94 protein-coding genes (1 of these 94 running past the window's edge) are annotated in these 115,343 nt (G+C 34.9%); 42 read left to right on the top strand and 52 right to left on the bottom strand.

Annotated elements, in window-relative coordinates:
• Positions 1-431, bottom strand: partial view of a MotA/TolQ/ExbB proton channel family protein gene (locus G3A47_RS17600; RefSeq protein WP_166924748.1) — the 5' portion only. 394 nt of this gene lie to the left of the window's left edge; 431 of the gene's 825 nt are visible here — the first part of the coding sequence; it begins with the start codon at positions 429-431; its stop codon lies off the left edge, out of view.
• Positions 432-810: 379 nt separating this feature from the next.
• On the opposite strand from G3A47_RS17600, the gene G3A47_RS17595 reads away from it, so the two are divergent.
• Positions 811-2,331: a helicase HerA-like domain-containing protein gene (locus G3A47_RS17595; protein WP_166924746.1), complete on the top strand. Its 1,521-nt coding sequence runs from the start codon at positions 811-813 to the stop codon at positions 2,329-2,331.
• Between the two features lie 49 nt (positions 2,332-2,380).
• Here G3A47_RS17595 and G3A47_RS17590 read toward each other — a convergent pair whose 3' ends face one another.
• Positions 2,381-3,721: an FAD-dependent oxidoreductase gene (locus tag G3A47_RS17590; protein ID WP_166924744.1), complete on the bottom strand. Its 1,341-nt coding sequence runs from the start codon at positions 3,719-3,721 to the stop codon at positions 2,381-2,383.
• A gap of 303 nt (positions 3,722-4,024) precedes the next feature.
• On the opposite strand from G3A47_RS17590, the gene G3A47_RS17585 reads away from it, so the two are divergent.
• The 8 genes from G3A47_RS17585 to G3A47_RS17550 all read left to right on the top strand — a co-directional run bounded on the left by G3A47_RS17585 (position 4,025) and on the right by G3A47_RS17550 (position 12,011).
• On the top strand, positions 4,025-4,711 hold the full coding sequence (locus G3A47_RS17585; RefSeq protein ID WP_166924742.1) for a DUF6058 family natural product biosynthesis protein: 687 nt from the start codon (positions 4,025-4,027) through the stop codon (positions 4,709-4,711).
• A gap of 55 nt (positions 4,712-4,766) precedes the next feature.
• Positions 4,767-5,597 carry an alpha/beta fold hydrolase gene (locus G3A47_RS17580; RefSeq protein ID WP_166924740.1) on the top strand — a complete coding sequence of 277 codons (831 nt, stop codon included), beginning with the start codon at positions 4,767-4,769 and terminating at the stop codon, positions 5,595-5,597.
• A gap of 391 nt (positions 5,598-5,988) precedes the next feature.
• Positions 5,989-6,795 carry a helix-turn-helix domain-containing protein gene (locus tag G3A47_RS17575; protein WP_166924738.1) on the top strand — a complete coding sequence of 269 codons (807 nt, stop codon included), beginning with the start codon at positions 5,989-5,991 and terminating at the stop codon, positions 6,793-6,795.
• A 73-nt stretch (positions 6,796-6,868) separates the two neighbouring features.
• The gene (locus tag G3A47_RS17570) at positions 6,869-8,413 is read left to right on the top strand and encodes a serine hydrolase (RefSeq protein ID WP_166924736.1); all 1,545 of its coding nucleotides are present in this window, start codon (positions 6,869-6,871) and stop codon (positions 8,411-8,413) included.
• Between the two features lie 2 nt (positions 8,414-8,415).
• On the top strand, positions 8,416-8,913 hold the full coding sequence (locus G3A47_RS17565; RefSeq protein ID WP_166924734.1) for a nuclear transport factor 2 family protein: 498 nt from the start codon (positions 8,416-8,418) through the stop codon (positions 8,911-8,913).
• 104 nt (positions 8,914-9,017) lie between these two features.
• Entirely contained in the window at positions 9,018-10,484 is a 1,467-nt protein-coding gene (locus tag G3A47_RS17560) for a serine hydrolase (protein WP_166924732.1), read from the top strand.
• Between the two features lie 125 nt (positions 10,485-10,609).
• Entirely contained in the window at positions 10,610-11,026 is a 417-nt protein-coding gene (locus tag G3A47_RS17555; protein ID WP_166924730.1) for a DUF6157 family protein, read from the top strand.
• 532 nt (positions 11,027-11,558) lie between these two features.
• Entirely contained in the window at positions 11,559-12,011 is a 453-nt protein-coding gene (locus G3A47_RS17550; RefSeq protein ID WP_166924728.1) for a hypothetical protein, read from the top strand.
• A 159-nt stretch (positions 12,012-12,170) separates the two neighbouring features.
• Here the strand turns inward: G3A47_RS17550 and G3A47_RS17545 are convergent, their stop codons facing one another.
• Positions 12,171-14,558 carry a penicillin acylase family protein gene (locus G3A47_RS17545; protein WP_166924726.1) on the bottom strand — a complete coding sequence of 796 codons (2,388 nt, stop codon included), beginning with the start codon at positions 14,556-14,558 and terminating at the stop codon, positions 12,171-12,173.
• A gap of 119 nt (positions 14,559-14,677) precedes the next feature.
• Here G3A47_RS17545 and G3A47_RS17540 point away from each other — a divergent pair, with 119 nt between their 5' ends.
• Complete coding sequence (locus G3A47_RS17540; RefSeq protein WP_166924724.1) at positions 14,678-16,234, top strand: hypothetical protein; 1,557 nt, start codon at positions 14,678-14,680, stop codon at positions 16,232-16,234.
• A 94-nt stretch (positions 16,235-16,328) separates the two neighbouring features.
• The gene (locus tag G3A47_RS17535; RefSeq protein ID WP_166924722.1) at positions 16,329-18,134 is read left to right on the top strand and encodes a hypothetical protein; all 1,806 of its coding nucleotides are present in this window, start codon (positions 16,329-16,331) and stop codon (positions 18,132-18,134) included.
• 279 nt (positions 18,135-18,413) lie between these two features.
• Here the strand turns inward: G3A47_RS17535 and G3A47_RS17530 are convergent, their stop codons facing one another.
• The 19 genes from G3A47_RS17530 to G3A47_RS17440 form a co-directional block, all read right to left on the bottom strand.
• A complete protein-coding gene (locus G3A47_RS17530; protein ID WP_166924720.1) occupies positions 18,414-18,857 on the bottom strand; it encodes a glycine zipper family protein in 444 nt (147 codons plus the stop codon).
• 98 nt (positions 18,858-18,955) lie between these two features.
• Positions 18,956-20,236, bottom strand: a complete 1,281-nt coding sequence (gene kynU / locus G3A47_RS17525) for a kynureninase (protein ID WP_166924718.1) — start codon at positions 20,234-20,236, stop codon at positions 18,956-18,958.
• Between the two features lie 223 nt (positions 20,237-20,459).
• Entirely contained in the window at positions 20,460-21,509 is a 1,050-nt protein-coding gene (queA, locus tag G3A47_RS17520) for a tRNA preQ1(34) S-adenosylmethionine ribosyltransferase-isomerase QueA (RefSeq protein ID WP_166924716.1), read from the bottom strand.
• Between the two features lie 508 nt (positions 21,510-22,017).
• Positions 22,018-23,241 carry a 3-phosphoshikimate 1-carboxyvinyltransferase gene (gene aroA / locus G3A47_RS17515; RefSeq protein ID WP_166924714.1) on the bottom strand — a complete coding sequence of 408 codons (1,224 nt, stop codon included), beginning with the start codon at positions 23,239-23,241 and terminating at the stop codon, positions 22,018-22,020.
• Between the two features lie 80 nt (positions 23,242-23,321).
• Positions 23,322-23,648, bottom strand: a complete 327-nt coding sequence (locus tag G3A47_RS17510; RefSeq protein WP_099709668.1) for a nucleotide pyrophosphohydrolase — start codon at positions 23,646-23,648, stop codon at positions 23,322-23,324.
• A gap of 2 nt (positions 23,649-23,650) precedes the next feature.
• Positions 23,651-25,642, bottom strand: a complete 1,992-nt coding sequence (locus G3A47_RS17505) for a DUF3857 domain-containing protein (RefSeq protein ID WP_166924712.1) — start codon at positions 25,640-25,642, stop codon at positions 23,651-23,653.
• 2 nt (positions 25,643-25,644) lie between these two features.
• Positions 25,645-27,615, bottom strand: a complete 1,971-nt coding sequence (locus G3A47_RS17500) for a DUF3857 and transglutaminase domain-containing protein (RefSeq protein ID WP_166924710.1) — start codon at positions 27,613-27,615, stop codon at positions 25,645-25,647.
• A 2-nt stretch (positions 27,616-27,617) separates the two neighbouring features.
• Complete coding sequence (locus G3A47_RS17495; RefSeq protein ID WP_166924708.1) at positions 27,618-29,621, bottom strand: DUF3857 domain-containing protein; 2,004 nt, start codon at positions 29,619-29,621, stop codon at positions 27,618-27,620.
• Between the two features lie 5 nt (positions 29,622-29,626).
• Entirely contained in the window at positions 29,627-31,534 is a 1,908-nt protein-coding gene (locus tag G3A47_RS17490) for a DUF3857 domain-containing protein (RefSeq protein ID WP_166924706.1), read from the bottom strand.
• 64 nt (positions 31,535-31,598) lie between these two features.
• Complete coding sequence (gene dtd / locus G3A47_RS17485; protein WP_166924705.1) at positions 31,599-32,051, bottom strand: D-aminoacyl-tRNA deacylase; 453 nt, start codon at positions 32,049-32,051, stop codon at positions 31,599-31,601.
• A 157-nt stretch (positions 32,052-32,208) separates the two neighbouring features.
• The gene (gene rsgA, locus G3A47_RS17480) at positions 32,209-33,186 is read right to left on the bottom strand and encodes a ribosome small subunit-dependent GTPase A (RefSeq protein ID WP_166924703.1); all 978 of its coding nucleotides are present in this window, start codon (positions 33,184-33,186) and stop codon (positions 32,209-32,211) included.
• A gap of 130 nt (positions 33,187-33,316) precedes the next feature.
• Positions 33,317-36,589 (bottom strand): VIT domain-containing protein, encoded by a 3,273-nt coding sequence (locus tag G3A47_RS17475; RefSeq protein WP_166924691.1) that lies wholly within the window; start codon positions 36,587-36,589, stop codon positions 33,317-33,319.
• 262 nt (positions 36,590-36,851) lie between these two features.
• On the bottom strand, positions 36,852-37,934 hold the full coding sequence (locus tag G3A47_RS17470) for a bifunctional 3-deoxy-7-phosphoheptulonate synthase/chorismate mutase type II (RefSeq protein ID WP_166924689.1): 1,083 nt from the start codon (positions 37,932-37,934) through the stop codon (positions 36,852-36,854).
• A gap of 16 nt (positions 37,935-37,950) precedes the next feature.
• Complete coding sequence (locus G3A47_RS17465; RefSeq protein WP_166924687.1) at positions 37,951-38,808, bottom strand: prephenate dehydrogenase; 858 nt, start codon at positions 38,806-38,808, stop codon at positions 37,951-37,953.
• Positions 38,809-38,988: 180 nt separating this feature from the next.
• The gene (locus G3A47_RS17460) at positions 38,989-40,134 is read right to left on the bottom strand and encodes a pyridoxal phosphate-dependent aminotransferase (protein WP_166924685.1); all 1,146 of its coding nucleotides are present in this window, start codon (positions 40,132-40,134) and stop codon (positions 38,989-38,991) included.
• Between the two features lie 99 nt (positions 40,135-40,233).
• The gene (locus tag G3A47_RS17455) at positions 40,234-41,061 is read right to left on the bottom strand and encodes a prephenate dehydratase (RefSeq protein WP_166924675.1); all 828 of its coding nucleotides are present in this window, start codon (positions 41,059-41,061) and stop codon (positions 40,234-40,236) included.
• Positions 41,062-42,282: 1,221 nt separating this feature from the next.
• Positions 42,283-44,691, bottom strand: a complete 2,409-nt coding sequence (locus G3A47_RS17450) for a ribonucleoside-diphosphate reductase subunit alpha (protein WP_166924673.1) — start codon at positions 44,689-44,691, stop codon at positions 42,283-42,285.
• A 265-nt stretch (positions 44,692-44,956) separates the two neighbouring features.
• On the bottom strand, positions 44,957-45,946 hold the full coding sequence (locus G3A47_RS17445; protein WP_166924671.1) for a ribonucleotide-diphosphate reductase subunit beta: 990 nt from the start codon (positions 45,944-45,946) through the stop codon (positions 44,957-44,959).
• A 335-nt stretch (positions 45,947-46,281) separates the two neighbouring features.
• A complete protein-coding gene (locus tag G3A47_RS17440; protein WP_166924669.1) occupies positions 46,282-46,851 on the bottom strand; it encodes a DUF3109 family protein in 570 nt (189 codons plus the stop codon).
• 257 nt (positions 46,852-47,108) lie between these two features.
• Between G3A47_RS17440 and G3A47_RS17435 the strand changes: the two genes are divergently transcribed.
• The 3 genes from G3A47_RS17435 to G3A47_RS17425 all read left to right on the top strand — a co-directional run bounded on the left by G3A47_RS17435 (position 47,109) and on the right by G3A47_RS17425 (position 48,602).
• Positions 47,109-47,687, top strand: a complete 579-nt coding sequence (locus G3A47_RS17435) for a MarC family protein (protein WP_166924667.1) — start codon at positions 47,109-47,111, stop codon at positions 47,685-47,687.
• A 104-nt stretch (positions 47,688-47,791) separates the two neighbouring features.
• Entirely contained in the window at positions 47,792-47,992 is a 201-nt protein-coding gene (locus G3A47_RS17430) for a hypothetical protein (protein ID WP_166924665.1), read from the top strand.
• 4 nt (positions 47,993-47,996) lie between these two features.
• Positions 47,997-48,602 carry an FAD-dependent oxidoreductase gene (locus G3A47_RS17425; protein ID WP_166924772.1) on the top strand — a complete coding sequence of 202 codons (606 nt, stop codon included), beginning with the start codon at positions 47,997-47,999 and terminating at the stop codon, positions 48,600-48,602.
• Between the two features lie 326 nt (positions 48,603-48,928).
• Here the strand turns inward: G3A47_RS17425 and G3A47_RS17420 are convergent, their stop codons facing one another.
• From G3A47_RS17420 to G3A47_RS17405, 4 genes are read right to left on the bottom strand one after another with little or no spacing between them, the layout of a single operon-like run.
• Positions 48,929-49,294, bottom strand: a complete 366-nt coding sequence (locus tag G3A47_RS17420) for a nuclear transport factor 2 family protein (protein ID WP_166924663.1) — start codon at positions 49,292-49,294, stop codon at positions 48,929-48,931.
• Positions 49,295-49,311: 17 nt separating this feature from the next.
• A complete protein-coding gene (locus G3A47_RS17415; RefSeq protein ID WP_166924662.1) occupies positions 49,312-50,889 on the bottom strand; it encodes a S41 family peptidase in 1,578 nt (525 codons plus the stop codon).
• Complete coding sequence (locus tag G3A47_RS17410) at positions 50,890-51,321, bottom strand: deoxycytidylate deaminase (RefSeq protein WP_166924661.1); 432 nt, start codon at positions 51,319-51,321, stop codon at positions 50,890-50,892. It lies immediately after the preceding gene.
• Positions 51,322-51,326: 5 nt separating this feature from the next.
• On the bottom strand, positions 51,327-51,920 hold the full coding sequence (locus G3A47_RS17405; RefSeq protein ID WP_166924660.1) for a HupE/UreJ family protein: 594 nt from the start codon (positions 51,918-51,920) through the stop codon (positions 51,327-51,329).
• Positions 51,921-52,092: 172 nt separating this feature from the next.
• On the opposite strand from G3A47_RS17405, the gene G3A47_RS17400 reads away from it, so the two are divergent.
• Positions 52,093-52,524, top strand: a complete 432-nt coding sequence (locus G3A47_RS17400; protein ID WP_166924659.1) for a TerB family tellurite resistance protein — start codon at positions 52,093-52,095, stop codon at positions 52,522-52,524.
• 111 nt (positions 52,525-52,635) lie between these two features.
• On the opposite strand, the gene fbp is transcribed toward G3A47_RS17400, so the two are convergent.
• A complete protein-coding gene (gene fbp, locus G3A47_RS17395; protein WP_166924658.1) occupies positions 52,636-53,643 on the bottom strand; it encodes a class 1 fructose-bisphosphatase in 1,008 nt (335 codons plus the stop codon).
• Positions 53,644-53,814: 171 nt separating this feature from the next.
• Between fbp and G3A47_RS17390 the strand changes: the two genes are divergently transcribed.
• Both G3A47_RS17390 and G3A47_RS17385 read left to right on the top strand, forming a co-directional pair.
• Positions 53,815-54,288 carry a GNAT family N-acetyltransferase gene (locus tag G3A47_RS17390; RefSeq protein WP_166924657.1) on the top strand — a complete coding sequence of 158 codons (474 nt, stop codon included), beginning with the start codon at positions 53,815-53,817 and terminating at the stop codon, positions 54,286-54,288.
• Between the two features lie 115 nt (positions 54,289-54,403).
• A complete protein-coding gene (locus G3A47_RS17385) occupies positions 54,404-55,663 on the top strand; it encodes an aspartate kinase (protein WP_166924656.1) in 1,260 nt (419 codons plus the stop codon).
• Between the two features lie 88 nt (positions 55,664-55,751).
• Here the strand turns inward: G3A47_RS17385 and G3A47_RS17380 are convergent, their stop codons facing one another.
• A complete protein-coding gene (locus G3A47_RS17380) occupies positions 55,752-56,015 on the bottom strand; it encodes a hypothetical protein (RefSeq protein WP_166924655.1) in 264 nt (87 codons plus the stop codon).
• 288 nt (positions 56,016-56,303) lie between these two features.
• Between G3A47_RS17380 and G3A47_RS17375 the strand changes: the two genes are divergently transcribed.
• Together G3A47_RS17375 and G3A47_RS24760 are read left to right on the top strand one after the other, a co-directional pair.
• Positions 56,304-57,245, top strand: coding sequence for a UDP-3-O-(3-hydroxymyristoyl)glucosamine N-acyltransferase (locus G3A47_RS17375; protein ID WP_166924653.1), 942 nt, complete (start codon positions 56,304-56,306; stop codon positions 57,243-57,245).
• A gap of 25 nt (positions 57,246-57,270) precedes the next feature.
• Complete coding sequence (locus G3A47_RS24760; RefSeq protein ID WP_458294227.1) at positions 57,271-57,513, top strand: hypothetical protein; 243 nt, start codon at positions 57,271-57,273, stop codon at positions 57,511-57,513.
• Between the two features lie 339 nt (positions 57,514-57,852).
• Here G3A47_RS24760 and G3A47_RS17365 read toward each other — a convergent pair whose 3' ends face one another.
• Complete coding sequence (locus tag G3A47_RS17365) at positions 57,853-58,203, bottom strand: helix-turn-helix domain-containing protein (protein ID WP_166924651.1); 351 nt, start codon at positions 58,201-58,203, stop codon at positions 57,853-57,855.
• Between the two features lie 478 nt (positions 58,204-58,681).
• On the opposite strand from G3A47_RS17365, the gene G3A47_RS17360 reads away from it, so the two are divergent.
• Positions 58,682-62,113: a hypothetical protein gene (locus G3A47_RS17360; protein WP_166924649.1), complete on the top strand. Its 3,432-nt coding sequence runs from the start codon at positions 58,682-58,684 to the stop codon at positions 62,111-62,113.
• 62 nt (positions 62,114-62,175) lie between these two features.
• Complete coding sequence (locus tag G3A47_RS17355; RefSeq protein WP_166924647.1) at positions 62,176-62,727, top strand: hypothetical protein; 552 nt, start codon at positions 62,176-62,178, stop codon at positions 62,725-62,727.
• Between the two features lie 248 nt (positions 62,728-62,975).
• Here G3A47_RS17355 and G3A47_RS17350 read toward each other — a convergent pair whose 3' ends face one another.
• From G3A47_RS17350 to G3A47_RS17330, 5 genes are all read right to left on the bottom strand, one after another.
• Entirely contained in the window at positions 62,976-63,542 is a 567-nt protein-coding gene (locus tag G3A47_RS17350; RefSeq protein WP_166924645.1) for a DUF6705 family protein, read from the bottom strand.
• A 175-nt stretch (positions 63,543-63,717) separates the two neighbouring features.
• Entirely contained in the window at positions 63,718-64,284 is a 567-nt protein-coding gene (locus G3A47_RS17345) for a DUF6705 family protein (RefSeq protein ID WP_166924643.1), read from the bottom strand.
• A 185-nt stretch (positions 64,285-64,469) separates the two neighbouring features.
• Positions 64,470-65,021 (bottom strand): DUF6705 family protein, encoded by a 552-nt coding sequence (locus tag G3A47_RS17340; protein WP_166924641.1) that lies wholly within the window; start codon positions 65,019-65,021, stop codon positions 64,470-64,472.
• 181 nt (positions 65,022-65,202) lie between these two features.
• Complete coding sequence (locus G3A47_RS17335; RefSeq protein WP_166924639.1) at positions 65,203-65,769, bottom strand: DUF6705 family protein; 567 nt, start codon at positions 65,767-65,769, stop codon at positions 65,203-65,205.
• 11 nt (positions 65,770-65,780) lie between these two features.
• A complete protein-coding gene (locus G3A47_RS17330) occupies positions 65,781-67,187 on the bottom strand; it encodes a hypothetical protein (protein WP_166924638.1) in 1,407 nt (468 codons plus the stop codon).
• Positions 67,188-67,784: 597 nt separating this feature from the next.
• Between G3A47_RS17330 and G3A47_RS17325 the strand changes: the two genes are divergently transcribed.
• Complete coding sequence (locus tag G3A47_RS17325) at positions 67,785-68,855, top strand: glycosyltransferase (RefSeq protein WP_166924635.1); 1,071 nt, start codon at positions 67,785-67,787, stop codon at positions 68,853-68,855.
• Between the two features lie 2 nt (positions 68,856-68,857).
• On the opposite strand, the gene G3A47_RS17320 is transcribed toward G3A47_RS17325, so the two are convergent.
• The 3 genes from G3A47_RS17320 to G3A47_RS17310 all read right to left on the bottom strand — a co-directional run bounded on the left by G3A47_RS17320 (position 68,858) and on the right by G3A47_RS17310 (position 72,207).
• Positions 68,858-70,153: a porin gene (locus G3A47_RS17320; RefSeq protein ID WP_166924633.1), complete on the bottom strand. Its 1,296-nt coding sequence runs from the start codon at positions 70,151-70,153 to the stop codon at positions 68,858-68,860.
• 168 nt (positions 70,154-70,321) lie between these two features.
• Positions 70,322-71,401, bottom strand: coding sequence for a sensor histidine kinase (locus tag G3A47_RS17315; RefSeq protein ID WP_166924631.1), 1,080 nt, complete (start codon positions 71,399-71,401; stop codon positions 70,322-70,324).
• A 122-nt stretch (positions 71,402-71,523) separates the two neighbouring features.
• The gene (locus G3A47_RS17310; RefSeq protein ID WP_166924630.1) at positions 71,524-72,207 is read right to left on the bottom strand and encodes a response regulator transcription factor; all 684 of its coding nucleotides are present in this window, start codon (positions 72,205-72,207) and stop codon (positions 71,524-71,526) included.
• A gap of 231 nt (positions 72,208-72,438) precedes the next feature.
• On the opposite strand from G3A47_RS17310, the gene G3A47_RS17305 reads away from it, so the two are divergent.
• The 4 genes from G3A47_RS17305 (at position 72,439) to G3A47_RS17290 (ending at position 78,454) form a co-directional block, all read left to right on the top strand.
• Positions 72,439-75,216: a TonB-dependent receptor gene (locus G3A47_RS17305; protein WP_166924628.1), complete on the top strand. Its 2,778-nt coding sequence runs from the start codon at positions 72,439-72,441 to the stop codon at positions 75,214-75,216.
• A gap of 206 nt (positions 75,217-75,422) precedes the next feature.
• Positions 75,423-76,562 (top strand): hypothetical protein, encoded by a 1,140-nt coding sequence (locus G3A47_RS17300; protein ID WP_166924627.1) that lies wholly within the window; start codon positions 75,423-75,425, stop codon positions 76,560-76,562.
• 315 nt (positions 76,563-76,877) lie between these two features.
• Positions 76,878-77,219, top strand: a complete 342-nt coding sequence (locus G3A47_RS17295) for a T9SS type A sorting domain-containing protein (protein WP_166924625.1) — start codon at positions 76,878-76,880, stop codon at positions 77,217-77,219.
• A 254-nt stretch (positions 77,220-77,473) separates the two neighbouring features.
• The gene (locus G3A47_RS17290) at positions 77,474-78,454 is read left to right on the top strand and encodes a LuxE/PaaK family acyltransferase (RefSeq protein ID WP_166924623.1); all 981 of its coding nucleotides are present in this window, start codon (positions 77,474-77,476) and stop codon (positions 78,452-78,454) included.
• A gap of 219 nt (positions 78,455-78,673) precedes the next feature.
• On the opposite strand, the gene G3A47_RS17285 is transcribed toward G3A47_RS17290, so the two are convergent.
• Positions 78,674-79,246 carry a uracil-DNA glycosylase family protein gene (locus G3A47_RS17285; RefSeq protein WP_166924622.1) on the bottom strand — a complete coding sequence of 191 codons (573 nt, stop codon included), beginning with the start codon at positions 79,244-79,246 and terminating at the stop codon, positions 78,674-78,676.
• Between the two features lie 114 nt (positions 79,247-79,360).
• Entirely contained in the window at positions 79,361-80,656 is a 1,296-nt protein-coding gene (gene tyrS, locus G3A47_RS17280) for a tyrosine--tRNA ligase (protein ID WP_166924620.1), read from the bottom strand.
• 248 nt (positions 80,657-80,904) lie between these two features.
• On the opposite strand from tyrS, the gene G3A47_RS17275 reads away from it, so the two are divergent.
• Both G3A47_RS17275 and G3A47_RS17270 read left to right on the top strand, forming a co-directional pair.
• Complete coding sequence (locus G3A47_RS17275; protein ID WP_166924618.1) at positions 80,905-82,149, top strand: PorT family protein; 1,245 nt, start codon at positions 80,905-80,907, stop codon at positions 82,147-82,149.
• A 149-nt stretch (positions 82,150-82,298) separates the two neighbouring features.
• Positions 82,299-83,300, top strand: a complete 1,002-nt coding sequence (locus G3A47_RS17270) for an NAD-dependent epimerase/dehydratase family protein (protein ID WP_166924617.1) — start codon at positions 82,299-82,301, stop codon at positions 83,298-83,300.
• A gap of 2 nt (positions 83,301-83,302) precedes the next feature.
• Here the strand turns inward: G3A47_RS17270 and G3A47_RS17265 are convergent, their stop codons facing one another.
• Genes G3A47_RS17265 through G3A47_RS17255 form a run of 3 tightly spaced genes read right to left on the bottom strand, consistent with a single transcriptional unit; the run spans position 83,303 to position 85,881 of the window.
• The gene (locus tag G3A47_RS17265) at positions 83,303-83,791 is read right to left on the bottom strand and encodes a DUF4296 domain-containing protein (protein WP_166924616.1); all 489 of its coding nucleotides are present in this window, start codon (positions 83,789-83,791) and stop codon (positions 83,303-83,305) included.
• Between the two features lie 12 nt (positions 83,792-83,803).
• The gene (locus G3A47_RS17260; RefSeq protein WP_166924614.1) at positions 83,804-85,144 is read right to left on the bottom strand and encodes a dihydroorotase; all 1,341 of its coding nucleotides are present in this window, start codon (positions 85,142-85,144) and stop codon (positions 83,804-83,806) included.
• 11 nt (positions 85,145-85,155) lie between these two features.
• On the bottom strand, positions 85,156-85,881 hold the full coding sequence (locus tag G3A47_RS17255; protein WP_166924613.1) for a polyprenol monophosphomannose synthase: 726 nt from the start codon (positions 85,879-85,881) through the stop codon (positions 85,156-85,158).
• A 105-nt stretch (positions 85,882-85,986) separates the two neighbouring features.
• Between G3A47_RS17255 and G3A47_RS17250 the strand changes: the two genes are divergently transcribed.
• The 3 genes from G3A47_RS17250 (at position 85,987) to G3A47_RS17240 (ending at position 88,031) form a co-directional block, all read left to right on the top strand.
• Positions 85,987-86,658: a DUF4271 domain-containing protein gene (locus G3A47_RS17250; protein WP_166924612.1), complete on the top strand. Its 672-nt coding sequence runs from the start codon at positions 85,987-85,989 to the stop codon at positions 86,656-86,658.
• 11 nt (positions 86,659-86,669) lie between these two features.
• A complete protein-coding gene (locus tag G3A47_RS17245; protein WP_166924611.1) occupies positions 86,670-87,419 on the top strand; it encodes a uroporphyrinogen-III synthase in 750 nt (249 codons plus the stop codon).
• Positions 87,420-87,560: 141 nt separating this feature from the next.
• A complete protein-coding gene (locus tag G3A47_RS17240; protein ID WP_047778902.1) occupies positions 87,561-88,031 on the top strand; it encodes an Lrp/AsnC family transcriptional regulator in 471 nt (156 codons plus the stop codon).
• A 119-nt stretch (positions 88,032-88,150) separates the two neighbouring features.
• Here G3A47_RS17240 and G3A47_RS17235 read toward each other — a convergent pair whose 3' ends face one another.
• From G3A47_RS17235 to leuS, 5 genes are all read right to left on the bottom strand, one after another.
• Entirely contained in the window at positions 88,151-88,837 is a 687-nt protein-coding gene (locus G3A47_RS17235) for a zinc metallopeptidase (RefSeq protein ID WP_166924610.1), read from the bottom strand.
• A gap of 102 nt (positions 88,838-88,939) precedes the next feature.
• Entirely contained in the window at positions 88,940-89,536 is a 597-nt protein-coding gene (locus G3A47_RS17230) for a hypothetical protein (RefSeq protein WP_166924609.1), read from the bottom strand.
• Positions 89,526-89,996 carry an RNA polymerase sigma factor gene (locus tag G3A47_RS17225; protein WP_166924608.1) on the bottom strand — a complete coding sequence of 157 codons (471 nt, stop codon included), beginning with the start codon at positions 89,994-89,996 and terminating at the stop codon, positions 89,526-89,528. The genes G3A47_RS17230 and G3A47_RS17225 overlap by 11 nt, the downstream gene beginning before the upstream one ends.
• The gene (locus G3A47_RS17220) at positions 89,996-90,847 is read right to left on the bottom strand and encodes an alpha/beta fold hydrolase (RefSeq protein WP_166924607.1); all 852 of its coding nucleotides are present in this window, start codon (positions 90,845-90,847) and stop codon (positions 89,996-89,998) included. Before G3A47_RS17220 ends, G3A47_RS17225 begins: the two co-directional genes overlap by 1 nt.
• Positions 90,848-91,175: 328 nt before the next feature.
• Entirely contained in the window at positions 91,176-94,064 is a 2,889-nt protein-coding gene (gene leuS, locus G3A47_RS17215) for a leucine--tRNA ligase (RefSeq protein ID WP_166924606.1), read from the bottom strand.
• A 615-nt stretch (positions 94,065-94,679) separates the two neighbouring features.
• On the opposite strand from leuS, the gene G3A47_RS17210 reads away from it, so the two are divergent.
• The 5 genes from G3A47_RS17210 to G3A47_RS17190 all read left to right on the top strand — a co-directional run bounded on the left by G3A47_RS17210 (position 94,680) and on the right by G3A47_RS17190 (position 98,841).
• On the top strand, positions 94,680-95,555 hold the full coding sequence (locus tag G3A47_RS17210) for a cell division protein FtsX (protein ID WP_166924605.1): 876 nt from the start codon (positions 94,680-94,682) through the stop codon (positions 95,553-95,555).
• A gap of 57 nt (positions 95,556-95,612) precedes the next feature.
• Positions 95,613-95,855 carry a DUF3098 domain-containing protein gene (locus tag G3A47_RS17205; RefSeq protein ID WP_166924604.1) on the top strand — a complete coding sequence of 81 codons (243 nt, stop codon included), beginning with the start codon at positions 95,613-95,615 and terminating at the stop codon, positions 95,853-95,855.
• A gap of 86 nt (positions 95,856-95,941) precedes the next feature.
• Entirely contained in the window at positions 95,942-96,739 is a 798-nt protein-coding gene (locus tag G3A47_RS17200; RefSeq protein WP_166924603.1) for an undecaprenyl-diphosphate phosphatase, read from the top strand.
• Entirely contained in the window at positions 96,739-97,431 is a 693-nt protein-coding gene (gene truB / locus G3A47_RS17195) for a tRNA pseudouridine(55) synthase TruB (RefSeq protein ID WP_166924602.1), read from the top strand. Before G3A47_RS17200 ends, truB begins: the two co-directional genes overlap by 1 nt.
• A gap of 111 nt (positions 97,432-97,542) precedes the next feature.
• Complete coding sequence (locus G3A47_RS17190) at positions 97,543-98,841, top strand: gliding motility protein GldB-related protein (RefSeq protein ID WP_166924601.1); 1,299 nt, start codon at positions 97,543-97,545, stop codon at positions 98,839-98,841.
• Between the two features lie 676 nt (positions 98,842-99,517).
• Here G3A47_RS17190 and G3A47_RS17185 read toward each other — a convergent pair.
• Entirely contained in the window at positions 99,518-100,135 is a 618-nt protein-coding gene (locus G3A47_RS17185) for a thioredoxin family protein (protein WP_166924600.1), read from the bottom strand.
• Positions 100,136-100,326: 191 nt separating this feature from the next.
• Here G3A47_RS17185 and pyrH point away from each other — a divergent pair, with 191 nt between their 5' ends.
• The 3 genes from pyrH to G3A47_RS17170 all read left to right on the top strand — a co-directional run bounded on the left by pyrH (position 100,327) and on the right by G3A47_RS17170 (position 104,285).
• The gene (gene pyrH / locus G3A47_RS17180) at positions 100,327-101,034 is read left to right on the top strand and encodes a UMP kinase (protein ID WP_166924599.1); all 708 of its coding nucleotides are present in this window, start codon (positions 100,327-100,329) and stop codon (positions 101,032-101,034) included.
• A 75-nt stretch (positions 101,035-101,109) separates the two neighbouring features.
• Complete coding sequence (frr, locus tag G3A47_RS17175) at positions 101,110-101,673, top strand: ribosome recycling factor (protein WP_166924598.1); 564 nt, start codon at positions 101,110-101,112, stop codon at positions 101,671-101,673.
• Between the two features lie 116 nt (positions 101,674-101,789).
• A complete protein-coding gene (locus tag G3A47_RS17170) occupies positions 101,790-104,285 on the top strand; it encodes a DUF5686 family protein (protein ID WP_166924597.1) in 2,496 nt (831 codons plus the stop codon).
• Positions 104,286-104,734: 449 nt separating this feature from the next.
• On the opposite strand, the gene G3A47_RS17165 is transcribed toward G3A47_RS17170, so the two are convergent.
• From G3A47_RS17165 to G3A47_RS17150, 4 genes are all read right to left on the bottom strand, one after another.
• A complete protein-coding gene (locus tag G3A47_RS17165) occupies positions 104,735-107,005 on the bottom strand; it encodes a cation:proton antiporter (protein WP_166924596.1) in 2,271 nt (756 codons plus the stop codon).
• A 319-nt stretch (positions 107,006-107,324) separates the two neighbouring features.
• Positions 107,325-108,044: a LytR/AlgR family response regulator transcription factor gene (locus G3A47_RS17160; protein WP_166924595.1), complete on the bottom strand. Its 720-nt coding sequence runs from the start codon at positions 108,042-108,044 to the stop codon at positions 107,325-107,327.
• A complete protein-coding gene (locus G3A47_RS17155; protein ID WP_166924593.1) occupies positions 108,007-108,768 on the bottom strand; it encodes a sensor histidine kinase in 762 nt (253 codons plus the stop codon). Before G3A47_RS17155 ends, G3A47_RS17160 begins: the two co-directional genes overlap by 38 nt.
• Positions 108,769-108,852: 84 nt before the next feature.
• Complete coding sequence (locus tag G3A47_RS17150) at positions 108,853-109,182, bottom strand: DMT family transporter (RefSeq protein WP_166924591.1); 330 nt, start codon at positions 109,180-109,182, stop codon at positions 108,853-108,855.
• Between the two features lie 178 nt (positions 109,183-109,360).
• On the opposite strand from G3A47_RS17150, the gene G3A47_RS17145 reads away from it, so the two are divergent.
• The 3 genes from G3A47_RS17145 (at position 109,361) to rpoN (ending at position 115,206) form a co-directional block, all read left to right on the top strand.
• Positions 109,361-111,724: an efflux RND transporter permease subunit gene (locus G3A47_RS17145; RefSeq protein WP_166924589.1), complete on the top strand. Its 2,364-nt coding sequence runs from the start codon at positions 109,361-109,363 to the stop codon at positions 111,722-111,724.
• 431 nt (positions 111,725-112,155) lie between these two features.
• Positions 112,156-113,589, top strand: a complete 1,434-nt coding sequence (asnS, locus tag G3A47_RS17140) for an asparagine--tRNA ligase (protein ID WP_166924587.1) — start codon at positions 112,156-112,158, stop codon at positions 113,587-113,589.
• Positions 113,590-113,745: 156 nt separating this feature from the next.
• Positions 113,746-115,206 carry an RNA polymerase factor sigma-54 gene (rpoN, locus tag G3A47_RS17135; RefSeq protein ID WP_166924585.1) on the top strand — a complete coding sequence of 487 codons (1,461 nt, stop codon included), beginning with the start codon at positions 113,746-113,748 and terminating at the stop codon, positions 115,204-115,206.
• The last annotated feature ends 137 nt before the right edge of the window (positions 115,207-115,343 follow it).

The following is a 115,343-nucleotide window of genomic DNA, read 5'->3' as shown; positions in this document are numbered from 1 at the left end:
TTTTTAACGTCTTGGTATTTAATTAAAGCAGATTTAATTGCATTTGCAACAGAACCTTGTTGTTTGTCACAAGAAGCGATTGCAGCTTCGATGTTTCCTTCTTTAATACTTCCTTGAACGCTTTTCATGAATTTATCTAAATTCGTTTTTCCAGCTGCTTTACCGATAACGATGAATCTTTCAATAGAGAAAACAACAACCATTAAAAACATACCTAATAATACTGGTACGATAAAACCACCTTTGTATACTTGTCCTAATGTATTGATCGGATGTCCAGTTTCTGGATTTCCTCCCTCGAAGTTAGAAGCATCTCCCATGATTACTTTCCAAATAAACACCCCAACTAAAATACACGCAACAATAATGATTCCGGTAATCATTCCTCCTCCATTTGAAGTGCTTTCTTTTTTAACTTTAACGTTTGCCATTTTTTTTAATTTTAATAGTTTTAAATAATTTTATTTTTTAGTTATATTTAACTTGTAGAGGAGCAAATTTATACGTTTAGTTTAAATAAAAAAACTTTTTTTAATTTAATTGAAGGAAATTTAACGTCAAATTAAAAAATATCTCATTAATTTGCTAGTGTTGTTTTTTAAATAAAACAAAAAACAGGGTGATTTTTGGGAAAATTACAACGTTTTAGTAAATATTCAAACATTACGATGATATCTTCTTAAAAAGTTGCGAAATTATTTTTTGTTTTATTTTTATCCTGAAAAAGCTTTTTCCTACTAAAAAAAACAAGGTCTAACTGTTAAAATGCCTATCAAAACTCTTATAATCATCTAAATTACGAATAAAAACATGAATAAAGAAGACAATTTCATACAAGATATAAACAATGGCTATTCTGCAAAAGGAGCCACTATTATACTCGGAGGCGCAATACTGGATGGGAAAGCAATTGCAGAAACTCAAGTTAAGATTCCGTTAAAAACCTTAAACCGCCATGGACTAATTGCCGGCGCAACAGGTACAGGAAAAACAAAAACAATTCAGGTATTTTCAGAACAATTGTCGAATGCCGGAATTCCTGTTTTGATGATGGACATTAAAGGAGACTTTAGCGGAATTGCAAAAGAAGGGAAAGAAGAAGGTTTTATTACAGAGCGACATGCCAAAATAAACATACCTTATAATGTAGCTGCATTTCCTGTAGAACTTATGTCATTATCAAAACAAAACGGAGTTCGCTTACGTGCTACTGTTTCTGAGTTTGGCCCGGTCCTTTTTTCCAGAATTTTAGACTTAAACGATACACAGGCCGGAGTTATAGCTGTAATCTTCAAATATTGTGATGACAATCAGATGCCATTACTGGATTTGAAAGACATAAAAAAAGTAATCAATTATATTACCGAAGAAGGAAAGGATGAGATTGCCGCTTCTTATGGTAAAATTTCAACAGCAACAACCGGAACTATTCTAAGAAAAATTATAGAACTGGAACAACAGGGAGGTGATTTGTTTTTTGGCGAATTATCATTTGAAATTGATGATTTGATGCGTATCGATGAAAACGGGAAAGGATACGTAAACATTATCCGTCTGACGGACATACAGGACAAACCTAAATTATTTTCAACTTTTATGTTGAGTTTATTGGCTGAAATTTATCAGCAGATGCCTGAAAAAGGAGATTCTGACCAACCTGAATTGGTAATCTTTATTGACGAAGCTCATTTAATTTTTAATGAAGCCAGTAAAGTTTTATTGGAACAAATCGAAACTATTGTAAAACTAATCCGTTCTAAAGGTATCGGAGTTTATTTTGTTACGCAAAACCCAATGGATGTACCAAGTGGGGTTTTAGCACAGTTAGGATTAAAAATCCAACATGCTCTGAGAGCTTTTACAGCCAATGACAGACAGGCAATCAAAAAGACAGCAGACAACTACCCTACCTCAGCCTACTACAAAACAGATGAATTGTTGACAAGTCTGGGAATTGGAGAGGCATTGGTTACCGCTTTGAATGAAAAAGGAATTCCAACACCGCTTGTAGCGACCATGATGCGTGCGCCAATGAGCCGAATGGATATTTTAACGGCTGATGAAATTGAAGTCATTAATAGTAAGTCGAAACTGGTAAAGAAGTACAGCGAAGAAATTGATCGTGAAAGTGCCTACGAAATCTTAACCAAAAAAATAACCGATGCACAACAAGCAAGTTCTGAACAGGAAGAGACACAAGCTTCTCAAAGGCAATCCAAATCAGAACCCAGTACAGCCAGCGTTGTAGGCAAATCTGTTTTGAAAGTGGTGACGAGCGCTACTTTTATCAGAGGTGTATTTGGCGTTTTGTCTAAGATATTTAAGAAGTAAAATAAAAAAATTAAACCCGACAAGTTTTGAAAATCTGTCGGGTTTGTTTTTATTTGGTTAACAACTCCAAGATCTTGTTTTCGATTTCGGGAGTGTTCCAATTATTTTCAATATTATCCAATTTTAGAATCTCTTCCATAATGGCGTTCTGAAAATCGCCAATCGCCAGAGCTTCTGTATAGGGACGATCGCTAAAAGTTACACGACTATAGAGCGGAATCCATTTATCCGGGTGTTTATCTGAGAACGCCTTTTCGATTTTCTTTTGCAATAAGAATTTCTCGTCAGCTGTTTTGGTGCTCATTTCCATAAAATTGCGATAGGAAAGTTCTGCAATTGCATCTGCATTAGGCTTGCGTGAAATCTGATATTCAGAGAAAACTTTCTTCCAGTCGTCTCCGTACTGTTCTATCATTTCGTTCAACACCGTGATATCTTCAAAACCGGCATTCATACCTTGTCCATAAAACGGCACAATAGCATGACAGGCATCTCCGACCAAGGCAATTTTATCTTCGTATGTCCACGGAAAACATTTCATCGTTACCAAAGTACTTGTTGGATTTTTAAAGAAATCTTCAGCCAGCTTCGGAATTACTTCTATTGCGTCAGGGAAATTTTTCTCAAAAAATTCTTCGACTCTCTTTCGGTCTGTTAATGATGCAAAAGAATTTTCGCCTTCAAAAGGCATAAACAAAGTACAAGTAAAACTGCCGTCTAAATTAGGAAGTGCAATTAACATGTATTCGCCACGTGGCCAGATATGAAAAGAATTTTTATCTAATTTATGTGAAGCATCTGAATTTGCCGGAATATTCAATTCTTTATAGCCCATATTCAAAAACTCCTGCGAATAGTTGAACATACTCTGACGTTGCATACGGTGCCTGATTCTTGAGAAAGCACCATCGGCACCAAAAACCATATCGAATTTCTTCTCTTCCCACTCGCCTCTTTCGGTTTCGCCAATGTGCAACGTTGCATCATTGAGCGTAACATCCCAGATTTTTTGTTCAAAGAAAAACTCAGCTCCGGCCTGTTCTGCGAGATCAATCATTTTGCGATTCAAAGTCCCTCTCGAAATCGAATAAATCGCTTCGCCATCCTGACCGTAATTCTGAAAATTAAGTTTATCTACCAAATGAATCGCGCGTTTATCCATGGGAATCGCGATTTCGCGAACCGCATCTCCAACTCCAACACGATCGAGTGCTTTCCAGCCTCTGTTGGACATTGCCAGATTGATAGAACGTCCCGAAAAATTGATTTGGCGAATATCAGGACTACGATCATAAACATGAACGGTATGACCTGCTTTTTTAAGATAAATTGCTAATAACGATCCTACCAATCCAGAACCGACAACAGCAATTTTAAGTGGAGTTTGCATCAAGAATAATCTAAATAATAAGAGCGTAAAAATAAGTAATAAAAGCTCAAAACTTTAAAATAAAGCAAATATTTAGCATTTAAACACCCCAAATGCAAGTTAGATACCCACAAAAAAGACTGCTAACACAATTTCCCTCCACATTTATGGCTTCTTATCAGTATCGGAACATTCCAAAAGTGCAACAGATTTTACTCTTCTCAACACCTATTTTTGCAAGAATCTTATTCTCCAGAAAAAAATACAGAAGAAAAAATCTACTTTTACTTTTCAGATACTGCAACTAAGCAATACACTATTACAATGGACATCAATCTAAAATACATCGAAGATAATTACATAGAACTGGAAAAGCTGGCGGAACTTACCCATTTTAAAACAAGTGAAATCGAAAAATTTATCCTCGAAAAACAAATTCCATCCCATTCTTACGCCATACATTCTGAGATAAAGATCGTTTCTTCTTTAAATGATTCTCACTTTGTTTCAATAGAAAAAAAATACTTTAGCAAAAACGTTTTGTCTCTTTTAAAAGATTTAAAAGCAGCCGAAAACAACAGTGAAGAAATAAAAAAGAGATTCCGAGAAAACTTTGTTCAGCGTTTACTAAATCACAACACCAAAGAATTTGCTTATCAAAATCTATTCGATGAGAACAATCATCCGGATGAAGAAAGATTAAACGTTGCATTTGACGAAGAATGGAATCATTACAACAACGGCATATATGGCATATGCACTTTAAATGCTTCGGAAAATGATATTATCGATAAAGAGATTATTGTAAAAAAATTAATAAAATTTAATCAGGAAAAAGGAAATCGAAAATTGACTGAGTCTGAAAAAGAAGAATTAAAAAACCTCAACGCTGAATTTAACCAATCGACAGCTCTTTTTGCTCCTTACCAAAGAGAAACGAGCAGCAGAGGAAAATACCTTGATAAAATTCTAAATGAAAATGGCTTGTCTGAATTAGTCAAAAAGTATTAAAAGTATATTTATCAGCGCTATATTGTCTGTCTTCCAACCAATCAAAACCAAAATCATGAAAAAATCAATTTTATTCATTGCCTGTTTCCTGACCATAGGAACATTAATTGGGCAAACTACCCTTACCACTCCGTATGGCGACAATAAAGAAGCCGGGAATTATAAAGACATTAACGGCATTAAAATGTATTATGAAGTTTACGGAAACGGAAAACCTTTAGTATTGCTTCACGGGAACGGCGGGTCGATTAAAGGACATAGTCGCAGAATAGAATATTTTAAACAATACTTTCAGGTAATTGCTATTGACAGCAGGGGTCACGGAAAATCAGTTGATCCATCCAACCAGCAGTTAAAGTACACCCAAATGGCCGATGATGTAAGCACTTTATTAGATTCACTAAAAATTGACAGCGCTTATGTTTGGGGACAAAGCGATGGTGGCATACTAGGGCTTTTACTCGCTATAAATCATCCACAAAAAGTTAGCAAACTGGCCACATTTGGAGCCAATTTATTTCCGGGTAAAAAAGCGGTTTATGATGAAATTGATCAGGCAGTAAAGGAAACTTTAAAAACTACCAAAGATGCACATATCAGAAATCTTTACAATTTACTGGATTATCAACCCAATATCACAGAAAAAGATCTACATAAAATAAAATGCCCTGTACTGATTATGTCAGGTGACCGAGACGCCATTAGGTTGGAGCATTCGATTAAAATTTTCGACAATATCAAAAACTCTAACTTTTTTGTGATGCCCGGAGCAACTCATTTTGGTTCTTATGAGAAACCGGATCTTTTTAACATGGTGTTATTGAGTTTCTTTAATGATCCGTTTAAGAAAACATCAACTGTTGAATTGTTTACTGCCAAAAAATAGAACAAACAATAAGGAGCGGGGATTTGGCTAAAGCCCTTTTTATCTCTTTCTTGTATCTCCAGCTAAAGCTGGAGGCTATTGAAAAAACATCTTTGTAACTAAACAAAACTAAAATCTCGCTAAGTCGCCAAGTTTTTTGCACGCAGATCTGGCAGATTTAGCGAATTCATTTGAATTGTTTTGTCTAAAAAACTAAATTAAGAATAGAGTCTTTCTTTTTAAAAATCAATAGATCAGCTTAATCTGCCAGATCTGCGTGCGCAAAAAAACTCTGCACCTCTGTACCTATGCCCCTTTGTACCTCTCTTGTTTCAAATCTAAAAAAACACTATTTTCGTTTGTAGTAAAAAGCGAGTCGATTCTAATGGTTTTCAACAACATAATATCTTAAATGAAACTATACTCAGAATATTATGTGAGTGAAAAAAGCGAACGCTTTGTCAATAAAATTTGGTGTCTTGACAATAGCATTGGCGAAACTTTAATCGAAAATAAACTCATCCTACCTAACGGCTGTTTTAATTTAGCTTTTGTTAGCGGGAGGTCTATTGAGGTGCATACAAGTAAAAAAAAGTATATCATGCCAGAAGGGATTTACTTTTGCTCTCAAATGACTAATAAAGTATTGGTTAATATTCAGCCAGAGACAAAAGTTACCATAATACAATTGCATGCCTGGACGCTTTCTCTGTATCCTAAATATGATTTAAGTACCTTTTCTGACTCCATACTTAAAATAAAGCAGACCGAACTTCCCTTCAATGCTCCTATTGAATACACTATAAATAGTTTAATTTCAGAACTATTAGGTCCTGTAAATACTTATTTTGAGGAATTAACCTTTTTGCACCCCAACAAAAATACAATTGAGAGCATCTGTGAAATCATTAAACTTCATGACGAGGAGATCACGGTTTCAGAAATCGGAACTGTTTTGAATTTATCACAGCGTTTGTTACAGATTAAATTTAAGACCGCCACCGGATTAACAATTAAAAAATACATTCAGATTCTTAAATTCAGAAAATCGGTTGATCAGATGCTTAACATGAGTAAGGAAAAACTAAGTCTGACCGATGTGGCTCTTTACAATAAATATTTTGACCAATCACACTTTATAAAAAAATTTAAAGATGTGACGAAAACAACTCCAAAAATGTTCAATTCGGATTTGTACTTTCTTTCAAAAAAAAGGTGACATTTCGCATTTGTACTATTTCGGGATTATAGATTGAATTACTATTGCAAAACCAAATAACATCAATCAAAAAATGAATCTAAAGAAACAAATCAACTGTCAGGTTAAAGCAATTTTAATTGGCCTCCTCTTCTTCCAGGTCCAATTCGGATTTTCACAGGTAGAAAAAAATTCCGAATTATACAAAATAATCATGTCCAGAGACAGTCTTCTCTTTAACGTTGGTTTTAATACTTGTGATGCCTCTCAATTTGAAAATTTATACAGTGACCAATTTGAGTTCTATCACGACCGGGACGGTGAATCTAATAAAGCACAATTCATTTACAATTTCAAAAACGGGTTATGCGTTTCACCCACCACTTATCGGGCCCGAAGAGAATTAGTTCCCGGAAGCACTGAAATTTATCCCTTGTATAAAAAAGGTGTTCTATACGGAGCGATTCAAACAAGTATGCATCGCTTTTATGAAACTTCAGCCGCAAAAAATGAACCTTTACTAAAGAAAAACGAAACATTAGGAGACACAGCAAGATTTACACATCTCTGGATTTTAGAAAATAATGTCTGGAAACTAAAAAGATCTCTGAGTTATGATCATGGTCCTTCAGATCCGGTTGCTAACCAATCCGGCATTTTTGGCTCTAATGAAGAAATCGAAAAATGGTTAAAAGAAAATAAGGTCCCAGCACTGGGCATTGGAGTGATCACTAACGGAAAACTACAACAGATAGAAGTTTTCGGAGAGCTTAAAAAAGGTGTAACAGCTCCTTACAATACTCTATTTAATGTTGCTTCGCTGACCAAACCGGTAACGGCAATAGTGGCATTAAAACTGGTAAGCTCAGGAAAATGGGACTTAGACGAACCACTTTATAAATATTGGACAGATCCGGATATTGCAAAAGACCCCAACCATAAACTGCTTACCACGAGAATTATTCTAAGTCATCAGACCGGATTTTCGAACTGGAGGTTTATGAATAAATCCGGAAAACTCGAATTTCAGTTTAAACCCGGTACAAAGTACCAATATTCAGGAGAAGGTTTGGAATATTTGAGAAAAGCACTCGAAAGCAAATTTCATAAAACATTAGATCAATTGGCTACCGAATTCATTTTTGAGCCTCTGAAAATGAATGATACCAAATATTTCTGGGATAACAAAACCGATGAATCAAGGTTCGCAATCGGATACGACAAAAAAGGAAATGCTTATGAAATTCCTAAAAACAAAACAGCAAATGGCGCAGACGATTTGTTGACTACAGTTGGAGACTACGGAACGTTTTTATGTAGTGTACTAAATGGTGATGGTTTAAGCAAAAAGGTTTTTGATGAAATGGCTACCAATCAGGTTGAAACTGTCAATGGCAAACATTTTGGCTTGGGTTTTGAAAAATACGATTTCGAAAATGGCGAATATGCTTTATCGCACGGAGGCTCTGACAATGGAGTTCAAACCTTATTTTTTATACTCCCGAAAACCAAACAAGGGTTGCTTATTTTTACTAATGTTGATGATGGTTACAAGGTTTACGAAAAATTAATTTTGCATTATCTAGGCGAAAATGGAAAAAAACTGATTGCGATTGAAACCAATCAAAATAAAAAATAACTATGAGACATATGATTAATATAATGACGCTTCTCTTTCTACTTTTAAGCAAATGGGCCACAGCACAAACCAATACTCAAGTCTTAAAAAAAGATCTTTTAGAGCGCGAAATCATCAAAATGGACAGTCTTCTTTTTGATGTTGCATTCAATCAATGCAACGTGGAACTATTCAAAAAAATAATCGCTGACGATATTGAATTTTATGACGACAGATCCGGTTTAAATGCCCTAAAAGAAAACGAAATAAAATCGTTCTTGTCAAAATGCGAAAGCCCTCATAAACTAACCCGAAAACTAAACTCCTTTACCGTAGACAAGTTGGGCGATTATGGTGCTGTTCAATTGGGTGAACACACCTTTTATAGTGATGGCAAAGCGGTTGGAACAGCAAAATTTGTTCACATCTGGGAGCGAAAGGATAAAGATTGGATAGTAAAAAGAATTGTCAGTTACGAGCATAGGCCCATAAAAAAAATAGCGTCTGGTCGGAAAAATTAAAAAAAATGATTACTGCTGAAACTAAATACTAAAACTGTCGTCTAACGAATTGGTACACAGGAATACATTTATTTACTATTTTTAAGCACTAACCATCAATCACTATGAAAAATCAATTCAACCGATCTTTACAAAAAACGCTTGTCATTTGCTTTATTGCACTTTCCACGTCAACCCTTTCTTTTGCACAAGATAAGGCAAAAAAAATAGACCAACTGATGAGTCTATACAATCAATACGGTCAATTTAACGGATCTGTATTGATTGCGGAACACGGGAAAGTCCTCTTCAAAAAAGGATATGGCCAAGCCAATATGGAATGGAATATTCCGAATGAGCCCGATACTAAATTCAGATTGGGTTCAATCAGCAAACAATTTACTGCTTTCTTAATTGTAAAACTGGCACAAGACGGCAAGATAAAACTCGATGCCCCAATCACCACTTATTTACCGGATTACCCAAAAGCAACCGGAGACAAAGTGACGATACATCATTTGCTTACGCATACATCGGGAATTCCGAATTATACTTCGGTTCCCCGATTCCTGCAGGAAAAAAGCAGAGAACCCTATACGCCGCAAGAATTTATAAAAACATTTGAAAATCTACCACTTGAGTTTACTCCGGGTGAAAGATTCAGATACAGCAATTCCGGTTATTTCTTATTGGGCTATATTATTGAAAAAATTACCGGAAAAACCTATGAGCAGTATTTACAGGAAACAATTCTGACTCCTTTAAAAATGGCAAATACAGGTTATGACCACAACGAAACAATCTTGAAAAAGAGAGCAGCAGGTTACGAAAAAAGAGGTACAAAACTTATTAATTCTCCTTATCTGGACATGAGCATCCCTTATGCAGCGGGTTCTTTATACTCAACTGTCGAGGATTTATATCTTTGGGATCAATCGCTTTACACCAATAAATTACTATCAGCCGCTTCTATGGAGCTACTTTACAAGCCTTATATCAATGCAGGAGGTGAGTCTTACGGTTACGGATGGTTTATTGATGAAGCTTCTAACGGTGACAAAGCCAAGCTAAAAGTAATCGAGCACGGTGGAGGAATCAATGGATTTAATACCGTAATATCCCGTGTTCCTGCAGACAAAAATCTGGTTGTTTTATTGAATAACACAGGGGGAACAGTATTAGGTGAAATGAATACTGCTATCAGAGCTATTTTATACAATCTGCCTTATGAGCAACCGAAAAAATCGATGGCTACTGAACTATTGGAAGTTTTTAATACGAAAGGACTAACGGCCGGAGTTGATACCTACAAAAAACTAAAAACAGATCCGACGTATCGTATTAAAGAAGGAGATATGAATGATTTAGCATATCAATTATTACAATCCGGAAAAACAAAAGAAGCAATAGAAATGTTTAAAATCAATGTGGAAGCTTTTCCTAAAGTTGGAAATGTCTATGACAGTTTAGGCGAGGCTTATTTGAAAGACGGAAATACCAAGTTAGCAATCGAAAATTACACCAAATCTGTTGAACTAGATCCTACAAATGAAAATGGGAAAAAGGTTTTAGAAGAAATTTTAAAGAAATAACAAAACCATAATTGTTAGTTAGCGAACTCCGATAGTATAGATTAGCGTCTCTATTGTCGGAGTTTTTAGTTGAAAATCATTATTTTAGCGTAATTCTTTTCTTACTCCTTATATAACTCGACCAGATGAAAGTTCACACAACAAATTACGAGAATACTTTTATTGAAGTGGCGGAAGACTGTCCTGCTGTTAGTGGTGAAATCCCAAAACAAAAAGGCGAAGCAAAAACTATTGCTACTATTACGTTTGACATGATTCGCAATGATCCTTATAAATATTCTTCAGATGATGTTTTGTTTCAGGTTTTTGCAGACAAAAATGATTTAACCCGATCTGAATATGATGAAGCTCGTAAAAAATTCTTTTCGAAAGGACAAGCCTGTCTTCGTGCTTCCCCTTTGACCAAACGTTATGGCTGGGGCATTCATAATAATGAAAAAGGAAAAGTTGCGCTTTACGGCATGGAGACAGAAGAGTACCAAAAATTCTCCAAAGATCAAAATCTAAAAATCGTAAAAGCCATGCGGACCTCCCGAAAATAACACAAAAAGACCAAAACAAAATCTTCGCGAGTATTGCGTTTGTTTAACCGCAAGGGGCACAAAGGTTTTGCGGGCCCCTATGTTTGCAGTGAAATTTTTTCACGCAGATCTGGCAGATTTATTCAGATTATTTTTATATGAGCACAAAACAAATATCAGCTTAATCTGCCAGATCTGCGTGCAAAAAACTTTGCTTTGTGTTAATACTTTGCGGACTTTGCGATAAAAACTAACAAAAATCCTTGCGCTCCTTGCGGTTAAACAAACTGTACAATCTTGACAGAAGAACAAGTCTTTATAAAAAACCTCCCGTTTTAACTGAAGGCAATTCATAATATTAATCATCACTGCATAAAGAAAGATTCTTTTTCTTTTTACAATCACTTAAAAATTAAATTCAGGTTTTAAAGTGCTTTTTCTATCAAATATTTAAATCAAAAAACACTATTTTAGCGTGCCCAAAAAAATCTTATAACCCCAAATCAACCTCATTTACAACTGTAAAAGTAGTATCTGATTTTAAAAACAACCTATGAAAAATTTAAAAAAACACGCTCTTTCGGTTTTAGTATTTTTATTGTTTACACCCGTGATTTGCCAGTCTCAAACCTCTTCTAACACTGTGCCAATGCCATCACAACAGAACACGATCATCATCAACCGAATTATTGAAGCTACCCACTACAAGACTTATTTTGTTGATTATTGTTTGAACAAAATAAATGAAACCGCTTCTAAAGAAAAATGGAACGAGCAAAAAACCGTCGAAATATCAGAAACCATCAATTTTAAAAACTTTAGAGACGCTGTTTATAATATGTTTGCGTTTTATAATGAAGTAGAGCTTGAAACCTTACTAAAAACATACGAAAAAGACAACGTCTACCAAAACACAAACGTAATGACAACAAACAAAGTACTGCTTAATAATCTTGATATTTATACCCGGGATATTGTTAAGGGAAAATATTTAATGGTTAAGTAAAAAAACCGAGGGTAAAAGTTTTGGAGCTTTTACCCTCGGTTTTTTTAGGTGCAGAGCGACAAAGGTGCAAAGGGACAGAGGTTATAGCTTGAGAATATAGCCAGTCCTTTTTACTTTTTACTTTTTACTTTTTACTTTTCACATCTCCCAACTCACTTTCTACTTCCCCGGCTTTAAAACCAACTTGGTTGACGTTTTTTCAATTTCCTCTTTGTTCAGTTTCATTTTTCTAAACTTTCCGGCATTGTACATTTCTGCCTGATCGCTGTAATGTTTACTGAACGGGTTTCCTGATTGTCCGGTTGGTAGGATGCTCCAACTGTTTTCTATATCAGAGAAATCAACAACTCTTCTTGTAGACGGGCCTCCTTTTACATGGTATTGCCCCTCCATATTATATCCAAAGAACAGATTATTAATTACCTCATTGGTTCCCGGTGAGGCAAAAGGACCAACATTAAATAGTTTTCGTAATGCCGCTACTTTTCCTAACGGGTGTTCGTGTTCAACGGTATGTACCTTAGACCAGTTCCAATCGGAGACCTTATTTCCTAATTGCTTTTGAAGTGAGGCTATGGCATCATGAAACGATTTTGAGACAATCACACTTCTGGTTTCTTTTACCTTTTGCGTTTTGATATTATCCCACCAAACCGAATTTTCATTTACAATTTGTCTGGCAATAATCTGTTTTCCGATATGTGTCCCTAAAAACAAATCAAAATTATCCTTGCCCATTTCGTCTTCAAAAGTGTTTTTAAGGTAGAGATAAACCCATTTATTGTAAATCGTTGGCGCAACGTCTTCAAGATTACTCGTTCCTTTCCATGATTTTAGAATCGCAATTGCTTCTTTCTCCACTGCTGAGATCTTACTGTTATCCAAACTCGCAATTAAATTCTGAATGGTACCGGGTGCAATTGGAGAAGTATTATCGTAAATCATTTTGCTAATCGCTTCTTTATCCCAATCCGATTTTGAGTCCATTAACTGTGAGATTCTTTTAGCACGATCTTCCGGCAGATAATAGCCCGGATACAGATAACCGTCAATTGCTTCAGGCTGATTGTTTGCGGAATACACATACCCCCATTTTGGATTTTCGGAAGACGGGTTTTTCTCAAAATCCAAATATTCTGTAATATCGTCATTTCCGCTGGCACCGTCCAGAATAAAAAACGAACTAACACCTTTATTGTGTTTATATAATTTTCCTGTTGCCCACCAGGCCACATTTCCTTTAGCATCGCCATACATTACATTCAATCCCGGTGCTGCAATTAACTTTACCGATTTTCTAAAATCATCTTTGTTTTTAGCATGCGAAATTCCGTAAACCGCATCCAAAATCTGAATCGGCTCTCGCGTATACGTCCAGGACATTGCGATCGGATTTTTTTTATCCAGATGATCCAATACATCATTCATAATTGGTCCGTGTCGACTGGATTTAACCGTGATCACAACATCGGAGGTATCTTTGACTTTGATGGTCTTCTTTCTGGTTTCGTACGCACTAAAACCTGTTGGAGTTTGATACTGATTTGCATCACCAGCTTTATTTTTCTCCTTATAAAAATCGATATCATCATTTTCAAACATGGTTAACCCGTATGCGTAATTGCGATTGTGTCCCAATAACGGGTATGGAGTTCCAGCCAAATAACAGCCATACAACTCAAAATCGGGCGCAACCAAATGAGCCTCGTACCAGGTTGAGGGCTGAGAAAATCCGATATGCGGATCATTGGCAAAAATCACTTTACCACTTTTTGTTTTATGCGGACCGGCAACCCAACTGTTACTCCCGATAAACGGTGGAATTGGCGATTTATCCAGCAAAGCCGCAACCGATTTTGCAACAGCCGTATATTCTTCAAGATTTTCTTTTGAATTTTTAAGCTGTGTGGTATTAAACTCTCCTTCGATTCCTAGCTCTTTTACATATTCAACACCATATTTATTGCGAATATTGGTCAGTAACGGATCCGTTTTCTGCGCCATTGCAAAACTAAAAGACATATATCCGAAAATATTATAAACATCTTTTATCGTAAACTTTTCTTTTTTTACACCTACCAGCGTAAACTCAATTGGTGTTACTCCTTCTTCGAGGTACTGATTAATTCCATCTAAATACGCCAACGTCAATTGATAACTCTGACTGTTTTTGTCTAATTGGGAAATCGCTTTAGCCGATGCTTCTTCGATTCCGATTCCGGAGAAAAACTTATCATTTTTAAGAGCGACGGAACCAAAAATTTCAGACAACCTTCCCGGTGCAATACGACGCAACAATTCCATTTGCCACAATCTTTCCTGGGCGTGTACATAACCCAAAGCGGTCATTGCATCTTTTTCAGAATTGGCATAAATATGAGGAACACCAAAATCATCAAAATAAACTGTGGTTTCTTTTTGCAGATTTTTTAATTCCAATTCCCCCTCGTACTTGGGTTTCAGATGAAATATATAACCACACAACCCAATTCCCAGAGCAACAATTATCACCAATAAGACCAGCAGAATTTTTTTAATTTTTCTCATATTCAAAAAAAGTATAAACAGATAGACGATTTAATAATCATGTAATTTAATAACGGAATCTTATAAAAACCATTCTTTATAAAAGTTTAAATTTATGTATTAAAGTTAACACAATAATAATGTCTATCTATAAAAAAATAACGGTCAGTATCATTTTAGTGTTTGTTTTGGCTCTTTTAGTCAATAGTGGTCTTAATTATTGGATAAAAAAACAATTGCCTATCCTTATTCATGAGAAAAACAAAACCGCCTATCATATCAATTATGAAAAAATTGACGTGGACTTACTATCCAGAACTATTCATGCATCAACTTTATTAGTTCATCCAAAAAAACAGCCTAAGGACAGCAAAAATGGGCTATACACTAAAATTGAATCGATTAGCATTAAACATTTTAACATCTGGGATCTGGTCTTTCGTGATGTTATTCAGGCCGAAAGCATTATCATAAACAAACCTCGTATTCTCTTATATAAAAAAGGTACCAAGCTTTTAAACAATAACAAGAGCATTGAGACAGAAATCATTGCTCCCTTCCGAAAAATAATAGCCGTTTCTAATGTTTATCTTAATGACGGAGCTGTTGATGTTGTTTCCTTAAATACCAACAAACCTATCCTTACCATCAAAAAAATCCTTTTAAAACTGGAAGGCATTTTGATTACGGATGCGACGCTCAAAGAAAAAATTCCGTTACACTATAAAAAATACACTTTGGTTTGCGACAGTCTTTATTACAAACCCAGCTCCTTTTATCGCATTACGGCCCGTAAAATCAGTACAGAAAATAACTTTGTAAAAATCAATACACTCTCTGTCTTGCCGGAGTATTCGAGAAAAGTCTTTGTACAAAAACTGGAAAAAGAAAAAGACATTTATACATTAAAGGTAGACTCCGCCCATATTAACAAACTGAAATGGGGTTTTAAGAACGATCGTTTTTTCTTTACTGCTTCCTCTTTGGTTGTAAACCATCTGGATGCGAACATTTATCGCAGTAAAATACCAAAAGACGATTTAAGCAAAAAACCTTTGTATAATGCTTTATTGCGAAAAATTAGATTTCCGATGAAAATCGATTCCTTACAAATCCGAAACTCAAAATTGGTTTATGAAGAAGAAATCGACTTCTCTAAAGGTCCGGGTATTTTAACTTTTGATCGTTTCAATCTTCAAACTACCGCTATCCAAAGTGGTTTTGGACTACAAAAAGCCGATGATATCAAAATTAAAATCGATTGTCAATTCATGAAAAATTCGGCTTTGCATGTTAATTGGAGTTTTAATGTCTTAGATCCTAAAGACAGTTTTCACATTCAGGGCAGCATTTCAAATTTTGATGTGGTAGCGTTGGCCAGATTTACTAAACCTTATATCAACACTTCCTTTACCGGAACTTTTAAAACTTATACTTTTAATTTTTACGGAAACGACACCAATACAACCGGAAATGCCACTTTGGTTTATGATGATTTAAAAGTAAAGCTCTTTCAAAAGAAAAATCCTGAAAAAGAAGCCAAACTCAAAACCGCTATTGTTAATCTGGTTCTGAAAAATGATTCTGATAAGGAAGCGAAAAAAGCTTCCGTTGCATTGGACCGCATTCCCGAGAAATCATTTTACAATTTTTTATGGCGTGCCATTGCTGAATCATTAAAAAAAATTCTGGTTTAGAAGTACTTCCATTTGATTTTTCTTGTAAAGATGATATTTATCAGCTTTTTAGCTAATCTTTTTTCCAACATTTGCTTTTTTAACCTAAAAGTAAATGACACCAAAAAACCTACACACTTTTCATATTCCGGTAATGGGGCTTGCTTATACTATTGACAGCCCGATTCGGGTTGCACACTATGGTATTTCATCTGTGATCTCAATTGTCGATGATGAATTAATCGAAAAAATGAGGCTTTTTTACAGCACAAAATTCAACCAGCCTTATCAGGAAATAAGCCAAAAAATTCAGGATCACCGCGCGGAACGCATCACCTCTTATCTCAATTTAGTAGATAAAATTGTAAAACAGAAATTTCAAAATTTCAAAACAGAACTGGCGGAAAGCAAAGCAGCTCTTGAAAATTTCATGGCTATGTTGCCCAATACTTCTGCCATAAAAAAAGGTTTTCAAAATTTACTTGATGATGGAATCTCTTTCAAAGACAACATTCAGAATTATATTGAATCTCATCTTTCGGCAGGTGCTATTGATGTTAACATCATGACTAAAGTAGATAAGGACAATTTTAACAAAAACACACAACTGCCGATTGAGTTTAATGATGCTCATGCCGCTTTGAGGGGTTTTGCAAACAGCAATCTTGATTCTTCTATAGTGCTGTCGGCCGGAATGAATCCGAGACTTTTTACATATTTTGAAAATTTCCCCGATTTTTATCCCGATCAGAATAATGAACTTAAAAAGAAGATTATTCTAAAAGTAAGTGATTTTCGTTCTGCGATGATTCAGGGTAATTTTTTAGCTAAAAAAGGACTTTGGGTTTCTGAATATCGCATCGAATCGGGTCTGAACTGCGGTGGGCACGCCTTTGCTACCGACGGATTGTTATTGGGACCCATTTTAGACGAATTCAGACTAAAAAAAGAACAATTAATACAATCATCCCATGAACTAATGATTAAAGCATTACAGCAAAAAAACATTCCGTATCCGGAACAGGCTTTAGCCACAAAAATTACGGTTCAGGGCGGAGTGGGAACCGCAGAAGAACATAACTTCTTATTAGATACCTATCAAATCGATTCGGTTGGTTGGGGAACTCCTTTTTTACTGGTTCCCGAAGCCACTTCTGTCGATCAGGAAACGAGGAACTTATTAATCAATGCCAAAGAGGAAGACTTGTATTTAAGTCATATTTCGCCTTTAGGAATTCCCTTCAATTCACTGAGAAGTTCAACAAACGAAATTTTAAAACAAAAACGAATTCAGGAGAACAAAGCGGGAAGTTCCTGTCCCAAACGCTTTTTGGCTTTGAGTAAAGAATATGATCCGACAGGAATTTGTACGGCCTCAAAAAAATATCAGGATATCAAACTGGCAGAACTGGAAAATTCAAAAAGCTCCATTTCTGCTTCCGTTTACGAAAAAACAAAAGCCACAATCATGGAGAAATCCTGCCTATGTGTTGGTTTGGCGAATGCCTCTTATTTAGAAAATGATATTAAAATAAAAGGACAGGCACAGGGCGTTGTAATATGTCCCGGACCCAATATGGCTTATTTTGACCAGGAAGTTACTCTGAAAGAAATGCTGCAACACATTTATGGAAATAAATCTGTTTTAAGAATTTCAAACCGTCCCAATGTATTGGTAAAAGAATTAAAAATGTATTTGGATTACCTTAGAAATGAAATTGAAAACACTACAGAAGAAGTTACCGCAAATCAATTAAAAAAATGGAATACTTTTAAATCAAATTTGTTTAAAGGCATTGAATACTATCAGGATTTACTGGAATCGACGATACATTTCAAAGCTGATTTTAAACAAATTAAAGAGCAATTTAATTTTTATAAATCAGAGCTCACAACTATTAAAGTCCCGGAACATTGCTAAAAACGGAAAGCCCCGAATTCAAATGAACTCGGGGCTTTTATATTTACGTTTAACATGATGGATGCTGCGTTCGTAAAATTATACTTAACACATAGAAACATAGATTTTGTATCTAAAAAAGGGGGCAAAGAGAAATACATTTCTATCACATAGTCAAACTATGAGGTCTTGGACTTCTCTCAAACTGACAATTGAAATTTAAAATAAGTAAAAAGCCTTTTTTCGTTTTCAAAACTATGTCCCTATGTTAAAAAAACAAGCACTCCAAGCAAATCAACTTTACTCTTTTTTCTTCTTTTGAGAATCTATAATCGCTCCCGTTCCGGCTCCAATTCCGGCTCCGGCCAATCCTCCGATTATGGCTCCCTGACCTTTTTTCTTACTCACAGCAGCTCCGGTAATAGCCCCTACTCCGGCACCAATTACAGCACCTTTTGCAGCAGAACTCCAGCCTTTTTTCTTAGCAGTCGCTGGTGCCGGTGCAGCCGTTGCTTTTGCATCGCTTTGCTGATTCACTACAACTACTTTCTGAGCTTCCGCTTTTTCCTTTTCTTTTTCCAATCTGGCCATTTCTACCTTCATGGAATCGATAACCTTTTGTTTGCTAATCTCTACTTTCATCGAATCAATACTGGCTTGTTTTGCCTTATTGAGATCCGTCTTACTCTGATTTTGGCAGGAAACAATCATCAAGGTTACAATTAGTACATATACTGTTTTCATGTTGTTGGATTTTACAATTATACCATACAAAATAAAACAGAATATGCAACCGATATGTTATAGGATTTGAGTGAAAAATTACAGAATTACATGGTTGCTTACTGTTTCGCTAAAATCCCTTTTTTAAGAATTTGTCCAAAATCATACATATCTTCATACGAACAATATAACGGTACTGGGGCTAAGCGAATTACATTGGGTTCACGCCAATCTGTTATAACGCCATTTTTCATTAAATAATCAAACAAACTTCTTCCTTCTCCATGTAAAAAAACAGACAATTGAGAAGCTCTTTCTTGAGGATTTGAAGGAGTAATAATTTCAAAAGTACTCTCAACTTCTTTATCGATCTCTTGTAAAACGAATTCCAGATAGGCAGTTATGTGATCTCGTTTGGCAATCAAAGCCTCCATTCCAACTTCGGCAAACATTTCTACGGAAGCTAAATACGGGGCTAATGAAAGTATCGGTAAATTACTAATTTGCCATCCTCCTGCACCATTAACAGGATCAAAAGTTGGCTCCATTTTAAAGCGGCGTTCTTTATTATGTCCCCACCAACCTGCAAAACGAGGCAAGTCAGGATTACTATGGTGTTTTTCATGTACAAAACAACCCGAGGCATTTCCCGGTCCCGAGTTCATGTATTTGTAACTGCACCAAGCTGCAAAATCTACATTCCAGTCGTGCAATTCTAATTTGATATTTCCGGCAGCATGCGCCAGGTCCCATCCCACTTTTGCTCCTGCTTTATGTCCGGCAGCTGTAATGGTTTTGATATCAAAAACCTGTCCGGTGTAATAATTTACTCCCCCTATTAAAACCAGAGCCAGTTCATCACCTACTTCTTCTATTTTAGCCAGAACATCTTCCAGTCGAATATTGTGTTCTCCTTCACGTCTTTTGATCTCAACGATTGCATCTTCCGGTTTGTATCCGTGAAAATGAACCTGACTTTGAAACATATACTGATCGGAAGGAAAAGCTTTTTCTTCACAAATAATTTTATAACGGGTTGCCGTTGGCTTATAAAAAGAAACCATCAACAAATGCAGATTTACAGTTAAAGTATTCATCACCGTCACTTCTGAAGGCAAAGCACCCACAATTTTACTCAATGGCTCAGCAAATCTTTCCTGATAATCCCACCATGGTTTCTCCGCATAAAAATGACCTTCAACAGCAAGCTCCGCCCAGTCGTTCATTACTTCGTCGATATAAGCTTTGGTACGTTTTGGTTGTAATCCCAACGAGTTTCCGGTAAAGTAAATTACACGTTTGTCGTTTACTTTTGGAAAAATAAATTGATCCTGATATTTATTTAAAGCATCTTGTGCGTCAAGTTGTTTCGCGAATTCGCGCGTATTTAGAAAAGTCATTGTTTTTTGTTTTGCTTGTAAAAATAGGAAAATGTTCTCTTATTTTGTTTGTTTTGTTTCAGGTTCATAAAGTGTAAGATGTGAAATGTAAGATGTGAAAAGTCAAATGTCAAAGCTGAAGCTCTTTACTTTTTACATTTCACATCTTACTTTTTACTTTTTACCACAAAACAAAAAACCCATCATTTCTGACAGGTTCTTTATAGTAATTCCGCTTTGCGGATTATAGGATTAGCATTGCATCTCCGTAAGAATAGAATTTGTATTCTTCTTTGATTGCTTCTTCGTATGCTCTTTTCATTAAATCATGACCACAGAAAGCTGAAATCATCATTAACAATGTAGATTTTGGTGTGTGAAAATTTGTAATCATACAGTTCGCAATACTAAAATCGTGAGGAGGAAAAATAAATTTATTTGTCCATCCTTCGTATGGATTTAAAGTATTTTGAGAAGAAACTGAACTTTCAATCGCACGCATTGAAGTTGTTCCAACAGCACAGATACGTTTTCTGTTTCCTTTAGCAGCGTTTACAATATCGCAAGCTTCCTGATTGATAATCAATTCTTCGGAATCCATTTTATGTTTCGATAAATCTTCCACCTCAACCGGGTTGAAAGTTCCTAAACCAACGTGTAAAGTTACTTCCGCAAAGTTTACTCCTTTGATTTCCAATTTTTTCAAAAGGTGTTTTGAGAAGTGTAAACCTGCAGTTGGTGCTGCTACAGCTCCTTCTTCTTTTGCATAAATAGTTTGGTATCTCTCAGCATCTTCAGCAGTTACTTCTCTGTTGATGTATTTTGGGATTGGAGTTTCTCCTAGTTCTGTTAGTTTATTTCTGAATTCTTCATAAGAACCATCGTATAAGAAACGTAATGTTCTACCACGAGAAGTTGTATTGTCAATTACCTCAGCTACTAACGAATCATCGTCACCAAAATAAAGTTTGTTACCAATTCTGATTTTACGGGCCGGATCAACCAAAACGTCCCAAAGACGTTGTTCCGAATTTAATTCTCTCAATAAGAAAACTTCGATTCTAGCTCCTGTTTTTTCTTTGTTTCCGTACAAACGTGCCGGGAAAACTTTAGTATTATTAAGAATCAAAACGTCCCCATCATCAAAATAATTGATAACATCTTTGAACATTTTGTGCTCTATAGTTTGTTTTTGACGGTCAATTACCATTAAACGAGACTCATCTCTGTTTTCTGCTGGAAATTCTGCTAAAAGTTCTTTCGGTAAATTAAACTGAAAATGTGATAATTTCATATTTGAATTGTTGATTTTTGAATGTAGTATTTAGATTTTTTATCTAAAATTATAAATCGAGTGCAAATATACGATTGTGAGATAGGCGTTGTCAAGTGTTTTGCTGTTTATTTTCAAAAGCCCTTGATTTACTGCCACTTTAACCCTTTTAAAAAATACTTTTTTGAACCATATAAGTCCATAGAAGTTCATTTAACAGGATTACTTTGAAAGGAATACCCCTTTTATTTGGCTACAGCTTTGGAAATCAACTCCAAAAAAAACCTCCGGTTTTCAATCGGAGGTAAATTATATGTGTTTAGCTGTTGTGTGAAATTCTATCGTGGTTTGGACGCGGATAAAAACGGATTTTTTTTATTCTTTTTTGTGAAATGCTTTAACTGTTTCTCACTAAATCGAATCCATTTTTAGCTTTTAGAACTCTCCCTTTTTATCGGTTAAACCAGAAATCGTTGTCCTTTAAAAAAACTAAAATGAACTTCTATGTACTTATATGGTTTAAAACCTTTTATAGCTCTGAAACCTCGAATTTTAATTCTTTTAAATCATTCCAAAAATCCGGGTAGGACTTTGAAACTACTTCTGCATCATCAATAATAATTGGGACTTTAAGTGCTAAAGGTGCAAATGCCATGGCCATACGATGGTCGTTGTAAGTAGCAATTTTTATATTGTGATTTATACTTTCTGAGGCGATTAAAGTCAGACTGTCGTTGGTAACTGAAATAGTTGCTCCAAGTTTTGTAAGCTCAATTCGCAACGCTTCCAATCTGTCGGTTTCTTTAATTTTTAAAGTATGAAGACCTGTTAAATGACATCCGATTCCTAAACCTAAACAAGTCACTACAATGGTTTGTGCAATGTCGGGTGTATTGTTTAATTCCAGGTTTAAAGTTTCAAGTTTAAAGTCGGGTTGTTTTTTCAAAGTCATTTTATTTCCTTCGAAAGTCGTTTGAACTCCCATTTTCTCGTAGATCGAAACCAAAGCTGAATCCCCTTGTAAACTGTCTTTTTTATAACTGCTTAAAGTAATCGATGCGGTATCTGCCAAAGCTACTAAACTAAAAAAGTAAGAAGCAGAACTCCAATCAGACTCTACTACCATTTCTTTTGAAGCAACAGCCTCTTTTGGATATACTTTGATCACATTCCCTTCAAAACTGGTTTGGATTTCTAAATCCTTTAACAACGCCAAAGTCATGTTGATGTAGGGAATAGAAGTAATTTCTCCTTCTAAAGTAAGCTCTAAACCATTTTCTAATTTTGAAGCGACTAACAAAAGTGCCGAAATATACTGGCTGCTTACATTGGCGGCCAAAGTAACTTTTGAAGCACTGACTTTTTTCCCTTTGATTCGTATTGGCGGGTATCCGACTTCTTTTTCGTATGAAATTTCAACTCCTAATTGTGCCAAAGCTTCAACTAAAATTTTTATCGGACGCTCCTGCATTCTGGCAGAACCTGTCATTACCACTTCGCGTTCTTCGTTTACAGCAAAATAGGCTGTTAAAAAACGCATCGCCGTTCCGGCATGGTGAATGTCTACAATTTCATCATTTCCAACCAAGGCTTTTTGCATTACTTCGCTGTCATCAGAGTTTGAGGTATTGGCTAAAGTAATATTCGGAAACAGGGCTTTTAACAACAACAAACGATTGGTTTCGCTCTTTGATCCTGTAACTGCTATTTGACCTTCTAAGTTTTTATGATTGGTATGTAGTAATAAATTCATTTTAGGCGTGTTGTTTTATGCATTTCCGCAAATTTATTTTAAAAAAAGGACACTCCAAAGCTTTGCCATGACTTATCACATTATTTTAATTTATCGTTGTTTTTGTGACGGTCTTTATCTCTAACCGATTTCAAATCCATTTTTTTGTCAAAAGCGGCTTGCAAATCGATACCGGTTTGATTGGCCAGACACAAAACCACAAAGACAACATCGGCCAGTTCTTCTCCTAAATCTTTATTTTTATCACTTTCCTTTTCTGATTGTTCCCCATAACGACGGGCAATAATACGGGCTACTTCACCTACTTCTTCTGTAAGTTGTGCCATATTGGTCAATTCATTAAAATAACGAACTCCGTGTTCTTTGATCCAGATATCTACGTCTAGTTGTGCGTTTTTTAAATCCATTTTTATATTTTTTTAAGAACAATTTTTTCATTCTGACTTGCGATCGCTTTCTGGAAAATATCTTTTAATCCGCTATACTGATCTGCTGCAAAAATACTATTGTTAATCTCTTTTAGACAACTAATTTGAATTTTGTTTTCTATAGCAGCGATGCTTAAAACATAAACTATTTCTTTGTTCTCTAACGAAATCCTAACCGGAGCAGGCAGTGTCTCTACTGCATAACCTGATGGGATTTCGAGGGTTATATTAATTTTTTCTTGTGTAGGGTGACCGAAATAAATCGGCATTTGTCTGTTTTCCTGATTAAAAGGATTTTTAGCTGTTGTAAAAAACAAGAGCGGATCAATAAACATCTTTCCCCCTATACCCTCGGTTTGATTTACCGACGTAAAAGAGTAGGTTTCTATAACAGGGTCATTTAAAGCTGTTTTTTTATTCTCAATTTTATAATCAGAAATTTTCAAATCTCCCAATTGCTCTTCCAGTTTCTCAAGATAACTGTCTTCACTTTTACCTGCATTTCTAATTCTAAAACTATAAGCTTCATAATCTGTCCTCTGAATCCTTACTTTTCCGGTAATTGCTCCAAGGGCATCTATTTTTGCCAAAACATTCGAACTTTCTTTAGATAATAGTTGCGGCATTAAATCGATTTCTTTTGAAGAGCCATCTTTCTTAATAAGTCTTCCTTTCCAGTTTAACACACTTAATGGCAAAATATTCGGAGAAGTGAATTTATGAGAAGCATCAAGCAAAATTTGTTTCCCTTCAATTTCCGCAGCAGCGATAACATAATTAAAGCCTGTTCTTGTCGGATAAACCGGAACTCCATTTTCTATTGTACTCACCAAAACAGGATTTACTTCTATACCGGCCAGTTTCAGCATATTAATCAAAATGAAATTAATTTCCGCTACATTTCCGGACTGGTCGACATATGCTTTCGCTATTCCTTTGTTGGTGTAACAATCATTAACCTCATTCCAATTCATTTTGTTCTGAACGAAATTAAAAATGATATTTAATCTCTCGTTTTGAGATTCGACATTGGTCAACAATCGTTTTACATCTTCTAATAAAAAATTCTTTTCATTAAGTTCTTTTCCAAAATTTTCACTTTTAAAAATATTCGTTGCCACACCTTCCCAGGTAACAGTGTAATCTTTATCGGGTGCATCAGGATAACGAATCCTTTCGAGCTCCTGCTGGATAGCACCTCTGTAATTATCGGCATTATCAACATAAGGCTCCTTGACCAAAGCCGGTATGTCTTTTCCTTTATACACGGCATCGATTTGTTGATACGAAAGCGAACTTGTTTTATTGTATTCGTCCTCAAAAGCCTGATACCCCTTAACCAGTTTCGCTGTTGTTTCTATCTGAAAACCTCCTATCAATATTGGTTTATAAACGTATACTTCGGGAATCTCTATTTTGTACTCGAAATAATTTACCGGAATACTATACTGGATCTCAAAATCAGGAAACCGCACTAAATTTTCAGATTTCAAAATGTATTTATACTCAATAATCGACCCTACTTTTACATTGGGTAATGTTATCGTTTTCTCGTTCCAATACTTGTTTACCTTTTTCTTAAAGGCTCCTTCACTATCGAGTTTTGTTTTTACAATGGCTCCTTTTTCAAGATTATACGTAACTGCATTAGAAAACTCTAGTCGGTCTTCATTCAGATTTTCGTAACCAATGTAATATCGTGCGTTTTGATCGGCCCAACTAAGACCTTCTTTTTTATAAATTTTAATTTTAAACTCATAAACATGATTGGCTACAAATCCGTTTTTTTGGTTATAAGTAAAAAATGTTCTTCCTTTTTTAAATAAAATTGCGGCGGCGGCAGTAGTATCTTTCGGGTTTACTTTTTCCTGCAATTCTGAAATGGTTACTTTACCTAACTCCTGGTTTTGGGCATTACTTTTAGAAATAGCACAAACCGTAAAAAAGACAACAACAACTAAACGTAAAATCATAACTATGCTTTTTTAAGAACAATTTTTTCATTTTGAAACTCAATTACATTCTGAAAAAATTCCTTTAACATATCATACTCTTCAGTTACAAAATGAGTTCTATTTATTTCCATCTCCGATTTAATCAGCATTCTATTTTCATCCCTGACAATGTTTAAGGTATAAACTATACCTTTATCTTCTAACATTATCCGTTTCGATTTAGGCATGGATTCAACATCATAACCTTCGGGAATTTGACAAGACAGGCTATAATTTAACTGGTCTTTAAAGTTAAAATGAATCGGCATCTGTCTGTTTTCCTGATTAAATGGATTTTTGCCATATCCAAAACCAAGCAATGGTTTCATAAATATCTTTCCTCCAATTATATCAAAAGGGCTATTTAGCACAAAATTAATTTTTTCTACAACAGCACTTGACAAATCCTCTTCTTTATTCTCAACGTTATACTCTTTGATCTCAATACCTGCAAACTCGTTTTCCAGCTTTTCCAAATAGCTATCATTTGTTTTAGCTGCATTGGTTGTTCTAAAATTAAGAGCATTATAGTCTGTTTTTTTTATTTTTAAAGTCCCTTCCAGTTTTTGTAAATCCGGAGTTATGATGACATTTAAAGTGTAACTGTTTTTTGAACTAACGGAAGGAAGCAACGAAACTTCTTTTGTAGAACCATCGCCTTTTATTAATCTGCCATTCCAGTTCAAAACATTCAATGGCAAAATATCCGGGCTGGTAAACTTATTTGTCGCATCCAACAAAATTTGTTGTCCGCCTATTTCAGCTGCAACGATAACATAATTAAAAACTGTTCGGTTAGGAAATACGGGAATTCCATTCTCTATTGTACTAACCAAAACCGGGTTTGCTTCTATATTAGCCGATCTTAGCATACTGATTAACATAAAATTTATTTCAGCTACATTTCCTGTTTTTTCTTCGTATGCTTTTTTTACGCCTTTATCTACATAATACCCTTTCATTTTGTTCCAGTTCATTCTGGTTTGGACAAACTTGAAAATAGCATTCAGACGCTCTTTGGGATCAGTTGCACCTTGCAAAACATTTTTTAAATCTGCTGAGAAAAAATCTTTTTCCGACAGTTCTTTACCAAAATCGTCTTCTTTATAAATAGTGGCCGCTACTCCTTCCCAGGTTTTTGTATAATTAACAACCGGCATATCCGGAAATCTCTTTAACTCTAATTCGTTTTGTATAGAGCCTTTGTAATTATCGATATTATCTACAAATTCTTCTTCCTTAAGTGCCGGGATATCTTTAGCCGTATACGAGCTGTTAATTTGCCTGTAATTATTGGCGTATACTTGTCTAATTTGAGCAAATTCTGAACTCATTTCTGGTTTTATAAAACCTTTGAGCAGTGTTTTATAGAGAAAGAATTCCGGAATTTCCGTTTTATACTCAAAATAATTTACCGGGATTTCATATTGAAAATCAAAATCAGGAAGACGACTTACATTCTCTGATTTTAAAGTATACTTGAATTCTATAACCGAACCAACTTTCACATTGGGTAAAGTAATAGTTGCAACATTCCAAAATTTATTTATCTTATTTTTAAAACTACCCTCACTATCTAGCTTTGTTTTTACAATTGCTCCATTTTCAAGATTGTAGGTTACAGCCTTAGAAAATGCAACTTTATCATCTTTCAGATTTTCGTAACCCACATAATAAGATACTCTTTGATTCGCCCAGCTTAAACCTTCTTTTTTGTAAATTTTTATTCTAAATTCATACACATGATTTGTAGTAAAACCACTTTCGCTATTGTACGTAAAAAAGGTTCTCCCTTTTTTGCTTAAGATTGCAGCAATCGCACTCGTATCCTTCGGGTATGCTTTTTCCTGTAATTCCTCAATTGTTACTTTACCTAACTCATAATTCTGTGCACATACTTCAATTGAACTACAAATCACAAAAAACAAAACACCAATAACCCTCAATAACATTTTTATATTCTTTTTAAAACTACTTTTTCAGTTTCTTTAGCAATCATTGCTTTATAATATTCTTTGATCATCTCATACTTTTCAGGCGTAACAATTGCTTCATTTATCTGGTGTAACACAGACAATTGAAGCACACCACTATTTTCAGCGATGTTAAACTTAAAGGTTCCTAAATTATCTTCCATTGCGATCACTGCCGGAGCCGGTAATGTTTCTACCGCAAATCCTTCAGGAAGCTTAATCGTAATATTGAATTTATCAGCAAAAGGAAATCCAAAATCAACAGGGTACTCACGTGTTTCCTGCTTAAAAGAATTTTCAGTATTGGTGTAAAACAACATCGGATTAATATAGATTTTACCCCCAATTACTTCCGCCAGATTGTCTCCTTTGAAAGAATAAGTTTCTATAGCAGGCAATAAAATTTCTTTTTCATTTGTTCTGCTGTAGTCATTAATTTCTATTTTGTTATTTTCATTTTCAAGTTTTTCCAGATAAGCCTCTTCTTTTACTCCGGCTACTTCATTTCTATAAGCCATCGCATTATAATCTGTACATTGCCTTCTTACTTTTCCTGTAATTTTACCTTCGCCATCAATCTCATAGTTCATAAAAACGTTATCTCCTGATGGTTTTTTAGGCATTAAATCAATTGCCTCCGAAGTTCCGTCTTTACGTATTAACCTTCCCTGCCAGTTTAGCACCCTGAAAGGTAAAATATTAGGAGAGGAATTTTTACTCGTGGCATCTAATAAAATAGTTCCGTTTGGCGTTTCTACGGCAGCAATTACATAATTAAAAGCCGTTCTGTTAGGAAATAAAGCAATTCCGTTTGAACGTGTGCTTACCAAAACCGGATTTGCATTTAAACCCGAATGACGCAACATGGCAGTAAGCATTAAATTGATATCTGCAATATTTCCTGTTTTTTCTTTATAGGCTTTCTTAACTCCATTGTCACAGCTATATCCCAGATAGTCATTCCATTTTACTGAAGTTTTAACATAATCTAAAATCGCCATTATTCGCTCTTCGCTGGTAACCTTACCGTCTAAAACAACTTTTAAATCATCCTCAAAATAACCTGTCTTGTTTAACTCAGGGCCAAAATCATCATAATTATAAATCGTTTTTGCCACAGAGTTCCAATCTGTAGAAAAGGACTTCATCGGTTCGTTAGGAAATTGAACCATTGACAACTCATGCTCAACACTTGAAGTATAATTATTAATATTGTTTACATAGGACTCCTCTTTCATTGCCGGAAAATTCTCTGCTATATAGGTAGTTTGATTTTCAAAATAATCAAGCTTATCATTAGAAAAGGTAGTAGCGGCATTCGATGATCTTTCTTTATTTAAAAAAGTGATACTTTTAGTAGCTTTTTCTTTTGTTACTTTAGGAGATAAGTACCCTTTATGCCTTGCATTAAAAACATAGTACTCGGGAATAAAGGTTGAAAACTCCGAATAATTTACAGGAACAGAAGTCTGAAAATTCCAGTCTCTAATTTCCCTGAAAAGACTTCTGATTGTATATTTAAATTCTATTACAGATCCTTCTTTAACATTGGGCATTGTTATTTTTTTTCTGCTTCTGTTTTTATTTACAACCTCATCAAAAGTCCCATCGCTTTTAAGCTTTGTTTTTTCTATTTTACCCGCTACCAAATTAAATGTAACAGCATCCGAAAAGAAAACCTTTTCTCTGTTACTATTCCCGGAGTAGTACCAAACTTCCTGATTTGCAAAATCGTAAGCCTCTTTTTTATAAATCTTAATTCTCGTTTCGACTTCAGTCAAAGTAATAAACCCGTCTGTTTGATCATACTCTATTCTACTTTTTCCTTTTTTATATAAAATTGCTGCAGTAGCTGCAGAATCCGTCGGATGCACTTTTTGTTCTAATTCGGCAACGGAAACTTTTCCCATTCTAAAATCCTGAGCTGCCAGGTTAAGACAAGAAAAAAGAAAGAATACAATAATTGGTAGTTGATTAATTTTCATTTGGATTAGTTCTTTGTTAATACAATTTTGGCGTTATCATTTTTTGCTATTTGTTCCATAAAAAGGCGGTATTCATCGTATTCTTTATTGGAATACTTCCCTTTATTCAAAAACATAGAGCGTTTGTATGTCAGTTTGTTGTTTTCTTTTTTTATAATTTCTGTTTTGTATTCTCCGAATTTTCCTTTTAACTCGTAAGGAGTTGGTAAAAATTCAATACTAAACCCTGCAGGCAGACTAATTTCGATTTCATCTGAATCCAGATAGCCACGTTGAATTTGAAATGGATTTTTTCTGTTTCTGATTCGTTTTACATTCCCGCCACTCTGATTGAAAGCATCCACAACAAAAATCATCTTGTTAGCTGAAATAGTAGCATAACTTACTGCACTTACCTGAATATTCTCTGTAAAACGAATATTCTCTTTGTCGTTTGTAAAAGTTATTTTCTCTAACTTTAAGTTATTGATATTATCCCAGTATTCTTTGTAGTGCGCTTCTTTTTCATTTGGTTGTAAATGTTCTACTCTTGACTTCGAATTATACTGAGACCCACTCGACACAATTGAAACAGAGCCTGTAAAATTTCCGTTTTCATCTATGGTGTAGTTTCCTTTATCGGTTTGTGCATTTCCTTTGTCATCGTATATTTTAGTTCGCACAATTACACCTCCCTCAGGCTTCACCACCAAAACATCTCTGTCGTCTGTAAATGTTCCCTGATACCCAAAAGGATCGTCCTGACTGGTACATTCTAACCATGTATAATTGTCGCCTGTTGGGATTGCCAAAATCATGTGATTTCCCTGCATAGAAACAAAATCAGATTGAATATTTCTCTTATAAGTGTCTCCATATAAAATGGTATTATAAGACGGAACATCAACCGTTTGCAAAAGTGCTTTCGTATAATTTGTTAATGCCTTACAATCTCCATATCCCAAACGATCTACATCTGATGCAAGCATTGGCTTCCAGCCACCAATACCGATCGCAATGTTTACATATCTTGATTTTTTCTGCACATAATCGTAAATAATTCTGGCTTTTTTGACAGGGTCTTTTTCAGTACCAACCAGTGCTTTTATTTTGGCTATCGTTTCTTCCGGCAGGACTGTAGTTCCGGTTAAAATCTTATCTCCATACCACTTACCAAATGCTTCCCAGGTAGTAGCCATTCCGTCAACGCCTTCTAAATGAAATTTTTCCAGACTCATCATTACACGAGGAAAAAGATCATTGTAAGCCGGACTATAATCCTCAGATTTTTGAGCTATAATCGTGCTTGCTTCATAGGATAATTTGGTAGCTGTATCGGTCGTTTTTTTGATATCAAAACCCGAAAACTGAAATTCCTTCTTTTTGAAACCTAGATCATTCGGGTAAGTAACATTTAAAATACTTTTCTCGATGCTTACATAATAATTATCCAAAGGAAACCACTGCGGTATAAAAGCCGTATTTGAAGTTTCAACTTCGCTGTTGTAAATAATCGTAAAAGGATAGGAAACCGGCGTATAGTCTAAAAAAACGACGCGGTTATCGGAAAAAAGAGTGCTTCCGCCTACTGTACTTTGATCTTTAAAATCTTTTCGTTTAATTTTCTTGATTTCATTACCAAAAGCATCGTACACGATTGCTTCAATACTATTTACGGTACTTGATTTATCGTAATGTTCAAATGCTTCAACTAACTTTAGTCCTTTTTCATTAAAAACGGTTACGATCTTTTTGTTCTTTACCGTCATACTCCTTTGCGAAGCAATATCAATATCAATTTGGTTTAAGCGAACAACAGCATTTGCATTTTCTTTAAGACTGTCTGCAATCGAAGCCGAAGTATAAGAGTTTTTCTGAGCAAAAGAAACAAAAGTAAACAGGAAAAAAAGTAACGAGTAAAAAGAGAATTTCATTAGTGAATAATTTCGCCAAATATATAGTATTTTCTGACGCTCTTAACAAATTCTTAAGACTTTTTTACTCTCTGTTTTTACTATCCATTAGAATGGTAACTGGGCCGTCATTTAGAAGACTGACTTTCATATCTGCGCCAAAAATACCTGCCTGTACTTTTTTATTGAATTCTTTCTCTAAAGAAGCCACAAAAGTCTCATACATCGGAATAGCGAACTCCGGTTTCGCTGCTTTTATGTAAGAAGGACGGTTTCCTTTTTTAGTGGAAGCATGAAGTGTAAACTGACTTACCACCAGTATATCACCATCAATATCCTGAACAGAACAATTCATAACCTCATTTTCGTCACCAAAAATTCTCATTTTAAGAATTTTGCCAGTCAGCCAATCAATATCTTCCTGTGTATCGGCATCTTCAATTCCGACTAAAATCAACAATCCTTTCTGAATATCCGCAACTTTTTTCTGATCAACCGTTACTGACGCTTCTGAAACTCTTTGAATAACTACTTTCATTCTAAAATCAATTTTGTGGATATTATGGGTATTTATGAATATTTATGGGCATTATGAATATGTAGGGAGATGCACAGCAGTGCATCTCTACAGTTATGTATTAAATTTACAACCCATTTGGAATTTGAGTTGTAAAAAATTTGGAATTTAACACCCGTTATTTCCTCAATTCATCACTTGCTTTTCGGTCTTCGTCGTACGAATCAGTTCGATAATTTTCATCATCCCCTTCTAAAATCTTTAAATAGCTGTTGTAGCGCGACCAGGCAATCTCATCTCTTTCTAAAGCCGCTTTTATCGCACAATGTGGTTCTTCTTTGTGCAAACAATTGTTAAACTTACATTGGTCTTTTAGTTTAAAGAATTCCGGGAAATAACCGCTGATTTCTTCTTTTTCCATATCTACAATTCCAAAGCCTTTAATTCCGGGAGTATCAATAATTTTTGCATCAAAAGACAAATCGTACATTTCTGCAAAAGTAGTTGTGTGTTGCCCTTGTTTGCTGGCCTCAGAAATGGTTTTGGTTTTAAGATGTAAAGAAGGCTCTAAGGCATTTACCAAAGTTGATTTTCCAACACCGGAATGCCCTGAGAACATACTTACGTTGCCAATCATCATTTCTTTTAATTCCTCGACACCTTTCATTTCTGTAGACGAAACACGAAGACATTTATAACCAATTTGCTGATACACATATTGCATATACAATTGATCATCTAAAGTAGGCTCGTCAAAAGTATCTATTTTATTAAAAACCAAAATCGTCTCAATATTATAGGCTTCGGCCGTTACTAAGAAACGATCTATAAAATTGAATGTTGTTGGTGGATTATTAATGGTGATCAACAAAAACACCCGATCAATATTAGACGCAATAATATGCATTTGATGCGATAAATTCACCGATTTACGAACAATATAATTTTTTCTTTCGTGAATAGTGTGAATCGTTCCTGTTAAAGCATCAGAGGTTTCTTCCAGTTCATAATCCACAATATCTCCTACCGCTATAGGATTGGTACTTTTAATACCTTTCATCCTAAACTTCCCTTTCATACGGCATTCTATAAAATCTCCCTTTTCAGATTTTACGGTATACCAGCTTCCTGTAGATTTATAAACGATTCCAGTCATTCTTTAATTTTAGATTGTTGCTTTTAGTTTACCCTTTAAACTAAAAACATAAAAGGCAAAATTACGTTTTTAGAATTGAACAACGCAACTTCGCCTTTTAAAATTAAAGACTTACCCTAAATTTAAGGTCTTACCAGACAATTTCAGCCAAAAGTTCATTTTCTTTTACTTTCCCTAATTGAATGGTTTTTAACGTTTTTGCAGTTTTTCCGGCTTTGGTCGTATAAATCTCAATCATCACTGTTGCAGGGCCGCTTTCTGTTAATTCGCGTTCACCAAAATAATTCGTTTTGATTTGATACTTTCCTTTCACAGCATTTCTGATTAAATATTGTTCCGGTCCATAACCCTCTGTAAAATCTTTTGAAAATCTCGCTCCGGCCTGTGATGTCGTATGCCCGTAATAACACTCTTCACCCGTTGGCTCAATGATATGCAGGTCTAAATCAACATCCATCAAATTCCAGTTCATAATAATTCTAATCTCTACAGGCATTTTTTGGAGATATTTTTTATCTAATTTACCTGATTTGATACCGGCATACGATGCCATTAGACGATTAATATCCATTAAAATAATATCTTCAACGCCTTCATATTGCCCACTCATTTCACCGTAATAATTTACTTCAAGTGCTTTTACCAATTGATCAAAAGCTTCCTGATATTCTCCTGCATCTTCAAGGGCCAAGGCATAATCACGTAAACTTTGCGGTTCATGTGCTCTCCATTTTGCTACTTGTTTTGCTGTATACAAAGCATCATCATATGCTTTCCATTGACGCAACGTATAAGTAAGCGTTTTATAAAGCTGATGATTCTCTAATCCCAAATCAGCGATGTTACTGATTACCTGCAATGCTTTTTTTACATCACCCTGACTGTAGAAAAAGTGAGCCACATCAAAATAGAAACTCGGATTTCTTTCCTGTACTTTTCTTAATTCAAAGTACAGCTCATATTGTTTTTCTTTTGGTGCCGCTGCCAATGCTTTTAAATACAAACGATCCGGATTCCAGGTTCTGGGTTGGTTTTCGATTTCATTATTACTTACATTTTCATCTACAAAACTGGAAACATCAGGTACAATATCCGAACTGCTGGTTCCGATTTTCTTATCCTTCAACTCTTCTGTTTGCACACCTTCAACTTTGCCATTTAAAGCTTCTTCTATATCCTCACCTTTTGAATATTCAGCAGCTGAAATAGATTGTGTGGAATAAGAAAGTGATCTTTGCTCTTTTCTCATACCTAATGCTGTTACGACAACTTCATTTAGTGTTTGTGAACTTTCTCGTAATCTTACCGTAACCTGATTGTTTCTGCCAATATTAAATGAATCGGAGTTCAATCCAACAAAAGAGACCGTGATGTTACTGTTTTGAGAAGCTTTTACCTTAAACTTTCCTTCAAAATCAGTAGAGACACTTTCAACATCTGATCTAACAGAAGCTCCAGGTAAAGGCAGACTTTGTTCGTCTAAAACAACACCTGTAACATACCCCCTTTCAATACCTGAATTTCTTCTAAAAGTTGTTTGCGAAATCGTATTGGGTCTATGGTTTGGCTTTACTTTGGGTTTTGGCAATGGTTTTGGCTCAGTATATTTTGTATTTTCTTTCCACCAGGAATTTAATGATGCAAAATAACGATCGATATTCTCCCAATTATTCTTTTGTTTCGCTAAGCTGCTATCGTGTTCCTGTTTCTTAATCCGATCAAATTCTGCACGTAATTCTGCCGGCGGCACAATATCATAAGCAATATAATCGCGGATATCTTCCAACACAATCAACGAAGTATTTTTGGTTATGATTCCATATTTCTTGCCCAAAAGTTCAATTTCTTCGGCATTCTTGTCGTACTGCAAGTCAAGATTGGCTATTTTTTTCTGAGCCCATAACTTTTCAATGCTAACGTCTGTGGTATTTTGAGTAAGGGCGTCTAAAGTAATTTTTCGTTCTACAATTGCCTCATTAGTATAACCAAACAACAGTGTAATTTCATTCTTCGGGCTTAGTGAAATTCCGGCAAAACTAAAATTCCCCGAAACAGAAGCTCCTTTCCTCGGATACAAATCTGTAACCATACCATTTTCTTTTATACCTAAAAACTTCAAAGTCGTATGGGTAAGTTTCTCTAAAGCAGTTACCGAATTTAACTGATTCAGATTAATAAAACTCCCTCCGCTTTGCATCGATGCATAATTTAGGAAAGTAAAATCTGCAGAAACAGAAGACGTAATCGCATAAATTGGCTTATTTGTTTTTGGCAAGACATTTTCACTCAAAGAAGACAATCCGTCAGAAAAGAACAAAAATTCATCCTGATTTGCAAAATTCACTTTAGAGAAACGAGTCCCACCATCATATTTTGTGTTTTGCAGTACATTTTTTAAGGCAGACCAATTTCCTCCCGAAATCACGTATTCTTTATCCTTTTCAAAAGTATAATTCAAAAAGTACAAGGTTACGGTCGTGTTTTTTATTTTCTGAAAATAAGCGTCTAGCAAATCCAATTCCTTTTTCAAATCACGATTCTGACAACTCAAAGAATTGTCCCAAATCAAACCAATTGAAGCCGGCATTTTTTTAGCTGTTTTATTTCCTTCAACAAAAGTACTTCCATAAAAATAATGCTGATCCTGCACCGTCTGCATAACTACACTTGGTATATTTTGCTGTATCGGAATTTTAAAAAGCAACTTTTCCGAAGGCTGATAATTTTCTTTTTTTAATGAGGTTTGAAAAGATTGATTCCATTTTGAAAAAGCTAGCTCTTCACCTGAATTCTCAGCGATTGTTGGCGATGCAGCAGCCCCTAAAACCGAAACATTCAACTCAAATTTATCCAGTTTAACAGGATAACGGCTAACCAATTGATAAGCCAGATTATTTTTGTCAAAAGCCGAAAGTTCTTCTTCGTAACCTATAATCACAATACGTTCGCCATTTGGCATTAACGGATAAATTCTGGTTCTAAAGTTATTTCCATCCACTTTTTCCAACAATCCGGGATCAACACGACGGTGTTCAATAGCTTCAAAAACCTGTTTCCCTTTGTTTTTATTTACAGGAACGGCCTCGCGCATTTTCCCGTTGATATCAATTGCATATCTGGAAACCGAAACATTTTCCGGCAATGGAAAAATAAGCTCCGCTTCCATCTGACGACTACCCGAATTGAAAAAATGCATCTCAGCAGTGGTGTAAGCTATATTTCCTACCACTTTTACATTGACAAGAAGCTGACTCATTCTGACTTTTTGCCCCTCCTCTCCTTTGACTGTTAATTCAGGACTTTGCGCAAAAGCCTGCGCTCCTAAAAACAATAAAACATAAAATAATAAATTCAATTTTACTTGAAAATTTTCCGGCTTGAACGAGTACATTTTTGATTTCATGACACGAAAGTTAAGATTGTATAAGAGTATAGAGAACAAAAAATCTAAAAAGGTTGGGAAGGAAAACAATTTATTTCAAAAAAAAACTCCGCTGTTTAGAAACAATGGAGTTATTTGGCTAACCATTTAAGTAATATAGGTACATATAAACAAATAATCTCCAAAGCTTTAGCGATGGAGATTAATGTTGCGTATAAAACTACGCACTCATTTAAGAAAAGCTTACATTTTCTTAAATTATTGTATGGTTTAAAATTTTCAATTAAGCATTGAATACTTTTTCCTGATGCCCGATACTTTCCTGGTGAATTGCTTTAAACATTCTTAAAACGAACTCTTCTGTAAGACCTTTTTTCTCTCCTTCCAGAATCATTTTCCCTAAAATCTCATTCCAACGGTTGTTTTGAAGAATTGCAACGTTTGCGTCTTTTTTCACCTGACCAATTTCATCTGCCACTTTCATACGTTTCCCTAATAACTCTAACAGGGTAGCATCTAAAACGTCAATATTTGCTCTTAATTTTTTCATTTTCTGATTGTACTCATCTGTAGTATCATCCGTTTTTCTGATCGTCAAATCTTTAATAATTTGTTTCAACGCCTCCGGAGTAACTTGTTGAGCAGCATCAGACCAGGCATTGTCCGGATCGTAATGCGTTTCGATAATCATACCATCGTAATTCAAATCCAGAGCCTCTTGTGTTACTTCAAAAATCATTTTACGATCTCCGGTAATGTGGGACGGGTCGATGATTAAAGGTAAATCAGGGAATTTATTTTGCAATTCGATTGCAATCTGCCATTCTGGAATATTTCTGTATTTTGTTTTTTCGTAAGTAGAAAAACCTCTGTGAATAACTCCCAATTTCTCAATTCCGGCCATGTGTAAACGTTCTACACCACCTAACCATAAAGCTAAATCTGGGTTTACAGGGTTTTTAACCAAAACGATTTTATCTGTTCCTTTTAAGGTATCTGCAATTTCCTGCACCGCAAATGGATTAGCGGTTGTACGGGCTCCAACCCATAAAACATCAATATCATGCTCTAAAGCCAGTTTACAGTGTGCAGCAGTTGCCACCTCTGTTCCCATTAATAAACCAGTTTCAGCTTTAGCTTTTTGTAACCATTTCAATCCAATTTCACCAACCCCTTCAAATCCTCCCGGACGAGTTCTTGGTTTCCAGATCCCGGCTCTGAATACACTTACTTTAGAATCTTTCAATTCACGGGCAATTTTCAGTACCTGATCTTCTGTTTCTGCACTACAAGGTCCAGCTATCACAAGTGGGTGATTTAAATTGAAATCTTCTAACCACTTTCTCATTTCTTTTTTATTTTCCATCTTTTTTAGTTTATTTTTATTTTTTAATTGTTAATCCGTTTAATATCTCTTTAATCTTATTGGTACTTTCCATTTCTTCAAAAATGGCATTGTAATCTTCCTCTTTTAACAAATCCCTAAACCGACTGAGATTTGAAATATATTCGTCTAAAGTTTCCAAAACATGTTCTTTATTCTGCTTAAAGATCGGTGTCCACATGGCCGGCGAACTTTTAGCTAAACGAACGGTACTTTCGAATCCGCTTCCCGCCATATCAAAAATATCCTGTTCGTCCTTTTCTTTATTCATAACTGTTTTCCCAAGCATAAACGAACTAATATGTGACAAATGCGAGACGTAAGCAATATGTTTGTCGTGCGAAATCGGATCCATATATCGAATTCTCATTCCGATCGCAGTAAAAAGATTTAGTGCTTTTTCCTGCAGTTTGAAAGTGGTTTTTTCCACCTCACAAATAATATTCGTTTTCCCTTGAAACAATCCTCTTACTGCGGCCGATGGTCCCGAAAACTCTGTTCCCGCAATCGGATGTGTAGCAATAAAATTTCTTCGTTTCGTATGACTTGCCACTGCTTCGCAAATTGGTTTCTTAGTCGAACCTACTTCAAAAACAATAGTTTTGTCACCAATTAAATCCAGTACTTTTGGCAGAACGATCAAGGCAACATCAACCGGCACCGAGACAATTACAAAATCGGCTTCCGCCAGATCTTCCATTTTTCCGGCTTGGTCAATAACCCCTAAATCAATCGCCTGCTGCAAATGTTTGTCGTTATTATCAATTCCCAAAATAGTTGCTTCAGGATAACGTCCCTTGATGTCTAACACCATTGAACCACCTATTAAGCCTATTCCTATTACGTATACTTTCATTTTACTTCTTTAAATTCCAATACTCTTTAAATTCCAATATTTTTTAAATTCCAAATTCCAATTCCAATTCCAAAATCTGTTTTTCAAATGTCATCGTGAGGCTTCAGCTTCGACTTCGCTCAGCCTGACAACTACATTTTACAATCTACATTTTACATTTTACAATTTTCAATCTACATTCTAAAATCTATCAATTGCTTCCTGAACTTTCTCCTCTTTCACACACAATGAGAATCGGATATATCCTTCTCCGTTACTTCCGAAAATAGTTCCGGGTGTGATAAAAATATGTTTCTCGTATAAGATATTGTCCATGAACTTTTCTGCAGATTCGATTCCTTCCGGTAGTTTTGCCCAGACAAAGAGTCCAACTCCTTCTTTATAAACTTCACAGCCTAATTTTTCTGCCAGTTTTTCGGTTAATTCTCTTCGGCGTCTGTAAATTTTATTTTGTTCTTCAAACCATGATTTATCACAATTTAGAGCCGCAACTGCCCCTTTCTGGATTCCGTAAAACATACCGCTGTCCATATTGCTTTTTACTTTCAGAACGGCGTCAATACATTCGGCATTTCCTAAAACCATTCCAACTCTCCAACCTGCCATATTAAAGGTTTTACTAAGCGAATTCAATTCCAAAGCCACTTCTTTTGCCCCATCCACCTGCAATAAACTCATCGGATTATCATTCAGAACAAAACTATACGGGTTATCGTTAACCAATAAAATGTTGTGTTTTTTAGCAAAGGCAACCAATTTTTCAAATAACGCTAAACTTCCTCTCGCTCCTGTTGGCATATGCGGATAGCCTAACCACATAATTTTTACTTTCGAAAGATCTAATTTTTCTAAAGCTTCCAAATCCGGTTCCCAGGCATTTGCTTCTTTCAAATCATAATACACCGGAACAGCTCCAACCAAATTAGTAACCGAAGTGTAGGTTGGATACCCTGGATTCGGAATTAAAACGTGATCGCCTTCATTCAAAAAGGCCAACGAAATATGCATAATTCCTTCTTTTGAACCCATTAAAGGTAAAATCTCCGTATTCGGATTCACATCAACACCAAACTGATTCTGATAAAAATCTGCCATTCCTTTCCGCAACTCCGGCAATCCCTGATAACTCTGATAGCCATGCGCTTGCTCTTCCTGAATGGCCAATTGCACCGCCTCAATAACTGCTTTTGACGGACTCAAATCCGGGCTTCCAATTCCCATATTGATGATAGACTTTCCTTCAGATTGCAGTTGTCTCACTTCTCTTAATTTTGAAGAGAAGTAGTATTCTTCAACTGTATCTAATCGTTTTGCTGTTGTAATCATGATCCTATAATTTCTCTTTTAGAGTTTCTTTTATTTTCCTGCTTATAAACCCATTCAAAGTTTGGAATTTGGAATTTCAAACTTTTGGAATTTCCTTCCCTACGGCTTCGTATTTCTATATTCCCCGAGTACTTTAAAATATTCTGCCATTATATTTACTAGCGCTTTGGCTTTGGCATAATCTTCATATTTCTCAAAGGTTACATCTACGAAAAATGAATATTTCCAAGGTGTTTCAATTTTTGGAAGGGACTGAATTTTTGTTAAATTCAATTGGCAGTCACTCATTACATTTAAAACCGCTGCCAGACTTCCTCTTTTATGATCCAGCTCAAATTTGATTGAAGCTCTGTTGATTTCGTTTTCAGGCAAAAATGAATTTTGCTTTTTTATAATCACGAAACGGGTCATATTATTTTTAATCGTTTGAATTTCCGGTGCCAAAATATCTAAATCATACATTTCAGAAGCCGTTTTACTTGCAATTGCAGCAATTCCGGTTAATTGTTTTTCCTGAATTCTTCTGGCTGTTTCGGCTGTATCTTTATCTTCAACCAATTTGATATTGGGATATTTTTTCAAAAAATCCATGCATTGTAAAATGGCCATCGGATGCGAATGAACTTCATTTATATCCTCCATTTTCTGTCCTTTTAGCGCCATTAAATTTTGGTGAATATTTAAATAATGTTCCCCAATAATGTGCAAATTGTTCTTGTCAATCAAAGCATAATTCGGAATAATTGGCCCTGCAATCGAGTTTTCAATTGCCATTACCGCCTGATCTGATTTTCCGGAAAGCAAACTGTCAATTAATTCCTCAAAAGATAAACATTCATCAATTTCCACGTTTTCAGAGAAATACTCGTTCACTACCTGATGATGAAAGGAACCTTTTATACCTTGTATTGCAATTTTCGTTGTCATATATTCAAAAAAAAATCCTGATTTGCATCAGGATTGTATATTAGTTTTATTTGTCTTTTACTTTTCTCAAATAACCATAGCACAATCCTCACTTCTACTAAAGAAGAAATAAAAAGAGTTGCTAAAATAAAAACGGTTATTAGTCATTTTGTGTTGTGTTTTTCAATAAATACTTTGCGAATGTATAAATTATTTTTACTGCACCAAAAAAAATATTACTTTTTGTGAAACAAAAAAGGATTTCTTAACAATTTTATCAACTTTTGTATGATAATGTAAAAAAAACACTTTAAAATGAGATATCATGAATTGTTGTTTTCATAAGTTGCTGAGTTTCTGAGTCACTGAGCGACTAATATTTTTCGATTTTCTAAGATTTGAGAGCCTTAAGCACTACTGTTTTCTTTTTTTCTATTCCTGTTGAACGAGGAATTACAAAAGCAATTCGATAAAGAGTAGCAATATTCAGCACGGAAATTCTTGCGAGATTTCTCATTCTACGGAATTGACAATATGGTGAAATTAGCTGTCCGTATTTAAAATTATTTTCTACTTCATTAAATCTGACAGGTTTTAAAAACCTCTCAGATTTGTTGTTTTGGATTATATAATCCTTACTGTTTGTCTTTTCAACGAAGATAATTCTTCAAAGATTGGCAATTTTTCTTTACGGATTCTGGTTTGTGATTTACTTCCTCAATTTGTTACCCTTTAGGTCTCCTAAAATCGAAATGACAAAGTAAACGTTTACTTTGTCATTCCGAAGAATGAGGAATCACAATAGAAACTCCACACAGTATGTCGTCAATCTTTGTCGAATTACTGCTGTGATTTCTCCTAAAGTCGAAATGACAAAGTAAACATTCCGAAGAATGAGGAATCGCACAAGTAGCTCCGTGCGGAATGCTACTAATCTTTACCGAGATACTGCTGTGATTTCTCCTAAAGTCGAAAGGACAAAGGGAGTAGTAATTATTTGTTAGAAAGAACATACAATGTGGTTAAAGATGCAAAAAAAACTATCCAACTATACAAAATAAAAGTCCCAACCAAAACCTAAAACTTGAAACCTGAAACTTGAAACCTGAAACTTGAAACTTGAAACTTGAAACTTGAAACCTGAAACAAAAGAACAAAAAAAAAGCAGCTACCTTACGATAACTGCTTCTAAAATATATTTAAAACTTAAAATCTAAGATCTACACTCTTAAATCTAAAATATTAACTTCCACACATTTCGCAATCTTCAGGATCTGCAGCTTGTGCTTTAAGCAACATTGCTTTGTATTCTTCAACGCTAATAGATTCTGTTTCTGAAACTACAGCTGCTGTTGCTGCTGTTGGCTTTGCTTCTTCTTTTTTATCGTTGTTTAACGTGAATTTAATCGCATCTACAGCAGATTTTGTTCTTAGGTAATACATTCCTGTTTTTAAACCTGATTGCCATGCGTAAAAGTGCATAGAAGTCAGTTTTGAGAAATTAGCATCCTGCATAAACAAGTTCAATGATTGAGACTGATCAATAAAGTATCCTCTCTGACGTGACATGTCTAAGATATCCTTCATAGACATTTCCCAAACTGTTTTATACAATTCTTTGATATCAGCCGGGATTCCGTCAATGTTTTGAACAGATCCGTTATGACGCATAATTTCCTGTTTCAAGGTTTCGTTCCAAATTCCTAATTTCACTAAATCTTCTAATAAGTGTTTGTTTACAACGATGAACTCCCCAGAAAGTGTCCTTCTTGTGTAAATATTAGAAGTATAAGGTTCAAAAGCTTCATTGTTTCCTAAGATCTGAGAAGTCGATGCTGTTGGCATTGGCGCTACTAATAAAGAGTTACGAACTCCATGTTCCATAACTTCTTTACGTAATGAAGCCCAGTCCCAACGTCCTGATAATTCTTCGTCTTTCATTCCCCATAAATTGTATTGGAATTCTCCTTTAGAAATTGGAGATCCTTCAAAAGTAGAGTATGGTCCTTCAACTTTTGCCAGCTCCATAGATGCGGTAACAGCGGCAAAGTACAACGTTTCGAAAATTTCGTGATTCAGCTGTTTTGCTTCGTCACTTGTAAAAGGCATTCTTAACATGATAAAAGCATCTGCTAATCCCTGAACTCCCAAACCAATTGGTCTGTGACGCGTATTAGAATTTTCCGCTTCTACTACCGGATAGTAATTTCTGTCAATTACTTTATTCAAATTGAAGGTTACACGTTTTGTAACATCAAATAATTTTTTGTGATCAAATTTGCCGTTTTCAACAAACATTGGCAACGAAATAGAAGCCAGGTTACAAACTGCAACTTCATCAGGAGAAGTGTACTCGATAATTTCAGTACATAAATTTGAAGAACGGATAGTTCCTAAATTCTTCTGATTTGATTTACGGTTTGCCGCATCTTTATACAACATATACGGAAGTCCTGTTTCTACTTGAGACTCGAGGATTTTCTCCCAAATTTCTCTCGCTTTAACCGTTTTTCTTCCTTTACCTTCTGCTTCGTAACCAATATATAAAGTTTCAAACTCTTCGCTATGCACTTCTGATAATCCCGGACATTCGTTAGGACACATTAAAGTCCATGTTGAATCTTCCTGAACTCTCTTCATGAATAAATCCGGAATCCACATTCCAAGAAATAAATCACGGGTTCTCATTTCTTCCTTACCGTGGTTTTTTCTCAAATCAAGGAAATCAAAGATATCAGCATGCCAAGGCTCAATGTACATCGCAAAGCTTCCTTTACGTTTTCCTCCACCCTGATCTACATAACGAGCGGTCATATCGTATACACGCAACATCGGAACAATTCCATTAGAGGTTCCGTTAGTTCCGCTGATATAAGAACCTGTTGCTCTGATATTATGAATTGCTAAACCGATTCCCCCCGCAGATTGTGAAATCTTAGCGGTTTGTTTTAAAGTATCGTAAATACCATCAATACTGTCATCTTTCATTGTTAATAAGAAACAAGAAGACATTTGAGGTTTTGGCGTTCCTGAATTAAACAAAGTTGGCGTAGCGTGAGTAAAGAATTTTTTAGACATCAACTCATACGTCTCAATCGCAGAAGCGATATCATCTTTATGAATTCCTATAGAAACACGCATCAACATATGCTGTGGACGCTCTACGATTTTACCGTTTATTTTTAACAAATAAGAACGCTCCAGAGTTTTAAATCCAAAATAATCATAGTTAAAATCACGATTATAAATAATAGTTGAATCCAGTACCTGAGAGTTATTCTTAATCACCTCGTAAACATCATCAGCCAATAAAGGAGCTTCTTTTCCTGTTCTTGGATTAATGTAATGATACATATCCGACATGGTCTCTGAGAATGACTTAGTCGTATTAGAATGTAAATTAGAAACTGCGATTCGAGCTGCTAATTGCGCATAATCGGGATGTGAAATCGTCATAGAAGCGGCTGTTTCAGCAGCAAGATTATCCAATTCCGAAGTAGAAACACCATCATACAATCCCTCAATAACACGCATGGCTACTTTTACAGGATCTACAAGTTCATTCAAACCGTAACACAATTTTTTGATTCTGTCTGTAATCTTATCAAACATTACCGGCTCTTTACGTCCATCTCTTTTTATTACATACATAAGCTTACTTTTTTATTGTTATTGAAAAAATGAAAGACACTGAAATAACGTATTCCAGCACTTAAACATTGTGTGTTTTATTATTTTATTTTGAGAATTACAGAATCCTCAATAGTTATCTGATTCCAATTTGAAAAACAAACTGAAACGGAGCTAAAACAATTGAATTCTCGATTTGGGAAAGAAATTCAATCTTTAAAAAAACGCTATAAAAATTTCATTCTTTTTTAGTGTATTGGGGTGCCACTAAAAATATTCTTGTTGTCTAAAAATCCGCATCAAAGCTAATTTTCTGCGAATCACTATCACCACCTGAACCACTATTCATAACTCCGGCTTTTTGATATTCTGACACTCTTTTTTCGAAGAAATTGGTCTTACCTTGTAAAGATATCATGTCCATAAAGTCAAACGGATTCGCAGATCCATAAACACGGTCACAACCTAACTCTACAAGTAGTCTGTCTGCAACAAACTCCAGATATTGTGTCATTAAAGCAGCATTCATACCTATTAAACTTACCGGAAGAGATTCTGTAACAAACTCTCTTTCGATATTTAAGGCATCCACTATAATTTCTTTAATTCTATCTTTTGGAACTTTGTTGATTAAATGGTGATTGTGCAAATGCACTGCAAAATCACAGTGTACACCTTCATCACGAGAGATTAATTCGTTAGAAAATGTTAAACCTGGCATTAAACCACGTTTTTTCAACCAGAAAATAGAGCAAAAAGCACCTGAGAAAAATATTCCTTCAACAGCTGCAAAAGCAATAAGTCTTTCTGCAAACGAATCCGATTCAATCCACTTCAAAGCCCATTCTGCTTTTTTACCAATGGCAGGAAAAACTTCTAATGCATTAAACAACTCTGCTTTTTCTGCTTCGTCTTTTACATAGGTATCAATTAGAAGAGAATACGTTTCGCTGTGAATATTCTCCATCATGATTTGAAAACCATAAAAGAATTTAGCTTCAGCATATTGTACTTCGTTTACAAAATTTTCTGCAAGGTTTTCATTTACAATTCCGTCAGAAGCAGCAAAAAAGGCTAAAATGTGTTTTACAAAATAACGTTCATCATCTGACAATTTATTATTCCAGTCATTTAAATCCTGATGTAAATCGATTTCTTCTGCCGTCCAAAAACTAGCTTCCATCTTCTTATACCAATCCCAAATATCGTGGTGTTTGATAGGAAAGATTACGAAACGATTTTTGTTTTCTTGCAATATTGGCTCGACTTGTGACATGGCTTTTATGTTAATTTTTTGTGTTGAATTTTTGCTCATTCAGTAGAGTACAAAGATTGTCATTTGTAGCCAAAAATAAAAGCCAAACTTATTCACAATCGGGCGTAGTTTTTAACAACATCAAAAAAGTGGAATATTTTTCATACAATTTTTAAATTACTGTAAATGAGTGATTTAAAATCTCAATCACAAGCTAAAGCCCCATAAAACATAGACTTTTTATTTAAAAAACCAAGAAATTTTTAATTGTTTTTAAAACTTTATTTGATCGTTACTTTTACTTTTTCCAATCTATTTCGGAGTGCTTCTCAGCAATAGTAATGGCTACCGAATCTTTAGGATTTTTTAAGTTCTTCTGCCACTTTTTCGAGTTCCAAATACCAGTCTTCTCCAAAACGGCGAATCAATGCTTCTTTGACAAATTTATAAACCGGAACTTCTAATTCTTTACCCAAAGAACAGGCATCATCACAAATTTCCCATTTATCATAATTAACTGCAGCAAACTCTGTAAAATCTTTTACCCGAATTGGATATAAATGACACGAAACCGGTTTTTTCCAGTCTACGATTCCCTGATTGTAAGCTTGCTCAATTCCGCAAAGCGCGGTTTTCCCGTCAAAAATAACGTAAGCACAATCTTTATTATCAATTAATGGCGTTTCAAGATCACCATCATTTCCTTTTACCCAGGTTCCCTGCGCTTCAATGGCAGCAATCCCTTCTTTTCGCAAAAAAGGTTTTACCTTATCATAAATACGCTCCATTATTTCAGTTTCGGCCTCACTTAAAGGAGCACCGGCATCTCCATCAACACAACACGCCCCTTTACAAGCTGACAAGTTGCACACAAATTCTTTTTCAAGAATATCTTCTGAAATAATGGTTTTTCCTAATTGAAACATGATACTAAAAATACTGAATTTATAAAGTGCAAAGATAGTCAAACTATCCTGATGTCTCTACCATAAATTCAAAGCAAAAATAATCTCCACATTTTACCTATAAATCAACAAAACAAATCGTCAAATGTTACAAATATCACTTTTTTAAACCAAAAAACATGTTTTTATAACAAAAATGCGAGATTAGATTTTAAACAATAAAAGCCCTAACTTTATTATTTACATTTGCACCTCTTTAACCTCTAAACAAATAAAGTATGTTAGAAATTGATTTTAAGGAAATTATCACCGTTGGAATGGTGCTTTTTGCAGTAATTGATATCGTAGGATCTATTCCGATCATTGTAAATTTAAGAGCAAAAGTAGGCCACATCGAATCTGAAAAAGCTTCCCTTGTTGCCGGAATCATCATGATCGTCTTTCTTTTCGTCGGAGAAGGCTTCCTTAATATTATAGGTATAGATGTACATTCTTTTGCCGTTGCCGGTTCGTTTGTATTGTTCTTTCTTGCCTTAGAGATGATTTTAGGAATCCGCATCTATCGTGATGAAGAACCTGGATCAGCTTCTATCGTTCCTTTGGCTTTTCCATTAATAGCAGGAGCCGGAACAATGACTACTTTACTTTCCTTGCGATCTCAATTCCATACCATCAACATTATCATTGCCATTCTACTGAATATCATCCTAGTATATATCGTCTTGAAATCTTCTAAAAAAATTGAAACTTTATTAGGAGAAAATGGACTTGGCGTGGTTCGCAAGACATTTGGAGTGATCCTTTTAGCTATTGCTGTTAAATTATTCGCTGCTAATGTTAAAGGTTTGTTCGTCTAACAGATATTTTTATAAATTTACCCCATAAAATTTAAAACAAATGGTTTTACGGTATTCATTGCGGTAAAATTTCATTTTCTTATTTTAGACAAACAAACAGCCTTATGAAAATTTTCACTTCAATCTTAGTGCTTTTAGCATTAGCTTTAATCGTTTTTAATGTTACGTTATTGGACTTTAAGAATCCTTTTCAAGGAGACAGTGCAGTAGCTTTTATTGGAATCGCAGCTTCATTTTGTGCCGTTTTGATTCTTTTGATTTTTAGAATTTCCAAAAAAATCGAAGAAAAAACAAATGGCAGATAACAATATGTTCGACACTTTAATTATCGGCGGAGGCGTTTCAGGCATGTCTTGCGCCCTCGTTCTGGGATCAGCTAAAAACAAAGCTTTTGCTACCGATAAAAAAATAGGGATTTTTACACATCAAAAGAATTCTTCTCTACAGGAAGCTATTTTCTACAATGCTTATGGCATAACTCCGGGTAAATTAGGTTCTGACTTACTTACTGAAAGCACGCAGGATTTAGCACAAAGCTACCCACACATCACACAAATTCCGAACGAGAAAGTAATCAAAGTTGAGGGAACTTTCCCTGAATTTACGGTTACTACTAATAAAAGTTCGTATAAAACAAAAAGCATTGTCATCGGAATTGGCTCTGCTAACACTTTTGACATTGAAGGTTTACTACATTATATTGAACCACATAAAAAAGCGCTTCCCGAAAAACAACGTATTCAGCTTAAAAACGACGATCATAAAGTAGCCGATGGTATTTATGTAATCGGAACTTTAGCGGGATGGAGAAGTCAATTGGCAATAGCTGCCGGAAGTGGTGCCGCAGTTGCAACAGATATTCTTACTTTATGGAATAATGGTGTGCAGACTCATGCACATGATAGTATTCGATAGATAGGTTTTAACCGCAAAGTTCGCAAGGATTTACGCAAGGTTCGCAATGTGTTTTTTGCACGCAGATTTTGCTGATTTAGCTGATTTGCTTGTTTTAAAAACAAACTACATCTAATCTTTTTACTTCAGATTTCAATCACCTTACGTTATTGCGTAATACTTTAACAGCAATGAATTCGCAAGAGTTTTTTAGCTCGCAAAGACGCAAAATCGCAAAGTTTTTTTTGCACGCAGATTTTGCTGATTTTTTCTCAATATTGGAATCCGCAAAATCTGCGTGAGAAAAAAACCGCTAAATCATTTATGCATAAAGGCTTCTAAAAATTTTAACTTAGCGTTACACAGCTACCGGCAATTACTTTTAAACCTTCTTCGAATTGTTTCCAGACACGTATGTATCGAAAAACACCATCAAATGGCTGACTATCGTAGGTTCCTTTAAGCAAAACAGAAACACTGACAACGGCCGAATCTCCAATAACATTAATCAGTTGATCTGAAGCTTCAAGAACCTGAATTTTTATTCTACCGGAACGATGTGTGTTCAAATCAAGCTCTTTTGTGATCGTTTGTCCGTCAGGTAAATTAAAAAGCAAATCATCGTGCAGCAATTTTTCTAAAGCAGCTACATCAGCATTTTTAAGTGCTGTCAAAAGTTCAATTTCCGCATTTACAACACTGCTGTCTCCCATAAGAAAAAAAGTTTAGGTTATTTTTTTGAATTCAGTACTGCTTTGATCATGGCATCGTCTTTTAAAATCACATTGTAATAATACAGTTCACCGTACAATTGACGGGCAAATTCTGCAGTAATATAACGATTTACCAATGCCTTTGTTTTATCTAGTTTTAAGTCCAAACCTGTGGCCAGAACGTAATTTTTAAATTTCTTAAAATATACATCTGAGTCTTTCATTTTTGTCAAAAACTCATTAAAATGAAGTCCTGCTAAAGCATTTCTGTTTTTATCCAACTCTTCAAAAACGAAATGACCTACGATTCCGGTTTGAAGCAAATACGCCACATTTTCATTTCCGTGCTCTGCTTCCATCGGTACAAAAACATCCGGAACAATTCCGCCGCCGCCGTAAACGATTTTTCCTTTTGGCGTTTTAAACTTTAAGCTATCGGCTACTTTTATACTGTCTTTAGCATATAACTCGCCTGATTTGATACGATCTTCCGACTCTTTGTAATATTCTTCATTTCCTTTTTTATAAGGCTTCTGAATGGATCTTCCAGTTGGCGTATAATATCTGGCTACAGTTAATCTTACGGCTGATCCGTCATTAAAATCCATTTCGCGTTGTACCAATCCTTTTCCAAAAGAACGGCGACCTACAATCGTTCCACGATCGTTATCCTGAAGTGCTCCTGCCAGAATTTCACTTGCCGATGCACTGTTTTCATTAATCAGCACATAAACTTTTCCATTTTCAAAACTTCCTCCTTTATTGGCGTATGTTTTTTCGGTAGTCCCATTTTTGCTTTTGGTAAAAACAATCAGTTCTTTGTCTTTCAGGAACTCATCACCAATCGCTACTGCTTCCTCCATATAACCGCCTCCATTATCGCGAAGATCGATTATTAAGGACTGAATTCCTTTTTGCTGTAAACGGGTTAAACCTGTTTTGAATTCTTTATAAGTGGTTTCCGCAAAACGGTTTATCTTTATGTAACCGGTCTTATTATCAAGTAACAAAGAGGCATCCACACTTTTTATTGGAATGATATCTCGCTTAATTTTAAACTTCAGCTTCTTTTGCTCTGATTTTCTAAAAACAGTTAGTTCAATTTCAGAACCTTTAATTCCTTTCAGCTTAGAAAACAAACTGTCAGAGGGTAGTCTTCTGCCAAATAATTTCGTTTTACCGGCAAACAAAATACGGTCGCCCGATTTTAATCCGGCTTTGGCTGAAGGTCCGTTTTCAACAGGTCTGATGATAGCAACGGAATCTTTGTACATATAAAAATTGATTCCGATCCCTACAAAATCACCTTTCATGCTTTCAGCCACTTCTGCTTGTTCCGTTGGAGGAATATAAACCGAATGCGGATCTAATTTGGACAGGATATTATCGACCGTCAGGTTTACGATCGAATCAGTATTGACACTATCAACATACTCATTATTGATAAAATCAATCAGTTTGTTGAGTTTGGTTTTAGAGTAATTTCTAGCCAAAAGCTGATCCTCTACGGGAGCATTCATCAGGCTTCCTAGAACTATGCCAAGAGCAAAAACGGCTCCTATAACAATGGGTAAGTATTTTGGATTAAATTTCATCTATTCTTCTAAAACGGGAATATGTAATACTTCTACACCTGCTTTTATTAAAAACTGAATTCCTGAGTCGTCGCGATAACCATCATGATAAACGACTCTTTTTATTCCTGATTGATGAATTAATTTGCTGCATTCTTTACAAGGAGACAAAGTGATATACAAAGTCGCTCCTTCGCAAGATTGCGTTGATCGGGCTACTTTTAGAATGGCATTGGCCTCGGCATGCAAAACATCCCAACGCGTCAAACCTTCTTCGTCTTCGCAACAGTTTTCAAATCCTGTCGGTGTTCCGTTGTAACCGTCAGAAATAATCATTCGGTCTTTTACGATAATAGCTCCTACCTGCTTGCGCTTACAATAGGAAAGTAAACTCCATTCTTTGGCAATTCGCAAATAGGCTTTATCGTATTTATTTATTTTTTTTACTTCCATTTATTTTATCTGTTCCAAATAGGGCTTTCAATAATCATAGGAATGACAACTCCCACAACAAAAGCCGACATTACAAGTGCCCAGTCGCGTTTTGAAAAACGAAAAACAGTCTGCACGATATAGGATACTACCAAAACCACAAAAACCACAACTAATTGTGCTGCTTCAATTCCCAAAGCAAACTCTCCCAAAGGTAATAATTTTGACGTTGCCGAACCACCTAATATTGTCTTGAAATAATTTGAAAATCCAAGTCCGTGTATAATTCCAAAAAACAAGGTTACAAAAAACAGCAGATTCACACCATCATTCTTAGCATTCTTACCTGCCGTAAACAAATGATACAAAGCAGTTATTAAAATCGTAATCGGAATCAGGAACTCAACAAGATCAACTTTAACACTAATAATACCAAAAACAGAAAGTACTAAAGCCAAAGTATGACCAATTGTAAAAACGGAAACCAAAAGCAAAATGCGTTTCCAATCCTTGAAGGTATACGGAACTGTTAATGCGATTAAAAAAAGAACGTGATCGTAGGCGTGTATATCTAAAACATGCTTTAATCCTATTTGAAAATAAATCCAAAACTGCGACATAAAAATTGTACTATTAATTGATTAAGGGTTTGTAAACTTACGATTAATTTTGAAAATTAAAAGTCTACCCCCAGTAAAACAACTTAGAAAAATTATGCGTAATTTTATGAGAAATTTAAAATCATTAAATTAAAACAAGTTTTATATTTGTTTTACAAAAAACCGATTAATTATGCCATTTTCAGAATTATTTGATAACGAATTCAAACAAAGAAACAGAGGCCATTTCTCTGCAATTGTTCGTGTAGCTTTTGCTGACGGAAAAATTAATGACGAAGAGCAAACCTTTTTGGACAAACTAGCTTCAAGATTAGAAATCTCGGAAGAAGAATACAAGGAAATCCTTAGTGAACCTTGGAAACATCCTATAAACCCACCTTATTTGTATGCACATCGTATAGAACGTTTATATGACTTAGCAAGAATGGTACATATCGACCATCATTTGGGAGACCAACAAGAAGTAATGTTAAGACGTATGGGATTAGCTCTGGGTTTTACACCGGGGAATGTAGACTATATTGTTTCTAAAGCCTTAAGTTTAGTCGATAGAAAAGTAGATTTAGATACTTTTTCATTCGAAATGGAGAATATGAATAAATAAGTTTGCAGCGTTCAGTGGCAATTTACAGTTTTAAACTGAACCTAAAAACATATAAAACTAAAAAAACCGATAGTAAAACTATCGGTTTTTTTGATTTATTAAAACAGAAACCTACAGCTCTTCAGCCATAAACTCCTCAGCTTTCTCCACCATATTAAAACTTCCACAGAAAAATGGCACTCTCTGATGCAATTCTGTTGGTTGGATTTCCATGATTCTTCCGAAACCATCTGTTGCTTTTCCACCTGCTTGTTCTGCAATGAAGGCCATCGGATTACATTCGTACAGCAAACGCAATTTTCCTTTTGGTGCTTTTGAGCTTGTTGGATACAAATAAATCCCTCCTTTAATCATATTTCTATGGAAATCAGAAACTAAACTTCCGATATACCTTGATGTATAAGGTCTGTCCTCTTCTTCTCTCTGACAATATTTTATATAATTCTTTACTCCTTGCGGGAAATGCACATAATTACCTTCGTTTACCGAATAAATATGCCCGTCAACCGGAAATTTCATATTAGGATGTGAAAGATAAAACGTTCCGATAGCAGGATTTAAAGTAAAACCATTTACCCCATGACCTGTGGTATACACCAACATCGTCGATGTTCCATAAATAACATAACCGGCCGCAACCTGATTAACTCCCGGCTGCAAAAAGTCCTCACTGGTAACCGGAGTTCCGATTGGCGTCACTCTTCTGAAAACCGAAAAGATAGATCCTACTGAAACATTCACATCAATATTTGAAGATCCGTCTAAAGGATCCATTAAAACCACATACTTATTGTTATGGGCATTATCACTACCCTGAACAGTAATAAAATCGTCGTTTTCTTCAGAAGCAATACCACAGACAATCTCACGGTTAATTAACGTCTGAATAAATACTTCGTTAGCATAAACATCCAGTTTCTGCTGATCTTCTCCCTGGATATTTTGCTCGCCGGCAGCGCCAACGATATCCACTAATCCTGCTTTGTTTACTTTATAGTTTACGACTTTCGCCGCCAAACGTATAGAGTTGATAATTCGGGATAACTCCCCTGACGAGTATTGAAATGCTTTCTGATTCTCAATAATAAACTCTCCCAGTGTTTTATTGCGTTCTTCCATTACTAAATCGTTGTAGTTTTATTTTTAAGTCACAAATATCGTTTTTTTTGTGAGAATGGTTTAAAAATTATTTTGTTAGTTTGCTACTATTGTATATTTGCTAAACAAAAGCAAAAAGCAACGCATAAAAACACAATATTTTAGCTAATAAACGCTTAATAATAAGAATATATGAATATTAGAAAAGGGAATCCTGAAGACATGAAATCGGTTTTGGGACTAATACAGGAGTTGGCTGTATTCGAAAAAGAACCTGAAGCAGTCACCATCACAGCAGATGATTTGGTACGTGACGGTTTTGGTGCAAACCCTTTGTTTCATGTTTTTGTAGCAGAGGTAGAAAATGAAATTGTTGGAATTGCATTTTATTATTATCGCTATTCTACCTGGAAAGGAAAAACAATTCACCTTGAAGACCTAATTGTAAAGGATAAAATGCGCGGATCCGGTTTAGGATTTGCCCTTTATTCTGAAATTATAAAACAGGGAAAAAGAGATCAGGTTAAGAGAATCGAATGGAATGTTCTTGATTGGAATACGCCTGCAGTTAAATTCTACGAAAATTCCGGAGCAAAAATTTTGGATGGCTGGCAGGTGGTTCAAATGAACGAGGAAGGAATTAATTCGTTTTTAGAAAAATTATAACAAAGTCGAAAGTCAAAAGTCGAAAGTTTTAAAGTCAGAATTCTAAAATATAAATTTCAGATTATTGAACAGAAATCAAAATCTACAATCTGAAATCTAAAATCTAAAATTAAAAATGAGAGTATTTAAATTTGGTGGTGCATCAGTAAAAGATGCGGAAGGAATAAAAAACGTATACGACGTTTTACAAAAAGTAGGTTATGAAGATGTGATTCTAATAGTTTCGGCTATGGGAAAAACTACAAATGCCCTTGAGGTTGTGATCAAGAATTATTTTGATAAATCGCAAGAGCTAAATTCATCTGTACAAGAAATAAAGAAATACCACAATCAGATCTTATTGGACTTGTTTGAAGATGAAAAACAGCCTGTTTTTACTGCTGTAAACGATCATTTTTCTGAATTAGAATTTTTCTTAGCACATAACAAATCCCCAAACTATGACTTTGTTTACGATCAGGTAGTGAGTTTTGGTGAATTAATTTCGACTACAATTCTAAGTCATTTCATGAATTTCATGGGAATCAAAACACAGTGGCTTGATGTTCGTAATTTCATCAAAACCAATGCAAACTACAGAGATGCAGAAGTAGATTGGGAAGTTACACAACAAAACATCAGCAAAAATGTTCCAAGAAAAACGTTAAACATCACTCAGGGATTTTTAGGTGCCGATGAAAACAACTTTACCACCACTTTGGGTCGTGAAGGTTCAGATTATACAGCCGGAATTTTCGCCTATTGTCTAAATGCGGAAAGTGTAACCATATGGAAAGACGTTCCGGGAGTTATGAATGCCGATCCGCGTTATTTTGAAAATGCAAGTTTGTTAAACCAAATCTCCTATCGTGAAGCCATCGAATTGGCCTTTTACGGAGCAACGGTTATTCACCCAAAAACACTGCAACCGTTACAGAAAAAAGAAATTCCATTGTATGTAAAATCGTTTGTCAACCCGCTATTAAAAGGAACCTGTGTTTCTAAAGGAGTTGATTTAGAACCACAATATCCGTGTTTTATTGTAAAGAGAAACCAACTGTTGATTTCACTTTCTTCGATCGATTTTTCTTTTATTATGGAGGAGAATATCAGTGAGATTTTTGCTTTGTTTCACGAATTCAAAATCAAAGTAAATCTGATTCAGAACTCTGCTATCAGTTTCTCTGTTTGTGTTGAGGATAAATATGAGAATTTCAATGAACTAAATGCCATTTTATTAAAAAAATTCAAAGTAGATTACAGCGAAAATGTAACCCTGTATACGATTCGTCACTTTACAGAACAAGCGGCAAAAACGGTTGAAGAAAACAAAGAAGTCTTATTAAAACAAGTAAGCCGTGAAACGATGCAAATCGTTACCAAGGAAACAAATTAATTATTTTTCAGGTTAAAAAATAATTTTCGAAAGAGGTCTCACTATAAATGAGGCCTTTTTTTATTGCTCTTTTTCCCTTTGTAAACCCTTAATTTTTTTGCTGCAATTCAGAAATTTGTACTTCGTATTTCTTTATTATTTTTCGATATACATTGAGTAAAGCATTTTGAGTTACTTCATAGTGTAGACCCGGTATCCTTTTTTCTTCTTCCTTTTCAAATAATACTTCGGGTGTTATCACAAAAATTTTACCGATTTTAACAATACGAAATCCCCATAAGAGACTTTGTCTATCCTTGCAGATACAGATTGAGAAATAGTCAATAAACCGGAGAAATCTTGCTTTATCCATTTTCTTTATTTACGAAAATTCTTTACTTTTTAACAAACATTAATTTATGATTTCATAATTAATTTGCGTAATAAAACCGTAAAAAAATTATTCAAAAAAAGCAGTTCTAGTTAAAAAAGTAAGACTTTTCTTTTCTTAACAAAAAAGTAAATTAATTCTTATATATTGCAACTGTTTACATATCAAAAATATTTTACGCCTTATAGTTCCACTTACAAAAAAATGATCCTTTCATTAATTGAATTTCTCAAAATACAAATACGTTAATAATTAAAAAATACAGCAAAAATGAAATTCCAAAATATCTACTCATTAAAAGAAATAGCTGGAATTATCAATTCCACCTACATAGGTCACGACAATTTCCCGGTATACGGCATGAACGAAATTCATGTAGCAGAATCAGGCGATATCGTATTTGTTGATCATCCTAAATACTATAAAAAAGCTTTACAATCGATGGCGACTATAATACTCATTAACAAAAATGTCGAATGCCCTAAAGGAAAAGCTTTGCTTATATCTGATGATCCATTCAGAGATTTCAATATACTTACAAAATATTTTAAGCCATTCCAACCATTTGGCAGTACAAGTATAAATACTATTTCAGCCACTGCCCAAATTGGAGAAGGTACCATAATACAACCTAATTCTTTTATAGGACATCATACAAAAATTGGCCAAAACTGTTTAATACATGCTAACGTCACTATTTATGACAATGTTGAAATAGGGAATAATGTTGTTATTCATTCCGGAACAATCCTTGCTGCTGATGCTTTTTATTTTAAAAAACGACCTGAAGGTTTCGATCAACTTTTATCATCTGGCAGGCTAATTATAAAAAATAATGTTAGCATTGGTGCTTTATGTACAATAGACAAAGGAGTTACTGGTGATACAGTTATTGGTGAAGGTACAAAAATAGACAATCAGGTACATATTGCTCACGACACTACTATAGGAAAGAATTGCTTAATTGCCGCACAAACGGGTATTTCTGGCTGTGTCACGATAGAAGATGAGGTAACTATCTGGGGACAAGTAGGTATTTCCAGCGGGATTAAAATTGGTAGCAAAGCAATACTAATGGCCAGATCAGCGGCAAATAAATCTCTTGAAGGAGGAAAATCGTACTTTGGATCACCCGCAGAAGACTCAAGAACAAAAATGAAAGAACTCATTTATATCAAACGTATCCCCGAAATATTAAAAAAACTCAAATAATTATAGCAAACATCACATTTAAGCATTGCTTATAATTTTTAACTTTCTTTACGATAAATCCTTCTTAAAAAAATCACCAAACTACGATTTTATTTACGATCAGGTCGTGAGTTTTGAGGAATTAATTTCGCCCCCAATTCTAAGTCATTTTATGAATTTCATGGGAATCAAAACACAGTCGCTTGATGCTCATAATTTTATCAAAACCAATACAAATTACAGAGATACCGAAGTAAATTGGAAAATTACACAACCCAAACATCAGTAAGCTTTTTGCTTTAATCCACAAGTTCAAAATCAAAGTAAATCTGATTCAGAACTCTGCTATCAGTTTCTCTGTTTGTGTTGAGGATAAATTTGAAAATTTCAACAAGCTAAATGCCATCCTATCCAAAAAATTCAAAGTAGATTACAGCGAAAATGTAACCCTGTATACGCTTCGCCACTTTACGGAACAAGCGGCAAAAACGGTTGAAGAAAACAAAGAAGTCTTATTAAAACAAGTAAGCCGTGAAACGATACAAATCGTTACCAAGGAAACAAATTAATTATTTTCAGGTTAAGAAATAATCTTCGAAAGAGATATCACCACAAGTGAGGCTTTTGTTTATTGCTCTTTTTCCCTTTGTAAATCCTTAATTGTTTGCTGTAATTCAGAAATTTGTACTTCATACCTCTTTATTATTTTTCGATACACATTGAGCAAAGCATTTTGAGTTAGTTCGTCGTTTACAGCCCATGTACCTTTTATTTCTACTTCCTTTTCAAATAATACTTCAGGTGTTATCTCAAAAATTTCACAGATTTTGGCAATATGCCATACCCACAATTGACTTTCACCACTCTCCATATAAGCATAAGCTGATGAAGAAATAAATAATTGATTGGAAACCCACTCCTGTGTCCATCCTCTATTTCTTCTCAGAGTTTTTAATTTATGACCAATAAATAAGTTCATGATTTACAAAAAAATAAAGTCTTAAACCTGAAAAAAAATCTTAATCAAGCTACTTCATTTGCACGTAAAACTAAAACAAGATTATATATAAGTATAAGATGATTTTATATATGACTATTTACAATTTATAAGTGTTAATCAGCAGAACTTAACAATACAAAAGACATTAAACAATAACTTGTTCATGATAAGTATACTTACTGTTTTATCAGATTACGAAAGAATAAATCATCTTTAAAAAAAATGATCCCGGCAAAGCCACTAAATCACCAGGTTTTTTATATCCGTACATTTGCTTCGCAAGTTCGCTATCGCTCGGATTGCAGATTACATGTTTTTTTTCCGGAAGAGTCCCAATAATAAATCTGCGTGAAAAAATGTATTACAAAGTAAAATTTCACTAAATCACACCAATACAAAAGCAGCCGAATTTCCCAATTATAAATACTACTTTTGACTTTTGAGAGTTAAAGTATTTATGTTGAAAAAATTACTGTTTCTTACGGTGTTTCTTTGGTATTCCGGACTACAGGCCCAGAATACAGAATCGGCATACCAAACCAAAAAAGTAATGGTAACACGAGATACTATTCGGCTCGAAAAATTCAGCATCAATTCCGGTTTTTTTGAGCTTTTAAATACTAAAAAAGAACCTATTGATTCTACTTTCTACAAAATTGATTTCAAAAAAGGGACACTGCTTCTCAATGAAAAATTTATACCAACATCCGACACTTTAATTGTAAACTATTTAAGATACCCTGATTTCTTAACTAAAGAATATGGTCTTTACAACGAAAGTCAGGTCGTTAGCAATGATATCGGCTCTGAAAAACTATACAAACTCAAAAACACCAACACCAAAAAAGTCACTCCCTTTGATGGTTTAAACACCTCGGGAAGTATTACCCGTGGCGTTACCATTGGCAACAATCAGAATACGGTACTAAATTCGAATCTGGATCTTCAGATTACGGGAAAAATATCCGACAAAATAAGTTTAAGAGCTTCTCTTCAGGATAGCAATATCCCTTTGCAGGATGGCGGATACTCTCAAAAGCTCGATCAGTTTGATAATATCTTCATGGAACTCTTTACCGACGACTGGAACATTCGCGCGGGTGATGTTTTTTTAGAAAACAGAAAAACACAATTTTTAAGTTTTAATAAAAAGGTACAAGGACTTTCAACAAGTTTTGATTTTGATACCGAAAAAAGTAAAACCAATATTTTTGCTTCTGTTGCTTTTGTAAAAGGACAATATGCCAAAAGTACTTTTACCGGTCAGGAAGGCAATCAGGGCCCTTATAAATTAAAAGGTCAGAACGGCGAACTCTACGTTTTGGTCATTTCGGGTTCTGAGCGGGTTTATGTAAATGGTGTACTGCTCAAACGTGGAGAAAACAATGACTATGTAATCGATTATAATGCCGGCGAAATTGTTTTTACTTCGCTCTTCCCGATTACCTCAGAAATGAGGATCAATATAGAATACCAGTATTCAGATCGCAATTACAACCGTTTGGTGACTTATGCCGGAGCAACGCATGAAAACAAAAATTGGAGTTTTGGCGGTTATTTATACTCTGAAAATGATTTAAAAAATCAACCTTTACAACAAAACCTTTCTACAGAACAAGTTCAGATTTTAAGCCAGGCCGGAGATGATCAGAGTTTAATGACGGCCCCATCTGCCTATGAAGACAAATACGCAAACAATAAAATTTTATACAAAAAAACAACCCTTAACGGCATTGAAATCTACGAGTATTCCAATACGCCTACTGATGTTTTATACAATGTAAAATTTAGCCTTGTTGGAAACAATCAGGGGAATTACATCATACAAAACAACAATTCCGTAGAACGCATCTACCAATATGCAGCTCCCATAAATGGAATATTACAGGGAAATTACGAACCGATCGTAAAACTGGTTGCTCCTATGAAAATTCAGGTAGCCACTTTTTTAGGAAAATACAATCCGGACGAAAAAACACTGGCCGATTTTGAAGTCGCGATAAGCAACAATGATAAAAATTTATTCTCCGGCATTGACGACTCCGATAACAAAGGAATCGCTCTAAAGACCAATCTCAAAAAACGCCTTTTTTCGAGAGAATGGACATTGGATGCTTTTGCCAATTATCAATTTGTACAAGACAATTTCAAATCTATAGAACGTTTGTATACGATTGAATTTAATCGGGATTGGAACTTAAACAACTCCCTTTTGGGAAATCAGAGCCTATTGGTAGCGGGTTTAAATTTTGATTTATTGGCCAAGAAAAAAACTTCAAATAGCACTTTTATTACCTACCAATTTGAAAAATTGGATTTTACCGAAAGCTATTCAGGATCAAGACATACGGTAAACTTTTTTGCAAAATTACACCAATGGACGATTGAAAATCAGGGAAGTGCTCTTAGTTCTGATGCCACTGCTTCGACTTCTAAATTTATCCGAAATCGTACTAAAACCAAATATCATTTTGGTAAAAACTGGGTTGGCGGTAGCATTCAGATCGAAGACAACCAACAGAAAGATAAAATCAGCAATCAGTTTTCGGCTTTAAGTCAACGGTTTTCAGAGTATGGTGTTTTTGTGGGTCGTGGCGACAGTACCAAAGTTTTTGTAGAACTGGGTTATTTGCAACGTCGTAATGACAGTTTACAAAATGGTTTCTTACAGCATGTCAACGATTCGAAAATGTATGTCTTGAAATCAAAATTAATACAGAACAAAAAAACAGATCTGGCAGTTTATGCCAGTTACCGAACCTTAGAATTTACGGATGCCTCCCGAAAAAAGGAGCCATCTTTAAATTCAAGAATACTTTATAACGATCGGTTTTTTAATCAGTTTATGCAAATCGGAACCGTGTACGAAACCAGTTCAGGAACTATTGCACAACAGGAATTTACTTATATTGAAGTTCCAACAGGACAAGGAGTTTACACCTGGAATGATTATAATGGCAACGGTGTACAAGAACTGGAAGAGTTTGAAATTGCACTCTTTCCCGATCAGGCAAAGTTTATCCGTATCTTTTTGCCCAACCAAATCTACATCAAAACCAATCAGAATAAATTCTCACAATCGGTAACTTTAAATCCGTTGCAATGGCAAAACGAAACTGGTTTCAAAAAACTGGCTTCCTATTTTTACAATCAGACTTCGTTTATTATGGATCGAAAAGTAAAAAATAACGGCGGCCGTTTTGAACTAAATCCGTTTAATTCTTCAGATGAGAATTTGCTTGGACTCAATTCGAGTTTTAGAAACAGTCTTTTTTACAACCGCGGAAAACAGAAACACTCAGTCACCTACTCTTATCTGATTAATAAAGGAAAAAATCTGCTTTCGATTGGCTCTCAGGAGGTGAAAAACAATTCACATCAACTGCAATACACACATCTGTATCAGAAAAGCTGGTTGTTTAATTTCTTTACCAAAACAATCAAGACTACATTGTTTTCAGAAGATTTCACCGAAAAGAATTATAATCTGCAAGGATATCAAATTGCACCAAAAATCAGTTATTTATTTTCAAAAAACACCAGTCTGGATTTCTTTTACGAATTGCAGAACAAAAAAAACCAGATTGGAAACTTCGAAACTTTAGCTCAAAACCGACTTGGAACTTCTTTTTCTTATGCAGGAGATAAAAAAGTAACGATAAACGGAGAGTTCTCTTTTTATGAAAATAAATTTACGGGGAATGAATTCTCCTCAGTAGGATTCCAGATGTTAGAAGGACTTCAGGCAGGGCAAAATTTAGTCTGGAAATTGCTTTTGCAGAAGAATCTAACACAGTTTCTGGATGTTAATTTAAACTATCAAGGCCGAAAAAGCGAGACGGGAGCAACTGTTCACACGGGCAACGTGCAGCTTCGTGCTTATTTTTAGCACTTTACAAAAAACCTGTCAAAAAATTGTTTAACTTTAATTGAATTTTAAACGACACTCTTATGAAAAAATTAGTATTACTTTGTCTTATGGTAGTTTTATCTACTAATTTTTACGCTCAGGACATCACCAAAGCAACGAAAAAAACGGAGGCTGCTGCGAAAAAAACAAAAGCCAGCGCTGACAAAACAAAGGCCGATGCCAAAAAAACTGCCGATAAAGCGACAAAAGCAAAAGAGAAAGCAGACAAAACTGCTACCAGCGCTACGAAAGCAAAAACCGACAAAGCTAAAGCAAGTGCCGACAAAGCAAATGCCAGCGCTAAAGCAACTGCAGACAAAACTGCTGCAAAAACTAAGGCAGCAGCAGACAAAACTAAAGCGAGTGCTGACAAAGTGAATGCCAGTTCAAAAGAAACTTTAGATAAAGCGGCAAAAACTAAAGCGACTGCCACAAAAACAGCTACTAAAAAACTTAAAGAGACTAACGAAAAAGCACCGAAAGTTGCAGATAAAGTTACCGGAGAATACAACGGAAAAAAAGTCTATACGGGGCCTAAAGGTGGTAGATATTATATCAACTCTAACGGAAACAAAACGTATATCCAGGACTAAATTGATCATATTTGTTGCCAATACAAAGGAAGAACTGCTACGAGCAGTTCTTCCTTTGTTTAAAAAAATACGCAGGTAAATTCAAAAGTAAGAGACCCGATCTCGCGGATTTGCAATTCGTGCCCGCAATGCATATAAATTTCAGCTTATTATTGTGCCCAAACTTTATGGGCACGGATTTATGTTGTCGGTAAAACAGTAGTAGCAAAAAAGCAGCGTTTCAATAATTTATATGCTGCTTTTTTATACTATTGCTTACTTAAAAACATTGATTTAGTTGGCAATATTTGTTCTGTCACTTTAGGGCATTTACTACCATCTATTATCCCTTGATAAGCCGCTAAAAACAACTTCATTTGTTTATTGTCTTTTGTTGTCGAAATAAAGACTTCTCCAGATTGACCGCATTCTGTATTTTTCCCAAAATAATTCAATACATAATATCCAAGGGACTTGCTAATGTAATCCCCTTTTATTATCAACACATCAGCATTTGGTAAACTTCGGGTATCTTCAATAACATTTCCTGTTGTTGTAGTTATTAAATATCGAACATACAATTGATCTATAAAAAGACCTCTTATTTCACTCTTGTTTTTTGTAAAAATAAAGGTGTAATTTATATTATCATAATTACCTTTCCAAGTCCCTAAATATTTATCTAACAATCCATTTATATCTTTTAGATAAGTACCATCCACAATATCAGCTTCAGTATCTCTGTATTCAATTAGTTTTTCCAAAGGAATAATTTGTTGTCCTTTACATGAAAGTGTTATTATTATAAGACAAGCTAGTATTGTTATTTTTTTCATAGTTGTATATTTTAACAATCCCCGATCTCGTAGATTTACAATCCGTGACCGCAATGAATATAAATTACAGCTTATTATTTTGCCCAAGCTTTATAGGCACGGATTTATCTTATCAGTAAAACAGTAGTAACAAAAAAAGCAGCGTTTCAATAATTTAGATGCTGCTTTTTTCATACTATTGCTTACTTAAAAACATTGATTTAGTTGGTAATATTTGTTCTGCCACTTTAGGGCATTTACGACCATCTATTATCCCTTGATAAGCAGCTAAAAACAACTTCATTTGCTTATTGTCTTTTGTTATCGAAATAAAGACTTCTCCAGATTGTCCACATTCTGTATTTTGTCCGTAATAGTTCAGTACATAATACCCTAGAGATTTACTAATATAATCTCCCTGCATTACCAACGGATCAGCTTGTGGTAAACTTCTAGTGTCTTCAATTACACTTCCTGAAGTTGTGGTTATTAAATAGGAAATTAACAATTTGTCTTTTGAAATACCTAAAAAATCACGTTTGATTTTGGTTACAATAAAAGTATAATTTTTGTTTTCATAAGTTCCTTTCCAAATTCCAAGGTATTTATCCAGTAAGCCATTTACATCTTTAAGATAGGTTCCATCTGGGATTTCAGTATCAGAATCTCTACAGTCAATTGCTCTTTCTAATGGTACAACCTGTTGCGCTTTACAAGACAATGTAATTATTATGAGACTTGCTAGTGTTATTATTTTTTTCATGACTGCATATTCTAACAATTTATATTTACAACCCGATCTCGTAGATTTGCAATCCGTGCACGCAATGCATATAAATTTCAGCTTATTATTGTGCCCAAACTTTATGGGCACGGATTTATCTTATCAGTAAAACAGTAGTAGCAAAAAAAGCAGCGTTTCAATAATTTAAATGCTGCTTTTTTATACTATTGCTTACTTAAAAACATTGATTTAGTTGGTAATATCTGCTCTGCAATTTTAGGGCATTTATTGCCATCAATTATATCCTGTGAAGTAGCTAGGTACAATTTCATTTGTTTATTGTCTTTCGAAGTTGAAATAAAAAGGTCCCCTGATTGACCACATCCTGCATCTTTACCAATATAACCGAGCACATAATATCCAAAATTTGCACCGAAATACAAACCTCTTATTACCAGATTATTCTCATTCAATAAACTTCGTGTGTCTTCCAAAACTGTTCCTGTATTTGAAGTGATTAAATAACGAATAATTAATATATCACTAAAAACTCCTCTGAATTCCTCTTTGTACTTAGTTATAATAAAAGTGTAGTTTTTATTTTCATAAGTACCTTTCCATGTTCCAATGTATTTATTAAGCAAAACATTTACATCTTTAAGATATGTTCCTGTTGGAATTTCGTCTACAAATTTTGTTTCTAAAGGTAGTGTTTGTTGTCCCCTACATGACAATATCATCATAATTATACTTAATATTATTATTATCTTTTTCATGATTTAAAATTTAACAGCTTGAATTTACCCGATCTCGTAGATTTGCAATCCGTGCCCGCAATGCATATAAATTTCAGCTTATTATTGTGCCCAAACTTTATGGGCACGGATTTATGTTGTCGGTAAAACAGTAGTAGCAAAAAAAGCAGCGTTTCAATAATTTAGATGCTGCTTTTTTATACTATTGCTTACTTAAAAACATTGATTTAGTTGGTAATATTTGTTCTGCCACTTTAGGGCATTTACTACCATCTATTATCCCTTGATAAGCCGCTAAAAACAACTTCATTTGTTTATTGTCTTTTGTTGTCGAAATAAAGACTTCTCCAGATTGACCGCATTCTGTATTTTTGCCAAAATAATTCAACACATAATATCCAAGGGATTTGCTAATGTAATCTCCTTGTATTACCAGTGCATCAGCATTTGGTAAACTTCGGGTATCTTCAATAACTTCTCCTGATAATGTGGTTATTAAATAACGAATTTGCAATTCATCGACTGAAATGCCCAAAAAATCATGTTTAGCTTTTGTTATCACAAACGTAAAACTTTTACTATCATAAGTTCCTTTCCAAGTTCCGAGGTATTTATCCAGTAAGCCATTTACATCTTTAAGGTAAGTTCGATCAGGGATTTCAGTGTCAGCATCTCTATATTCAATCATCTTTTCTACAGGAACTATTTGTTGTGCTTTACAGTGCAGCGTAATTATTATAAGGCTTGCTAGTGTTATTATTTTTTTCATGACTGTATATTTTAACAATTTACATTTACAACTTTTTTATTGGCATCTAACACTTTTTTGGTACTTGTTTTATCTTTATTGATTTTATATAACTCAATCCCATTTATATAACCTTTATCTTTTAGAAAACTTAAAAAATAGATTTCTTTATTTCCCTTTTTCATGTAAGTCACATAATCTTTATTCAGGGTTTCAGCATCCCAGTCAAAATTGGTATTAATCTGAGTCGGATCACCAGTGAACCTTAATTGATAGTTTCCATCACTGGAAACCATAACTCCATAAACGCTATCAATAGGAATATTATTAGCTTGTGCATTTTTGACTAGCTTTAAAAACACACCAACATCAGCCGGCGAAAACATCTTTATAGGTTTTCTAGTTAAAAGATCACCTTCCATATTTACTTGTCCAGTTTCATATTCATCCAAATGTGTATGTATATAACCTATCATATCGGCAGTTGTATTTATACGTAATGCATCTGTACTTCCTGAACTTGGAGCAATGGTTAGCTCTGTAAAAGAACCGTTTTTACTTTGCGAATAACCACTTTCATGTTTTTTTTTAGTTTTCTTCTTGAGCTCTTCCAATTTGGCAATAAAATTAGGATCAGCCATTAGTACTTTTATTTTTTCACAAGGATTTGCAGCAGGAGGAGGAGGTGTCCCACCACCGCTGTTTCCACCACCCGGTGAAGTATAACTGCCCGGAGTTGTACCTCCGCCAGTAGGTGGAGTGAAACGCGGCGTATAGATTACCGGAGTTCCCTTACTTGGCCCCGTTACGACAACCGATCTTAGCGGAATTGCGGGACCATCACCATTTCCTAAACCACCACATCCACCATCACCAAAGTCAGCATAAACGCATGGAGGATCTGGCGGAGCTTTAGCTGTCATACTTCTCTTAATCGAGAATTCAGCAACTCCTTCCTCAACCAACCGGTTATTTACAAATTTAGCAGCTCGTACCGGACCTGTTTTTAAATCCCAAACCGTCATATAACCTGTAAAATCTCCCCTGTCAACTGATTGACTCTCCCGTTTCACATTTTTATTGGAATAGGCTTCAAACACAAGGGCTTTGTACTTGTCGTTATCTAACTTATAAATGTACAATTTTTGTTCCCACAATTCCCGCTCCTCTTTTTTGAGCTCCAGAACTGGTACAATAATAGTCGGTGTACCGTCTTCTGATTTTGTAAGCTTTGCTTCTTGCCAATCGTAATTTAAATTTTGAACTAATTCATAATTTTTACCACTAGATTCATACTCCTCAAACCAAGTTTTAGCTGATAAAATTGTTTTAGTCTGATCTGCTTGTTCATCAAAGGCTAACTTTTCAGTTTCGCAATTGATTGCAAGCACAGCAATACTAAAAATAAAAACAGCTCTAATCGCCTTTTTAATTTTCATTCTTCTGCTTTTTTTTACCATTTCATTTTGCATTTTGCCGGGCAGAATTGGATTGGGTTAATTCCCGTGATTCATTCAAAATCATCCGTAGATTATTCTACTAATACAATTATTCAACAAATCCCTAAATTTTAAATGATAACTCAGTACTACTTGTTTTTGGAGAGTTTTTAACAATAAGTAGTATTTCCTGTAATAGCAGTGGTTTTAATTACAGATTATTCTTATAAAAATCAAATATATACATTTTATGTATCAAAAACAATTTGTAAGAATATATTTATTACGAATAAAGTTTTAAAAACAAAAAGCAGTAAAAATAAAATATTGACATTTTGCAATTTCCATTACAAAACCTTTAAAATAAGCGTACTATAATTTATTAAAAAAACAAGTCATTTTTTGCTTAAAAAAACGCTCTAAAAACAAATCAACTGTTAACATAGCAGTAACTTTGCCTCCCTATCCCGTCTTTCACTTATTTCTTTCGAGCAATAACAAGCCTTTACAACAGATATAGAGTTAATAATTTAGTAATATGTACGAAATAACACAAAAAACATATTTCTTTATCTTCGTCTCAAAAAGCGTCACATTATGAGCATTGACTATTCTGCGAACAAAACTATTTTAGTAGCACCTTTAAATTGGGGCTTGGGACATGCGACAAGATGTATCCCTATTATAAAAGCGCTTCAGGAAAACAATTATATCCCAATAATAGCTTCTGACGGTATTGCATTGGCTTTACTGCGAAAAGAGTTTCCGTACATAGAGACACTTGAATTACCATCTTACCATATAGAATATGCCAAAAACGGTAAAAACTTCAAATGGAAACTAATCCAAAATCTCCCTAAAATGATTACAGCCATTTTAGATGAGAAAAAAATGGTAAAGGGATTAATAAAAAAACACGGAATTGACGGTATCATATCGGATAACAGACTGGGTGTTTACAGCAAAAAAATCCCCTCTGTGTTTATGACCCATCAGCTCAATGTGATGACCGGAAATACAACCTGGTTTACCAGTAAATGCCATCAGCACATTATAAAAAAATATGCGGAGTGTTGGGTTCCTGACACTAATGAAACAGTAAACTTAACAGGTACCTTAGGGCATCTCGAAACAACTGAATTGAACCTAAAGTATATTGGTCCACTAAGCAGAATGCGCAAAAAAGAAACGCCTAAACTTTATGATCTAATGGTTATACTGTCGGGACCGGAACCGCAACGCACCTATTTAGATGAAAAGCTGCAAGAAGAAGTGAAACGTTATAAGGGTAAAGTTGTTTTTGTAAAAGGAGTGGTCGAGAAAACGCAAACCAAACAAGAAACCGGGAATGTGACCTATTACAATTTTATGAATTCAAAACAACTGGAACAGACTTTTAACGAAAGTGAATTGGTGTTATGCCGCTCCGGATATACCACTGTTATGGATTTAGCTAAACTAGGTAAAAAAGCCTTTTTCATTCCAACTCCCGGACAGTATGAGCAGGAATACCTGGCTATAAAACTTCAAGATGAAAATCTGGTACCTTATGCAACGCAAAACGACTTTACGATTGAAGATCTTTCAAAAGTAAAATCGTTTAAAGGTTTATCCCAATTTAAAAATAACATCGACTGGGATTCGTTATTTTCTATATTTGAAGCGTAATTTTAGAAGTTAAATTGCAATTGTAATCGCAATACATTCCCTTGTTGTCTGTTGACTGGTAGGGCGCTGTCTACAAAAGCCCTGTCAGCAATAACATATTCTGCGGTAAGTTCAAGTGCTTTAATCGGCTGCCATTCAACTCCGAATTCGAAATCTCTTACGACATAACTTCTCGCATCTTTTTCGTATTTTTTTCCTCCATCATAATACTGAAATTTTGCAAAAGGATACAGATGTTGTTTTTTAAAATCCAGTTTATAATTCAACAAAACATAACCTCCGTTTAGATCTGTTACATCAATCGTTTTTGTCAACGGATTAAAACGAGGTCCTGTACCTATATTATATTCTGTCTGGATTCCGAAAGGTTTTGGATACAACACAAAAGTAGCACCTATTCTTTGATCTCTAATCGACTGAGGATTATTAACCGTAACACCCGACGATACTTCTCCTGCGAAAGCCCATTTCCCGGTATAAGCCTGAATTCCGGGCTCGATAATCTGATTTCCGATCACAAAAGGGTAAGAAATTCTTGAAACAATATTAAGATCTCTGTTTCCGTCTAATTTATTTGCCAACTGTCCGTTGTACACTCCAAAAGCAAAAACACCATAATCACCCGAACCTTTGTAACCGTCTTTTACCAGCATCTCAAAACGCTCTCTGATTTCGCTTGGAGCCCAGTAAAATATAAGTCCCAAATCACGTTCGTTTAATATCGCACTGTTGATTGCATCACTTCGGTCTAATGTTAATCGTTGTGAACTGGACTGCATATTCTCGAATCCATAAGGAATCTTACTTTGTCCTACACGAAGGCGGTATTCTCTCTTTTTATCAAAAGAAACATCAAAATACAAATCTCTGATCTGTACAAAATTTTGAACTCCTGTAGCCGGTGAGCTTGCAAAATCAGGTTGAAAATAGAAATAAACATTTGGATGAACCTGTCCCGAGAACACTAATCGGGCACGTCTGATAAAAAGTCCGTTATTGGCTTTTGCATCAGGGGCTGTAGAAGTTGTTCCCCAGGATTTATCACACTGATCGCAGGAAACTTTATCATTTGTAGAAAGTAAACCATTGTATCTTATTTGAGCATATCCTCTTAATGAGATTCTGTCATACCAATGTTCGGTACCGGTAGCTCCTGATTTGGTATCGGGAAGTTTTGCTTTGTTAATGGAATCCAGAAGACGAATTACTTCCTTTTTCACATCTTCTTTTTTTAAATCTTGGGCATTTGCCAAACAGGTAACCAGTAATAAAACTGCAACTATTTTTCTTTTTATCATTTTTTCTACCGCACTTAATTTCAAGGTGCAAAGATGTATCACCTATGTTAAGATATCATTAACAAGACGTTACTATAATAAGAAGATTTGTTTCGAAATAGTTACGCTACCATGAACCCCTTTCGCAGGCTCAGGTTTTACAGTACTTCGTTGTATTTAAGCTTACATTTACTTAACTTCAGCTTTTTGTGTTTTGTACGCTTTTTCCAGCGTAAAAGAAAACTCAGAACCAATTCCGAACTCACTTTCTACGTATACTTTCTCTTTATGTGCTTCAATAATGTGTTTTACAATGGCAAGTCCAAGTCCGGAACCTCCTTCAGAACGGGTTCCACTCTTATCTACTCGGTAAAAACGTTCAAAAAGCCTTGGAATGTTTTGTTTCTCAACTCCTTCTCCGTTATCACTGATACGAATTAAGACTTTTTTCTTCGTCAGATTTACTACTCCAACCTCTGTCAGACCTCCACCTTTACCATATTTAATAGAGTTCACAATCAAATTTTCCAAAACCTGTTGAATTCTGTCTTTGTCTCCGCGCACAACAACGGAATGCACATTTTTGCTTTCAAAAGCCAATTTGATTTTCTTTTTATCGGCTTTCATTTCCAATAGATCAAAAACATTCTGAATCAGCTCTACAATGTCAAAATCGGTAATCAACAAATTCAAATCCCCCGACTCGAGTTTGGTAATCATATCGAGATCTTCTACGATATAGATCAGACGCTCTACTCCTTTTTCGGCGCGTTTTAGGTATTTTTTTCGGATATTTTTATCATCCATTGCGCCATCAAGCAAAGTCGACACATAACCCTGAACGGTAAACAAAGGTGTTTTAAGCTCGTGCGAAACATTACCCAAAAACTCTCTTCGGTATTGCTCCCGAATTTCAAGCATTTCGATTTCGAGCTTTTTGTCCGTTGCAAACTTTTTAACTTCACGTGAAAGCGTTTCCATATCGGTTGTTATGGGCTGATTGATTAGTGTAGTAGATTCTAGCAACGAAACCTCATCGTATATTTTTTTTACTCTGCGGTATATAAATCGCTCTACACGATATTGTAATACCAAAAAGGAAAAAATATAAACCGAAATAATAAAGACCAATCCAAACGCAATTTGATGTTTTAACTGATTCTTATAAAACAAAGACATCAGAATCAATACAAATCCCGTTGTAAACAGACTTATATAAAATGCTGACTTTACAGCAAATTTGTAGGTTTTTTTAAAATTAATTTTCATTAAAATACAGCAATCGTTTTATTGTTCCTTAATCATTAAAACCACTAAAAGATTAAGCAATTAAGTCTGAACTTAATACATCTTAATCTCTTAATGGCTTAACGTTTTTCCTGAATTTGGTTTTAAACTTCAAATTTATAACCAACTCCTTTTATAGTTTTAAAAAGATCTTCTCCAATCTTTTCACGTAACTTTCTGATGTGTACATCGATTGTTCTTCCTCCAACTACCACTTCGTTCCCCCAAACTTTATCAAGGATTTCATCTCTTTTAAAAACTTTCCCGGGTTTTGAAGCTAATAAATAAAACAATTCGAATTCTTTTCTTGGCAAAGCGATTTCTACATTTCCCTTGATGATTTTGTATTCTTCACGGTTAATCTCGATTCCGCCAACATTTAAGGTATCGCTAACAACTTCTTGTTCTTTTAACCTTCTTAACAAAGCCTTTACTTTGCTTACCAATAATTTTGGCTTTATTGGTTTGGTAATATAATCATCTGCACCCGCATCAAAACCAGCCACTTGCGAATAATCCTCACTTCTGGCTGTTAAAAAGGTTATGATTACATTATTTAATTCCGGTATTTTTCTGATGTGTTCGCAAGCTTCCATTCCATCCATTTCGGCCATCATTACATCCATAATAATTAGGTCCGGCACTTCTTTCTGAGCTTTTGCGATGGCGTCTTTTCCATTTGAAGCGGTTACAATCTGATAGCCTTCCTGAGCAAGGTTATAGCCAACAATTTCCAGGATATCCGGCTCATCATCAACTAATAAAATCTTGGTTTGTGTTTTTTTCATAAAATAGCAAAAATTGAGTTTTCTTATCAAATTTTATACTTTAAAATCTGATAGTTTTTTAATTGCGATGGTAAATATAATGATAAAACGACCGTTAAAAATTGCTGTTAACGGTAATTTAATCTCGTAACAATTTCATAATCTACAGTGCACAAAAACATAACAAGTGCGTAACATGAACTTTACAGGGCGGTTCTTTCTTTGCAAAAAAATAAATTAAACACAACTCAAATGAAATTCAATCTTAAATTTCTATTAATTACATTATTTTTCTGCACGATTTCGATCGCTCAAAACAAAGGTACGATTTCTGGTGTATTAACCGACAAAGAATCAAATAATCAGTCACTACCTTTTGCAAATGTCTTACTAAAAGGAACAAAATTTAGCGCAAACACTGACATTGACGGAAAGTATTCGTTAAGTGTAAACCCTGGAAATTATACCATAGTTTTCAGTTTCGTAGGTTACGAATCTGTTGAAAAACCCGTAACTGTTGTTGCAGGTCAAACAGTAACTGTAAATCAAATCCTTTCATCGGGAGGATTTACTCTAAAAGATGTTGTTGTAAAATCTACAGCAAGTAAACAAAAAGAAACCGCCTTACTATTAGACCAAAAAAATGCAGTTGCTTTTAAGTCTGCGATTGGTGCTGAAGAAATAACAAGAAAAGGGGTTAACGATGTTGCAACTGCAGTATCTAAAGTTAGTGGTGTATCTAAGCAGGACGACTCCGGAAATGTTTTCGTAAGAGGACTTGGAGATCGTTACAATGTTACGACTTTAAATGGTCTTCCATTGCCATCCAATAATCCTGCTAATAAAAACATACTACTGGATATTTTCTCGACCAATATTGTAGATAATATTGGAATAAGTAAAACATTTGAAGCGCAAAATTATGCCGATTTTGGAGGAGCCAATATTGATATTAGCGCAAAAAAATTCAGTGGCAAGCCTTTCCTTACTTTTTCAATTGGTACAGGTGCCAACACAAATGTTTTAGGTCAGGATCATTTTTATTTACAAGACGGACCTTCTTACACCGGATTTAAAACAGTGGGTGTTCCAGATTCTCCATTGAAACCTTATAACTATGCTACAAGCTGGGACCGACAAGAAAACAAAAACGTATTAAATGCTTTCTATGCCTTAACCGGAGGAAGAAAGTTTATACTAAATGACGAAAGTTCAATCGGTACATTTGTTACAGCCTCTTTTAGTGCAAAAAACAAATATACGGAAGGTTACAGCAGAGGAGGTATTACTTCTGACGGAGATATATTGTCTGACTTTTACAGAAAAGCATACAAACACAGTACAACTACAACTGTTATGGGTACGGCAGATTATAAAATCAACAATAAAAACTCAATCTTTTTTACTTCTTTATTTTTAAATTCAAGTGAGCAAGATTACAGCGAATATGAAGGAACTAACGTAAACTTTGATGGTGGTGGTGCTACTGATCTTGATCAGATCTCAGGTTTTATCAAACGTGGAACTTTCGAAAGAACGCGATTGATTGTAAATCAACTAACCGGAAAAAACAAATTTAATGATCAATGGAATTTAAACTGGGGACTTGGATACAGTATTTCCAACAGTGCAATTCCGGATCGTATGCAAAACTCTTTTGTTTATGCTCCTAATGGAACAGACTATACTTTCTTTACCAATTCAAACATCAACAATCACCGATTTTTTCAAGATTTAAAAGAAAACGAATTGGCAGCAAACATTGCTCTTTCTTATAACTTCAACAAAAAAAGTGAAGAGGACGGATACAAAGGAAAAGTAACTTTTGGTTACTCAGGAAAAATGAAAAAATTAGATTACACTATGCAGCAATTTTCATTCTTCCCGGACAGAACAACAATCTCTTTCCCTAAAGAAGACATTCACCATGTTGACAATTACCTGAATGAAGCAAACTTTGGATCCTCTCAATCTAACAGAATACACCAATTGTATAACGGGAACTTAGATATTCATAGTGCATTTGCAAATATTCAGTACTCCCTTACCGAAAAACTAAGCGTAATCTTAGGAGCCAGATTTGAAAAATTGACTCAGGATGTATTTTATGTTACTACTACAGTACCAGATGGAGATAACTCTAACTATTCTAAATTCAATATTCTGCCAAGTTTAATTTCAAAATATACTCTGAATGAGAAACAAAACTTAAAATTCTCTGCGAGTAAAACATATACACTTCCACAATTTAAAGAGAAAGTGCCAATTCTTTACGAAGATGTAGCACAAGCCTATGATGGAAATCCTAAATTATATCCTTCTACAAATTACAATTTTGATTTAGGATGGGAGTATTTCCCGAAATCAGGAGAATTAGTTTCTGTTACCGCGTTTGGAAAAATCATTCAAAATCCAATTAACGAAATGTTCCTGAATTCTTCTTCTAATGATATTACTTATGCTAATACAGGTAAAAAAGCAACAGTAGCCGGAATTGAGTTAGAGGTTAGAAAAGACATTTTTGAAATCGAAAATGAAAACAGCTTAAAAACAAAACTATCCTTTGATGCAAATGGATCTTACCTTTACACCAATCAGGATCTAAGCAACGAAAAAGTAAACGCTGAAAATCCCTTTGGAGCTAATTTCACTTTTACAGAAAGTAAATTAACAGGAGCTTCTAACTTTTTGGCCAATGCTAATATCTCGTTTTTAAATGAATTTTCACACGATAGAGACATCTCGGCAACAGTATCTTATTCTTATTTTTCAGATAAGTTAGCTGTAATTGGAACTTCAAAAGTTGGAAATATAGTAGATAAAGCAGTAAATAAATTAGACTTCATTTTAAATACAAGTTTGACTAAAAGCTTAAAACTGGGTCTTATTTACAACAACATATTGAATCCAACTTTTAAACGTGTACAAGAGCAAGGTGAAGTACCTGGTAAAAGCGCAGTAGGAGATGTATTGGTAACTTCATACAAGACCGGTTCTGATCTTAGACTTACTTTAAACTATACCTTTTAAAAACATACCTTGAAAGAATCACAAAGGTGATTAGCAATAGCTAATCACCTTTTTTTTATGCAATGAAACCCAATGTAAATTTTATATTAAGTCAGCCTGAATTTGATAAGATACCCTTAATACATTAATAATATCGGCTTAACCCGGCAAGAAAATATCTTCCTTTACTTTGCCCTAAATAAACAAAACAACAAAAAATTAATAAAATGAAAAAAACATTTTTAGCAATGACTGCATTATTCGGACTTGCTTTAACAAGCTGTAGTTCTGATGACAACAACAATAACAACAACAGCGGAGACAAAAGTACATTCGTGTTAAAAGTTGATGATCTAAAAGGAAACATTAATGACGGTACAGTAACTTTAGATCCAACTAAAACATACACTTTAACCGGAGGTTTAGTAGTAAAAGGTGGAGCAACTTTAGTTATTCCTGCCGGAACAGTAATCAAAAGTTCTGCAACTGCTGAATCTACTTCTTTATTTATCGCTGTGGAAAGAAATGCTAAAATCAACATCAATGGTACTGCCGCTAAACCGGTTGTTATGACATCTGGAAAAGCAACTCCTGCACAAAGTGACTGGGGTGGATTAATCATCGCTGGTAACGGTATCGTAAACACAGGAGTAAACGGAACTTCTGAAGTAGGTGGATTAAGCTACGGAGGAACTGATAATACTGATAATTCAGGAAACATTAACTTCTTGAAAATTTCTTACACTGGTTCTAAATTCTCAGCAACTAAAGAATACAATGGAGTATCTTTCTTTGGAGTAGGTTCTGGAACAAAAGTATCTGACATCTATACTTACGAAAGTGGTGATGACGGTATTGAATTTTTCGGAGGAGCTGTAAGCGCAACAAACCTTACAATCGTTAACTCTTATGATGATTCATTAGATTTTGCTGACGGATGGCAAGGTACTGTAACAAACGTATACATTAATGGTGTTACAAAAGCGGGTGTTGAAGGTTCAAACAATGAAAAAGATCCAAGTGGAGCACTTCCTGTAACAAATGCTAAAATCGTTAACGTTTCTATCGTAAAAGGTGGAGCTACTTTCTTAGCTGATGAAAAAGCAATCAACTATAAAGAAGGTGGTGGAAAACAAGCTTACACAAACTTATTTGTTGCTGACGATATGCCTGTTGCTCTTGCTAAATTAGCTACTGATGCTGGTGCTGTTGCAAACATGAAAGCTGGTTTCTTTACTATCACAGATTACACTTTTGGTGCTCAAATCACTAATGTAACTGGTCCTAATTTATCTGGAAAAACTACTGGTGCAACTGGTGCTGGTGCTGGTGCTGCTTTACCTACTTGGGCTAACTGGACTAAGTAATTCAATAACAATATCCAAAAGAAGCTGTCTGAAAAATAATTTTCAGGCAGCTTCTCTCATTTATAACAATTTGCTTCCTGTTGAAAACGTGTCCTGAAAACTCTTTTCTTAAACTTCTCAACTATAACTGTACTTTTAACCAAATCAGGAACAAAAACTAACAATTGAAATTCCATATTTAGTCAACTCATTGAACTGTTGAATTCTAGTCCAGAAAAAACAACATTGTTAAAAACATCCTAAAATTTCAGGATGTCTTTTTTTGGTGTAATTTTTGTAATTTTTTTTGTATATTTACTTATCTAAAAATAGGCGATGGCAAAAAATTACTTTTATATTATAATCTTACTGGCTTTTTTCTTTACTGTAAGTGCTTCCGCCCAAGACAGTAAACAAACGTCAAAACCTCAAGAAGGCACTGCCACTATTGAGGGACTAAGTTTGTACCCCAATCCGGTTACAAACGGAAAGGTTTACATCACATCTAAAAACGATCTGGAAAAGGAAATTGTTGTCTTTGATCTGCTGGGAAAAAAAGTAATTCAAACCCATTTGGTAGCTAAAGAATTAAACGTTGCCGATTTATCTCCCGGTGTGTATATTATAAAAATAAGCGAACAAAATGTTTCCGCCACCCGAAAATTAATTATCCGATAAAAAGATATAAAGCTCCAAATTACTTTGGAGTTTTTTTATTGTGGTTAGCAGCTTAAGCGCAAAGCTTAGCGATCTTTGCTGTTAAAATTTCTCGCAAAGTCGCAAAGTCGCCAAGCCGCAAAGTTCACATCTCACATCTCACATCTCACATCTCACATCTCACATCTCACATTTTACATTTTACAAATAAAAAACACAGACTGAAAAACTCCCCAACTCTATACAATTATACTTACCTTTGCACAAAAAAAGTTTTGATCACAGCCAACGATATATTTACCATTTCGAGTCAGAAACAATTTGAAAAAATAGCATTAAAAGTGTTTCGTTTTCAGCATGAGAACAATAAAGTATATCGTGATTTTTGTGATTTCTTAAAGGTAAATCCACAACAGGTAAAATCGATACAGCAAATTCCTTTTTTACCGATTCAGTTTTTCAAAAGTCATGATGTTGTTTCAAATGAAAATCCTGCTCAGGTCACTTTTACCAGCAGCGGAACAACGGGAATGATTACAAGCAGACATTTGGTAACCGATGTTTCCTTATATGAAGAAAGTTACCGCAAAGGTTTTTCTGAATTTTACGGCAATATTGAAGATTACGTTGTTTTAGCCCTTTTACCGTCTTATCTCGAACGCGAAGGCTCTTCGTTAATTTATATGGTAGAAGACCTGATAAAACTATCCAATCAGCCTGAAAGCGGGTTTTATTTACACAACCACGAAGAGCTTACACAAAAATTACTGGAATTAGAGCAATCCGGACAAAATACCATACTGATTGGGGTAACATATGCTTTACTGGACTTAATCGAAAAATATCAATTTAAGCTCCAAAATACGATCATTATGGAAACCGGAGGAATGAAAGGCAAACGAAAAGAAATGATTCGCGAAGAATTGCACGAGCAACTTTGCAATGGTTTTGGAGTTAATGCAATTCATTCTGAATACGGAATGACAGAATTATTAGGTCAGGCTTACTCTTTAGGAAACGGAATCTTCGAATGTCCGGGATGGATGCAAATTCTGGTTCGTGATCCTGAAGATGCTTTAACTTATGTAAAAGAAGGCAAAACAGGCGGCATCAATGTAATCGATTTAGCGAATATTAATTCTTGTTCGTTTATCGCCACCCAGGATTTAGGCAAAAAATATCCCAACAACTCGTTCGAGGTATTGGGACGTTTTGATAATTCGGATATTCGCGGCTGCAATTTGATGGTATTGTAAACGCTATCATTCCAATATAAGATTCAAACTTCTTTTTAGAAATAAAATCTATATTTCTAACATATTAGCAAGAAATTATATTCACGCAGATTAAGCAGATTAAGCCGATATTTTTGTTTTGTTATTTCAATAAAACAATCTGAACAAATCTGCTGAATCTGCGTGAGTAAAAAAAGATTGCGCCTCTATCTGTTAAATATCTTTTTGCCGATTATACATTTAATCCAATATAGCTTTAATTTTCTTTCTTAATTCCAACAAAACAATTTCCTGAAACCATTCGTTTTTAGCTTGCCAGATATTATTTCTCGGCGAAGGGTGTGGCAACGGAAAATACCGTGGCAAATAGTTCTCAAAATTACGAACTGTTTCCGTTAGCGTACTTTTATTCTTTTCTCCCAAATAATATCTTTGTGAATACTGTCCGATAAGCAAAATGAGTTCTACATTTGGCATTAATTTCAATACTTTTTCATGCCATAGTGGGGCACACTCCGGTCTGGGAGGCAGATCTCCGGTTTTTCCTGTGCCCGGAAAACAAAATCCCATTGGCATTAAAGCAATTTTAGTAACATCATAAAATGTGGTTTTGTCTATTTGCAGCCAGTTTCGCAAATTATCACCACTTTTATCATTCCAGGGAATACTTGTATTGTGTACAATTCGGCCGGGTGCCTGGCCAATGATAACAATTTTACTTGTTTCGCTCGCTGCAACGACCGGATTGACTCCATCTTTAAGACAGTCTTCACAGACACGGCACTTTTTTATTTCTTCTAAAAGCTCTTTCATAAAACCGTTTCTTTGAACTCAAAGTACTAATTTCTAAATTCAATACAAAAAAACGGTCAAAAAAAAATCCGATTAAATATAATCGGATTTAAAAAGTTTAGAAAAAAGAACATATTATTTTACTCTAATCACAAAATAATTCTTCTTACCACTTTGCAACAACACAAACTGATCGTTGATTAGATCTTTTGTGGTTAAAACAAAGTCTTCTTTTATTTTCTCTCTGTTTACTGAGATTGAATTTGCTGTTAACGCTCTTCTTGCTTCCCCGTTTGATTTAAAGAAACCTGTTTTTTCGTTTAAAACACTAATAATATCCAATCCGTTTACAAGATCTTCTTTGGCAATTTCCGCTTGTGGAACTCCGTCAAAAACTTCTAAAAAGGTAGCTTCATCTAATTGTTTCAAATCATCAGCAGTAGCATTTCCAAACAAGATGTTCGAAGCCTGAATTGCCTTTTCCAATTCTTCTTTGCTGTGAACAAAAATGGTGATTTCTTCAGCCAGTTTCTTTTGTAAAACTCTCAAATGTGGAGCCGTTTTATGCTCTTCGATTAAAGCCTCTATTTCTTCTTTCCCTAAGAAAGTAAAAATTTTAATATACTTCTCCGCATCAGCATCTGTCGCATTTACCCAAAATTGGTAGAATTTGTATACTGAAGTTTTATCTGTATCCAACCATACATTTCCTCCTTCAGATTTTCCGAATTTAGAACCGTCTGCTTTTGTAATCAATGGCGTTGTCAATGCAAAAGCCTTTGCATTTTCTCCTCCCATTCTACGCACTAATTCAGTACCGGTGGTAATATTACCCCACTGATCGGAACCTCCCATTTGCAAAAGACAGTTGTTGTTTTTATATAAATGATAAAAATCGTACCCTTGAATTAACTGATAGGTAAACTCTGTAAATGACATTCCTTCTCCTTCTCCACTCAATCTCTTTTTTACAGAATCTTTCGCCATCATATAATTTACGGTGATACGTTTTCCAACTTCACGCGCAAAATCAATAAACGAAAATTCTTTCATCCAATCGTAATTATTCACCATTACAGGAGCATTTTTATCTGCCGAATTGAAATCTAAGAAACGAGACAGCACACTCTTAATTCCGGCCACGTTTTTAGCCAGTGCTTCTTCGTTTAATAAATTTCTTTCATCCGATTTTCCCGATGGATCACCAATCATTCCGGTTGCACCACCAACCAAAGCGATAGGCTGATGACCAAAATTCTTTAAATGAACCAATAAAATAATCTGAACCATGCTTCCGATATGAAGTGAATCTGCCGTTGGATCAAAACCAATATACGCTGTTGTTACCTCTTTCAGTAATTGTTCTTCCGTTCCAGGCATACTGTCATGGTATAACCCGCGCCATTTTAATTCTTCAACTAGATTTTTCATTTTTAAAATAATTTGTGCAAATATACTTAATTCCATTAGTAGTGGATACTATAAAAACTTATAAACCAAAAAGATTTTTCATAAAAGTCTTTGTAGAAACTATTAGCTTGACAACAACAAAAACTCCCAATAACCTAATTATCAAAACACTACGCAAACCCCTGTGAAATCGTAAAAAAAATCTGAAAAAACGCAATGAATTATCAAACTTCATTCCCTAATTTTGGCGAAAAACCAAAAACCTTTTTATGAAAAAACTATTACTGCTTACCCTATTACTTTGTTACTCATTTACTAACGCACAAATTTCATTTGAAAAAGGATACTTCATATCTAATGACGGAAACAGAACCGAATGTTACATTAAAAATTTAGACTGGAAAAACAACCCAACCGACATCAAATACAAAACACAGCTTAGTGATTCTGATTCTAAAACCGAAAGTATTGCAACAATTCAGGAATTCGGTATTGACAATGAGAGCACTTTCAAAAGATTTAAAATAAAAATAGACCGCTCTACTGATGATCTAAAAAAAATAACCACGAACAGAAACCCGAATTGGAAAGAAGAAACATTGTTTTTGAAAGTACTCGTGACAGGTGAAGCCTCTTTATATAGTTATACAGAAGAAAACTTAAACAGATTCTTCTATGCGACCAAAACCATTCCGACAGAACAACTGATTTATGTTAAATACATTATTACAGATCAAAACGAAGGAACAGAAAAAATAAGCGAAAACAACGAATACAAGCAACAACTATACAAAAATGTTGCAACGTCTTCAACAACCGAAAAAAGCATCCTAAATCTTACTTACAAAAAAGCGGATCTTGTTGCCTATTTTTCGAAATACAACAACATCAACCCCGACTTAGCTAAAAATAATACCAAAACTGGCAAAAGTCAGTTTTTTATCAAAGTAACAGCAGGTGCGAGCATCGTTTCATCAACAACAAAAAACGAAGAAAATTTCCACCAAAATGCAGAACTTGACAACAAAACGATCTTCAAATTCGGTGCTGAATTCGAATACGTACTTCCGTACAATAAAAACAAATGGAGTATTTTTATCAATCCAACCTACCAAAAATACCAAGACGAAAAAAACTACAGCATCCCTACCGGTTTTGTTTCATTTCCGGACAAAGAATACAATGTAAAAATAGATTACAATGCTGTGCAACTACCAATCGGTATAAGACATTATATGTTTTTAAATAATAAATCAAAAATTTTCATAAATGCTTCCTATACTTTAGATGTAATTGGCAAGACCGAGATCACACACAATGAGAAAACAGGAAACAATGATTCAAGTTTCACAGGCGATTTTGCAAAAAATTTAGCCTTTGGATTGGGGTATAATTTCAATAATAAATTCTCTGCTGAGATACGATTAAACACAAAGAAAGAATTAGTTAATTACACCACCTATTCAGCAAAATACAGCGCAATAGATTTCATTTTTGCTTATACTATTTTTTAGCAGAAACCATGATTTTTATAATTCAAAACAACAAAAGCCAATTCCGATGAATTGGCTTTTGTTGTTTTATTTTTAAATAAATAGCTAAATATCATTTAAAGCTAAGATTCCTTTATCAATAAATTTATCAAAAATACTATCTTTACCCTATGGTATTAGTAACAGGAGGAACAGGTTTAGTCGGCTCGCATTTATTACTTCATTTAATTGAAAATGGAGAAACAGTCAGAGCAATTTACAGAAACTCAAACAACATTCAGAAAACAAAATCTGTTTTTGAGTTGTATAAAAAACCAGATTTATTTGAAAAAATAGAATGGCTGGAAGCAGACATCCTTGATATTCCTTCGTTAGAAATTGCTTTTATCGGCATCGAATATGTTTACCATTGTGCCGCATTTATCTCTCTAGATCCTAAGGATGAAGATGTACTGAGAAAAACCAATATTGAAGGAACCGCCAATATGGTTAATTTTTCTATTGCAAAACAAATAAAAAAATTCTGCTTTGTGAGTTCGATTGCTGCTCTAGGCGACTTAGCTGCTCATGAAACCATTATCACCGAAGAAACGGAATGGAATCCCGAAAAACCACATAGTGATTATGCCATTTCTAAATATGGTGCTGAAATGGAAGTCTGGCGAGGACTTCAGGAAGGCCTGGAAGTCATCATTATAAATCCGGGAGTAATTTTAGGACCAATCCCAACTGCAAAAACAAACGAACAGGGAAGTGCCGAATTTTACACAAAAGTAGCCAAAGGACTTCCTTTCTACACCCTTGGAAGTACCGGTTTTATTGCCGTAAATGATGTCGTAAAAATTGCTTATGAATTAATGAAAAGCAACATAAAAAACGAACGCTTTACGCTGATTGCGGAAAACATCGTTTTTCAGGACATTCTCAATACAATAGCAGACAGATTAAAAGTAAAAAGACCTACTATTCATGCGAAGCCTTTATTGCTAAATATCGCCTGGATAGCAGACGGGATATTTTCGACTTTGTTTTTCCAGAAAAGAAGAATTACTAAAGCAACCGCAAAAGCTTCTTATTCTAAAAGTTTGTATGCTAACGAAAAAATAAAAACCGCTCTGGGAACGGTTTTTCTGGATGTACACCAATATGTAAAAGATGTACCTAAATTATAAAACTATCTTGTTTGCATTGTTCTTCTTGCATACATTGCCTTTTTTATCGAATCTATATTCTTTTCAGCAGGTGCTTCATTAAGTTTAGGAGTTGTTCTTCGTTTTTTGTCTTCCTCCTTTTTCTTTTTGATTGCTTTTTTCTCATCTATTTTAGCCAATGAATCCGCTACTTTCTGATTTTTTTCTAATCGTTTAGCAATCACATCAAACATATCTTTATACCCCTCATAGTCGGAAGCATAATAAACATTACTTTGTGCAAACCGCAGACTGTCTACTTTATACTTTTGTAAAACAAACCTTTTCTGATTCGTATCTAATGAATCAAAAGTCAATGGATGTTGGTATTTTACCGCTTCTAAAATAGATAAATCATACATAATATCAATCATCTTCTCTTTCTCGATAAGTCCTTTGGGCTCTTTTACCACCTCTTTTTCGCAACTTACAGAAAGAAACAAAATCAATGCTATTAGTATAAAATTCTTCATCTATGCTTTTTTTTATCTGTCAAACAATAATCTTTTCCCGTTGCGAATATCTTTCACTTTAAAGTTATTGTAAACCAGCTCTCCGTTTACAAAAGTATGTGTAATTCTTGATCTGAAAACAAAACCTTCAAATGGTGACCATCCGCATTTTGCTAAAATATTATCTGCATTCACACTCCAAGGCAAGCTCGGATTCACGATAACCAAATCGGCAAAGTAGCCTTCTTTTATAAAACCTCTTTTCTCGATCTTGAAAATTTTAGCCGGATTATGACACATTTTTTCTACGATTTTCTCGATAGAAATTTTACCCTGATGATGTGCCTCAAACATAGCCACAACTGCGTGCTGAACCAATGGTCCGCCAGAAGGAGCATTTAGGTAAGGTTGTTTTTTCTCTTCTTTTGTATGTGGAGCATGATCTGTAGCAATCACATCAATACGACCATCATTTAGAGCCTCCCAAAGCACTTTTCTGTCGTTTGCTGTTTTTACAGCCGGATTCCATTTTATAAAATTTCCTTTTGTAGCATAATCTTCATCCGTAAACCAAAGATGATGTATACAAACCTCAGCGGTGATTTTTTTATCTTCTAATGGAATTTTATTGGTAAACAACTCCATTTCTTTGGCAGTCGAAAGATGAAAAATATGCAAACGCGCACCTGTCTTTTTTGCTAAAGCCACAGCTTTAGACGAAGAAATATAACACGCTTCAGCGCTTCTGATTAAATGATGCGCTGTTACCGGAATAGCATCACCATATTGCTCTTTATATTGAGCAAGATTATTTTGAATAGTGGTTTCATCTTCGCAATGTACCGCAATTAACATAGAGGTACTTGAAAATATTTTCTCTAAAGTAGCTTCGTTATCAACCAGCATATTTCCGGTTGAAGAGCCTAAAAAGATTTTTATACCAGCAACATTTTTTGGATTCGTTTTTAAAACTTCTTCCAGATTATCATTTGTTGCTCCCATCATAAACGAATAATTCGCAAATGATTTTACAGCAGCCACCTGATATTTATCTTCTAATATTTCCTGAGTAACAGCATTGGGTACTGTATTTGGCTGCTCAATAAAAGAGGTAATTCCTCCCGCCACAGCTGCTCTGGATTCTGATTCAATATCTCCTTTATGTGTTAATCCCGGTTCTCTAAAATGTACCTGATCATCAATAGCACCCGGAATCAAATAATTACCTTCAGCGTCAATCACTTTACAATCGGACGATTTTAAACTGATACTATCGGAAACTTCAACAATCAAGTCGTTTTCGATCAATACATCTCCTTCAAAAATAGATCCTTCGTTTACAATTTTAGCGTTCTTTATTAAAATTCTGTTCATCACCGTAGACTTTATAATGTATTGAATAATTTTTTAAGTCGAAGTGCTATTACACCCAGAATTGCTTCTTTTATAATAGCATTGCTCATTTTCGAAACTCCTTTTGTACGATCGGTAAAAATGATCGGAACTTCGGTAATTTGAAATTTAGCGCAATAGGTTCGATATTTCATTTCGATTTGAAAAGCATAACCAACAAACTTAATTTTGTCGAGTTTTATCTTTTCTAAAACTACTCTTTTATAGCAGATAAATCCTGCTGTAGCATCATGAATTTTCATTCCGGTAATGAATTTAACATACACCGAAGCAAAGTAGGACATCAGAACACGGCTCAACGGCCAGTTCACAACATTTACCCCTTTTACATATCGGGAACCAATAGCTAAGTCAGCGCCACCAAAATGACAGGCATCGTACAACTTTTCGAGATCATTTGGATTATGAGAAAAATCGGCGTCCATCTCAAATATAAAATCATACTTGCGTTCTAACGCCCATTTGAAACCATGAACATAAGCTGTCCCTAAGCCCGCTTTTTTGGCTCTTTTTTCTAAAAACAATCGTCCGGGATATTCTTCCTGCAGTGCAATTACTTTATTCGCAGTAAAATCCGGCGAATTATCGTCAATAATTAAAAGATGAAAAGGTTTATGCTGAGAAAGAACAGCCCTAACTATACTTTCTATGTTCTCAATTTCGTTATAAGTGGGAATTATGACAATACAATCATTCATTTTTCTGGGTAATTTCACCGCAAAAGTAAACTTTTTATGCCATTTGATTCACAATAAATTTATAATAAAAGTATTGACACAAAAAATTACTAATTTTGCAACGTTATGATTGAACAACTTCACCCTCGAATTCTAGAAAACAAAGACTGGGCGACACTTTTATTTGTGTTGGCTTTTGCCCTTGTTGCCATTACTAAATCAGCTTATGAAACCCGATTTAGCGAATTCAGCAAACTTATTTTCTCCGATAAATATGCAAAAATCTATCGCGACTCAAGCAATCTGAAAGGTAGCTTTATTGTTGGTTTATTTTTTGTGCAGGTCATTTCGTTTTCTTTTTTCATTCTGCTTACGATGCATACTTTTGGATATGCCTCAAAAACAGACTGGGTTTTATTCATTCAAATCGCCACTTTTTTATTGTATTTTATTTTAGCAAAATATTTAATCGAAAAAATCGTTGCCACTTCCTTCAATATTGAAGATTTTATCGATCTGTTCAACTTACAAAAAGCTACATATCGCACCTATATTGGTGTTTTGATCCTTCCATTTAATGCGGTTTTGTTTTATTATGACAACATTCCGAAAAGCGTACCACTAGCAATCATCGGGGTTTCACTATGTATAAGTCTATTCTCATACTTTATTTCGATTAAAACGCATCAAAATATAATAATCAGCAAGTTATTTTATTTTATTTTATATCTTTGCGCTCTTGAAATAGCCCCTTATTATTTCATCTATTATTGGATTACAAAAGAGGCGGCTTGGTAAAAGTTTATAATATGAAAGTGAAAACAATTTTGGTGTCACAGCCTGAACCTAAAGTGGAGAATTCTCCTTACTTTGAGCTCCAACAAAAACACAAAATAAAAATTGATTTCAGACCATTTATTCATGTGGAAGGGGTTAGCGCAAAAGAGATTCGATTACAGAAAATCGATCTTAATCATTACACTGCGATTATTTTGACAAGCAGAAATGCTGTAGATCATTTTTTCAGAGTAGCCGATGAAATGCGTTATAAAGTCCCTGAAGGACTGAAATATTTTTGCCAGTCTGAAGCAGTTGCGTTTTACTTACAAAAATATGTAGTGTACAGAAAACGTAAGATTTATGTGGGTGCAAAAGATTTTGCAGATTTATCTCCATTAATTAAAAAGTACAAAGACGAAAAGTTCTTACTTCCGGCTTCTGACCAATTAAATGCAGATGCACCAGTTACTTTAAACAATTTAAAAGTAGATTGGACTCAGGCCATTTTTTACAGAACCGTTATGAGCGACCTATCTGATTTAGCAGACGTTTATTATGATGTCTTAGCCTTTTTTAGTCCAACGGGAATTAAATCTCTGTTTAAAAACTTCCCTGATTTTAAACAAAACGAAACCCGAATCGCTGTTTTTGGAAGCACAACTCAAAAAGAAGCTTTAGACTATGGTTTAAGAATCGATATTCTTGCTCCAACTCCTGAAACTCCTTCTATGACAATGGCTCTAGAAAAATACATCAACGAAGCAAACAAATCGAAGTAATTACTTCTAAGATACAATCTTAAAAATTCCAAATTTCAACTTTACTGTTGGGATTTGGAATTTTCTTTTTTACAGCATTTTAACTACATTTGGTTTCTATTCAAAACCCAAATCACAAAATATAGTTTCAAATTGTAAATTATGAAAATCAACTCGCTTTTAATTGAAATTGACGGTATCGATAAAGAAATCCTTCGCTATTTAATGGATGATGCCCGAAAACCCATTTTACAAATTGCCAATAAAATTGGGATTTCAGGAGCGGCGATTCATCAGCGCTTGAAAAAACTCGAGCAGTCCGGTGTGATTTCAGGATCAAAATTTATTGTAAATCCAAAAGTCTTGGGCTACAACACCATGGCCTTTGTTGGCGTATACCTCGACAAAGCCTCCCGAAATTCGGAAGCCGTAAAGGACCTGAAAAAAATTCCCGAGGTACTCGAATGCCACTACACCACCGGAAACTGGTCGGTATTAATAAAAATCATCTGTCGCGATAACGAACATCTTATGCAGCTTTTAAATACCAAAATTCAGGCTATTGAAGGTGTTTCAAGGACAGAAACCTTTATATCGTTAGATCAGCAAATTGATCGACAGATTCAACTTTGAGAGGAAATTTCAAAAAATTAATTCCAAATTCCAAACAATATTATAAAACAAACCCGACAGGTTTTAAAAACCTGTCGGGTTTAGATTTCGTATCGATTGAAATTTGGAATTTCCCTCCTTTAGTTTCTCCTGCTTCCTGAATATATCGAAATATAGTACAACAACGTTGCAATAGACCCTATCGCAGCCACTAAGTAAGTCCTGGCAGCCCATTTTAAAGCATCTTTTGCTCCTGCCTGTTCTTCCTGTGTCAACATTCGTTTATTCTCCAACCAGGCCAATGCACGATTACTTGCATCATATTCTACCGGCAATGTGATTATCGAAAACAAAGTTGTCATAGCAAAAAGCACTATCCCAAATAACAGCAGTCCCGGAAAAACACGAATCATTAAAATACCGGCTAACAGAATCCACTGCATATAATTTGACGCCATACTTACAATCGGAACGAGTGCAGAACGCATAGTCAACATCTGGTATCCAACAGCATGTTGCACCGCGTGACCACATTCATGGGCAGCAACTGCTGCTGCCGCTGCATTGCGATGACTATAAACTGCTTCACTTAAGTTTACCGTTTTATCCGAAGGATTATAGTGATCTGTTAATTGTCCCGGAGTCGAGATAACACGCACATCGGTTATTCCGTTATCTGCAAGCATTTTTTGGGCAATTTCGGCACCACTCATGCCATTTCTCAATTGCAATTTAGAATATAATTCGAATTTACTTTTTAGTTTTGAACTCACCAGCCAGCTGATTAACATAATTGCCCCGGCAAGAATTAAATAACCACTTCCCATAATTGTTCTGTTTTTGATTTAAATTTAAAATTACAAAACAATCCTCAAATTACGATCCAAATTAACATTTTGTAAAAATGACACAGGAAACACCATCCTACTTTAAGAATCAGCAGTCAACTGCCTATTTATCGTTTCGAATTTTTCAATTAAAGTATTGATTTTCGCATTCTCTTTTTTAATTTGTTTTGGGCGCAGATAAAACCAAACAAAACCAAGCCAAAGAAACAGCATTACATAACTAAAAACAGCCCAAAATTGTGTCATTATTGACGCATATTCATACATATACAAACACAATCCAACTCCGAGCATTATAAAATACAAACTCAACATAGTCGATTGCAGGAATTTTTGTTTTGTTTTTATCTCAATTAATTTTTGCAAGTATTCTGTATTGCTATTTGTACCGTCAATTCTCTTATAAACACCAAACAATCTATTAGCAACAAATAAATAAACGACCATTGCAATAACACACAAAACAATTCCGATTTTGGTTGAAATAAATTCAGGCTTGTAACGATACCAAATAAAAACAATAAACACACAGGTGGCCACAAGCAATGCATTCGTTAGCACTAATTTTCTCAAACCTGACTGCTTGAAACGACTTAGCTTAGCCAACAACTCTTTCATATCAGGAGGACTTACGGATTGTTTTTTCCATAAATCTTTAAAATCTATATTATTGTCCATTTTGTTTGAATTTTTGAGTCAGTTTTTCTTTTATTCTATGAATTTTAACCCTCACATTAGCTTCCGTAAGCCCAACGATTTTAGCAATTTCCGCTTGCTTCACATCTTCTAACTCTAAGGAAATAATGATACGCTCAGCCTCGGGTAATTCAGCAATACACTTATACAAAAACTGAATCCTCGGTTCTAACGAATACTGTTTTTCCTCCGTGAGATTAGAAGGCAATTCTGATTTAGGAAAGCGCTTTTGATTTTCTATCTGCCTCAAACAATTATTAGACGCAATTCTGAATATCCAGGTTCCAATACCCGATTCATTCCTAAACGTATCCAATTTTTGCCAGACTATAATAAAAGTTTCCTGAGCCAGATCTTGTGCAGCATCATAATCATTGACAAAACCCATACAAAGCCTGAAGATTCTGTCCCAATACATTTTATAAATACTTTCAAACTCCATTATTTAACTTTTATAAAGTTGTTCAAATGTTTGAAATAAAATTCTTTATCATCATACATAACAAAATGCAATCCCTTGGAGGCATATTGAAGATTAGCTGTTTTGAGATTTTTGTACTGCGCTTCAATAGCCGGTTTTATATTTACAAAATAAGCTTCCAGTAAGATCAAAGCCGGACATTTTACACTAGCGATCTTATCTCTTAAATCTGTATTGGAAAAGTCACAATACACCTCAGCAAAAGTCTTTCTGTCTGATTTCGCACTCCAGCTTAATAATAAATCATGCTTAGAAGTATCTTCTGTAAGTTTTGTCAAAAATTTCTTTTGGTTTTCCAAAAATTGCGCATCGGTCATAGCGGTCATTTGATCCACAATTGGCTTACAGTCATTATTTTCTTTTGATTTAAAAGAAGCATTCATCAAAGCAGCAAGACAAGGAACCGCATCGACCACAACAATCCTATCGGCCAGATCCGGATAATCTGCAGCAATTGCCAAAGCCAATCCACCACCCATACTGTGACCAATAATAATTGGTTTTTCGATTTTATTCTCTTTTATATAACTTGCAATAGCATCTTCCCAATTTTTAAAGGATGCATTTGGCTGTGGTTGTACTCCGGCAAATCCTGCCATTGTAAGAGTGTAACAAGTGAAATTCTTTTCGAAATTAGCTTTTGTATCGTTCCACACTTCTCCCGAAGATGCAAAACCCGGTATAAACACAATAGACTGTTTTCCTTTTCCCGATTTAATAACCTCAAACGGATATGATTTTGTTTGTGCAAACACATTTAAACATACTGCAGAAAATAATAATGCGATAATCAGGATGATATACTTTTTCATTTTTTAATAGTTTTAAATTGTTAATTAATCAAATTCGCCTTTTGGATACGAGAAAAATCAAAATGTTACAGATTTTAGAAAATAAAATTAAAATTCAATTTTTAAAAATCCAAATCCCAATGTTTTAGGGGCATTAGACGAGACGCACAGTAGAGACGCACAGCAGTGCGTCTCTACAGATGTGTATCTATACGGTTACGACATTAAAATTCCGCAACAAATTCCAACGCCCCAATTCGTGAAAATTCGTGCAATTCGTGGCAAAAAAAAATCCAAATCCCAACATACATTGGAATTTGGATTTTTAAAAATTGAAAATTTATATTTTCTATCCTACTAAATTGATAATTTTCCCGGGAACAATAATCACTTTATTCGGAGTTCTGCCGTCTAATTGACGTTGTGTTCTTTCATCCTTCATAATGATTTCTTCAATTTGCGCTGCTGTTAAATCTAACGGTAATTCAATAGTAAAACGCATTTTTCCATTAAATGAAACCGGATACTCTTTACTGCTTTCCACCAAATACTTTGGTTCGAAAATTGGGAAAGCAACAGTCGAAATAGAAGTGGTATGTCCTAACAAACTCCATAGCTCTTCTGCAATATGTGGCGCATAAGAAGAAACTACAATCGCCAACGGCTCTAAAATAGCTCTCGAATGACAATTCTGAGTCGACAATTCATTCACACAAATCATAAACTGACTTACAGAAGTATTAAAAGAGAAATTCTCGATATCTTCCGCTACTTTTTTAATCGTTTTGTGTAATGATTTTAGATTGTCCTTTGTTGGTTCCTCATCTGTAACAATCAAACCATTGTCATCAAAGTACAGACGCCATAATTTTTTAAGGAAACCAAAAACTCCTGAAATACCCGCAGTATTCCAAGGTTTTGCCTGCTCTAACGGACCTAAAAACATTTCGTACAAACGCAATGTATCTGCACCGTATTCATTACAAATATCATCAGGGGTTACCACATTGTATTTCGATTTTGACATTTTTTCAACCTCGCGACCTACAATGTATTTTCCATTATCATCAGTTATAAATTCTGCGTTAGCATAATCTTCTCTCCATGCTTTGAATTTTTCAATATCCAGTTCGTCCGAAGAATTCACCATTGAAACATCAGCGTGAATTGGCTGCACTTTCTGATCTCCAATTTTATTTTTTGAAACAAAGCTATTCGTCCCTTCAATTCTGTAAACAAAAGCACTAGTTCCCAAAATCATCCCCTGATTGATCAGTTTTTTGAATGGCTCTTCAGTCGGAGCAAATCCTTTGTCTTTTAAGAATTTATTCCAGAAACGAGAATACAATAAGTGTCCGGTTGCATGCTCACTTCCTCCAATATACAAATCAACACTTTCCCAATAAGCCAAAGCTTCCTTACTTGCAAAGTCGGTTTCATTATTCGCATCCATATAACGCATCCAATACCACGAGCTTCCAGCCCAACCCGGCATGGTGTTTAATTCTAAAGGAAAAACAGTTACATGATCTACTAAATCTGTAGCAACTACTTTATTTTCTTTGGTATTCCAAGCCCAAACTGCTGCATTTCCTAAAGGAGGCAAACCGTCTTCGGTTGGTAAATATTTTTCTACTTCAGGTAAAATAATCGGCAAATGTTGCGCCTCAATCATTTTTGGCAAACCATTTACATAATAAACAGGGAAAGGCTCTCCCCAATAACGCTGACGTGAAAATACAGCATCACGCAAACGGTAGTTGGTTTTTCCTGTTCCTTGTTTTATAGTTTCTAATTCAGCAATTGCTTTTTGAGTTGCGGCTTTATAATTTAATCCATTAAGGAAATCAGAATTTGCGATTTCAACATTGTCTTTTGATCCGTAAGCAGTTTCAGAAATATCAACATTAGCGAAGATATTTTTGATTTCCGGCATTCCGTTTTGACCTTTAAAGAAATTGGCAAAAGCATAATCTCTTTCGTCTCCACAAGGAACCGCCATTACTGCACCCGTTCCATAACCTGCCAAAACATAATCTCCAATCCAAACCGGAATTGGTTCTTTGGTAAACGGATGTTCGGCATAAGCACCGGTAAATACTCCCGAAATGGTTTTAACATCTGCCATACGCTCACGTTCTGAACGTTTTGCTGTTTTCTCTATATAAGCTTCGATAGCTGCTTTTTGTTCCGGAGTTGTAATTTCGACAACCAAAGGATGCTCCGGAGCCAATGTCATAAACGTAACTCCAAAAATAGTATCAGGGCGAGTCGTAAAAACTTCGATAAAATTCCCTTCGGCTTCACTTTGGGATACACTTGAAGAGACAACTTTAAACTTCACCATTGCCCCTACTGATTTTCCAATCCAGTTGCGTTGACTCTCTTTGATACTTTCACTCCAGTCAATATCATTAAGACCTTGTAACAAACGCTCTGCATAAGCAGAAATACGCATGCTCCATTGTGTCATTTTTTTACGGATAACCGGATAACCACCACGTTCCGAAACGCCATTTATAATTTCGTCATTTGCCAAAACTGTTCCTAAACCGGGACACCAGTTTACTTCTGTTTCTGCCAAATACGTCAATCTGTATTGTAATAGTATTTTTTCTTTCTGATCTTCTGAATAAGAATTCCATTCGCTTAACGAAAAAGAAGTTATATTGTCATCTGAAACAGCATTTACTTTTTCATTTCCTTCTTTTTCAAAAACCGCAACTAAAGTCGAAATATCTTCGGCTTTATCTGAATCTTTATTGTACCAGGAATTAAACAACTGAATAAAAATCCATTGGGTGTGTTTATAATAATCCGCATTTGAGGTACGCACTTCTCTGGCCCAGTCAAATGAAAATCCAATTTTATCTAATTGTTTTCTGTATCCTGCAATTTCTTTTCCTTCTTTATCTACTCCACCGTCAATATTTACACGGGTAGTATCCTCCGGACGTTGTCCGGTTTGAATGGCATATTGCTCCGCCGGTAATCCGAAACTATCATAACCCATTGGATGCAAAACATTGAAACCCTGATGTCTTTTGAAACGCGAATATACATCTGATGCAATATATCCCAGTGGATGTCCGACGTGTAGTCCCGCTCCTGAAGGATAAGGAAACATATCTAACACATAATGTTTAGGTTTTTCAGAATTATTTACGGCTGCAAAAGTTTGATTATCTGCCCAATATTTTTGCCATTTGGCTTCTATTTCGTTCGGATTGTATTTCATTTTGTGAATTGCTGAGTTACGGAGTAACTGAGTTGCTAAGTTTTAATGCATTAAGTAATTAAGATCGCAAATTTACATTTATTACAGTTTGTAACAAAAGTATTTTAGTACATAAATTGTCGTGTTGAAGATAATCCGTAAAAAATATGCTTAACAAATAGGAGCAGCGAAGTTTCTCACGCAGATTTGGCAGATTATGCTGATTTTTTTTCTTTTATGTTTCCAACAAGGTTATCTAAAAAATATGCTACCCAAGCAATAACGAACAGACGAAGCAAATCTGCGTGAGAAAAAAACACTTGACAAACTTTAGAAGAAACATCGTTTTAGTCATAAAAAAATAATTTAAAAAAGAAATGCATTTCTATCACATAATCGGACTATGGGCATTTAGAATAAGTGAAACGCCTTTTTTCATTTTCAAAACTATGTCTCTATGTGTTAAAATATAAGCACACCAAATGAGCAAATTAATATATGAATCGGCAATTCTTCACAAAAGTCAAAATACAAGTCTAAAAATTACTTATATTGTACAAAAGTTAAAACTTTGACCGTTATTAACTTTAAATAAAGAAATTGTTTATTATTTTTACCCCATAATTTAAGCAAACTATGAGTTCTAACTTTGATAAATTTCAAAAGCGCAGGTTAATTTCCTCTTATTTTTCGGTTGTATTAAGTGTCTTTCTGGTATTATTCCTTTTGGGAGTATTGGGATTGTTCATTGTTAATTCTAAAAAACTGGCAGATGACTTTAAAGAAAAAATTGCAATGACCGTTTTCTTTAAAAACGAAGCTAATGACAGCGTTATAAAAGCATTTAACTCTGAACTAAAAAGAGCTCCTTTTGCAAAATCATACGTTTATGTAACTAAAGAAAAAGCTGCTAAAGAGCATACCGATATTATTGGCGAAGATTTCCTTACCTTTTTGGGAGAAAATCCGTTATTGAATTCTTACGACATTCACTTTAAAGCAGACTATGTTGAAAGAGACAGTATTCAAAAAGTCGAAAGCCACTTTCGTAAAAATACTATGATTTCTGATATCGTTTACGACAAACAATTGGTAAATCTGGTAAATGACAATATTAAAAAAGTAAGTATGTGGATATTGATTATCAGCGGATTCCTGACTGTAATTGCTGTTTTATTAATCAATAGCTCCCTTCGTTTGTCTATACACTCTAACCGTTTTATCATTAAGACCATGCAAATGGTTGGCGCAACAAAATCGTTTATCCGTAAACCATTTGTGATGCGCAGTGTAAAACTGGGTATGTTAGGCGCTGGTCTGGCCATTATTGCCTTAATTGCCCTTTTAATTTATGTAGACACCAATTTTCCGGGATTAGGAATTTTAGAAGACAAAGTTTTAACCGTTTTGATTTTACTTTCTGTTTTCGGATTGGGAGTTTTAATTACCTGGGTAAGTACACACTTTGCCACACAACGTTTTCTGAATCTAAGAACAGACGATCTTTATTAACTAACAAAAAGAGTCTCAATCTCCGTATTCAGTACCTTATAACAGAATTTTATAGAAATGAAAAATAATACAGAAGAACAAAAACAAGAATTCCTTTTTGAAGGTATCAACTACAAAATCCTTTTAATCGGAATTGCGGTAATTGCATTAGGCTTTATCTTAATGTCAGGTGGTGGTAGCGATAACCCAAATGTTTTTAACGAAGACGTTTTTAGTTTCAGACGTATCCGATTAGCTCCAACAACTGTTTTAATAGGATTTGGAATCACGATTTATTCTATTTTTAAAAAATCAAAATAATAGCATTTTATAGATTTTCTTTTCGTGCCCTTCTCTACATCAAAGGCGCTAAATCTGAGATCTAAAATCTAAAATCAACCCTTTTAATGAACACATTACAAGCTATTATCCTTGCCATAATTGAAGGAATTACAGAATTTTTACCTGTTTCTTCAACTGGCCATATGATTATTGCCTCTTCTTTTTTTGGAATTGCTCATGACGATTTCACTAAACTCTTTACGATTGTTATTCAACTGGGCGCTATCCTTTCAGTTGTTGTATTATATTTCAAACGTTTCTTTCAGACCTTAGATTTTTACTTTAAGCTTTTGGTAGCATTTGTTCCGGCAGTAGTTTTAGGATTATTGTTAAGTGATTTCATAGACGGATTGTTAGAAAATCCTATTACAGTTGCCATATCTCTTTTGATTGGAGGGCTTATTTTATTAAAAGTCGACCAGTGGTTCAACCAACCCAATGCGACTGAAACTTCTCAGGAAATTACGTATTTGCAAGCTTTTAAGATAGGATTATTTCAATGTATTGCCATGATCCCCGGAGTTTCAAGAAGTGGAGCCAGCATTGTGGGTGGAATGTCACAAAAACTAAATCGTACTACAGCAGCAGAATTTTCATTTTTCCTTGCAGTACCAACCATGTTAGGCGCCACGGTAAAAAAATGCTACGACTATTACAAAGCCGGATTTGAGTTATCGCACGATCAGGTTAATCTCTTAATTATCGGAAACATTGTCGCTTTTATTGTAGCACTGTTAGCCATCAAAACTTTTATTGGTTTCCTTACTAAAAACGGTTTTAAAGTTTTTGGTATTTATCGCATAATTGCCGGAATCATTTTACTGGTAATTCACTTTTTCATTCACCCGCTTACCATTATATAATGACTCCTGAAGAATATTTAAACGGACAGGTTTTATTGATAGACAAACCTTTAAAATGGAGTTCGTTTCAAGCAGTCAATAAATTAAAATACCTTTTAATTAACAAAGTTGGACTTCCAAAGAAGTTTAAGATCGGTCACGCAGGAACATTAGATCCTTTAGCGACCGGACTATTATTGATCTGCACCGGAAAATTCACCAAAAAAATTTCTGAATTACAAGGTCAGGCCAAAGAATATACGGGAACTTTTTATATTGGAGCCACTACTCCTTCTTATGACTTAGAAACCGAGATTGATCAAACATTTCCAACCGAGCATATAAACGAAGCTTTGATTCATGAAACGGTAAAACAATTTTTAGGTGAAATCGATCAGAAACCGCCTATTTTTTCAGCTATCAAAAAAGACGGTGTTCGTTTGTACGAGCATGCACGTGCCGGAGAAACTGTCGAAATTGCTAGCAGAAAAACTACCATTCACGAATTTGAAATTACACGAATTGAATTGCCGGAAATTGATTTTAGAGTAGTTTGCAGCAAAGGAACTTATATTCGCTCCCTGGCTTTTGATTTTGGGAAAGCAATGCATTCAGGTTCACACCTAACCGTTTTACGCCGAACAAAAATTGGCGATTACGATGTAAAAAATGCGATCGACATCACTTTATTTGAGGAAAGCTTACAAGGTTAATTTCTAAGATAAATCTATAACTCATAGGAAAGGTTTCATAATACTGTTTATTTTACAGTCCTTATCCTTTCCTTTTTTTGTATTTTAGATTTTCCTTTTAAAAACAAAAACATGAGATGCTTTCTTCTGATTCCTTTTCTGATTTTTACGATCTCTTCTAGTGGACAAAACAACCATCAACAAATTGTATCTGACGATATTAATCATTTTTGGGACGCCTACGAAAAAATCATTTCTACCAACGACAGCACAAAACAATTAGACTTCCTCAAAACACTTTACCTTGACAAAGCAACACCGGGATTAAAAAGCCTGATCGAGGTTCGAAACTATACTGCGAAAGATTTTATAAGTGCAATAAACCAGTACCCTAAATTTTGGAGTTCATTAAAGTCAAACACTTTAAACAGCGAGAAGCTTTATCCCGAAATAGAAAGCGACATCAACAAACTCAAACAAGTCTATCCTGATCTAAAACCATCCACCATTTATTTTTCTATTGGTGCTTTCAGAACCAATGGAACCATTCAGAATGATCGAATTTTGATTGGCTCTGAACTAGCTTTAGCAGACGAAACTACCTTTATCGAGGAGCTCCCACAATGGAGACAGTCTTTCTACAAAGAATATAATCCACGAAAAAACATAGCTCTTTTATGTACACACGAATATATACATACGCAGCAAAAAGAAATTGTTGAAAATCTGCTTTCGATGTGTTTGTATGAAGGAGTAGCAGAATTTATTTCTTGCCATGTTACAGGCAAAAAGTCAAGTAGTCCGGCAATAGAATTCGGCAAAAATAACCGCCAAAAAGTAATCGACCAATTTATCGCAGACTTATTCATCATGAGCAATAACTACAATTGGTTGTGGGGAGAAAACAGAAACAATCTCAAAGTAAGAGATTTGGGATATTATATTGGATATGAAATTTGCGAGCGATATTACTCTAAGTCGAAAGACAAAGCTAAAGCACTAAAAACACTTATTGAGCTTGACTATTCAAATGAAAAACAAGTTGAGCAAATCGTTGACATCTCAGAATTCTTTCCTCAAACTGTAAACCAACTAAATCGCAACTATGAAAAACAGCGACCATATGTTACCTCTATATCAACGTTCAAAAATGGCAGTCAGAAAGTAAAACCCGGATTAACCACCATCACCGTTACATTCTCAGAGCCTTTAAACGGACATCATACAGGCGTAGACTTCGGCCCTCTTGGCGCCACTTTTTGCCCCCAAATAAATCCCGAAAGAATTTGGTCATCAGACAAGAAATCATGGACTTTCAAAGCAGACTTAAAACCCAATCAGAAGTATCAAATTCTGCTCACGAACGCTTTTAGAAAAGAAAACGGAACGAGACTCAAACCCTATCTCGTAGAATTTAAAACTACAGAATAAACGATTTAAGAATCTCTTAAATCAATACGAAATATTATAGGTTTTTTTTAAGGCTTATTCCTTTATTAAATTTTAACCGCAAAGTTCGCAAAGTTTTTCGCTAGTGTTGAGCGCAAAGTTCGCAAAGCTATATAAAAAAAATACTTCTTCTATTTTGCGTCCTTTGCGTAAATCTTTGCGAACATAGCGGTTAAAGAAGCACAAAGCTTAATAGAATTTCTATCTCCCAAAGATTTCAGTATTAATCCAATATCACTCTGACGTTTTAATGACATGAATTCAGTCACAATACAAAACCAAAAAGCACATTACATCATGAATATTCATTGTAATGTGCCAGTTCTCACTTAAAGTAATTTTGTTTCATAGGCGTCCTAATATTTGCTGTTTAATAATGAGGTACATTCTTCCCTCCAAACAACAAGCCCGAAACAAAATCGTAAAATCTTTCGAATAACTTTTTCATGATAGTGCATTTTTAATTGTTAAACATTAAATAAACACCGATAAAAAGAGTAAATAAGAAAATTAATAATAGAAGTGGGATTCTGTTGCCAAGGTACAAAAAATTAAACCAGTACAAAATATTTTAATATATTTTTTACTACTAAATTACTCACACTAAGTAAATTACCCAAGAAATAAGGGGTTTCAACGATATATTTCCCAAAAAAAATTATAGTCGATTGTACTTAATATCTTCCGTAATCTTAATGAGTTCTTCCTGAACAGAAACGCCTTTATCTGCCAAATACCACAATTGTAGATCGGTTTTAATTTTCTCGTCAATTACACCGAACTCTTTTTTATAATTTGTCATTAATTCTGTAGCTCCTTTTGGTCTTGGTCCCCAATCGGCACGTACAATTCCTGCTTCTTTACATATAATAATCACCTTGGGGATTGCTCTTCCGCCGTTTGTCAGATAGTGACTCATTAATTCATCGTTGGCATCACGTAAGACGATACGCAAATCTATCTTTTTATCCGACGACAAGGCCATCTTATTTAAAATAGGAAGTATTTGAGCCGCATCACCACACCAACCTTCAGAAATTACCAGCCAGATATAATGATTGTCTAATTTTTGCAGTTTTTCAATGGTCTCTTCCGAAATTTTTATGGTTTTTTCCAATCGGTTCATTCGGGCTTCATTCAGACTGGTATAATGTGTTAGATCTTCAGATTGCTGATCGCCTGTTGCTTTTCCTTCGGATAACAAATCGGCGACTAATTTTCGATATTCAGGATAAGAGTAACTATTGAATAATGCTTTGGCTACAATACTTTTCATACTTAATTTGTTTAGAATACCATAAAAATACGATTTTTTAAAAAGACGTCTTACTGATTTTTGTCATATTCAAAAAAAATAAAAATGACAGCCCCCAAAAGATTAAATATTGCAAACCGAAATTATTTTTAAAACAGTATTTCTAAAAATCAGAATATGTCTATATTTGCACAAATTAACGCAATACACACATGAAATATAAAAGAATTCTTCTAAAACTAAGCGGTGAGGCTTTAATGGGTGATTTACAATACGGAATTGACCCAAAAAGATTAGCCGAGTATGCTGAGGAAATTAAGCAAATTCACAGTAAAGGAGTAGAAATTGCTATTGTTATTGGAGGAGGAAATATTTTTAGAGGCGTTGCAGGAGCAAGTGCCGGTATGGATCGAGTACAAGGCGATTATATGGGAATGCTTGCCACTGTAATTAATGGAATGGCGTTGCAAGGTGCTCTTGAAGACAGAGGAATGAAAACCCGTTTACAGACTGCCTTGAAAATGGAATCTATTGCAGAGCCCTACATTAAAAGAAGAGCAGATCGTCACCTTGAAAAAGGAAGAATTGTAATTTTTGGTGCCGGAACCGGAAATCCTTATTTTACAACTGATACAGCAGCAGTTTTGAGAGGAATCGAAATCAATGCTGATGTAATTCTAAAAGGAACCCGCGTAGATGGTGTTTACGATTCTGATCCTGAAAAAAATGCATCGGCAGTAAAATTTGATTTTATCTCTTTTGACGATGTGCTAAAAAAAGGATTAAATGTAATGGACACAACAGCTTTTACATTAAGCCAGGAAAACAAACTACCAATTGTTGTTTTTGATATGAACAAAATTGGCAATCTATTGAAAATTTGCGAAGGCGAAAACATAGGAACTGTAGTTAATATATAAATCTTCTTCGACAGTTTACAGTCACAAACTGACTAAACTAAAAGTGAAGATTAAAACTGAAAACTAAAAAAAACAATGACTGAAGAAATAGAATTTATATTAGATAGTACTGAAGAATCAATGAATGGTTCGATAGCGCATTTAGAGAAAGAATTTCTTAACATTCGCGCAGGAAAAGCTTCACCGGCAATGCTTGGAAGTGTTTTTGTAGACTATTACGGATCTGCAACACCACTTTCGCAAGTGTCAAAAATTAGTGTTCCTGATGCAAGAACAATTACACTACAACCTTTTGAAAAAAACATGTTGTCTGTAATTGAAAAAGCAATTATGATTGCTAATATTGGTTTTAACCCGATGAACAACGGAGACGTTATCATTATCAGCGTACCACCTTTGACAGAAGAGCGTCGTAAAGATTTGGCTAAACAAGCAAAATCAGAGGCAGAAGATGCAAAAATTGGAGTTCGTAATGTACGTAAAGACGCCAATACTGATATTAAAAAATTAGAAAAAGAAGGAACTTCTGAAGATGCTTGTAAATCTGCTGAAGAAGAGGTTCAGAATTTAACGAATACTTATATTAAAAAAATTGATGAATTATTAGCTGCGAAAGAGGCTGAGATCATGAAAGTTTAATTTTATTCGACACAAAATAAAATCCGTTTAGTTAAATGTACTAGACGGATTTTTTTATTCTTATTTTTACGTACTGAAAATTAATTGTTTTCGTTCCTGAAACCATAATCCTCTGTATGAAACTATTTTGTTTTTTGTCTTTGTTTTTTACGCTTACCATTCAGGCGCAATTTCAAATAAACGGAATTGTCAATGACTCCGGCAACAAACCACTTCCCTTTGCGAGCATTAAAATAGCAGACCATACTAGTACCATTACAGATGTTGATGGTAAATTTTCTTTTACCGTTTCATCAGACACGGGCTTTTTTACGGTTTCCTATATTGGTTTCGAAACCAAAAACATTAGCCTGTCAACTAACAAAAAATTCTATACGGTTTCGCTTTCTCAGAAAACAGATGATTTAAAAGAGGTTATTGTTTCAAATGAAAATCCGGCGTTAAGTATCTTAAGAAAGGTAATTTCCAATAAAAACAGGAACAATCCACAAAAAAAGCTGAGTAGTTTTGAATACAAAACCTACAACAAACTTATCGTCACGGCCAATCCTGATTCTATCGACGGACGTATTGATTCTACTGCCGTCTATAAAGATCTGAACAAAAAGAAAATCAATATTGATTCGTCCGATTATAAATTCAAAGAAATAATCAGCAAACAACATTTATTTCAAACGGAAAAAATATCGCAATATCAATTTAGAAATAACAAACTCAAAGAAACAGTACTAGGCACAAAAATGGCCGGTTTCAAACAGCCTGTGTACGAGATTATCGCTTTTAGCTTGCAATCAATTTCAATTTACGATCCGAAGTATGAGTTATTGGAGACTAAATACGAAAGTCCAATTTCAAACAATGCCCTCAAAGATTACACCTATAATTTACTTGATACCGTTAAGATACAGGACCGTGAGACATACATGATTCATTATAAAAACAAACGAAAAAGAAATGCATCGGGTCTCGAAGGTGTTTTATACATTGACGCAGAAAATTTTGCTATAGCCAAAGCAGTAATGCGTATAAAAGGTGTTTTAGACATTAGTGGAATCCATGAGTTTGAATATGTTCCAACCGAAAAAATATGGTTTCAGAGCCATACGACATTCAAAATCGTAAAAGGTAAAAACGACGAGGATATTAAAATTCTGGGAGGCACCATTCAATTTGATGCAGATACAGGAGAAAACTTTGAACCGAGAAAAAAAGCAGCTTCCGACTTTACCTATTTACTTTCTGAAAGTAACAATTTCGACATTCACTACAATACCAATCCGGTCATAAAAAATCCGGCACTTTATATTGAAATTAAAGAAGACGCCAGCAAAAAACCGGAAACTTTCTGGAACGAATATCGTAAAGAAACTCTTGATCTCAAAAGTCAAAAAACGTATCTATTGCTAGACAGCATTTCTCTTAAAAAAAGAATTGAAAAGCGCTTAGGGCTTGGTCGAAAAATCATAAACGGTTATATCCCGATGGGGCCAATTGATTTTGACTTGAAGAAGCTAATCAGTTATAACAACTATGAAGGTTTCCGTCTTGGTCTTGGCGGAATTACAAATGATCGTTTTTCTAAAAATTTCCGAATCGAAGGATATGCTGCGTACGGAACAAAAGACGGAACAATGAAATACAGCATCGGTTCCGGTTTTTTACTTGATAAAAACACCAATACATGGCTAAATGCGTATTATGCAGATGATGTTCGGGAAATTGCGAGTACCGTTTTTGCCGTTGACAAACGTGTTTTTAAGATTTACGATCCACGTCCGATAAACATTAGTACTTTTTACGAATATGTTGGCTGGAGAAGTAACATTCAAACTAAGATTATTCCGAAAACAGAAGCTGTTCTGGAATTATCACGAAATTATATCGAGCCTAAATTTGATTATCTCTTTAATCTGCACGGAAAGCTGTATTCAAGCTATATTATGACTACGGCGATGCTTTCTATTGCCTGGTCACCGTTTAGTGATTTTATGCAAACCCCAACCGGAAGAACCGAAGCAGACAAAAGGTTTCCTAAATTTACTTTTCAGTACACCCAGTCCTTGCCGGATGTATTTGAAAATGATTTTGAATTTGGAAAAATAGATTTCAAAGCCGAATATGAAAAAAAATATCTAAACGGTCAAAAAACAGGTTTACTGCTTCAAGGCGGATATGCCTTTGGTGACGTACCGATTACCCACTTATACAATACGGCGCCCAACAACTTAACCAAAGAAACGGTTGTTCAACGTATTACATTTGCGGGAAGAAACAGTTTTGAGACCATGTATTTTAATGAGTTTTTCTCCAGTCAATACGTGATGTTCCAAATTAAACATGGTTTTGATCGCATCAGAATTCTCAGAAAAGTACGTCCTTCAATGGTATTGGTTACCAGAATGGCATGGGGAAATATGGAAAACCCACAACAACACGTCGGACCCGCTTACAAAACACTTGATAAAGGTTTCTTTGAATCCGGAATTGAACTAAACAAAATCTACAAAGGCGTCGGCTTAGGAGGATTCTACCGATATGGTCCAAATCAGCTGCCTAGATTTGAAGACAATATTGCGGTTAAGATTTCTTATGTTCTTGATTTGGGGATCTAGGGCTGATATTAAATTCCAATTTTTTGAAAATTCCAAATTCCAAATTCCAAATTCGGAACATTGAGGTAGATTGATCAATTGCTAATGTCCTCCTGAGCGAAGCCGAAGGGCAAATCCCAATAAAATGTGATTGGAAATCTTATTTTGCCACAGATTGTTTGGATTTTATTGATTTTTTCTAATCGTGAAATTTACAGGGCGAGAAACAGAGATGCACAGCAGTGCATCTCTACAGAAAATCTGCCAAAAAAAATCCAAACCCCAACAAAATTGGAATTTGGAATTTAAAAAGATTGGAATTTACCCCCTCCTGTGGTTTCAAATCAAAACGGAATGCACATCATTACGGTTAGATGCACTGCTGTGCATCTCTACAGAACATCCACAAAAAAATCCAAACCCCAACAAAATTGGAATTTGGAATTTAAAAAGATTGGAATTTTACCCCACTATGGCTTCAAAATCAAAACCGAAGGCGTATTATTCAACCATATGCTTTGTGATTCAATCAGTTTTTTCCAGCTGTCTAAACTGATAATCATAAGATCTTGCCCCTCCAGAAACTCTTTTTTGATTGTTCTGTCATGCATGATCATGATGTGATTTGGAGCAATTTGTTCTATAGATCGGATTGTTTCCTGAATATCGCGGTTGTTTTTTACTTCTCCACTTGCATCTAAAACCGTAATCTGAGAACCATTATTATTGATTAATTTTTTAGCATATTCAATTAAAAACGCATCTTCTTTACTAAAAACAGGCATAAAGATCTGGTTTACTTCTTCTAAATCTTTATCAATAAAAATTCCAACGGGCATTTTACTTTTTGCAATAATATGACGCGTTCTCTCATCAAAAGGGGAATTTTCAAACAAACCTTCTTTTCCTGTGAACTTATCAATCAATCGATCAGGGTTTACAATTCTGCTGGTAAAACCAAGTATTTTCCCGAGTAAAGTTCCTTCAAAAATAGATTGCCCTAATCCTACCAATAACAAATCGTATTCTCCTTGATTAGCCGTATCAATAATATCAGTATCAATATCGTTTGTAACTTTAAAAACACTGACCATAGTCTGATTCAGACGATCGGACTCTTCGATAACCGGAACCAACATTTTACGCTCCTGGTCTTTCACATCAAACGAATGCACTTCTGTACTTAAAGACAAATGCATTGCAGTAACAATGGAGTTATCAGACTGTTTTTTAACCAAACTGTTTGCAATTCTCAATAGTTTTTTACCTTTCTCCGGAGTGGCAAAGGAAAGAAGAATCTTAAACTTGCTTTTGTTTCCAATTTCCTGAGGAATGGCTGTTATCTTATCCTTAAAAATAAAACCTATAAAATCCAATGCCGGACCGGTCATAAAAGTCGTAACCAATGCCATAATTACCATCATAGTAAAAATCTCAGTAGACAAAACCCCTAAATCATATCCAATATTCAATACTACAAGCTCCATTAAACCTCTCGTATTCATTAAAGCACCGATAGCCAAACTATCTTTCCAGCTTTGTCCCATGAATTTAGCTGCAAAAGCACTTCCAAAGAATTTACCTACCACGGCAACCGCGATAATTAAACCTGTAATTTTCCATAAATAAGGATCGTTCAGCAAACCAATTTGTGTACGCAATCCTGTAAATACAAAAAACAACGGTAATAACACAATGATGGCAACATCTTCTACTTTTTCTATAAAGATGTTTCTGAACGTGTTATTCTCCGGCATAATCGCTCCTGCCAAAAAGGCTCCAAACAAAGCATGGATTCCGATTAGCTCTGCTGCATAAGCAGAAAACAATAAGGTAATAAAGAAAATGGCAACAACTGGTTTATTCAGACTTTCGCGGGTTGAATTTAAGTCTCCAACTCGTTTTAAAAACGGACGAACTATTTTGAGCATGATCATTACATACAAAACCGCCAAACCAATGACATACAAAGAACTTGTAAAAGAACCCGCTTTTACAATTGCAATTACAACAGCCAAAATACACCAGGCCGTAATATCATCTGCCGCTGCACAGGTTATCGCAATGGTACCCAGTTTTGTTTTTTGCATCCCTCGCTCCTGTACAATTCTAGCCAGAACAGGAAATGCTGTAATACTCATAGCAATTCCCATAAACAATCCGAAGGAAGTAAACTCTACTCCAATTGGAGCGAATGTATGGTAAATAAAATACGCTAAACTCAGTCCTAATGCAAACGGAATCACAATACTGGCGTGGCTTATTACAACTGCATCATGCGCTTTATTTTTCAGCACTTTTAAGTCCAGTTCCATTCCGATGACAAACATAAAAAGGATCAAACCAATCTGACTTAAAAACTGCAGATTTCCTAAAGATTCTTTTGGAAACAGTGTAGCGGAGAATTCCGGAAAATACATCCCAACCAAAGAGGGACCTAATACAATTCCGGCAATCATTTCACCAATAACAGAAGGCTGTCCTATTTTTCTAAAAAACCACCCGAACAAACGGGCTACTAAAATAATCGTAACAATCTGAGCTAATAAAATAGCCAAAGGATGCTGCAAATTCTCTACCATTGAATGCAAAAAATCATTCCAATGGTTACTTTCTATTTTTTTGTGAACAATGCCCCGCCCTACTTCAAGCGAAACTCCTTTAGAAATTACCCAATATATTAAAGCAGTAAACCCTCCGATGATGGTAACGTAAAACGCTGAGTTTTTTATGTTATTCATAACTCCTCTTTTAATTTTTATGGCGCAAATATCAGAAGTGATTTCTTAGTGAGGAAGTAAATTTAAACCTAATTTTCGATCCATGTAACAAGTCTGAAAAACTTTGTAATAAGTTTGAATTACGCATAAAACCATTGATCACTTTTTGTACAATTGAAGAGATTTTATGGTAAAAAGAGGGCTTCGACTTCGCTCAGCCTGACTGTAGTACTGTTTGTTTTCTTATCTTACTTAGGAAGCTACTATTTGGTGTAACAAACTAAATGTTTTACGGTAAAAAGGGGCTTCGACTTCGCTCAGCCTGACATCATGAGAACTACTACACTTTTATTCTTTTCAGAAAATCGGTGCGATAGGTTTCACTCAAAATTAAAACACTGTTTTTTTCATTTTTCTCTAAAGAATGCAGGACGATTTCAGTATGATTGAAAAACTTAATTGCTTTTACGGCCACAATCTCCTTTTTGTTTATGCGGCAAAAATCGGTTTCCGGCAATTCTTTTAAAAGGGTGTCGAATTTAACGTTTTTCAAATTCAGGAAACTACCATCAGCCAGAAGTACGGTTTTATCACGGCTATCGCTGATTGCGGTTTTTATATATTGAATCTGCTCAAAATACAACAAGGTTTTCCCTTTATCGGTATTGAGCTGTATAAATTTTTTGGCGGTGTCGGGCTTATGGAATCGCTCTGCCGCTTTTGAAATCGCTTTCTGCAAACGTTCCAATTTTACCGGTTTGGTAATATAATCTACCGCTTCAATGGTAAAAGCATCGGCTGCATATTCTTTATAGGCCGTGCAAAAGATAACCAATTTATTTTGCAACATTTCTGCCAGATGCAAACCGCTAATTCCCGGCATTTCGATGTCAGAAATTAACAAATCAAAATCGAGTTGATCCATTTCGGCGACCAGTTTCTCGGGATTATTAAACGTTTTTACGATTTCAACTTCGGGAATTTGTTCGCAAAGCATTTTCAGATACGTTAATCCGGGTAACTCATCGTCCAGAAGCAAGCATTTCAGTTTTGTATTCAAGTAAATCAATTTTTAGATGAGCAATGTAAACATCATTTTCTACAAATCTCTCAAGTTTGAAATTATTTCTGTAAATAATTCGAAGGCGATGTTCCAAAGTCGAGTGACCGATACCGCTTCGTTCTTTTTTCAACACCTTTTTGTTCGATATTTTATTCGAAACCGTCATAAAAAAAGCATTATCCTTAAACTCAAAAATTACAGAGATAAAAGCATCGGCACTTTGCAAATCGGCATGTTTGAACGCATTTTCGATTAAATCAATAGAAATCAGTGGCGCCAACAAAGGTTGCTCATACAATTTGTCCTCTTTATTGATATTGGTTTTAATCTTGAGTTCAAAAAGCGGACTGATCTTGATTTTATTGATTTCGATTAAATTCAGCGCAAAATCAATTTCTTCTTTTGCCGTGACAAATTTCTTTTTGCTTTCGTATAAAATATAATCCAAAACGTTTGCCAGCTTATCCAACGCAAAGTACGTCTGATACGCATGCGATTGTATGGAGTTTAAAATATTCTTAAAAAGATGCGGATTGAGTTTCGCTTCCAATGTTTCGAGTTGCAAGTCATTGACTTTCATCTCGAGTGCATAAAAACTTTTTTCGGCATCGTCTTTTGCTTTTTTAGAATGCATTAATTGGTACACCATAAAACATATGATGAGTACCAGTAATAAAATAATAGCTAAAAAAATAAAAGTGATGGTATTGTTTTCCTGCATATAATATATTGTTTTGCTATAGATTTCACAGATTCTCTCAGCTTAAAAAGAGCTCTAAATCTGTGAAATCTTGAGCTTATTTTTTTAGTGACTGGAAACAAACTTCAAACCAATAATTGAAGCAATTAAAGTCGAAAGAAAGAAGACTCTCCAAAAAGTAACCGGTTCTTTAAAAATCAGTATCCCTACCAAAACGGTTCCAACCGCCCCGATTCCAGTCCAGACCGCATAAGCGGTACCAATTGGCAAAACCTGCGTCGCTTTATAAAGTAAAACCATACTGATAGAAAGACAGACAAAAAAGCCTGCCATCCAATAGGTTGAAATGATTCCGGTTGTTTCTTTCGCTTTTCCTAAGCACGAAGCAAATCCAACTTCAAAAAGTCCTGCAATAATTAACAAAATCCAATTCATTCTTGTTTCATTTTAAATTAAGTGCAAATATCTGAAAAGCTAAGCTACTAATTCTAAAATCGAGTATAAATCTTAAAAATTCAATCGTAATTTTATGTTAACATACGGTAAAAACTGAGCCAATTGTTTATGATTTTGAGCTCTTTTCACTACATTTGCATCCATTTTTAAAGATTTTATGAAAAACACCATTCAAGTCGGATTTTGGGAAAAAATAGCCCGAATCATACTTAAAAACAGAGTTACAATATTAGTTCTCCTGTCTGCTTTAACCATTTTCCTTGCTTACCAATGGAAAAACCTTTCTATGACGTATACCGAAGCAAATCTGCTTCCTAAAAACCATAAAGCGAATAAAGACTATCAAAAATTCTTAGACAAATTCGGTGAAGAAGGAAATCTTGTTGTAATTGGCTTTAAAGACCCTACTTTTTTTACCCCGAAAAACTATGCTGCCTGGAATGAATTAATGACAGGATTGAAAAAATCTAAAGAAGTAGATTTAGTAGTTTCCTTAAATGATTTAAAAAAACTGGAAAAAGACACGGTTAATGAGAAGTTTGTTTTGGCACCTTTCATCGACCAAAGCAAAACACAGGATCCGGCTTATCTAAAAAGCGTTCAATACGATTTGTTTCACAACCTGCCTTTTTATGAGGGATTGTTGTTTAACAAAGAAAGCGGTAGTGTACGATCTGCTATTTACATCAACAAAAAACTGGTAAATACCGCCGAAAGAAAAACTTTTATCCTTGAAAATTTAGTCCCTAAAATCGATAAGTTTGAAAAAACTACGGGAGTAGACCTGCGTGTTTCGGGAATGCCCTACATCAGAACGATCAACGCAGACAACATGAAAGGCGAAATCGGACTCTTTATCGGTGCGGCTTTACTGACTGTTTCTCTGATTTTCTTCTTCTTTTTCCGTTCGTTCAGAGCTACCTTTATTTCTATCTGCATTTTAATTGTAGGTGTAATCTGGTCGTTCGGAACTCTTGGATTATTTCATTATAAAATCACGATTTTAACGGCTATTATTCCGCCTTTAATTATCGTAATCGGAATCACGAATTGTATTTTCCTGATCAACAAATACCAACAGGAGATCAAGCTTCACAGTAATCAGGCAAAGGCTTTGCAACGTATTATTTCGAAAATCGGAGTTTCGACACTGATGACGAATCTGACAACAGCAATTGGTTTTGCGACCTTTATGATTACAGGTAATGATTTGCTTTTCGAATTTGGTTTAGTGACTTCTATCAATGTCATTTCTGTTTATTTATTGACGCTTTTAATCGTACCCATTATATACAGTTTTATGTCGATGCCAAATGAAAAACATTTGTATCACTTAACCAAAACTTATATTTCGACCTTGCTTGACTTTGTTGAAAACGTGGTAAAAAACAAGCGTAAAGTAATTTACACCATTTACGGTTTACTCTTAGTTTTTAGTATTATTGGAGTTGCGCAAATGAAAGTTTCGGGAAGTTTGATCGGAGAAATGCCAAAAAGTGCTTCTTTCTTTAAAGACATTATTTTCTACGAAAAAGAATTCCATGGTGTAATGCCACTCGAAATAATGATTGACACCAAAAAGAAAAAGGGTGTCATGAAAGCTTCAACCATTCGAAAAATGGACGAATTGCAAAATACTATTGTCGAAATGCCTGAGTTAGCCAAACCGGTTTCGATTGTGAATTTGGTTAAATATTCAAAACAGGCTTTTTATAACGGAAATCCGGAATACTACCAATTACCAACTTCACAGGAACAGACTTTTATTTTATCGTATGCCAAAAATGCGACAAAAAACAGCAAAGAAAATTTAATGAAAAGTTATGTTGATTCGACTGGGCAATATGCCCGAATTACTACTTTCATGAAAGATATCGGAACGGATGAAATGGCCAAGGTAGAGAAAAAACTACACCAGAAAATTGACGAAATTTTCCCAAAAGACCGTTATGAAGTTACCGTTACCGGAAAAGCATTAGTTTTTCAGAAGGGAACCTCTTACCTGGTAGACAACTTAATCGAATCGCTGATTTTTGCCATTTTGGTGATTGCCATTCTAATGCTGTATTTATTCCGATCTTTCAAAATGGTTTTTGCTTCGGTTATCACGAATATTTTACCGCTTTGTATCACTTCGGGACTAATGGGGTATTTCGGAATCCCGTTAAAACCGTCTACTATTTTAGTATTCAGTATTGCATTCGGAATTTCGGTGGACAATGCCATTCAGTTTATGGCCAAATACCGTCATGACTTATTGCAAAATGACGGAAAAGTAAAAAAATCTGTTTTCAGTGCTTTAAGAGAAACCGGAATCAGTACTTTTTATACTTCGGTAGTTTTGATTTTAGGTTTTGCTACATTTACGCTTTCTAGTTTCAGCGGAACAATTGCACTTGGCGGATTAATTTCTTGTACGCTGGCATTTGCTATGTTTGCGAACTTATTGGTTCTGCCGGCTTTGGTTTTGACTTTTGAAAAGAAAAAGGCCAAGAAAGAGGATTTGGAAAGTTTGGAGTAACTTTTTTTTCGCCACGAATTTCACGAATTGGCACGAAGCCTGTCATTCCGACAAAGAAGCAATTAAAACCGTATAGTTGTCATTCCGACGAAGGAGGAATCACATTAGTAATTCGACACAGATCGGCCATACACTTTGCGGAGTTTCTCGTGTGATTCCTCCTTCGTCGGAATGACAGCTTACGTCGGAATAACAGCTTACGCTGGAATAACATCCGGCGTCGAGTGACAAAAGAGAACTCTAATGAAAACAAAAAGCCTAGCCCCGATAGCAGCGGCATCCTTTTTCTTACTTCTTTAGTAAGAAAAAGATATAGCGGATAGCGGGAAACAGCTTCAAAAATTAATTATTATCGTTTATATTTGCAATTCGATATAAAAACACTGATTCTATTTTAATCTAAAATCAGCAATCTAAAATCTAAAATTAAAATGAAACACACAAAAGTTAAAGACTTATTAAACAGTACTACGACGCTACAGGAAGTGAATGCAAAAGGATGGGTGAGAACTTTTAGAAATAATCAGTTCATCGCGCTAAATGACGGTTCTACCATTAATAATATACAATGTGTTGTTGATTTTGAAAATACCCCGGAAGAGACTCTAAAAAGAATCACAACCGGAGCTGCCGTTTCTGTAACAGGAACTTTGGTTGAAAGCAAAGGCGCTGGTCAGAAATATGAAATTCAGGTTACTAAATTAGAAATCTTAGGAGATTCTGATGCGGAGAAATTTCCAATGCAACCTAAAAAACACTCGCTTGAATTTTTACGTGAAAATGCACATTTACGTGTACGTACCAATGCTTTTGGTGCTATTATGCGTGTGCGTTCGGTATTGTCATTTGCCGTTCACAACTACTTTCAACAAAGAGGTTTTGTGTATGTAAATACGCCAATCATTACAGGTTCTGATGCTGAGGGTGCGGGAGAAATGTTTAAAGTTACGGCTTTACCATTTGACAACACGCCTAGAACAGAAGACGGAAAAGTAAATTACAAAGAAGATTTCTTCGGAAAAGAAACCAACTTAACCGTTTCTGGACAATTGGAGGGAGAAACTTTTGCAATGGCTTTGGGTCAGATTTATACTTTTGGACCTACTTTTAGAGCAGAAAACTCTAATACATCCCGTCACCTTGCAGAATTTTGGATGATTGAGCCGGAGGTTGCCTTCAACAATTTGGATGACAACATGGATCTGGCTGAAGATTTTATTCAATATGTAATAAAATACGCCTTAGACCATTGTGGTGATGATTTGAAATTCCTTGAAGGAAGATTACTAGAAGAAGAAAAATCAAAACCACAGGCTGAAAGAAGCGAAATGGCTTTGTTAGAGAAATTGAACTTTGTATTAGAAAACAACTTTAAACGTGTTTCTTATACCGAAGCAATTGATATTTTGAGAGATTCAACTCCAAATAAAAAGAAAAAATTCAACTATATCATTAACGAATGGGGAGCTGATTTACAGTCAGAACACGAGCGTTATTTGGTTGAAAAACACTTTAAATGTCCGGTAATTTTATTTGATTACCCGGCAAACATCAAGGCATTTTACATGCGTTTGAATGAAGATGGAAAAACAGTTCGCGCTATGGACATCCTTTTCCCTGGAATTGGAGAAATCGTTGGTGGTTCTGAAAGAGAAGAGCGTTACGATGTTTTAATCGAAAAAATGAAAGCCTTAGAAATCGATGAGGAAGAATTATCATGGTATTTAGATACCAGAAGATTTGGTTCTGCAACGCATGCCGGTTTCGGTTTAGGATTTGAGCGTTTGGTATTGTTTGTAACCGGAATGACAAACATTAGAGACGTAATTCCTTTCCCAAGAACTCCAGGAAACGCAGAATTTTAAAAAAAAGTTTCAAGTTTAGAAGAATGTTTCAAGTTTCAGGTTTCAAGTTGTAATAACGTGAAACCTGAAACTATAAAGAACAATAAAAAATAATTTAATTCGTCAATAACAAAGATACTCAGTGCCTCAGCATCTCAGTACCTTAGTCACTTATTTATGCTAAAGCAATTTTTAAATTTAAAATTATCCCAAAAATTATCTCCACAGCAAATTCAGCTGATGAAGTTAATTCAATTGCCTACGCAAGCATTTGAGCAACGTTTATTGGAAGAAATGAACGAAAATCCGGCTTTAGAAGCAGGAAAAGAAGACGAATACGAAGCCGATGAATTTGCTAATGAAGAATACGACGATTATGATGATCAGGAATCAGACAGAATCGAAGCAGACGACATTAACATAGACGAATACTTAAGCGACGACGACACCCCCGATTACAAGACACAGATTAATAATTATGGAGACGAGGAAGAGCGCGAAACACCATTTGCCTCCCCGATTAGTTTTCACCAGGATTTAATCAATCAGTTGAATACTTTTATTTTGAATGATCAAGAGCGTGAAATCGCCGAATTCTTAGTAGGAAGTATCGACGATATGGGTTACATCCGCAGAAGTGTGCCGGATATTGTAGACGACATGGCTTTTACTCAGGGGATTTACACTGACGAAGCTATGGTTGAAAAAATGCTGCATATCATTCATGAACTTGAACCTTCAGGAGTTGGAGCCCGAGATTTACAGGAATGTTTATTATTGCAGTTAAAACACAAAACACCGACCGAATATGTGGACTTAGCAATTGACATAATCGAAAATCAGTTTGATGCTTTTACCAAAAAACATTACGATAAGCTAATCCAGAAATACGGTGTTTCCAGTGAGCAGCTAAAAAAAGCCATTCACGAAATTGAAAGACTGAACCCAAAACCCGGAGGATCTTATACCGGCAACAATAAAGTAACCGAAAATGTAGTTCCAGATTTCGCCATACGAATTATTGACGGTGAGCTCGAATTGACATTAAACGGAAGAAATGCCCCTTCTCTGCACGTTTCTAAAGATTATCAGGAAATGATGCAGACGTACAAGGATTCTCGCGACAAATCGACTGCGCAGAAAGATGCTGTTCAGTTTATCAAACAAAAACTGGATTCGGCCAAATGGTTTATCGACGCCATCAGACAACGCCAGGAGACCCTTTTTGTAACGATGAATGCCATCATGCATTATCAGGAAGAATATTTCTTAGACGGTGACGAAACAAAGCTAAAACCAATGATCTTAAAAGACATTGCCGATATGGTTGGTTTGGACATTTCGACCATTTCACGTGTTGCCAACAGCAAATACGTAGAAACACCTTATGGGACAAAACTAATTAAAGAGTTTTTCTCTGAAGCAATGAAAAACGATCAAGGGGAAGATGTTTCGACACTGGAGATTAAAAAAATACTTCAGAACACGATCGAAGAAGAAGACAAAAGAAAACCTCTTCCGGACGATCAGCTTGCAGATATCCTAAAAGAAAAAGGATATCCTATCGCACGAAGAACAATTGCCAAATACCGTGAACAACTAGATATTCCGGTAGCAAGAATGAGGAAGAAAATATAATTTTTAATAAAAAAAATAAACCCGACAAGTTTTAAAAACCTGTCGGCTTTATTTTTTATTTGTCTTGTCCTGAAAAAGGTTGACTACAATCCAATTAATTATGTCAACAGAAAGGAAAGTTCTAAAAAAAGTAATGC

This window comes from Flavobacterium poyangense, assembly GCF_011751075.1.
GTDB classification, from domain to species: Bacteria; Bacteroidota; Bacteroidia; order Flavobacteriales; family Flavobacteriaceae; genus Flavobacterium; species Flavobacterium poyangense.
This window is presented reverse-complemented; position numbering and strand designations above follow the sequence as displayed.

Excerpts from the sequence above, each read along its gene's own strand:
- G3A47_RS17190 (WP_166924601.1), top strand. The coding sequence starts at position 97,543 with ATGAGATGCTTTCTTCTGATTCCTTTTCTGATTTTTACGATCTCTTCT.
- pyrH (WP_166924599.1), top strand. The coding sequence starts at position 100,327 with ATGAAATATAAAAGAATTCTTCTAAAACTAAGCGGTGAGGCTTTAATG.
- fbp (WP_166924658.1), bottom strand. The coding sequence starts at position 53,643 with ATGGAAGAACGCAATAAAACACTGGGAGAGTTTATTATTGAGAATCAG.
- G3A47_RS17265 (WP_166924616.1), bottom strand. The coding sequence starts at position 83,791 with ATGAAGAATTTTATACTAATAGCATTGATTTTGTTTCTTTCTGTAAGT.
- dtd (WP_166924705.1), bottom strand. The coding sequence starts at position 32,051 with ATGAAAGTAGTTATTCAAAGAGTTTCAGAAGCGTCAGTAACGGTTGAT.
- G3A47_RS17425 (WP_166924772.1), top strand. The coding sequence starts at position 47,997 with ATGTTCGACACTTTAATTATCGGCGGAGGCGTTTCAGGCATGTCTTGC.
- asnS (WP_166924587.1), top strand. The coding sequence starts at position 112,156 with ATGAAACACACAAAAGTTAAAGACTTATTAAACAGTACTACGACGCTA.
- G3A47_RS17255 (WP_166924613.1), bottom strand. The coding sequence starts at position 85,881 with ATGAATGATTGTATTGTCATAATTCCCACTTATAACGAAATTGAGAAC.
- G3A47_RS17375 (WP_166924653.1), top strand. The coding sequence starts at position 56,304 with ATGAAATTCCAAAATATCTACTCATTAAAAGAAATAGCTGGAATTATC.
- G3A47_RS17365 (WP_166924651.1), bottom strand. The coding sequence starts at position 58,203 with ATGAACTTATTTATTGGTCATAAATTAAAAACTCTGAGAAGAAATAGA.
- G3A47_RS17430 (WP_166924665.1), top strand. The coding sequence starts at position 47,792 with ATGAAAATTTTCACTTCAATCTTAGTGCTTTTAGCATTAGCTTTAATC.
- G3A47_RS17530 (WP_166924720.1), bottom strand. The coding sequence starts at position 18,857 with ATGAAAACAGTATATGTACTAATTGTAACCTTGATGATTGTTTCCTGC.
- G3A47_RS17245 (WP_166924611.1), top strand. The coding sequence starts at position 86,670 with ATGAAAGTGAAAACAATTTTGGTGTCACAGCCTGAACCTAAAGTGGAG.
- G3A47_RS17300 (WP_166924627.1), top strand. The coding sequence starts at position 75,423 with ATGAAAAAAACATTTTTAGCAATGACTGCATTATTCGGACTTGCTTTA.
- G3A47_RS17465 (WP_166924687.1), bottom strand. The coding sequence starts at position 38,808 with ATGAAAGTATACGTAATAGGAATAGGCTTAATAGGTGGTTCAATGGTG.
- G3A47_RS17495 (WP_166924708.1), bottom strand. The coding sequence starts at position 29,621 with ATGAAAATTAATCAACTACCAATTATTGTATTCTTTCTTTTTTCTTGT.
- G3A47_RS17565 (WP_166924734.1), top strand. The coding sequence starts at position 8,416 with ATGAGACATATGATTAATATAATGACGCTTCTCTTTCTACTTTTAAGC.
- G3A47_RS17210 (WP_166924605.1), top strand. The coding sequence starts at position 94,680 with ATGAGTTCTAACTTTGATAAATTTCAAAAGCGCAGGTTAATTTCCTCT.
- G3A47_RS17385 (WP_166924656.1), top strand. The coding sequence starts at position 54,404 with ATGAGAGTATTTAAATTTGGTGGTGCATCAGTAAAAGATGCGGAAGGA.
- leuS (WP_166924606.1), bottom strand. The coding sequence starts at position 94,064 with ATGAAATACAATCCGAACGAAATAGAAGCCAAATGGCAAAAATATTGG.
- G3A47_RS17270 (WP_166924617.1), top strand. The coding sequence starts at position 82,299 with ATGGTATTAGTAACAGGAGGAACAGGTTTAGTCGGCTCGCATTTATTA.
- G3A47_RS17235 (WP_166924610.1), bottom strand. The coding sequence starts at position 88,837 with ATGGGAAGTGGTTATTTAATTCTTGCCGGGGCAATTATGTTAATCAGC.
- G3A47_RS17225 (WP_166924608.1), bottom strand. The coding sequence starts at position 89,996 with ATGGAGTTTGAAAGTATTTATAAAATGTATTGGGACAGAATCTTCAGG.
- G3A47_RS17200 (WP_166924603.1), top strand. The coding sequence starts at position 95,942 with ATGAACACATTACAAGCTATTATCCTTGCCATAATTGAAGGAATTACA.
- G3A47_RS17205 (WP_166924604.1), top strand. The coding sequence starts at position 95,613 with ATGAAAAATAATACAGAAGAACAAAAACAAGAATTCCTTTTTGAAGGT.
- G3A47_RS17150 (WP_166924591.1), bottom strand. The coding sequence starts at position 109,182 with ATGAATTGGATTTTGTTAATTATTGCAGGACTTTTTGAAGTTGGATTT.
- G3A47_RS17475 (WP_166924691.1), bottom strand. The coding sequence starts at position 36,589 with ATGAAATCAAAAATGTACTCGTTCAAGCCGGAAAATTTTCAAGTAAAA.
- G3A47_RS17445 (WP_166924671.1), bottom strand. The coding sequence starts at position 45,946 with ATGTCACAAGTCGAGCCAATATTGCAAGAAAACAAAAATCGTTTCGTA.
- G3A47_RS17165 (WP_166924596.1), bottom strand. The coding sequence starts at position 107,005 with ATGAATAACATAAAAAACTCAGCGTTTTACGTTACCATCATCGGAGGG.
- G3A47_RS17275 (WP_166924618.1), top strand. The coding sequence starts at position 80,905 with ATGAAAAAACTATTACTGCTTACCCTATTACTTTGTTACTCATTTACT.
- G3A47_RS17510 (WP_099709668.1), bottom strand. The coding sequence starts at position 23,648 with ATGGATTTAAAAAACGCACAACTAGACGTAGATATCTGGATCAAAGAA.
- G3A47_RS17240 (WP_047778902.1), top strand. The coding sequence starts at position 87,561 with ATGAAAATCAACTCGCTTTTAATTGAAATTGACGGTATCGATAAAGAA.
- G3A47_RS17450 (WP_166924673.1), bottom strand. The coding sequence starts at position 44,691 with ATGTATGTAATAAAAAGAGATGGACGTAAAGAGCCGGTAATGTTTGAT.
- queA (WP_166924716.1), bottom strand. The coding sequence starts at position 21,509 with ATGAAATTATCACATTTTCAGTTTAATTTACCGAAAGAACTTTTAGCA.
- G3A47_RS17220 (WP_166924607.1), bottom strand. The coding sequence starts at position 90,847 with ATGAAAAAGTATATCATCCTGATTATCGCATTATTATTTTCTGCAGTA.
- G3A47_RS17145 (WP_166924589.1), top strand. The coding sequence starts at position 109,361 with ATGAAAAACACCATTCAAGTCGGATTTTGGGAAAAAATAGCCCGAATC.
- G3A47_RS17410 (WP_166924661.1), bottom strand. The coding sequence starts at position 51,321 with ATGGAAGTAAAAAAAATAAATAAATACGATAAAGCCTATTTGCGAATT.
- G3A47_RS17340 (WP_166924641.1), bottom strand. The coding sequence starts at position 65,021 with ATGAAAAAGATAATAATAATATTAAGTATAATTATGATGATATTGTCA.
- truB (WP_166924602.1), top strand. The coding sequence starts at position 96,739 with ATGACTCCTGAAGAATATTTAAACGGACAGGTTTTATTGATAGACAAA.
- G3A47_RS17295 (WP_166924625.1), top strand. The coding sequence starts at position 76,878 with ATGGCAAAAAATTACTTTTATATTATAATCTTACTGGCTTTTTTCTTT.
- G3A47_RS17250 (WP_166924612.1), top strand. The coding sequence starts at position 85,987 with ATGATTGAACAACTTCACCCTCGAATTCTAGAAAACAAAGACTGGGCG.
- G3A47_RS17420 (WP_166924663.1), bottom strand. The coding sequence starts at position 49,294 with ATGGGAGACAGCAGTGTTGTAAATGCGGAAATTGAACTTTTGACAGCA.
- kynU (WP_166924718.1), bottom strand. The coding sequence starts at position 20,236 with ATGACTTTTCTAAATACGCGCGAATTCGCGAAACAACTTGACGCACAA.
- G3A47_RS17540 (WP_166924724.1), top strand. The coding sequence starts at position 14,678 with ATGTCTATCTATAAAAAAATAACGGTCAGTATCATTTTAGTGTTTGTT.
- rsgA (WP_166924703.1), bottom strand. The coding sequence starts at position 33,186 with ATGACTGGAATCGTTTATAAATCTACAGGAAGCTGGTATACCGTAAAA.
- G3A47_RS17580 (WP_166924740.1), top strand. The coding sequence starts at position 4,767 with ATGAAAAAATCAATTTTATTCATTGCCTGTTTCCTGACCATAGGAACA.
- G3A47_RS17405 (WP_166924660.1), bottom strand. The coding sequence starts at position 51,920 with ATGTCGCAGTTTTGGATTTATTTTCAAATAGGATTAAAGCATGTTTTA.
- G3A47_RS17590 (WP_166924744.1), bottom strand. The coding sequence starts at position 3,721 with ATGCAAACTCCACTTAAAATTGCTGTTGTCGGTTCTGGATTGGTAGGA.
- G3A47_RS17230 (WP_166924609.1), bottom strand. The coding sequence starts at position 89,536 with ATGGACAATAATATAGATTTTAAAGATTTATGGAAAAAACAATCCGTA.
- G3A47_RS17400 (WP_166924659.1), top strand. The coding sequence starts at position 52,093 with ATGCCATTTTCAGAATTATTTGATAACGAATTCAAACAAAGAAACAGA.
- G3A47_RS17460 (WP_166924685.1), bottom strand. The coding sequence starts at position 40,134 with ATGATTACAACAGCAAAACGATTAGATACAGTTGAAGAATACTACTTC.
- G3A47_RS17330 (WP_166924638.1), bottom strand. The coding sequence starts at position 67,187 with ATGAAAATTAAAAAGGCGATTAGAGCTGTTTTTATTTTTAGTATTGCT.
- frr (WP_166924598.1), top strand. The coding sequence starts at position 101,110 with ATGACTGAAGAAATAGAATTTATATTAGATAGTACTGAAGAATCAATG.
- G3A47_RS17585 (WP_166924742.1), top strand. The coding sequence starts at position 4,025 with ATGGACATCAATCTAAAATACATCGAAGATAATTACATAGAACTGGAA.
- G3A47_RS17415 (WP_166924662.1), bottom strand. The coding sequence starts at position 50,889 with ATGAAATTTAATCCAAAATACTTACCCATTGTTATAGGAGCCGTTTTT.
- G3A47_RS17155 (WP_166924593.1), bottom strand. The coding sequence starts at position 108,768 with ATGCAGGAAAACAATACCATCACTTTTATTTTTTTAGCTATTATTTTA.
- G3A47_RS17355 (WP_166924647.1), top strand. The coding sequence starts at position 62,176 with ATGAAAAAATTAGTATTACTTTGTCTTATGGTAGTTTTATCTACTAAT.
- G3A47_RS17560 (WP_166924732.1), top strand. The coding sequence starts at position 9,018 with ATGAAAAATCAATTCAACCGATCTTTACAAAAAACGCTTGTCATTTGC.
- G3A47_RS17360 (WP_166924649.1), top strand. The coding sequence starts at position 58,682 with ATGTTGAAAAAATTACTGTTTCTTACGGTGTTTCTTTGGTATTCCGGA.
- aroA (WP_166924714.1), bottom strand. The coding sequence starts at position 23,241 with ATGAATTTATTACTACATACCAATCATAAAAACTTAGAAGGTCAAATA.
- G3A47_RS17595 (WP_166924746.1), top strand. The coding sequence starts at position 811 with ATGAATAAAGAAGACAATTTCATACAAGATATAAACAATGGCTATTCT.
- G3A47_RS17185 (WP_166924600.1), bottom strand. The coding sequence starts at position 100,135 with ATGAAAAGTATTGTAGCCAAAGCATTATTCAATAGTTACTCTTATCCT.
- G3A47_RS17305 (WP_166924628.1), top strand. The coding sequence starts at position 72,439 with ATGAAATTCAATCTTAAATTTCTATTAATTACATTATTTTTCTGCACG.
- G3A47_RS17470 (WP_166924689.1), bottom strand. The coding sequence starts at position 37,934 with ATGGAAAATAAAAAAGAAATGAGAAAGTGGTTAGAAGATTTCAATTTA.
- G3A47_RS17570 (WP_166924736.1), top strand. The coding sequence starts at position 6,869 with ATGAATCTAAAGAAACAAATCAACTGTCAGGTTAAAGCAATTTTAATT.
- G3A47_RS17345 (WP_166924643.1), bottom strand. The coding sequence starts at position 64,284 with ATGAAAAAAATAATAACACTAGCAAGTCTCATAATAATTACATTGTCT.
- G3A47_RS17490 (WP_166924706.1), bottom strand. The coding sequence starts at position 31,534 with ATGAAATTCTCTTTTTACTCGTTACTTTTTTTCCTGTTTACTTTTGTT.
- G3A47_RS17325 (WP_166924635.1), top strand. The coding sequence starts at position 67,785 with ATGAGCATTGACTATTCTGCGAACAAAACTATTTTAGTAGCACCTTTA.
- G3A47_RS17500 (WP_166924710.1), bottom strand. The coding sequence starts at position 27,615 with ATGTTATTGAGGGTTATTGGTGTTTTGTTTTTTGTGATTTGTAGTTCA.
- G3A47_RS17315 (WP_166924631.1), bottom strand. The coding sequence starts at position 71,401 with ATGAAAATTAATTTTAAAAAAACCTACAAATTTGCTGTAAAGTCAGCA.
- G3A47_RS17335 (WP_166924639.1), bottom strand. The coding sequence starts at position 65,769 with ATGAAAAAAATAATAACACTAGCAAGCCTTATAATAATTACGCTGCAC.
- G3A47_RS17455 (WP_166924675.1), bottom strand. The coding sequence starts at position 41,061 with ATGACAACGAAAATTGCAATACAAGGTATAAAAGGTTCCTTTCATCAT.
- G3A47_RS17440 (WP_166924669.1), bottom strand. The coding sequence starts at position 46,851 with ATGTTTCAATTAGGAAAAACCATTATTTCAGAAGATATTCTTGAAAAA.
- G3A47_RS17435 (WP_166924667.1), top strand. The coding sequence starts at position 47,109 with ATGTTAGAAATTGATTTTAAGGAAATTATCACCGTTGGAATGGTGCTT.
- G3A47_RS17535 (WP_166924722.1), top strand. The coding sequence starts at position 16,329 with ATGACACCAAAAAACCTACACACTTTTCATATTCCGGTAATGGGGCTT.
- G3A47_RS17390 (WP_166924657.1), top strand. The coding sequence starts at position 53,815 with ATGAATATTAGAAAAGGGAATCCTGAAGACATGAAATCGGTTTTGGGA.
- tyrS (WP_166924620.1), bottom strand. The coding sequence starts at position 80,656 with ATGAAAAATCTAGTTGAAGAATTAAAATGGCGCGGGTTATACCATGAC.
- G3A47_RS17350 (WP_166924645.1), bottom strand. The coding sequence starts at position 63,542 with ATGAAAAAAATAACAATACTAGCTTGTCTTATAATAATAACACTTTCA.
- rpoN (WP_166924585.1), top strand. The coding sequence starts at position 113,746 with ATGCTAAAGCAATTTTTAAATTTAAAATTATCCCAAAAATTATCTCCA.
- G3A47_RS17555 (WP_166924730.1), top strand. The coding sequence starts at position 10,610 with ATGAAAGTTCACACAACAAATTACGAGAATACTTTTATTGAAGTGGCG.
- G3A47_RS17320 (WP_166924633.1), bottom strand. The coding sequence starts at position 70,153 with ATGATAAAAAGAAAAATAGTTGCAGTTTTATTACTGGTTACCTGTTTG.
- G3A47_RS17550 (WP_166924728.1), top strand. The coding sequence starts at position 11,559 with ATGAAAAATTTAAAAAAACACGCTCTTTCGGTTTTAGTATTTTTATTG.
- G3A47_RS17505 (WP_166924712.1), bottom strand. The coding sequence starts at position 25,642 with ATGATTTTACGTTTAGTTGTTGTTGTCTTTTTTACGGTTTGTGCTATT.
- G3A47_RS17380 (WP_166924655.1), bottom strand. The coding sequence starts at position 56,015 with ATGGATAAAGCAAGATTTCTCCGGTTTATTGACTATTTCTCAATCTGT.
- G3A47_RS17310 (WP_166924630.1), bottom strand. The coding sequence starts at position 72,207 with ATGAAAAAAACACAAACCAAGATTTTATTAGTTGATGATGAGCCGGAT.
- G3A47_RS17545 (WP_166924726.1), bottom strand. The coding sequence starts at position 14,558 with ATGAGAAAAATTAAAAAAATTCTGCTGGTCTTATTGGTGATAATTGTT.
- G3A47_RS17260 (WP_166924614.1), bottom strand. The coding sequence starts at position 85,144 with ATGAACAGAATTTTAATAAAGAACGCTAAAATTGTAAACGAAGGATCT.
- G3A47_RS17285 (WP_166924622.1), bottom strand. The coding sequence starts at position 79,246 with ATGAAAGAGCTTTTAGAAGAAATAAAAAAGTGCCGTGTCTGTGAAGAC.
- G3A47_RS17575 (WP_166924738.1), top strand. The coding sequence starts at position 5,989 with ATGAAACTATACTCAGAATATTATGTGAGTGAAAAAAGCGAACGCTTT.
- G3A47_RS17170 (WP_166924597.1), top strand. The coding sequence starts at position 101,790 with ATGAAACTATTTTGTTTTTTGTCTTTGTTTTTTACGCTTACCATTCAG.